Origin of the sequence: Aequorivita aurantiaca (assembly GCF_030410135.1) — a bacterium.
GTDB lineage: Bacteria > Bacteroidota > Bacteroidia > Flavobacteriales > Flavobacteriaceae > Aequorivita > Aequorivita aurantiaca.
Genome location: NZ_JAUGQQ010000003.1, coordinates 173,015 through 287,990 on the forward strand (window position 1 = coordinate 173,015; position 114,976 = coordinate 287,990).

At 38.4% G+C, this 114,976-nt stretch carries 121 protein-coding genes and 1 tRNA gene (1 of these 122 only partly in view); 65 read left to right on the top strand and 57 right to left on the bottom strand.

Annotation, left to right across the window (positions count from 1 at the left end):
* Window positions 1–3 precede the first annotated feature (3 nt).
* Together QRD02_RS06535 and QRD02_RS06540 are read right to left on the bottom strand one after the other, a co-directional pair.
* Window positions 4–558, bottom strand: a complete 555-nt coding sequence (locus QRD02_RS06535; RefSeq protein WP_290254127.1) for a hypothetical protein — start codon at window positions 556–558, stop codon at window positions 4–6.
* A gap of 45 nt (window positions 559–603) precedes the next feature.
* A complete protein-coding gene (locus QRD02_RS06540; protein WP_290254128.1) occupies window positions 604–1,101 on the bottom strand; it encodes an outer membrane protein in 498 nt (165 codons plus the stop codon).
* 156 nt (window positions 1,102–1,257) lie between these two features.
* On the opposite strand from QRD02_RS06540, the gene QRD02_RS06545 reads away from it, so the two are divergent.
* Window positions 1,258–1,803 carry an RNA polymerase sigma factor gene (locus QRD02_RS06545; protein ID WP_290254129.1) on the top strand — a complete coding sequence of 182 codons (546 nt, stop codon included), beginning with the start codon at window positions 1,258–1,260 and terminating at the stop codon, window positions 1,801–1,803.
* Window positions 1,796–2,494, top strand: a complete 699-nt coding sequence (locus tag QRD02_RS06550) for a tetratricopeptide repeat protein (protein WP_290254130.1) — start codon at window positions 1,796–1,798, stop codon at window positions 2,492–2,494. Before QRD02_RS06545 ends, QRD02_RS06550 begins: the two co-directional genes overlap by 8 nt.
* Here QRD02_RS06550 and QRD02_RS06555 read toward each other — a convergent pair.
* The 3 genes from QRD02_RS06555 to QRD02_RS06565 form a co-directional block, all read right to left on the bottom strand.
* Entirely contained in the window at window positions 2,455–5,586 is a 3,132-nt protein-coding gene (locus QRD02_RS06555) for a CHAT domain-containing protein (protein ID WP_290254131.1), read from the bottom strand. The genes QRD02_RS06550 and QRD02_RS06555 overlap by 40 nt on opposite strands.
* Before the next feature lie 87 nt (window positions 5,587–5,673).
* A complete protein-coding gene (locus QRD02_RS06560; RefSeq protein WP_290254132.1) occupies window positions 5,674–6,546 on the bottom strand; it encodes a class I SAM-dependent methyltransferase in 873 nt (290 codons plus the stop codon).
* Between the two features lie 67 nt (window positions 6,547–6,613).
* Window positions 6,614–7,453, bottom strand: a complete 840-nt coding sequence (locus tag QRD02_RS06565; protein ID WP_290254133.1) for a 1,4-dihydroxy-2-naphthoyl-CoA synthase — start codon at window positions 7,451–7,453, stop codon at window positions 6,614–6,616.
* 129 nt (window positions 7,454–7,582) lie between these two features.
* Here QRD02_RS06565 and QRD02_RS06570 point away from each other — a divergent pair, with 129 nt between their 5' ends.
* Window positions 7,583–8,701, top strand: a complete 1,119-nt coding sequence (locus QRD02_RS06570; protein ID WP_290254134.1) for a C1 family peptidase — start codon at window positions 7,583–7,585, stop codon at window positions 8,699–8,701.
* Between the two features lie 75 nt (window positions 8,702–8,776).
* Entirely contained in the window at window positions 8,777–9,229 is a 453-nt protein-coding gene (locus QRD02_RS06575; protein WP_290254135.1) for a hypothetical protein, read from the top strand.
* 24 nt (window positions 9,230–9,253) lie between these two features.
* On the opposite strand, the gene QRD02_RS06580 is transcribed toward QRD02_RS06575, so the two are convergent.
* Window positions 9,254–10,084, bottom strand: coding sequence for a CvfB family protein (locus QRD02_RS06580; RefSeq protein WP_290254136.1), 831 nt, complete (start codon window positions 10,082–10,084; stop codon window positions 9,254–9,256).
* Between the two features lie 85 nt (window positions 10,085–10,169).
* Between QRD02_RS06580 and QRD02_RS06585 the strand changes: the two genes are divergently transcribed.
* Entirely contained in the window at window positions 10,170–10,580 is a 411-nt protein-coding gene (locus QRD02_RS06585; protein ID WP_290254137.1) for a hypothetical protein, read from the top strand.
* Here QRD02_RS06585 and menD read toward each other — a convergent pair.
* The 3 genes from menD to QRD02_RS06600 are packed head-to-tail and all read right to left on the bottom strand — an operon-like array spanning window position 10,570 to window position 13,758.
* Entirely contained in the window at window positions 10,570–12,234 is a 1,665-nt protein-coding gene (gene menD / locus QRD02_RS06590) for a 2-succinyl-5-enolpyruvyl-6-hydroxy-3-cyclohexene-1-carboxylic-acid synthase (RefSeq protein ID WP_290254138.1), read from the bottom strand. The genes QRD02_RS06585 and menD overlap by 11 nt on opposite strands.
* A 31-nt stretch (window positions 12,235–12,265) precedes the next feature.
* Window positions 12,266–13,333 (bottom strand): isochorismate synthase, encoded by a 1,068-nt coding sequence (locus QRD02_RS06595; protein WP_290254139.1) that lies wholly within the window; start codon window positions 13,331–13,333, stop codon window positions 12,266–12,268.
* Window positions 13,333–13,758, bottom strand: a complete 426-nt coding sequence (locus QRD02_RS06600; RefSeq protein ID WP_290254140.1) for a PaaI family thioesterase — start codon at window positions 13,756–13,758, stop codon at window positions 13,333–13,335. The genes QRD02_RS06595 and QRD02_RS06600 overlap by 1 nt, the downstream gene beginning before the upstream one ends.
* A gap of 45 nt (window positions 13,759–13,803) precedes the next feature.
* Here QRD02_RS06600 and QRD02_RS06605 point away from each other — a divergent pair, with 45 nt between their 5' ends.
* From QRD02_RS06605 to QRD02_RS06615, 3 genes are all read left to right on the top strand, one after another.
* Window positions 13,804–14,448, top strand: coding sequence for an alpha/beta hydrolase (locus QRD02_RS06605; protein WP_290254141.1), 645 nt, complete (start codon window positions 13,804–13,806; stop codon window positions 14,446–14,448).
* A gap of 93 nt (window positions 14,449–14,541) precedes the next feature.
* Window positions 14,542–15,237 (top strand): leucine-rich repeat domain-containing protein, encoded by a 696-nt coding sequence (locus QRD02_RS06610; RefSeq protein WP_290254142.1) that lies wholly within the window; start codon window positions 14,542–14,544, stop codon window positions 15,235–15,237.
* A 288-nt stretch (window positions 15,238–15,525) separates the two neighbouring features.
* Complete coding sequence (locus QRD02_RS06615; protein WP_290254143.1) at window positions 15,526–16,527, top strand: alpha/beta fold hydrolase; 1,002 nt, start codon at window positions 15,526–15,528, stop codon at window positions 16,525–16,527.
* Here QRD02_RS06615 and QRD02_RS06620 read toward each other — a convergent pair.
* Window positions 16,516–17,379, bottom strand: a complete 864-nt coding sequence (locus QRD02_RS06620) for a bile acid:sodium symporter family protein (RefSeq protein ID WP_290254144.1) — start codon at window positions 17,377–17,379, stop codon at window positions 16,516–16,518. The two genes, QRD02_RS06615 and QRD02_RS06620, sit on opposite strands and share 12 nt — an antisense overlap.
* Before the next feature lie 336 nt (window positions 17,380–17,715).
* Entirely contained in the window at window positions 17,716–19,626 is a 1,911-nt protein-coding gene (gene dnaK / locus QRD02_RS06625) for a molecular chaperone DnaK (RefSeq protein ID WP_290254145.1), read from the bottom strand.
* A 244-nt stretch (window positions 19,627–19,870) separates the two neighbouring features.
* Between dnaK and QRD02_RS06630 the strand changes: the two genes are divergently transcribed.
* The 3 genes from QRD02_RS06630 (at window position 19,871) to QRD02_RS06640 (ending at window position 25,756) form a co-directional block, all read left to right on the top strand.
* Window positions 19,871–22,915 (top strand): DNA polymerase III subunit alpha, encoded by a 3,045-nt coding sequence (locus tag QRD02_RS06630; RefSeq protein WP_290254146.1) that lies wholly within the window; start codon window positions 19,871–19,873, stop codon window positions 22,913–22,915.
* A 106-nt stretch (window positions 22,916–23,021) separates the two neighbouring features.
* On the top strand, window positions 23,022–24,239 hold the full coding sequence (gene dinB / locus QRD02_RS06635) for a DNA polymerase IV (protein ID WP_290254147.1): 1,218 nt from the start codon (window positions 23,022–23,024) through the stop codon (window positions 24,237–24,239).
* Between the two features lie 92 nt (window positions 24,240–24,331).
* A complete protein-coding gene (locus QRD02_RS06640; protein WP_290254148.1) occupies window positions 24,332–25,756 on the top strand; it encodes an L-serine ammonia-lyase in 1,425 nt (474 codons plus the stop codon).
* Here QRD02_RS06640 and QRD02_RS06645 read toward each other — a convergent pair whose 3' ends face one another.
* The gene (locus QRD02_RS06645) at window positions 25,757–26,221 is read right to left on the bottom strand and encodes a nuclear transport factor 2 family protein (protein WP_290254149.1); all 465 of its coding nucleotides are present in this window, start codon (window positions 26,219–26,221) and stop codon (window positions 25,757–25,759) included.
* A 70-nt stretch (window positions 26,222–26,291) separates the two neighbouring features.
* On the opposite strand from QRD02_RS06645, the gene panB reads away from it, so the two are divergent.
* Both panB and QRD02_RS06655 read left to right on the top strand, forming a co-directional pair.
* A complete protein-coding gene (gene panB / locus QRD02_RS06650; protein ID WP_290254150.1) occupies window positions 26,292–27,110 on the top strand; it encodes a 3-methyl-2-oxobutanoate hydroxymethyltransferase in 819 nt (272 codons plus the stop codon).
* A 130-nt stretch (window positions 27,111–27,240) separates the two neighbouring features.
* Window positions 27,241–27,873: an RluA family pseudouridine synthase gene (locus QRD02_RS06655; RefSeq protein WP_290254151.1), complete on the top strand. Its 633-nt coding sequence runs from the start codon at window positions 27,241–27,243 to the stop codon at window positions 27,871–27,873.
* On the opposite strand, the gene QRD02_RS06660 is transcribed toward QRD02_RS06655, so the two are convergent.
* The 15 genes from QRD02_RS06660 to QRD02_RS06730 form a co-directional block, all read right to left on the bottom strand.
* Window positions 27,870–28,523, bottom strand: coding sequence for a response regulator transcription factor (locus QRD02_RS06660; RefSeq protein ID WP_290254152.1), 654 nt, complete (start codon window positions 28,521–28,523; stop codon window positions 27,870–27,872). The genes QRD02_RS06655 and QRD02_RS06660 overlap by 4 nt on opposite strands.
* Window positions 28,523–29,302 (bottom strand): sensor histidine kinase, encoded by a 780-nt coding sequence (locus QRD02_RS06665; protein WP_290254153.1) that lies wholly within the window; start codon window positions 29,300–29,302, stop codon window positions 28,523–28,525. The genes QRD02_RS06660 and QRD02_RS06665 overlap by 1 nt, the downstream gene beginning before the upstream one ends.
* Window positions 29,272–29,997: a hypothetical protein gene (locus tag QRD02_RS06670; RefSeq protein WP_290254154.1), complete on the bottom strand. Its 726-nt coding sequence runs from the start codon at window positions 29,995–29,997 to the stop codon at window positions 29,272–29,274. The genes QRD02_RS06665 and QRD02_RS06670 overlap by 31 nt, the downstream gene beginning before the upstream one ends.
* A gap of 3 nt (window positions 29,998–30,000) precedes the next feature.
* Window positions 30,001–30,351: a hypothetical protein gene (locus QRD02_RS06675; protein ID WP_290254155.1), complete on the bottom strand. Its 351-nt coding sequence runs from the start codon at window positions 30,349–30,351 to the stop codon at window positions 30,001–30,003.
* Between the two features lie 474 nt (window positions 30,352–30,825).
* Entirely contained in the window at window positions 30,826–32,367 is a 1,542-nt protein-coding gene (locus tag QRD02_RS06680) for a YifB family Mg chelatase-like AAA ATPase (RefSeq protein WP_290254156.1), read from the bottom strand.
* Between the two features lie 78 nt (window positions 32,368–32,445).
* Window positions 32,446–34,020: a glucose-6-phosphate isomerase gene (pgi, locus tag QRD02_RS06685; protein WP_290254157.1), complete on the bottom strand. Its 1,575-nt coding sequence runs from the start codon at window positions 34,018–34,020 to the stop codon at window positions 32,446–32,448.
* A gap of 86 nt (window positions 34,021–34,106) precedes the next feature.
* Entirely contained in the window at window positions 34,107–34,982 is an 876-nt protein-coding gene (locus tag QRD02_RS06690) for a BadF/BadG/BcrA/BcrD ATPase family protein (RefSeq protein ID WP_290254158.1), read from the bottom strand.
* Window positions 34,983–34,985: 3 nt separating this feature from the next.
* Window positions 34,986–35,984 (bottom strand): type I glyceraldehyde-3-phosphate dehydrogenase, encoded by a 999-nt coding sequence (gene gap, locus QRD02_RS06695; protein ID WP_290254159.1) that lies wholly within the window; start codon window positions 35,982–35,984, stop codon window positions 34,986–34,988.
* Between the two features lie 23 nt (window positions 35,985–36,007).
* The gene (gene pfkA, locus QRD02_RS06700) at window positions 36,008–36,991 is read right to left on the bottom strand and encodes a 6-phosphofructokinase (protein ID WP_290254160.1); all 984 of its coding nucleotides are present in this window, start codon (window positions 36,989–36,991) and stop codon (window positions 36,008–36,010) included.
* Window positions 36,992–37,224: 233 nt separating this feature from the next.
* Window positions 37,225–38,538 carry a tRNA lysidine(34) synthetase TilS gene (gene tilS / locus QRD02_RS06705; RefSeq protein WP_290254161.1) on the bottom strand — a complete coding sequence of 438 codons (1,314 nt, stop codon included), beginning with the start codon at window positions 38,536–38,538 and terminating at the stop codon, window positions 37,225–37,227.
* A gap of 12 nt (window positions 38,539–38,550) precedes the next feature.
* Window positions 38,551–39,255 carry a DUF3307 domain-containing protein gene (locus tag QRD02_RS06710; protein WP_290254162.1) on the bottom strand — a complete coding sequence of 235 codons (705 nt, stop codon included), beginning with the start codon at window positions 39,253–39,255 and terminating at the stop codon, window positions 38,551–38,553.
* Entirely contained in the window at window positions 39,255–39,947 is a 693-nt protein-coding gene (locus tag QRD02_RS06715) for a fumarate hydratase (protein ID WP_290254163.1), read from the bottom strand. Before QRD02_RS06715 ends, QRD02_RS06710 begins: the two co-directional genes overlap by 1 nt.
* A 102-nt stretch (window positions 39,948–40,049) precedes the next feature.
* The gene (locus QRD02_RS06720) at window positions 40,050–41,351 is read right to left on the bottom strand and encodes an anthranilate synthase component I family protein (RefSeq protein WP_290254164.1); all 1,302 of its coding nucleotides are present in this window, start codon (window positions 41,349–41,351) and stop codon (window positions 40,050–40,052) included.
* Window positions 41,351–41,893, bottom strand: coding sequence for an NADPH-dependent FMN reductase (locus tag QRD02_RS06725; RefSeq protein ID WP_290254165.1), 543 nt, complete (start codon window positions 41,891–41,893; stop codon window positions 41,351–41,353). The genes QRD02_RS06720 and QRD02_RS06725 overlap by 1 nt, the downstream gene beginning before the upstream one ends.
* An 85-nt stretch (window positions 41,894–41,978) precedes the next feature.
* Entirely contained in the window at window positions 41,979–45,428 is a 3,450-nt protein-coding gene (locus QRD02_RS06730; RefSeq protein ID WP_290254166.1) for a M36 family metallopeptidase, read from the bottom strand.
* A gap of 207 nt (window positions 45,429–45,635) precedes the next feature.
* On the opposite strand from QRD02_RS06730, the gene QRD02_RS06735 reads away from it, so the two are divergent.
* Entirely contained in the window at window positions 45,636–46,169 is a 534-nt protein-coding gene (locus QRD02_RS06735; RefSeq protein WP_290254167.1) for an RNA polymerase sigma factor, read from the top strand.
* Window positions 46,170–46,175: 6 nt separating this feature from the next.
* On the top strand, window positions 46,176–46,970 hold the full coding sequence (locus QRD02_RS06740; RefSeq protein ID WP_290254168.1) for an anti-sigma factor: 795 nt from the start codon (window positions 46,176–46,178) through the stop codon (window positions 46,968–46,970).
* Window positions 46,971–47,201: 231 nt separating this feature from the next.
* Here QRD02_RS06740 and QRD02_RS06745 read toward each other — a convergent pair whose 3' ends face one another.
* The 3 genes from QRD02_RS06745 to QRD02_RS06755 form a co-directional block, all read right to left on the bottom strand.
* Complete coding sequence (locus QRD02_RS06745) at window positions 47,202–48,479, bottom strand: tetratricopeptide repeat protein (RefSeq protein ID WP_290254169.1); 1,278 nt, start codon at window positions 48,477–48,479, stop codon at window positions 47,202–47,204.
* 99 nt (window positions 48,480–48,578) lie between these two features.
* On the bottom strand, window positions 48,579–49,205 hold the full coding sequence (locus tag QRD02_RS06750; RefSeq protein WP_290254170.1) for a DUF4331 family protein: 627 nt from the start codon (window positions 49,203–49,205) through the stop codon (window positions 48,579–48,581).
* Between the two features lie 26 nt (window positions 49,206–49,231).
* Entirely contained in the window at window positions 49,232–49,927 is a 696-nt protein-coding gene (locus QRD02_RS06755) for a DUF4331 family protein (protein WP_290254171.1), read from the bottom strand.
* 144 nt (window positions 49,928–50,071) lie between these two features.
* On the opposite strand from QRD02_RS06755, the gene QRD02_RS06760 reads away from it, so the two are divergent.
* Window positions 50,072–51,295 carry an LETM1-related biofilm-associated protein gene (locus QRD02_RS06760; protein WP_290254172.1) on the top strand — a complete coding sequence of 408 codons (1,224 nt, stop codon included), beginning with the start codon at window positions 50,072–50,074 and terminating at the stop codon, window positions 51,293–51,295.
* A gap of 2 nt (window positions 51,296–51,297) precedes the next feature.
* On the opposite strand, the gene QRD02_RS06765 is transcribed toward QRD02_RS06760, so the two are convergent.
* The 7 genes from QRD02_RS06765 to QRD02_RS06795 form a co-directional block, all read right to left on the bottom strand.
* On the bottom strand, window positions 51,298–52,053 hold the full coding sequence (locus QRD02_RS06765; RefSeq protein ID WP_290254173.1) for a LytR/AlgR family response regulator transcription factor: 756 nt from the start codon (window positions 52,051–52,053) through the stop codon (window positions 51,298–51,300).
* Window positions 52,054–52,122: 69 nt separating this feature from the next.
* Complete coding sequence (locus QRD02_RS06770) at window positions 52,123–52,428, bottom strand: 2TM domain-containing protein (protein ID WP_290254174.1); 306 nt, start codon at window positions 52,426–52,428, stop codon at window positions 52,123–52,125.
* A 15-nt stretch (window positions 52,429–52,443) separates the two neighbouring features.
* The gene (locus QRD02_RS06775; protein WP_290254175.1) at window positions 52,444–52,761 is read right to left on the bottom strand and encodes a 2TM domain-containing protein; all 318 of its coding nucleotides are present in this window, start codon (window positions 52,759–52,761) and stop codon (window positions 52,444–52,446) included.
* 1 nt (window position 52,762) lies between these two features.
* On the bottom strand, window positions 52,763–53,071 hold the full coding sequence (locus tag QRD02_RS06780) for a 2TM domain-containing protein (RefSeq protein WP_290254176.1): 309 nt from the start codon (window positions 53,069–53,071) through the stop codon (window positions 52,763–52,765).
* Between the two features lie 98 nt (window positions 53,072–53,169).
* Window positions 53,170–54,498, bottom strand: coding sequence for a 2TM domain-containing protein (locus QRD02_RS06785; RefSeq protein WP_290254177.1), 1,329 nt, complete (start codon window positions 54,496–54,498; stop codon window positions 53,170–53,172).
* Between the two features lie 63 nt (window positions 54,499–54,561).
* Window positions 54,562–55,221: a tetratricopeptide repeat protein gene (locus QRD02_RS06790; RefSeq protein ID WP_290254178.1), complete on the bottom strand. Its 660-nt coding sequence runs from the start codon at window positions 55,219–55,221 to the stop codon at window positions 54,562–54,564.
* 155 nt (window positions 55,222–55,376) lie between these two features.
* Window positions 55,377–57,560, bottom strand: coding sequence for a TonB-dependent receptor (locus QRD02_RS06795; protein ID WP_290254179.1), 2,184 nt, complete (start codon window positions 57,558–57,560; stop codon window positions 55,377–55,379).
* Window positions 57,561–58,063: 503 nt separating this feature from the next.
* Here QRD02_RS06795 and QRD02_RS06800 point away from each other — a divergent pair.
* Complete coding sequence (locus QRD02_RS06800) at window positions 58,064–58,393, top strand: hypothetical protein (protein ID WP_290254180.1); 330 nt, start codon at window positions 58,064–58,066, stop codon at window positions 58,391–58,393.
* Window positions 58,394–58,459: 66 nt separating this feature from the next.
* On the opposite strand, the gene QRD02_RS06805 is transcribed toward QRD02_RS06800, so the two are convergent.
* On the bottom strand, window positions 58,460–59,734 hold the full coding sequence (locus QRD02_RS06805; RefSeq protein WP_290254181.1) for an NAD(P)/FAD-dependent oxidoreductase: 1,275 nt from the start codon (window positions 59,732–59,734) through the stop codon (window positions 58,460–58,462).
* A gap of 113 nt (window positions 59,735–59,847) precedes the next feature.
* Here QRD02_RS06805 and QRD02_RS06810 point away from each other — a divergent pair, with 113 nt between their 5' ends.
* Window positions 59,848–60,342, top strand: a complete 495-nt coding sequence (locus tag QRD02_RS06810; RefSeq protein WP_290254182.1) for an RNA polymerase sigma factor — start codon at window positions 59,848–59,850, stop codon at window positions 60,340–60,342.
* A gap of 6 nt (window positions 60,343–60,348) precedes the next feature.
* Entirely contained in the window at window positions 60,349–60,993 is a 645-nt protein-coding gene (locus QRD02_RS06815) for a DUF8845 family protein (protein WP_290254183.1), read from the top strand.
* 47 nt (window positions 60,994–61,040) lie between these two features.
* Here the strand turns inward: QRD02_RS06815 and QRD02_RS06820 are convergent, their stop codons facing one another.
* Together QRD02_RS06820 and QRD02_RS06825 are read right to left on the bottom strand one after the other, a co-directional pair.
* Window positions 61,041–61,844, bottom strand: a complete 804-nt coding sequence (locus QRD02_RS06820) for a lysophospholipid acyltransferase family protein (RefSeq protein ID WP_290254184.1) — start codon at window positions 61,842–61,844, stop codon at window positions 61,041–61,043.
* A 140-nt stretch (window positions 61,845–61,984) separates the two neighbouring features.
* Window positions 61,985–62,626: an NUDIX hydrolase gene (locus QRD02_RS06825; protein ID WP_290254185.1), complete on the bottom strand. Its 642-nt coding sequence runs from the start codon at window positions 62,624–62,626 to the stop codon at window positions 61,985–61,987.
* Between the two features lie 2 nt (window positions 62,627–62,628).
* Between QRD02_RS06825 and QRD02_RS06830 the strand changes: the two genes are divergently transcribed.
* Window positions 62,629–63,336 (top strand): peptidylprolyl isomerase, encoded by a 708-nt coding sequence (locus tag QRD02_RS06830; protein ID WP_290254186.1) that lies wholly within the window; start codon window positions 62,629–62,631, stop codon window positions 63,334–63,336.
* Window positions 63,337–63,406: 70 nt separating this feature from the next.
* Here the strand turns inward: QRD02_RS06830 and QRD02_RS06835 are convergent, their stop codons facing one another.
* Window positions 63,407–64,030: a trimeric intracellular cation channel family protein gene (locus QRD02_RS06835; RefSeq protein WP_290254187.1), complete on the bottom strand. Its 624-nt coding sequence runs from the start codon at window positions 64,028–64,030 to the stop codon at window positions 63,407–63,409.
* The gene (locus QRD02_RS06840; protein WP_290254188.1) at window positions 64,027–64,752 is read right to left on the bottom strand and encodes an RDD family protein; all 726 of its coding nucleotides are present in this window, start codon (window positions 64,750–64,752) and stop codon (window positions 64,027–64,029) included. The genes QRD02_RS06835 and QRD02_RS06840 overlap by 4 nt, the downstream gene beginning before the upstream one ends.
* Window positions 64,753–64,791: 39 nt before the next feature.
* On the opposite strand from QRD02_RS06840, the gene QRD02_RS06845 reads away from it, so the two are divergent.
* The 7 genes from QRD02_RS06845 to QRD02_RS06875 all read left to right on the top strand — a co-directional run bounded on the left by QRD02_RS06845 (window position 64,792) and on the right by QRD02_RS06875 (window position 72,002).
* Window positions 64,792–65,766: a stage II sporulation protein M gene (locus tag QRD02_RS06845; RefSeq protein ID WP_290254189.1), complete on the top strand. Its 975-nt coding sequence runs from the start codon at window positions 64,792–64,794 to the stop codon at window positions 65,764–65,766.
* Window positions 65,741–66,667 carry a hypothetical protein gene (locus QRD02_RS06850; RefSeq protein ID WP_290254190.1) on the top strand — a complete coding sequence of 309 codons (927 nt, stop codon included), beginning with the start codon at window positions 65,741–65,743 and terminating at the stop codon, window positions 66,665–66,667. The genes QRD02_RS06845 and QRD02_RS06850 overlap by 26 nt, the downstream gene beginning before the upstream one ends.
* Before the next feature lie 25 nt (window positions 66,668–66,692).
* Window positions 66,693–67,382, top strand: coding sequence for a hypothetical protein (locus QRD02_RS06855; RefSeq protein ID WP_290254191.1), 690 nt, complete (start codon window positions 66,693–66,695; stop codon window positions 67,380–67,382).
* A complete protein-coding gene (locus tag QRD02_RS06860) occupies window positions 67,372–68,565 on the top strand; it encodes a DUF4350 domain-containing protein (protein ID WP_290254192.1) in 1,194 nt (397 codons plus the stop codon). Before QRD02_RS06855 ends, QRD02_RS06860 begins: the two co-directional genes overlap by 11 nt.
* Window positions 68,566–68,570: 5 nt before the next feature.
* A complete protein-coding gene (locus QRD02_RS06865) occupies window positions 68,571–69,563 on the top strand; it encodes an AAA family ATPase (protein WP_290254193.1) in 993 nt (330 codons plus the stop codon).
* A 71-nt stretch (window positions 69,564–69,634) separates the two neighbouring features.
* Complete coding sequence (locus QRD02_RS06870; protein ID WP_290254194.1) at window positions 69,635–70,969, top strand: DUF58 domain-containing protein; 1,335 nt, start codon at window positions 69,635–69,637, stop codon at window positions 70,967–70,969.
* Window positions 70,970–71,063: 94 nt separating this feature from the next.
* Window positions 71,064–72,002 (top strand): hydrogen peroxide-inducible genes activator, encoded by a 939-nt coding sequence (locus QRD02_RS06875; RefSeq protein ID WP_290254195.1) that lies wholly within the window; start codon window positions 71,064–71,066, stop codon window positions 72,000–72,002.
* A 76-nt stretch (window positions 72,003–72,078) separates the two neighbouring features.
* On the opposite strand, the gene QRD02_RS06880 is transcribed toward QRD02_RS06875, so the two are convergent.
* On the bottom strand, window positions 72,079–72,276 hold the full coding sequence (locus QRD02_RS06880; protein ID WP_290254335.1) for a hypothetical protein: 198 nt from the start codon (window positions 72,274–72,276) through the stop codon (window positions 72,079–72,081).
* Window positions 72,277–72,438: 162 nt separating this feature from the next.
* Window positions 72,439–72,918: a DUF4442 domain-containing protein gene (locus QRD02_RS06885; RefSeq protein WP_290254196.1), complete on the bottom strand. Its 480-nt coding sequence runs from the start codon at window positions 72,916–72,918 to the stop codon at window positions 72,439–72,441.
* A gap of 134 nt (window positions 72,919–73,052) precedes the next feature.
* Here QRD02_RS06885 and QRD02_RS06890 point away from each other — a divergent pair, with 134 nt between their 5' ends.
* The 5 genes from QRD02_RS06890 to QRD02_RS06910 all read left to right on the top strand — a co-directional run bounded on the left by QRD02_RS06890 (window position 73,053) and on the right by QRD02_RS06910 (window position 77,134).
* Window positions 73,053–73,550, top strand: a complete 498-nt coding sequence (locus QRD02_RS06890; protein WP_290254197.1) for a DUF4870 domain-containing protein — start codon at window positions 73,053–73,055, stop codon at window positions 73,548–73,550.
* 167 nt (window positions 73,551–73,717) lie between these two features.
* Complete coding sequence (locus QRD02_RS06895) at window positions 73,718–74,056, top strand: PadR family transcriptional regulator (protein WP_290254198.1); 339 nt, start codon at window positions 73,718–73,720, stop codon at window positions 74,054–74,056.
* Window positions 74,053–75,813, top strand: a complete 1,761-nt coding sequence (locus tag QRD02_RS06900) for a PspC domain-containing protein (RefSeq protein ID WP_290254199.1) — start codon at window positions 74,053–74,055, stop codon at window positions 75,811–75,813. The genes QRD02_RS06895 and QRD02_RS06900 overlap by 4 nt, the downstream gene beginning before the upstream one ends.
* A 19-nt stretch (window positions 75,814–75,832) precedes the next feature.
* The gene (locus QRD02_RS06905; protein WP_290254200.1) at window positions 75,833–76,552 is read left to right on the top strand and encodes a head GIN domain-containing protein; all 720 of its coding nucleotides are present in this window, start codon (window positions 75,833–75,835) and stop codon (window positions 76,550–76,552) included.
* Between the two features lie 150 nt (window positions 76,553–76,702).
* Entirely contained in the window at window positions 76,703–77,134 is a 432-nt protein-coding gene (locus QRD02_RS06910; RefSeq protein ID WP_290254201.1) for a hypothetical protein, read from the top strand.
* A 61-nt stretch (window positions 77,135–77,195) separates the two neighbouring features.
* Here the strand turns inward: QRD02_RS06910 and trxB are convergent, their stop codons facing one another.
* Window positions 77,196–78,158, bottom strand: a complete 963-nt coding sequence (gene trxB, locus QRD02_RS06915) for a thioredoxin-disulfide reductase (protein WP_290254202.1) — start codon at window positions 78,156–78,158, stop codon at window positions 77,196–77,198.
* A 285-nt stretch (window positions 78,159–78,443) separates the two neighbouring features.
* On the opposite strand from trxB, the gene QRD02_RS06920 reads away from it, so the two are divergent.
* The 21 genes from QRD02_RS06920 (at window position 78,444) to QRD02_RS07020 (ending at window position 95,079) form a co-directional block, all read left to right on the top strand.
* Window positions 78,444–78,517: transfer RNA gene (locus QRD02_RS06920), tRNA-Pro, on the top strand.
* 461 nt (window positions 78,518–78,978) lie between these two features.
* Window positions 78,979–80,493, top strand: a complete 1,515-nt coding sequence (locus tag QRD02_RS06925; RefSeq protein ID WP_290254203.1) for a catalase — start codon at window positions 78,979–78,981, stop codon at window positions 80,491–80,493.
* Between the two features lie 142 nt (window positions 80,494–80,635).
* On the top strand, window positions 80,636–81,094 hold the full coding sequence (locus QRD02_RS06930; protein WP_290254204.1) for an NADPH-dependent FMN reductase: 459 nt from the start codon (window positions 80,636–80,638) through the stop codon (window positions 81,092–81,094).
* A gap of 35 nt (window positions 81,095–81,129) precedes the next feature.
* Window positions 81,130–81,705, top strand: a complete 576-nt coding sequence (locus QRD02_RS06935) for a YceI family protein (protein ID WP_290254205.1) — start codon at window positions 81,130–81,132, stop codon at window positions 81,703–81,705.
* A gap of 10 nt (window positions 81,706–81,715) precedes the next feature.
* On the top strand, window positions 81,716–82,096 hold the full coding sequence (locus QRD02_RS06940; RefSeq protein ID WP_290254206.1) for a nuclear transport factor 2 family protein: 381 nt from the start codon (window positions 81,716–81,718) through the stop codon (window positions 82,094–82,096).
* A 68-nt stretch (window positions 82,097–82,164) separates the two neighbouring features.
* The gene (locus QRD02_RS06945) at window positions 82,165–83,085 is read left to right on the top strand and encodes a ClpXP adapter SpxH family protein (RefSeq protein ID WP_290254207.1); all 921 of its coding nucleotides are present in this window, start codon (window positions 82,165–82,167) and stop codon (window positions 83,083–83,085) included.
* Between the two features lie 21 nt (window positions 83,086–83,106).
* Window positions 83,107–83,232 carry a (4Fe-4S)-binding protein gene (locus QRD02_RS06950; protein WP_353959569.1) on the top strand — a complete coding sequence of 42 codons (126 nt, stop codon included), beginning with the start codon at window positions 83,107–83,109 and terminating at the stop codon, window positions 83,230–83,232.
* An 83-nt stretch (window positions 83,233–83,315) separates the two neighbouring features.
* Complete coding sequence (locus tag QRD02_RS06955; protein ID WP_290254208.1) at window positions 83,316–84,224, top strand: DUF5996 family protein; 909 nt, start codon at window positions 83,316–83,318, stop codon at window positions 84,222–84,224.
* 195 nt (window positions 84,225–84,419) lie between these two features.
* Complete coding sequence (locus QRD02_RS06960; protein ID WP_290254209.1) at window positions 84,420–84,662, top strand: hypothetical protein; 243 nt, start codon at window positions 84,420–84,422, stop codon at window positions 84,660–84,662.
* Window positions 84,663–84,687: 25 nt separating this feature from the next.
* The gene (locus QRD02_RS06965; RefSeq protein ID WP_290254210.1) at window positions 84,688–85,623 is read left to right on the top strand and encodes a ring-cleaving dioxygenase; all 936 of its coding nucleotides are present in this window, start codon (window positions 84,688–84,690) and stop codon (window positions 85,621–85,623) included.
* A gap of 8 nt (window positions 85,624–85,631) precedes the next feature.
* Window positions 85,632–86,249 (top strand): alpha/beta hydrolase, encoded by a 618-nt coding sequence (locus tag QRD02_RS06970; RefSeq protein ID WP_290254211.1) that lies wholly within the window; start codon window positions 85,632–85,634, stop codon window positions 86,247–86,249.
* Between the two features lie 493 nt (window positions 86,250–86,742).
* Window positions 86,743–87,609: an AraC family transcriptional regulator gene (locus tag QRD02_RS06975; RefSeq protein WP_290254212.1), complete on the top strand. Its 867-nt coding sequence runs from the start codon at window positions 86,743–86,745 to the stop codon at window positions 87,607–87,609.
* Window positions 87,610–87,895: 286 nt separating this feature from the next.
* Window positions 87,896–88,714: a hypothetical protein gene (locus tag QRD02_RS06980; protein ID WP_290254213.1), complete on the top strand. Its 819-nt coding sequence runs from the start codon at window positions 87,896–87,898 to the stop codon at window positions 88,712–88,714.
* Window position 88,715: 1 nt separating this feature from the next.
* Window positions 88,716–89,732, top strand: a complete 1,017-nt coding sequence (locus QRD02_RS06985) for a S41 family peptidase (RefSeq protein ID WP_290254214.1) — start codon at window positions 88,716–88,718, stop codon at window positions 89,730–89,732.
* A 33-nt stretch (window positions 89,733–89,765) separates the two neighbouring features.
* Entirely contained in the window at window positions 89,766–90,359 is a 594-nt protein-coding gene (locus tag QRD02_RS06990; protein WP_290254215.1) for a Crp/Fnr family transcriptional regulator, read from the top strand.
* A 75-nt stretch (window positions 90,360–90,434) separates the two neighbouring features.
* A complete protein-coding gene (locus QRD02_RS06995; protein ID WP_290254216.1) occupies window positions 90,435–91,280 on the top strand; it encodes a hypothetical protein in 846 nt (281 codons plus the stop codon).
* A gap of 316 nt (window positions 91,281–91,596) precedes the next feature.
* Window positions 91,597–92,622, top strand: a complete 1,026-nt coding sequence (locus QRD02_RS07000) for a T9SS type A sorting domain-containing protein (protein ID WP_290254217.1) — start codon at window positions 91,597–91,599, stop codon at window positions 92,620–92,622.
* Window positions 92,623–93,002: 380 nt separating this feature from the next.
* Entirely contained in the window at window positions 93,003–93,539 is a 537-nt protein-coding gene (locus QRD02_RS07005) for an HD domain-containing protein (protein WP_290254218.1), read from the top strand.
* 200 nt (window positions 93,540–93,739) lie between these two features.
* The gene (locus QRD02_RS07010) at window positions 93,740–94,222 is read left to right on the top strand and encodes a YciE/YciF ferroxidase family protein (protein WP_290254219.1); all 483 of its coding nucleotides are present in this window, start codon (window positions 93,740–93,742) and stop codon (window positions 94,220–94,222) included.
* 60 nt (window positions 94,223–94,282) lie between these two features.
* Entirely contained in the window at window positions 94,283–94,804 is a 522-nt protein-coding gene (locus tag QRD02_RS07015) for a DUF421 domain-containing protein (RefSeq protein ID WP_290254220.1), read from the top strand.
* Complete coding sequence (locus tag QRD02_RS07020) at window positions 94,804–95,079, top strand: SemiSWEET transporter (protein ID WP_290254221.1); 276 nt, start codon at window positions 94,804–94,806, stop codon at window positions 95,077–95,079. Before QRD02_RS07015 ends, QRD02_RS07020 begins: the two co-directional genes overlap by 1 nt.
* Before the next feature lie 32 nt (window positions 95,080–95,111).
* On the opposite strand, the gene QRD02_RS07025 is transcribed toward QRD02_RS07020, so the two are convergent.
* Window positions 95,112–95,549: a hypothetical protein gene (locus QRD02_RS07025; protein ID WP_290254222.1), complete on the bottom strand. Its 438-nt coding sequence runs from the start codon at window positions 95,547–95,549 to the stop codon at window positions 95,112–95,114.
* Window positions 95,550–95,749: 200 nt separating this feature from the next.
* On the opposite strand from QRD02_RS07025, the gene QRD02_RS07030 reads away from it, so the two are divergent.
* From QRD02_RS07030 to QRD02_RS07050, 5 genes are all read left to right on the top strand, one after another.
* Window positions 95,750–96,226, top strand: coding sequence for a DUF305 domain-containing protein (locus tag QRD02_RS07030; RefSeq protein ID WP_290254223.1), 477 nt, complete (start codon window positions 95,750–95,752; stop codon window positions 96,224–96,226).
* Between the two features lie 124 nt (window positions 96,227–96,350).
* Window positions 96,351–96,479: a hypothetical protein gene (locus tag QRD02_RS07035; protein ID WP_290254224.1), complete on the top strand. Its 129-nt coding sequence runs from the start codon at window positions 96,351–96,353 to the stop codon at window positions 96,477–96,479.
* A gap of 131 nt (window positions 96,480–96,610) precedes the next feature.
* On the top strand, window positions 96,611–97,399 hold the full coding sequence (ligD, locus tag QRD02_RS07040) for a non-homologous end-joining DNA ligase (protein ID WP_290254225.1): 789 nt from the start codon (window positions 96,611–96,613) through the stop codon (window positions 97,397–97,399).
* Between the two features lie 270 nt (window positions 97,400–97,669).
* On the top strand, window positions 97,670–97,918 hold the full coding sequence (locus QRD02_RS07045) for a hypothetical protein (protein WP_290254226.1): 249 nt from the start codon (window positions 97,670–97,672) through the stop codon (window positions 97,916–97,918).
* An 88-nt stretch (window positions 97,919–98,006) separates the two neighbouring features.
* The gene (locus tag QRD02_RS07050; protein WP_290254227.1) at window positions 98,007–98,489 is read left to right on the top strand and encodes an MgtC/SapB family protein; all 483 of its coding nucleotides are present in this window, start codon (window positions 98,007–98,009) and stop codon (window positions 98,487–98,489) included.
* 31 nt (window positions 98,490–98,520) lie between these two features.
* Here QRD02_RS07050 and QRD02_RS07055 read toward each other — a convergent pair whose 3' ends face one another.
* The 3 genes from QRD02_RS07055 to QRD02_RS07065 all read right to left on the bottom strand — a co-directional run bounded on the left by QRD02_RS07055 (window position 98,521) and on the right by QRD02_RS07065 (window position 101,474).
* Window positions 98,521–99,468, bottom strand: a complete 948-nt coding sequence (locus QRD02_RS07055) for a cation diffusion facilitator family transporter (RefSeq protein ID WP_290254228.1) — start codon at window positions 99,466–99,468, stop codon at window positions 98,521–98,523.
* Window positions 99,465–99,881: a transporter substrate-binding domain-containing protein gene (locus tag QRD02_RS07060; protein ID WP_290254229.1), complete on the bottom strand. Its 417-nt coding sequence runs from the start codon at window positions 99,879–99,881 to the stop codon at window positions 99,465–99,467. Before QRD02_RS07060 ends, QRD02_RS07055 begins: the two co-directional genes overlap by 4 nt.
* A 96-nt stretch (window positions 99,882–99,977) precedes the next feature.
* Window positions 99,978–101,474 (bottom strand): FAD-dependent oxidoreductase, encoded by a 1,497-nt coding sequence (locus QRD02_RS07065; protein ID WP_290254230.1) that lies wholly within the window; start codon window positions 101,472–101,474, stop codon window positions 99,978–99,980.
* Window positions 101,475–101,767: 293 nt separating this feature from the next.
* Here QRD02_RS07065 and QRD02_RS07070 point away from each other — a divergent pair, with 293 nt between their 5' ends.
* The 3 genes from QRD02_RS07070 to QRD02_RS07080 are packed head-to-tail and all read left to right on the top strand — an operon-like array spanning window position 101,768 to window position 105,205.
* The gene (locus QRD02_RS07070) at window positions 101,768–102,916 is read left to right on the top strand and encodes a glycosyltransferase (protein ID WP_290254231.1); all 1,149 of its coding nucleotides are present in this window, start codon (window positions 101,768–101,770) and stop codon (window positions 102,914–102,916) included.
* Window positions 102,913–104,064: a UDP-galactopyranose mutase gene (gene glf / locus QRD02_RS07075; RefSeq protein WP_290254232.1), complete on the top strand. Its 1,152-nt coding sequence runs from the start codon at window positions 102,913–102,915 to the stop codon at window positions 104,062–104,064. Before QRD02_RS07070 ends, glf begins: the two co-directional genes overlap by 4 nt.
* A complete protein-coding gene (locus QRD02_RS07080) occupies window positions 104,033–105,205 on the top strand; it encodes a glycoside hydrolase family 1 protein (protein WP_290254233.1) in 1,173 nt (390 codons plus the stop codon). The genes glf and QRD02_RS07080 overlap by 32 nt, the downstream gene beginning before the upstream one ends.
* Here the strand turns inward: QRD02_RS07080 and QRD02_RS07085 are convergent.
* Both QRD02_RS07085 and QRD02_RS07090 read right to left on the bottom strand, forming a co-directional pair.
* Window positions 105,202–106,266: an AI-2E family transporter gene (locus tag QRD02_RS07085; protein ID WP_290254234.1), complete on the bottom strand. Its 1,065-nt coding sequence runs from the start codon at window positions 106,264–106,266 to the stop codon at window positions 105,202–105,204. The genes QRD02_RS07080 and QRD02_RS07085 overlap by 4 nt on opposite strands.
* A 50-nt stretch (window positions 106,267–106,316) precedes the next feature.
* The gene (locus QRD02_RS07090; protein WP_290254235.1) at window positions 106,317–107,996 is read right to left on the bottom strand and encodes a hypothetical protein; all 1,680 of its coding nucleotides are present in this window, start codon (window positions 107,994–107,996) and stop codon (window positions 106,317–106,319) included.
* A gap of 465 nt (window positions 107,997–108,461) precedes the next feature.
* Between QRD02_RS07090 and QRD02_RS07095 the strand changes: the two genes are divergently transcribed.
* Complete coding sequence (locus QRD02_RS07095; RefSeq protein WP_290254236.1) at window positions 108,462–108,923, top strand: hypothetical protein; 462 nt, start codon at window positions 108,462–108,464, stop codon at window positions 108,921–108,923.
* Window positions 108,924–109,073: 150 nt separating this feature from the next.
* Complete coding sequence (locus tag QRD02_RS07100; protein WP_290254237.1) at window positions 109,074–109,343, top strand: ferritin family protein; 270 nt, start codon at window positions 109,074–109,076, stop codon at window positions 109,341–109,343.
* Window positions 109,344–109,613: 270 nt separating this feature from the next.
* Here QRD02_RS07100 and QRD02_RS07105 read toward each other — a convergent pair whose 3' ends face one another.
* Window positions 109,614–109,850: a hypothetical protein gene (locus QRD02_RS07105; RefSeq protein ID WP_290254238.1), complete on the bottom strand. Its 237-nt coding sequence runs from the start codon at window positions 109,848–109,850 to the stop codon at window positions 109,614–109,616.
* Between the two features lie 190 nt (window positions 109,851–110,040).
* Between QRD02_RS07105 and QRD02_RS07110 the strand changes: the two genes are divergently transcribed.
* Entirely contained in the window at window positions 110,041–110,724 is a 684-nt protein-coding gene (locus QRD02_RS07110) for an SOS response-associated peptidase family protein (protein WP_290254239.1), read from the top strand.
* A gap of 4 nt (window positions 110,725–110,728) precedes the next feature.
* Here QRD02_RS07110 and QRD02_RS07115 read toward each other — a convergent pair whose 3' ends face one another.
* Window positions 110,729–111,739, bottom strand: coding sequence for a helix-turn-helix domain-containing protein (locus QRD02_RS07115; protein WP_290254240.1), 1,011 nt, complete (start codon window positions 111,737–111,739; stop codon window positions 110,729–110,731).
* Between the two features lie 260 nt (window positions 111,740–111,999).
* Between QRD02_RS07115 and QRD02_RS07120 the strand changes: the two genes are divergently transcribed.
* Window positions 112,000–113,025, top strand: coding sequence for a helix-turn-helix domain-containing protein (locus tag QRD02_RS07120; RefSeq protein ID WP_290254241.1), 1,026 nt, complete (start codon window positions 112,000–112,002; stop codon window positions 113,023–113,025).
* A gap of 52 nt (window positions 113,026–113,077) precedes the next feature.
* On the opposite strand, the gene QRD02_RS07125 is transcribed toward QRD02_RS07120, so the two are convergent.
* The 4 genes from QRD02_RS07125 to QRD02_RS07140 form a co-directional block, all read right to left on the bottom strand.
* Entirely contained in the window at window positions 113,078–114,049 is a 972-nt protein-coding gene (locus QRD02_RS07125; protein WP_290254242.1) for a helix-turn-helix domain-containing protein, read from the bottom strand.
* 8 nt (window positions 114,050–114,057) lie between these two features.
* The gene (locus QRD02_RS07130; RefSeq protein ID WP_290254243.1) at window positions 114,058–114,270 is read right to left on the bottom strand and encodes a hypothetical protein; all 213 of its coding nucleotides are present in this window, start codon (window positions 114,268–114,270) and stop codon (window positions 114,058–114,060) included.
* Between the two features lie 126 nt (window positions 114,271–114,396).
* Window positions 114,397–114,843 (bottom strand): hypothetical protein, encoded by a 447-nt coding sequence (locus QRD02_RS07135; RefSeq protein ID WP_290254244.1) that lies wholly within the window; start codon window positions 114,841–114,843, stop codon window positions 114,397–114,399.
* 5 nt (window positions 114,844–114,848) lie between these two features.
* Window positions 114,849–114,976 carry the 3' portion of a helix-turn-helix domain-containing protein gene (locus tag QRD02_RS07140; protein ID WP_290254245.1) on the bottom strand. The gene runs 439 nt beyond the window's last position, so only the last 128 of its 567 coding nucleotides appear in the window; the start codon falls outside the window, past its right edge; the stop codon is at window positions 114,849–114,851.

Sequence of the window (114,976 nt, forward strand, 5' to 3'; positions counted from 1 at the left end):
AACTTAATCGTTAATAAATTTAAAATCTACTTCCCCTTCCACTTGATACTCAACCATATCGTTGGTGCCAACGGGTCCCCCGATAAATACTCCAGAAAAAGAAACTTTAATGGATGCATAGGCACCACCGGAGCCTATTTCAAATCTTTCGGAAACACAGGTGCCAGAAAGGCTTTCAAGGCTATATAACTGACCCTGGTTTTTTAAGATAATTTGAAGGTGTGAATTTTCTGGTTCGCTTCCGATATTTTCTCCTAAAGGCAATAATGTATTATTCTGCCTTAAAAAGTAACCGGAAAGAGTTTCGTCACCTTCTGAAATGGTAAAAAAAGCAGCAGCATATGGCGTGTTCGGAATAAGTGTATACGAACAGAAAGTTTCAGCGTTCGGCACTACAGCATTGTAGGTTATGCCATTAATATCTGGGCCCGAAACTGTAAATGTAAAGGTATGGTCGCCCTGTTGCTCAGTTTCTTCATTGGAGGAATCGTCATCCTTAGAACAGCCCGTAAGGATTAAGGCGAAAAGGCAAAAGCTGAATATAATAAGTTTTTTCATAATAGTCTGTTTATAAAGGTTTTCAATTTTTATGGGTTTAAAATTTTATATATTGAACTTAATTCCTGCATTTATTACCAACTGATCAAAATCGCTTATTACATATTTTAATTCAGCAAATGGGACCCAATTTTTTCCAAAGTTGAAAGTGGCTCCCCCGCCAATGTTAGCTCCAATTTTGCCATCGCTTTCGGAATAATCTCCCAATCCAAAACCATCTGCCTTTACCTTTACGTTTGTATAGTTGATGCCTCCCAAACCATAGAAGGCAAAGGATTCCAATTCCATGAAATAATAGTTCACATTGCCATTAATTTCAAAAATGCTGGTTTTCACAAATACATGGTCGCGCGGAAAAAAATAAACAAAACTGGGTGCAATTGTAAAACTTTCGAACAGCGGAATTTCACCCACTACACCAATACCAACAGATTCAATTTCAGAACCGTAGCCCAACATAGCCCCAATACGCATATCGGTTTGTGCAGTGGTGCAGAGACTACTTAAAAGAATAAAGCTGATTCCACAAATAATTTTTTTCATAATTTGATTTAGTTTTTATTAAAAATTTGTTTGAATTTTGTCGTGCTTTTGTAAACACTTTCCTTTTAGTGTAGTGCTTTTAAAAAAGTAAACACTTATATTACATTTTTAATTATTTTATTTAAAGTGCTTACCTACTGACACTAACCAACACTAATGAATAAAGAAACCCAAATCATTATTGGCCTCAAAAATGGTGATGAACGTACCATTCATTCCCTCTACAAGGCATATAAACCGGAATTTCTAGCCTTCGCATCAAAATATAATCTTACGGCCGATGATTTGTTGGATGTTTATCAGGATGCAATGGTAGCGCTGTGTGAGAATGCGAAAAAAGGAAATTTGGAAAATCTGAACAGCACCGTGAAAACCTATTTTTTTAGTATCGGGAAGTATATGATTTTTGCAAGATTAAAGAAGAAAAAGCAGCTTTTCGCTATGGAGGATTTGGAAACGTTTCCTTTTGAATGGGAAGATGAATATGAAGAAATGGACGAGGAGATTGTCATTCTTAAGAATCTTTTTAAAAATCTGGGCGAGCAGTGTCAACAGATATTGAGGCTCTTTTATTACGAAGAAAAGAATCTTGATGAAATAACAGTTTTAATGAATTATGAAAATAAAAATGTCGCCAAAACCCAAAAATACAGATGTATAAAATATTTAAAGCAACTTTTTAAAGATCGCAATAATGGATAAAAATGAGCTAATACAGAAGTATTTTGAAAAGTCGCTTTCCCCCGAGGAAGCAGCTATGTTTGAAAATCTTCTTGCCGATAAAGAATTTGCTGACGAAGTTGCTTTTCAAAAAAAGATAAAAAAGGTAATAACCCATGAGGAAAGAGCGACCCTAAAAGATAAACTCCGAACGTTTGAGAACCAGAAAACTTCCACCGATAAATGGTGGTATGCAGCGGCCAGTGTATTTGTACTCTTGGGAACCGCGATATGGTTTATGGGTCAGAAACCTGATTATGATACTTTATACGCTTCATATTACGAAACTTATCCAAACGTAATAGCACCAGTGGTAAGAAATAATAATGATACAATTACCGATACGGAAAAAGCTTTTGCATATTATGAAAAACAAGATTATAACAAAGCGTTGGAAATATTTCAAACAATAATCCGCACCAGCCCCCAAGAGGAATATGCGCAGTTTTACAGTGCTATTAGTTATATGGAATTGGCTAAATTTTCCGAGGCCTCTAAAATATTATCTGGAACAAATTGGTCAAAAAAATATGCCGATGATGCCATATGGTATCTGGCGCTTCTCGAATTAAAAACCGATAATCCAGACGCTAGTAGGAAGTTCTTGCTAGAAGCATCAAAAACAAGCAGATATCAAAAAGAATCATTGGAACTTTTGAAAAAATTGGATTGATTTTTTCTTATAAAAAGGATGAAAATTACAATTAAAATTATCCCTGCCAAAAGCACGTACCACCACCATGAAAAACCGTACTTTATTGGTGAAATATCGCCACTAACCACAAATCCCGCCCAATAATATGGATGCTTTAGCTCTGGCTGCTTTACATTTTCTAAATAATGTAATTTGGCATTGGCAAGAGCTTCATTCTTATTTTGGCCCTTTTCCAGATTTTTATAAAAATTGATCATAATGATGGAGGTTTGCGCATCGGGGACCTTCCACAAACTCATAACCGTACTCGGAACCCCCGCATAAGCAAAGGCTCGGGACATACTCATAATCCCATCATTTTCATAATTGCCGCCTCCAGTTTCGCAAGAGCTAAGTACCGCCAAATCTGATTGTAACTTCAAACCATATATTTCTGATGCGGTCAATTCAAAAGGGTCTTTTCCATTATCGTAGAAAATCATTTTGTTCAACATTGGGTTTGCTTTGTCCAGCGAAGTATGCGTTGCAAGGTGCAAAATGGAAGCTTGGGAACCCAAATCCAAAAAATTCTGCTTGGTTGCCTCTGGCCCAAGCGAATATTTTCCTTCCATTAAATTTCCTATCATTTGCACTTCTTCCTTGTTTGCCGATAAAAAATTATCTTTATAGTCAGGCGCAAATCCCAACCAGTCTACATTAATTCTTTCCCGTCTATGAATTTCAACCTGTTCTTGATATAATTGAAGGGAACCAGCATAACTAATGTGATAGTTTTGAAGCAAATATGTATTGTTATAATCCAAAATCTCAAAAGGCAATTGGCTTAGACTTCCATCCACAATGAATATAATTTCCTCAATGGAATCAGCAAATATTGGCAACAAAGAGGTTCCTATTATATTTCGTAAGTCATCTATTTGCTCTCTTTGCAGCAGATTAACCATTAGGTTTTCTACCTGTGCAATTATATTTTTTGAATTTGGAATTTCTTTAAAATTGATTTCATTTTTGGAAATTACCAATCGATAAAGTCTTTCATCACTTAAATAATATTCTACGATACATTGATTTTTCCTTAAAATATTCGTTTGATAAAAATCCAGGGATTTGGCTTCAGATAGGTTTCTGGAATTATAATAATCAGGAAATTCATTTTCTAAATGCTTTTCAATACTGTCAATCCTATTATTGAGCGCTAATTGCTTATCATATAGCGCACTTAACTTTCGTGAATTAATAGCAGTATCGGTTTTTATTTTATCAATAGTTTCGTTGACGGCCAATAGATTCTTTTTTGTTTTTGCCTCATCTTCCATCACGGTTTCGGGAATGCCTTTTTGTGTTTTTAATTTAAAATCTGTAATACCGTCCAGAAGTATGGAGGATTTGTTGATTTCCATTAATTTAAAAATTGTATTCAAAACTTCCGGATTTTTATCCTTTCCATATTTTATATGGCATATTTCCAATGATTTATCGATGTATGGAACAATACTTTTACTATAAAATATTTTAGACTCTTGATAATTGTAATTCCTTTTTCCCGCAATTAATTGTTTAATCAGTTTATTAATGTTGCCGTAGGCTTTTTCTAAATCAGATTGTGATCCATTTTGTTTGTAGTTTTCTAATAAAACTGCATTTTCCAAAGCTAATAATTGAATTTTTAAGCCACTTACGTTTTCGTATAAAGGCAAATTTTTTGCAACTTCTTCTAAAATTACCCGTGCGCTATCTAATTGTTTAAGACCTAAATAGGCCTCAGCAATATATAAGTCAGTTATAATTTTTACTTTGTAATCATTTTCCAAATGTTGCTGCATTAAATTCTTTGACATTTTGGAATACTTTAGTGCCTTTTCAAACTCTTTATTCTGCAGGTACAGTTCATATAAATAAGCATAAGAAGCGTGACGGGAATACACTCTATCTATCGCTTCCGAAACCTTTGCTGATTGCAACAGATAAGGTTCTGCATCCTTATAATTTTTAGCGCCAATTTCAATCATTGCCCTATCAATATACGCTTGCGAGGTAAACTTGTCCTGCTCGCCGAAAAAGGCAATGCTTTCTTCCAAAACTGTATCCATTAATTTCCTTGCCTCATTAAATTGTTTCTTGGAAGTATATACTTTTGAAAGTGACATGGCAGCCAAGGAACGTAGATAAACACTTTCGGTTTTTATTATTTCGGTTGCAAGAAAGTATGCCTTATTTGCATAAAATTCTGCCTGTTCAATATCTTTAAGGAAGTAAAAATTGTCTGCAAGTAAGGAATAATAGGTAATCAATATAGGGCTTTCTTCCCCATGTGCCAGTATTTCAAATGAAATGGCTTCCTTTAAAAAATCTTCCGCTTCAATATATTCACCTGTTTTTCCTTGATTTATGATGCCAATATTAAAGGCCAATTCTCCCAATCTCTTGTAATTCTTCGATCTTGTTTTTTTAATTTCCCTATAAGCTTTCTTCATATAAAATAAAGAGCTATCAATTTTATCAACATTATAATAAGCAGCCCCAGTTGATTGTAAGGCGTTTATGTAAAGTTGATTTGTGTTGGGATAGTTAAAATAAGGGATGGATTTTTTGAAAAACTCAACGCTCGGTCCAAAGTCTTTTTTCCGATAATAATCATTTCCCAATAAATCATACGCCCAACTAACGATAAACTTATCTGGATTTTTGGATTTCAACTGTTCATCAATAATCCTTAAAACAGCATCTTCGGCATCGGGTTTATTCAATTTGAACCTTGCCCTTTCCTTAAAAAATAGCAATTTCTCAAAAAGTTCTGGGTAATTATTTTTTTTGGAAGAAAACTTAACGATAAGATTATTAAGAACCTTCAAGTCCTTCTCAGGATCTTTTGCTGAATTGATCTTTATAATGTATAAATGTGAAAGGATTTCCTGTTCATCAGATGCAAATTTATTTTTAAGAACCATCGAATGGAATATGGAATCTGCCCGTTTCCAGCCCGAATAATCTCCATTTTTATATGCATTCTTTAAAAGTATTTCTGCCTGGGAAAATTCGTCCATTTGGACTTGCGGGTAGAATGGAAGAAATGTGAATAAAATAAATACAACTATCAGGTTGTTCCTCATACAATTTTTTAATTGAATATAATATATTTTTCCTTTACCGAAAGAAATCTACTCAAATGGGAAGCAATATTTCCGGGTATCAAAAACTTATGAACTAGAATTTGTCTTGCGGAAAATAACCATATCCTGATATTCTGTTTTGGCGATATCACGCACTTCATCTTTCCAAAACCCCTCAATGATTTTCACTTCCTCAAAATGTGCCTCACAAAGCATCCGGAAAAGATTGTTTTTATGAATGGCAATGTTACCCGATTTTACGCTATCGTTCATCAATCTATAATTCTCCTTCTTCATGGGAAAACTAAAACTTTTATTCCCAGAAATGAGTTCCTCAGAAGTATCGTCGTATAGAAAAAAAGTGGAAAGACAAACTCCACCTGGCTTTAATATCCGATGAATTTGATTAAAATAATGTTGGATTTCCTCAATCTGCATATGCGTAAAAACTGAAAAGGAAAACGCAACGTCAATTGAATTGTCGGCATAGGGAAAAATGAATTCCGTTGCCTTTAGTTTAGCAGTGTTGTAGAGATCATTGAAAAGCGGCACATACTGAAAATTAAAGTTTGGATATTCCTTATGAATTCGAGAATTGCACCACTGCACTCCTCTTTCAACCACATCAAAACCTTCGTAGCTTCCACTTTCGTTTATATAATCGGTAAGTGCAATTGCCGTTCTTCCGATGCCGCTGCCGATGTCCAAAATGGCGTGGCCAGGCTGGAGCTTGGCGTATTCCTTAAGCATATTTACCTGATGCTGTCCCTGCTTCAAATAATCCTCAGCACTAGCCGGGGAGCCAGTATAGATATAACCACGCGGGGGAACATATTTGTGGCGTTTCCCCGTAAGGGTATCCATAGTATCTTTGGGCAAATAGTAAACTCTTCTGATAAAAAACCGCTGGTTAGAGGAAAGCGAATACCATATATTGCGCAGTTTGGATGATTTTTTCATTATTGTTGGCAAATAATTGAAAGATTATTGAATAATATTCACTGATTACTGAACACCGATTACTGCGTTAAGGCAACCATTTCTTCTGAAAATTAGGTTTACGCTTCTCAAGAAATGCATCACGACCTTCTTTCGCTTCGTCCGTCATGTAAGCTAAGCGCGTTGCTTCTCCAGCAAAAACCTGTTGGCCCACCATTCCGTCATCGGTAAGGTTCATTGCGAATTTCAGCATTTTAATGGAAGTTGGGCTTTTCGCCAGAATTTCCTGCGCCCATTCATACGCTGTGGCTTCCAATTCGTTGTGGGGGATTACAGCGTTCACCATTCCCATTTCAAAAGCCTCATGCGCACTATAATTTCTTCCGAGGAAAAAGATTTCCCGTGCGCGCTTCTGCCCTACCATTTTCGCTAAATACGCACTTCCGTAGCCACCATCAAAACTTGTGACGTCCGCATCTGTCTGCTTAAAGATGGCGTGCTCCTTGCTCGCCAAGGTGAGATCGCAAACTACGTGCAAACTGTGACCACCCCCAACTGCCCAACCCGGAACCACACAGATAACAGCTTTTGGCATAAAACGAATCAATCGTTGTACGTCCAAAATATTCAATCTGTGATAGCCGTCATCACCAACATAGCCTTGGTGCCCGCGGGCTTTTTGGTCGCCGCCGCTGCAAAAACTGTAAATGCCATCTTTGCTGGAAGGTCCTTCGGCAGAAAGTAGCACCACGCCAATGGACGTATCTTCCTGCGCATCGTGAAAGGCATCCAACAATTCGGCAGTGGTTTTTGGGCGAAAAGCATTGCGCACCTCGGGACGATTGAAAGCAATCCGTGCCACGCCGTTTGATTTTTTATAGGTGATATCGGTATATTCTTTGGCTGTTTTCCAATTGGGTGAAGACATAATTGTTATTTTAGCGTAAATATATGAAATCCCAACTTTACAAAACGGATGTCTTCTCGAGCGCAGTTGAGAGATTATTCTAACTTAAAAATTGAAAAGGTCTCATCTGCGCTGGACCTGGCATAAATTATGAAATATTTTCTTTTATTCTTCGGAATGCTATTCTCATTAATCCTTTCCGCCCAAGAAGCCTACAAATTCAAAACCGTCACCGATCTCGAAACCACGCCGGTTATTAGTCAAGGCGTAACTGGAACTTGTTGGAGTTTTAGCAGTATTTCTTTTCTGGAGAGTGAGATTATTCGTCTTACGGGAAAGAAAATTGATTTAAGCGAAATGTATCAAGTGCGCAATACATATCCTTTAAAAGCTGAAAATTATATAATGCGGCAGGGCAAGGCGCAGTTTAGCGAAGGTGGATTGGCGCACGATGTGATGAATTCCGTGGCAAAAAATGGTTTGGTGCCGAAGGAAGCTTTCAGCGGACTTTCCGAAGGTCAGGAAAACCACAACCACGCTGAAATGGTGGCCGTTTTAGAGGCTATGTTAAAAACTTATATTGACAATCCTGGCAGAAGGCTGAGTAAAAATTGGCGTGCTGCTGTTGAGGGCGTTTTAGATGTTTACATTGGTAAAAATATACAAACTTTCAATTTTGAAGGGAAACAATATACACCACAATCATTTTTGGTGATGACCAAAATAAAGCCGGAAGATTATGTGAATTTAACCAGTTTTACCCAAGCACCGTTCTATTCGCAATTTATTTTGAACATTCCGGACAATTGGAGCAATGGCAGTTTTTACAACGTACCTCTAGACGAAATGATGGCAACCATTGACAATGCTTTGGAAAAAGGCTTCACCGTTGAATTGGATTGCGATGTGAGTGAAAAAACATTTTCTTCAAAAGATGGCGTTGCCGTTATTCCCGAGAATGCCGAGAACAATATAAAGGCTTTGCAAGGTATTTATCCAGAAAAGAAAATTACACAGCAATATCGACAAGATGAATTTGAAAACTATGCCACAACGGACGACCATTTAATGCACATCACTGGAATGTTGCGTGACCAAAATGGGACAAAATATTACAAAGTAAAAAACAGTTGGGGCACGGATGAAACCAAAACCGCAAAGGGTGGCTTTGTTTATTTTAGTGAGGCCTATATGCGGTTGAAGGCAATAAGTGTTATGGTTCACAAAGATGCGCTTATGGAGAAAACATCTAAAAAATTGAACTTATAAAAACCAATATTCGACCTTCAACTATCAACCATCCACCAAATAAAAATTGGCGTAAATTTTGATACCTTTGCAATAATGAAAAAATTGCTGTTTCTTCTTTTGTTTTTCCCAATCATGGCTTCGGCGCAGCTTGATTTCGAATCCAATAAATTCAAATTGGACTTTGTCAAACTTCCTGAAGTTGAGAGTTTAATGAGCACTACCCTACCTTCCAACACTGATTTTTCGAAAAAAATTTCATCTAAACTACCATCATTTAAGTTGGATAAAAACAATTACCGCCAACCGGTAAGCATGTATGATGCGATGGCGGCAAATGAAAATTATGTGCAATCCAAAATCCAGATTTCCTTGGATCCAAAAGAATATGGTGTTTATGGCGGCAACAGCAGCTACACGCCCGATGGTTCCACAAAAGTGAAAAACATAGCGTATAAAGATGCCAGCAGAGGTTTTTTGATTGCGGATTCATGTCCGCCCTATGGCGTTTGCCCGCGTTGTGCGCCCTATAGAATCAATGGATATTGATGATTTGAAAAGGGAATAAAGTTTTTAGACCAATTCTATTCCATCTTCCTTTATCACAATCTGCTTATCCTTGTAAAGCGTTCCAATTGCTTTTTTGAAACTTTTCTTGCTCATTCCCAATAGGTTTTTTATCGAGTCGGGATCTGATTTGTCGTGAAGTGGCAAAAACCCACCGGCGGCTTCCAATTCCTTGCGAATAAAATTAGCGTTGGGCTCAATACTTTTATAGCCGGGAGTTTGAAGCACGAGGTCAATTTTATTGTCGGGGCGAATTTTCTTTACATAAGCTTTCATTTTATCACCCGTGCGAATGTCTTCAAAAATATCCTCAATATAAATCAGACCTTTATGTAGCCCGTTCACAATTGCGTTTGCGCCTTTTTCCGTAATATGCGTCACTAAAATATCCACTTCCTGAAAAGGTTCAACGGTCAAATTTTCATTTTGCAGAAAATTGTTGGTTTTGCTGGAGCCGACCAATCGGTTTGTTTTCTCGTCAATATATAAATAAACGATGTACCAATTCCCGTTTTTCATAGGGCGTGCTTGCTCCTTAAATGGAACGAACAATTGCTTCTCCAAGCCCCAATCCATAAACGCGCCATATTCGGTAACCGCACTGCAATGCAGATAGCCGAAAGAATTTAATTGCAGGAAAGGATCCAAAGTGGTTGCAATGGGGCGCTCTTCATTATCAAGATATATAAAAACGGAAATTTTATCGCCTATTTCATATTCCTCCGGTTTGTATTTGTGTGGCAGTAGTACCACATTTTCCTCATCATCGCCCAAATATAGCCCCGGATCGGTTTCCCGCAGGATTTCCAAAGTATTGTATTCGCCAAGTTTTATCATAGTTGCAAAGTTACTGTATTCTAGTTATAAAAAAATGTGAAACACGTAGATGGAATTGAAACTTAAAAATTAAATTCACAATTAAATGGAACTAATTTCACCACATAATCTCCCATCCGATTTTCAGCTTGATAAAGTTTGGGAAACACAGATTGGTTTGGTTTATTTTTTCAATGATCTTGTGGTGTTTGAAGCCCATGAGGGTGTTATTGTTTCTTATAAAACAGCATTTTCTGTTCTGGAGGAAGGAATAAACTATCTCGGCGAAAAAAATTGGTCTTTCGTTTCAAACCGTGTTAATTCCTATTCCATAAAGCCTATGGATTATAAATACCTTCACAATATTTCTAGTTTAAAATCGGTTGCAGTGGTTTACTATAACGAAATTGCCAAATCCAATGCCATTATGGAATCCAAGTTTTGCAAAAAACCGTTTAAGGTATTTGACAATTTATTGGAAGCTGCAGTTTGGGGAAAAGGTTTTCTTATTGTATAAATTCGAAATAATCCAAAAGCACTTTATCGTTTAAAGTCGATGGCGTGAAAATTTCCAATAAGGCGGGCCCTTCATTTTTATAGAAGAAATTTCGAATTCCTTCCTTTAATTTTTCCGAAGTGCCAATTGCAGCATATTCAAAACCATACATTTTCGAAAGTTGTTTTGCACTTAGATTGTGTTTCGTCTCAAAATAAGTGTCGAAAAGCTGCGAATCCTTTTCGCCGGGAAGAATTCGGAAAATGCCGCCACCCCCATTATTTACTACAATTATTTTGAAATTTTTCGGTATGTAATTATTCCAAAGTGCATTGCTGTCATAGAAATAACTTAGGTCACCGGTAATGAAAATAGTTGGTAATTTTGAGGCGTAAGCCGCGCCAATAGCGGTACTCGTGCTTCCGTCAATACCACTTGTGCCCCGGTTGCAGAATACTTCGGCAGAAGGCGGTAATTGAAAAAGTTGTGCATAACGAATGGTGGCACTGTTGCTCAATTGCAATTGCACATTTTGGGGAAGGCTGTGGAATATTTCACAAAAAACCATGAAATCTGAAAATGGCATTTCCTTTTCGAAGATTTCATGCCGCTGTATCCTATAATCCCTTATTGAAAGCCAATACGGTTGATAATCGCTCTCACCGAAAATCGTTTGCGGCAGAAATTCTGCCAAAAAATTATTGATGGAAGTTTTGAAATGCATTTTCAAATTAAAAAAAGTGTCATATGCCTTCTTCGAATCCACATGCCAATGTTCCAAGGGTGGATGATTTCTTAAAAACGCCTTTACTTTTTTTGAAACCACCATTCCACCGAAAGTGAGCAAAAGATCGGGCTTCAGTTTTGCAAAACCTTCATCGGTTAAGGGTGCGATAAGCTGATCTATAGCTGATATGAAATTTACATGGTGCAAATTTGATGTGGTCTCGGTCAAAACCAGAACACTTTTGTCCTTTGCCAATTGTTCAATAAAATGCCGTTCCACACTATTGGGCGCCAATACTCCCACGATGATCATTTTTTTTCTGCTCGAATTCCATTTTTTTGCGAAATTGGAAATATCCTCATCAAAATACTCAGCTTCCGCACGAGGTATTACATTTTGGGGCCAAATTAATTGGTTTTCAACAGTACGATATAATGGTTCTGAAAAAGGAATATTTATATGAACGGGGCCCTTCAATTCGATTGCCGTATTAAGGGCAATATTTATTTCGGTTTCATTTTTAATCTGGAATTCCTCCCCTTCCACGCAATTTGCACTGTAGAGAATATGCTTGTCAAAAACCTTTTCTTGCCGGATGGTTTGCCCATCGCCAATGTCAATAAATTCCGACGGCCTATCTGCAGAGATAATTATCAGAGGGATATCACTGTAAAATGCCTCGGCCACAGCGGGATAATAGTTGAGCAAGGCTGAACCAGATGTACAAACCACCGCCACAGGTTTTTGGAGCTGTTGCGCAATTCCCAATGCGAAAAATGCCGCGCAGCGCTCATCAACAATGCTGAAACATTTATAATCTGAATGTTCAACGAAACCTATTGTAAGGGGCGCGTTTCGCGAGCCGGGAGAAATGACTATATGGTCAATTGCTTTGTTCAAACAGAGTTGAACGAGCGTCTGGGAAAGAATTTTATCGGAGAATTTCATGCCCTGCAAAGGTACGAAGACATATAAAATTTTACAGCATTGGCTGCAATACTTGTAGCATGGTTTGCATTTTGTTTTGGGTCTCGACCCATTCGTCGGCTGCTTTTGAGTCTGCCGTAATGCCCCCACCCACAAAAATAGAAGCGCAGTTGTTTTCAATTTTCATGCACCGAAGGTTTACCATTAATGAAGCGGTGTTTCCACCCTCCGTTACGTGGCCCAGAAATCCGGTATAATAACTGCGGTCATACCCTTCATTTTCAAGGATATAATTTTTTGCGATTTTCTTTGGGGTACCGCAAACCGCGGGCGTCGGGTGTAGCGCCGAGGCAATGGTAGTCAATGTGGCCTTGCCATTTTTTAGCGCTCCGGAAATGTCCGTTCGCAAATGCAATAATGACCCCGCTTGATGAGTAAAAGGTTTGGAAATTTTTAGAACTGAGGTTACTTTTTGCAAATTATCCAATATGGCATCCGTTACCATTTGTTGCTCATCCAATTCCTTTGGGCCCCAAAGTACAGGTTGCCGATCCGAAAGGGGTTGAGTTCCCGCCAATGCCATTGTTTTGAAGGAATGGTTATTAATTTCAACCAACGTTTCCGGCGTTGCACCGCACCAGAACCCAGTGTGCGGATGGTACCACAAATAGCGAAAGGCGGTAGGATAAATTGAAAATAGCTGTTCGACAAGCGTTTTAATAGAAAATTTTTGCAACTTAAAATCCTTCTTTCGGGAGATTACAATTTTGATTGCATTACCTCTTTTAATGGTATCAACAGTTTTTGAAATTAATTTCATATACTGGCTTTGTACCCCTATTTCCTCGGAAAGCTCTCCAGGATTTATGGTTAAAGATTTCGTGATGAGTTCACATTGCAAAATTTCAGATTCCTTTTCGGGAATAAATATGGAACTTTCCCGAGAATCGAATGGAGCGAAAATAAAGCCGTTGCTATTGAAATTATCTATTGTATGGACCGCAGTGTTTTTTTGAAGTAGCGCTGAAACCTCATTATTGTTCGGCAATGAAAAAATCACAAAAGGCAACCCATCTTCATATTGTTGCGCAATTTTTTCGATCAAAAATTTATAATCCATTAATTCTTTTTAGGTAAAGTGAGGGTTGTTAGTTTCACAAGAGAAACCAGCGCGCCATCCTCATTTGTGATTTTTATTTGCCAAAGTTGCGTGGTCATTCCTTTGTGAATGATACTTGCACGGGCATACACAAAACCATCTCGAACACTTTTAATGTGGTTGGCAGCAATCTCAATTCCGCGCACCACTACTTCGGTGGAATTTAAAAAAACAAAAGCGCCTGCACTGCCAACACTTTCGGCCAAAGCAACAGATGCTCCGCCATGCAATACCCCATCCGGCTGATGCACCCTAGGTGTTACCGGCATTCGTGCCACTATGTAATTTGCGCCCACATCGGTAAATTCAATGCCCAAGGTTTCCATTAAGGTATTTTGACACATTTTGTTGCAGACGGCCAATATTTGTTCGTTGGTGTACTTCATTGTATTGGTTTACATTTGTAAAAATACAAAATTGAATTTAACAAAATGGCCCAAGAAAAGGAAGCTCTTTACACTGCAACCAATACCTATTCCACACTCAATACATTAACTGAAAAAACCAAAAACATTTGGATCGTTTTTCACGGAATGGGTTATTTGAGCAAATATTTCATTAAGTATTTTCGGGACCTGAATGCGGATGAAAATTTTGTGGTTGCCCCACAAGCCCCATCTAAATATTATCAGGGAAACAATTTTAAACATGTGGGCGCCTCTTGGCTGACTCGTGAAAATACTTTATTGGACACCAAAAACATTTTGAATTACGTAGATGCGGTTTTTGAAAAGGAAATTACAAACGTTAAGCCCAATTTAATTGTTTTGGGGTATTCGCAGGGAGTTTCCATTGCAAGCCGTTGGGTGGTTTCCCGAAAAATTCAATGCGAAAAATTAATCTTGCATTCGGGAGGAATTCCCAATGAGCTTCAGCCAAACGATTTTCAATTTTTGAATCCCACCACTGAAGTAATCTACATTTATGGGAACAAAGACCAATATATTACCGAAGCAATTGAAACCGAAGAGAAAATAAAGGGTGAAAAACTATTTCAAGATAGATTGAGAATTGAAGTTTTTGAAGGCATTCACGAGATGAACCGAGATTTCTTACTCGATATTTCAAAACAATAATATTTTTTAGAATGTATTTCATCGAATAGTTTTGGGATTTAAATTCTTTTAGATTTCATTTACTGCGCATTAACAACCAAATAGCCCCAAACTATGAAAAATGCTGTACTAACCTGCATAGGTCTTTTTTTTGCGTCCGCAGCTTTGGCGCAAGTGAGCAGTCAAGAAAAAGAGATTCTTCTGGATTTCTATTCGGCGACCAATGGAAATAACTGGACCAAAACATGGAATTTGCAAGAGCCAGTAACCCAATGGCACGGAATTACTGTTGAAAACAATACCGTAACGGGAATAAACATGTTGTTCAACAATTTAACCGGAACCCTACCAGGCTCCTTGGGCCAACTAAAAAATTTAAAGAAACTTGAACTCTCCTTTAACCAGCTGTCCGGCAGCATTCCCCCCGCTTTGGGAAATTTGGAAAATCTTGAGATTTTAGCCTTAAACGCCACCGACATCCAAGGCATCATACCTGCTGAGTTAGGAAAACTTTCCAATTTGAAACAGTTACATTTAAGCAGCAACAAATTATATGGCAGCGTTCCCGAAAGTTTAGGAAATCTTAAAAAAATTGAGGTTTTCAATGTTTTTGATAACAATTTATCTGGCGAATTGCCAACACACCTGGCGAAGTGTCCAAACTTAAAGGAACTGATGGTTGCTGAAAATAACTTTATTAATCCCAATGATTTTTCCTTGGTGCTTTTGGCAAATTCAGGAGCTAAGATGGATTTAGGTTCCGGAAACCCACACATTATTGCAATAGAAAGAGACGAAAGCGATGATTAATATTCACGCTTTGGAACAAGTTTTATGTTTAAATCTTGACTGTCCAATTACGTTGAAAATCATTTTTTATCGTTAAAGTGGCTTGATAAATTAGAAATAATTAGTAGATTGCCCCCAGGTCTTTGCACAAAGTGGCCCCCACCCACTAACAAGGACCTTAAAGCTTAATATTTGGTTAAAAAACAAGCTTTTAAATGGAGCGGCTCTTTAGAGTCGCTCTTTTTTATTAAAACCTTAATATTCATTGCCACTTGTTAGGATTACTTTTATAGGCAATTAAACAAGTAAATGATTTTGAAAAAAATTGTCTCCATAATTATATTCCTCTTTACAAATGTTCTTTTTTCTCAAAATGAAAATGTTAGAGAACTTGCTATAAATCTTGAAAACTATACCTATCCTTTCAAGGTGGAATTTTTAAAAGTTGAAAATCAGCAACAGCAACTTCAAATGGCATATATGGATGTGATGCCAGAAAATTACAATGGAAAGAATGTACTGCTCCTTCACGGAAAAAACTTCAACGGAGCCTATTGGCAAACTACCATTAATCAACTTACCAAAGGAGGTTTCCGGGTGATTGTACCGGACCAAATCGGTTTTGGAAAATCGAGTAAACCCGAACATTTTCAGTACACTTTTCAACAATTGGCAGAAAATACCAGAACACTTTTGGATAGTTTAGGAATTAAAAAAATAGCGGTGCTCGGCCACTCTATGGGCGGAATGCTCGCCACAAGATTTGCATTAATGTATCCGCAAACAACGGAAAAATTAATTCTCGAAAACCCTATTGGACTAGAGGATTGGAAATTGAAAGTTCCGTACCAAAGCGTGGAAGATTGGTATAAGGGCGAATTGAAAAAAAATTACGTAAAGCTGAAAGCATATCAGAAAGAAAATTATTACGACGGCAAATGGAAATCCGAATATGAGCCTTGGGTTCAATTGCTTGCCGGGTGGACAATTAATAAGGAATATCCCCTAATTGCGTGGAATGCGGCGTTAACTTATGATATGATTTTCACACAACCCGTGGTTTATGAGTTTGAAAACATTACCGCTCCCACCCTACTTATTATCGGTACTCGGGACCGCACAGCTCTGGGAAAACAATATGTTTCCAAAGACGTCCAAAAAACGATGGGACGTTATGATATCTTGGGAAAAGAGACCAAAGCTAAAATTCCAAATTCACAATTAGTGGAAATTCCTGACGTCGGGCATTTACCGCATATTGAATCGTTTCAGGCGTTTATTAGTCCATTAGTGCAATTCTTAAAAGAGTAAATTAATTTTTCTATTTACCCAATAAATCAGAATGCCGCCTGTTACAAACATTAACAAACTATATACTGCCGGCACAATTGCAAAGGATGCGTTTTGAAGCAACACTACCGCAATGGTAATTGCCAAGGTGCCATTTTGTATCCCCGATTCGATAGCTATGGAGCGGGCTGCCTTTATTCCCAATCCGAAAAGTTTTGCTGAAAAATATCCTAAAAACATAGTTACAATATTCAACTGCAATGCAGCCATTCCTGCCTGCTCAAAATAGGAAAAAAAATTTGCTCGCTCTTTAATGATTAAGCCCACAATAATTAATGCCAGCACCGCACCGGAAGCAATACGCACAGGTTTTTCCATCCTATCCGCAAAATTTGGGCAATACTTTCTTATTAATATCCCAATAATTATTGGTATAACCACTATCACAAAAATTTGTACTATTGTTGAAAGTATATCGAGTTCCACCATTTGCCCCACCCCCAAAAAATATTCCAAGGCAAAATTCACAATAAATGGAATCGTCAAAATGGTTATTAAGCTGCTAAAGGCCGTAAGCGTTACCGAAAGGGCCAAATCTGCTTTTGCCAGATGCGAAATTAAATTTGAAGTGGGTCCACCTGGGCAAGCGGCCAAAATCATAACTCCTATTGCTATTTCGGGTTGCATTGGGAAGAGTAATGTAATGCAAAAACCAATTAGCGGCAACAGCAGTAATTGATTTACCAACCCAATAAAAATAGCTTTTGGATAGCGGAATATTCTTTTAAAATCTGCTGCCTGTAGGGTTAGCCCCATCCCTAACATAATAATGATAAGCGACCCAGCGAGAATGATGGTAGAGATAGAATCCATTAAATATTATTTTAAGGGAAGATAATCAAATTGTTTTTAGGGTTGCCATTTGAATAGTAACCATAAAACTTCCTCCTCATTCCGATTTCTTGAAGGTTTTCCGTAAAAATATGGGTCGACTCATATAAATTATTTACAGTTCTATAAATAGATTTCGTTGGCTTATTATATTTAGTAAATTACATAATTCCAACATTGAGAATATTAATTCCATTTTTTATAACTCTCATAGCAATTAAAACTCTAAAGTTGAAATAAAAAAAACCGCGACCCTCCCAGGTTGCGGTTTTACAATTTTAAGCATTTCCCAATTTTCCCTTCGGGGATTAGGGACTTTTATTTCACTTCTTCAAAATCTACATCTTCAACGTCGCTGTTTTCAGCGCCACCTCCGGTGTTTCCCTGCTCTGCTCCTGCATCACCGGTTGGGGCGCCTTGCTGGTCTGCCTGGGCTTTGTACATTTCTTCGGAAGCAGTTTTCCAAGCTTCGTTTATTTTATCCAAAGCAGGCTGAATGTTGCTTACCTCTTTGGTTTCGTACGCTTTTTTCAATTCTTCCAAAGCATCTTCAATTGGCTTCTTTTTATCATCAGATAATTTGTCGCCAAACTCTTTCAGTTGCTTTTCAGTTTGGAAAATCATTGCATCAGCCTCGTTCAATTTGTCCACTTTTTCTTTTGCGGCTTTGTCGCTTTCAGCATTCGTTTCCGCATCTGCTTTCATCTTTTTGATTTCCTCTTCTGTAAGTCCGGAAGAAGCCTCAATACGGATGTCCTGCGTTTTGTTGGTAGCCTTATCGGTAGCGCTAACTTTAATGATACCGTTGGCATCAATATCAAACGTTACTTCAATTTGTGGCGTTCCTCGCTGCGCTGGTGGAATTCCATCTAAGTGGAAACGACCAATTGTTTTATTGTCGTTCGCCATTGGCCGCTCCCCTTGCAATACGTGGATTTCCACACTCGGCTGATTATCGGCAGCCGTAGAGAAAACCTGGCTTTTCTTGGTTGGGATGGTAGTATTGGCCTCAATCAATTTAGTCATTACACCGCCCATTGTTTCAATACCAAGGGAAAGTGGAGTTACATCCAAAAGAAGTACGTCTTTTACATCACCCGTCAAAACACCACCTTGGATTGCGGCACCCACGGCAACTACTTCATCTGGGTTTACACCTTTGTGTGGTTTTTTTCCGAAGAATTTTTCCACCGCTTCCTGAACTGCCGGAATACGGGTAGAACCACCTACAAGAATTACTTCATCAATATCGCTTTTGCTCAAACCAGCAGCTTTCATCGCGGTTTCGCAAGGTTTCATTGTTCTTTTTACCAAGTCGTCAATCAATTGCTCAAACTTCGCACGCGTCAAGGTTTTTACCAAGTGTTTTGGTCCGCTTGCAGTTGCAGTAATATAAGGTAAATTGATTTCGGTTTGGGCTGCAGAGGAAAGCTCAATTTTAGCTTTTTCAGCGGCTTCCTTTAAACGCTGCAATGCCATTGGATCTTTACGAAGATCAAAATCTTCTTCGGCCTTAAAGTCATCTGCCAACCAATTGATTATTTTTTGGTCCACATCATCACCCCCTAAGTGAGTATCTCCATCGGTTGCAAGTACTTCAAAAACGCCATCACCCAATTCAAGGATACTAACATCGTGCGTACCGCCACCAAAGTCAAAAACCACAACTTTTTGGTCGGTTCCTTTTTTGTCAAGACCGTATGCAAGTGCCGCAGCAGTTGGCTCGTTGATAATTCTTTCAACTTTAAGTCCAGCAATTTCTCCCGCTTCCTTGGTTGCGTGACGTTGGCTATCGTTAAAATATGCAGGAACGGTAATTACCGCTCGGGTAACGTCCTGGCCCAAATAATCTTCAGCGGTTTTCTTCATTTTCTGAAGAATCATCGCGCTCAGTTCCTGTGGGGTATAAAGACGGCCGTCAATATCCACACGGGCGGTGTCGTTGTCACCTTTTACTACTTTGTAAGCTGCGTGTTCCGCTTCGTTTTTAGATTCTGAATATTTGTTCCCCATAAATCTTTTTATGGAGCTAATGGTTTTTGTAGGGTTTGTAACTGCCTGACGTTTTGCAGGGTCACCTACTTTAATTTCGCCACCTTCCACAAATGCAATTACGGAAGGAGTTGTTCTTTTTCCTTCGGCGTTAGGAATAACTACCGGCTCGCTACCTTCCATTACGGCAACGCAGGAGTTGGTTGTACCTAAGTCGATTCCAATTATTTTACTCATAATTATATTATTTGTTGTTTATAGTTTATTGTTGTGCAATCTTTTTACGGGGTGTTTAAGTCAATGATTGTGCCAGCGGAAAACTACTGCCATGATGTCAGAATTTTAATTAAAGTTTTGGTGGTCATAGGCTAAGATCACCTCCAAATTCCAAAAATAAATATTTGGAATTTGGGATTTATTTTTTTGGAATTTCTTTTTTGATTTTGGAATATTTCCATAATTTTGGAATAAATCCAACACCATGTTTTTGAATTGCCATACTTATTATAGCCTCCGCTACGGAACTCTAAAAATCAGCGATTTGCTTGAACTTGGGCAACAAAAGGGTGCGATTGCTATGGCACTTACGGATGTAAATTCCACCTCCGCCTCTTTGGAATTTGTGCGTCTTTCTTCCGAATATAATGTGAAACCAATCTTGGGCGTGGATTTCAGAATTGGGGCAAAACAGCAATTTGTAATGCTGGCAGAAAACAATGAAGGTTTTAAAAATATAAATGAATATTTGTCCAAATTTCTGCACGACCGCGAAGGTTCGGAAAACCTTAAAATTCCTTCCAAAGCAAAGCAGCTTCCTCACACTTTCGTTATTTATCCCTTTGCTTTCTTTGAAGGCGAAACGCTTTCGGAAAACGAATTTATCGGTGTAAAATTGGAGGATATAAATCGTTTGAAATTCTCGCCGTGGAAAAATAGACCGGAGAAATTGGTGGTATTGCATACGGTTACCTTTCAGAATAAAAAAGGCTTCAACACCCATCGATTGCTCCGCGCGATTGACAACAATACGCTGCTCAGCAAATTGCCAATTTCGGAACAGGCGAGTGAAAATGACATTTTTATTTCCGAAGAAAAACTGAAAAAATCTTTTGAGGAATTTCCGCAACTCATTGAGAATACTGAAAATCTTTTGAAGCGATGCAACATTCAGTTCGATTTTTCAAAAGAGAAAACCTGCAACCAAAAATCGTACACCGCAAATGAAGAATTGGATTTTCGTCTGCTGAAAAAATTGGCGTATGCGGGAATTCCCTATCGCTACAAACGTCCCGGCGCACGGGTAATGGCGCGCATTGAAAAGGAATTGGGCATCATTCGCGAAAAAGGGTTTGTGTCCTATTTTCTAATCAATTGGAAAATATTGAAATACGCCCGTAGCAAAGGCTATTTCTACGTGGGCCGCGGCAGTGGTGCAAACAGTATTGTTGCGTATTTGCTTCGGATTACCGATGTTGACCCCGTGGAACTCGATCTTTATTTTGAACGGTTTATAAATCTATACCGAAAAAATCCGCCCGATTTCGATATTGATTTTTCGTGGCAGGATCGAGACGATATTACGGATTTTATTTTCGAAAAATTCAAAAACACTGCGCTGATTGCCGTTTATAACACCTTCAAATTTAGGGCATCCGTTCGGGAATTGGGAAAGGTTTTTGGTTTGCCAAAAGAGGAAATTGACAAACTTTCCAGCCAAGATTGCGATTTCAAAAAACTGGACAAACTTTCGCAATTGGTAATTGTTTACAGTAAGTATATTCAAGGTTTCCCGAATTATTTGGGCATTCATGCCGGCGGGATTTTAATTTCCGAAAAACCAATCCATTATTATGTTTCCACTTTTATACCGCCCAAAGGGTACGCCACCACACAGTTTGATATGGTAATCGCAGAGGATATCGGTCTTTATAAATTCGATATTTTAAGTCAGCGTGGGCTTGGCAAAATAAAGGATGCGGTGGAAATTGTGAAATACAACCACCCCGAAAAAAAACCGTTGGACATTCACGACATCAAACGCTTTAAAAAAGACGAAAAAATAAAAACCCTTTTGCGCAGTGCCCAGGCAATCGGTTGTTTTTACGTTGAATCGCCCGCCATGCGGATGCTGATGAAAAAATTGCATGTGGACGATTATCTCGGTTTGGTGGCGGCAAGTTCGGTAATCCGGCCCGGCGTTGCCAAAAGCGGAATGATGCGCGAGTATGTTATGCGCCACCGTTTTCCCGAAAAAAGAAAGGAAGCACACCCCGTTTTGCTGGATATTATGCCCGAAACCTATGGCGTGATGGTGTATCAGGAAGATGTGATAAAAGTGGCGCACCATTTTGGCGGATTGGATTTAAGTGAAGCCGATATGCTGCGGCGGGGCATGAGCGGGAAATTCCGCTCGCGGGAAGAATTCCAAAAAGTAAAGGACCGGTTTTTCAACAATTGTAAAACTTCCGGCAAAAACGAAGCCTTTACGGCAGATGTTTGGCGACAGATAGAGAGCTTTGCCGGCTACGCTTTTGCGAAGGGACACTCTGCTTCCTATGCGGTGGAAAGTTACCAAAGTCTTTTTTTGAAAGCCTATTTTCCGTTGGAATATATGGTGGCCACGCTCAACAATGGCGGCGGTTTTTACAGTGTAGAACTCTACGTGCACGAGGCGCGGATGCACGGCGGAAACATTTTGCAGCCCTGCATAAACCGCAGTTTTGGCGAAACGGTTATTTATGGGAAGGATATTTACATTGGCTTCGGATTTTTGCAATCATTCGAAACAAAAATTACTGAGAAAATAATTTCCGAACGCACTAAAAACGGAGTCTTTGAAAGTTTGGACGATTTTTTGGAACGCGTTTCCATCGGGATGGAACAGGTAACAATTCTCATAAAAATAAATGCGTTCCGGTTTACGGGAAGAAACAAGCGCGAACTGCTTTGGGAAGCCTATATGAAAATAAACAAGGTGAGTTTTGAGGAAAATGTGTACACGCTTTTCAAGCCAAAAAAAATTGATTACAAAACCCCTTCCCTACCGCACACCGCGCTGGAAGACGCTTTTGATGAAATGGAACTGTTGGGTTTCCCGTTGTGCAGCCCTTTTGAATTGCTTGCAAATGCTTCCGAAAATAAATTGCGGGCAACCCAACTTCCGCAGTTTACGGGAAAAACGGTCACTATTGAAGCCTATTTGGTAACCACCAAACAAACCCGAACCTCAAGAGGCGAGTATATGTACTTCGGAAATTTTGTGGACCGCGAAGGTTATTTTGTGGATACGGTCCATTTTCCGCCGGTCGCCAATCAATATCGCTTTCGCGGAAAAGGAATTTACAGCATCATCGGCAAAGTAATCGATGAATTTGACTGCATAACCATTGAAGTTATAAAAATGGAACGGCTTGCGATAATTCAGGATCCCCGGTACAGTCCAGCCCCCCTGCCCCCCGAAGGGGGAACCGTTACGGATAATAGGCGCACTACTTTAGAGAATAGACGTAAGTCGGCTGCGCTATAAGACTTAAGACTAAAAGGTTAGTTATGAGTTATGAGTTATGAGTTATGAAAAATAAATTTATTAGTCTTACGTGTTATGTTCCATCGTCTTATTTCAATTTAAAAAAATGAACGACAAAAGAAACATAGTACACATGGATTTGGACACATTTTTCGTGTCCTGCGAAAGGTTGCTCGACAGTAAGTTGATTGGGAAACCTGTGCTTATTGGCGGCACGAGCGACCGTGGCGTGGTGGCTTCGTGCAGTTATGAGGCGCGTTCGTTTGGCATCCATTCCGCAATGCCCATGAAGCTTGCGCGGCAACTGTGCCCCGAAGCGATTGTAGTTCGTGGCGACGCCGGAACTTACAGCAAATTTTCAGATACCGTTACCGATGTTATAAAGGAAAGTGTACCGCTCTACGAAAAATCTTCCGTAGATGAATTTTATATCGATTTAACGGGAATGGATAAATTTTTCGGTTGCGAAAAACTGGCTTCCGAATTGCGGCAGCGCATCATAAAGGAAACCGGATTGCCCATTTCCTTTGGACTTTCCATAAACAAAACCGTTTCGAAAATAGCAACCGGCGAAGCAAAACCCAACAATCAAATCCATATTTTAAAGGGAACCGAAAAACCGTTTCTTTCGCCTTTACCCGTAAATAAAATCCCGATGGTGGGCGAAGTAACCTACCGCGCTTTCTGCGATCTGGGAATAAAAAAAATAAAAACCATACAAGAAATGCCGGTGGAAATGATGGCAAAAGTTTTTGGAAAAAACGGGCAGACCATTTGGCAAAAGGCCAACGGCATAGACAATACGCCGGTGGAGCAATATACCGAACGAAAGTCCATTTCTACCGAGCGCAGTTTTGACCGCGATACTACCGATGTAAAAAAACTGGAGGGAATAATCGTTGCGATGGCTGAAAATCTGGTTTTCCAATTGCGGCGCGGCAACAAACTCACGGGTTGCGTAACCTTCAAGATTCGATATTCCGATTTTCAGACCTATACGGTGCAGCAAAAAATTCCGTACAGTTCCGCAGACCATAAAATTATTCCGGTGGTGATAGAACTTTTCCGGAAACTGTACCAACGCAGGCTTTTAGTGCGTATGGTGGGCGTTCGGTTCAGCCATTTGGTGGAGGGCGGTTTTCAGATAGACCTTTTTGACGACAATGAAAAAATAATAAATCTATACCACGCCATGGATAAAATGCGGGATCGTTTTGGCGACCGAGCCGTAATGCGCGCCGCAGGAATGGAGGCGACAAGCATTGGTCGTTGGAATCCGTTTACCGGTGCGCCGCCGCCGCTGTTGCCCAATAGACGGAGGTGAATCAAGGTTCAATGTTCAATAATAATTCATAATTCTGAATTCCTCATTCATGATTAAATAAGATGCTATCTTTGTTTTCAAAATAAATTTAAATGGAAAGTATCAGCGTTTTTGATATGCTATCAATCGGTGTGGGGCCTTCGAGTTCCCATACCTTAGGACCCTGGCGCGCCGCCTTGCGCTGGATCGCCGAACTGAAGGAAAAAAATCAGTTTCACGATGTAGTTGCCATTAACATAGATTTGTACGGTTCGCTCTCTCTTACCGGCAGAGGCCATGCCACAGATGTTGCGGTAATGTTGGGACTCACAGGGTTCGATCCCGTAACGTTTCCCATAGAAGATATCCAAAAGGAAATTGATTTTATAACTTCTCAAAACAAACTGAAACTAAACAATGAGCTCGATGTGCCTTTTGTGCCAAAGGAAAATATAATTTTCAATCGAAAGTTTCTGGAATTCCATCCCAACGGAATGACCTTCACGGCAACATTCACAAATGGTTCCAAAAAATCATCCTCGTTTTATTCCATTGGCGGCGGTTTTACGGTAAAGGAAGAGCGCACTAGAAAAAAAATCAAATTGGAAAAATTCGCCCAATTTCCATTTCCCATAGAAAAGGGAACCGAACTCTTGGCATATTGCAAGGCTGAAGGAAAAAGTATTTCAGAAATTGTTCTCGAAAACGAAAAATCACTAAGAACCGAAGCGGAAATAAACGAGGGCCTAAAGAAAATTTGGGATGTAATGCTAGATTCCATGTATGTGGGCGCACATACCGAGGGAATATTGCCCGGCGGCCTCAATGTAACCCGTCGCGCGTTCGATATGAATAAGAATTTAATAGGAAACGAGAAATACGCAGATGCTGAAGGATGGATTGCCGCCATCAGAAATACGGAGGTAAAGTTTCGGCAGATTTTGAAATGGGTTTCATGTTTTGCCCTTGCCGTGAATGAAGTAAATGCATCTTTGGGAAGAGTTGTAACTGCTCCCACCAATGGCAGTGCCGGAGTAATTCCAGCAGTTATGATGTATTATATGGTCATTGAAAATCACGATGCGAACTTTGACGACGTTCGTAAATTTTTGCTCACCTCGGGCGAGATTGGAAGTATTTTCAAAAAAGGGGCAACCATTTCCGCTGCCATGGGCGGTTGTCAGGCCGAGATTGGCGTATCATCATCCATGGCCGCGGGAGCTTTGTGCGAGTTGATGGGCGGAACTCCCGAACAATGCCTGATGGCCAGCGAAATTGCAATGGAACACCATTTGGGAATGACTTGCGACCCGATTGCCGGTTTGGTTCAAATACCTTGTATTGAAAGAAATGCAATGGGTGCAATAAAAGCTATTAACGCCTGCGAAATGGCTTTGGACAGCGACCCCAGCAAAGCAAAGGTTCCACTCGATAAAGTGATTGCTACCATGTGGGAAACTGCGAAGGATATGACTTCAAAATATAAAGAAACCAGCGAGGGCGGCTTGGCGGTACAGGTTAATATAAGTGATTGTTAATTATTCCTTGATACAACTGCCAATACGGCGAGAATCTATAATATTGAAAATTTTCCAACTGTCATCCGTATAGACTAATGTAATGGAATTCGCCCCACAATGGCTAAATTTTCCCTCCATATAAAATTCATACGGCGTCCAAACATGTGCAATGTTGCCATCACTTTGCACCACATAATCCTTTAATCGTTCCTCCCATTTCTGGGCTTTGGCCGTAGTGGCCGCATACTTCAATAAATCCGATGGACGTACATTTCGTAATATATTTTGTTGTTCCGTATTTAAATAAGCAGTCTGCATAGTCATATACGGATGCATCACCGATTTCATTTTAACCGTATCTCCCACTTGATATGCATCCATGAAAATATCGACAATTATTTTCCCGTTTTCCTTTGTAAGCGATTCCTGCGAAAAACAAAGAGAAGATAGAGCGAATGTAAATATTAATAACAATGATTTCATATTCGAAAATTTATTGGTTCCTTATCAAAAGTAGTATTTTTACAGATTATTATATTTAATTTTCAAAAATATGTCAACGGCCAAAAAAGAATATAAGCGTATCACTACCAAAACATTAGTTGATATGAAAAAGAGAGGGGAAAAAATATCTATGCTTACTGCATATGATTTCACAATGGCCAAAATCGTAGATAGCGCGGGAATAGATGTGATCTTAGTAGGCGATTCTGCATCCAACGTTATGGCTGGACATGAAACTACCCTTCCCATTACTTTAGACCAAATGATTTATCATGCTGCCTCGGTAGTTCGCGCAATTGAACGAAGCTTGGTGGTTGTGGATTTGCCATTCGGAAGCTATCAAAGTGACCCAAAGGAAGCTTTACGTTCGTCTATTCGAATTATGAAAGAAAGCGGTGGACACGCGGTAAAACTGGAAGGCGGAAAGGAAATTAAGGAATCCATAAAGCGAATTTTAAATGCAGGAATTCCGGTTATGGGCCATTTAGGTTTAACTCCGCAATCCATTTATAAATTTGGAACATACACCGTTCGCGCCAAAGAAGAAGAGGAAGCTGAAAAATTAATTCAAGATGCAATTATGCTTGAAAAAACAGGATGTTTTGCCGTAGTTTTGGAAAAAGTGCCCGCGAAACTTGCTAAGGATGTTGCCGAAAGAATCAGTATTCCCGTAATCGGAATCGGTGCGGGTAACGGTGTTGACGGGCAGGTTTTGGTAACGCACGATATGATCGGGATGACCCACGAATTCAATCCACGTTTTCTTCGTCGTTACTTAGATCTTTACTCGGAAATGAAAAACGCCTTCAGTAAATATAGCAATGATGTGAAAAGTGGTGATTTTCCTAATGACAATGAACAATATTAAATCTGATTTTTAGATTATTGAATTAGACATATCCGATAATCGAATAATCAAACAATCCAATATCCAACAATCCCATAAACATACTACAAAGGAGAATCTTCAAATTTTATTTGAGGACAATCATCTAATTGTGGTAAACAAACGCTCGGGTGATATTGTGCAAGGTGACAAAACCGGCGATGCTCCGCTTTCTGAAATAGTGAAGGAATATATTGCAGAAAAATACAACAAGCCTGGCGCTGTTTTTTTAGGAGTAGTCCATCGGTTGGACCGCCCTACAAGTGGGCTTGTGGTTTTCGCCAAAACTTCCAAAGCGTTGGCACGTTTGAACAAAATGTTCGCGGAAAGGGAAACGGAAAAAATATATTGGGCAATCGTTAAAAACCCACCCCCAAAACCCGAAGATACGGTTGTCCATTTTCTGAAAAGAAATCCGAAACAGAACAAAAGTTACGCCCACAACAAGGAAGTGCCTGAAAGCAAAAAAGCCATTCTTCATTATAAACTTCTTAAAAAATTAGAGCATTATTACTTAATGGAAATTTCATTGGAAACTGGGAGGCACCATCAAATAAGGGCACAACTTTCAGCCCTGGGCTGCCCAATAAAAGGTGACTTAAAATATGGTTTTGACAGAAGTAATGCAGATGGCAGTATCCATCTTCACGCCACACGGCTGACGCTGGTCCATCCCGTTAAAAAAGAAGAAATTACAATTGTGGCACCACCCCCCCACGAAACTATTTGGAACGCTTGCAACTAAAGCTTTATCAAATTTTTCTTTAATGCAAATATTACCAATCCGACCCTGTTTTTGATTTTTAATCGTGAAAAAAGATCGTGTCTGTAACCATCAATGGTTTTTGGACTTAATCCCATAATATCGGCGATTTCTTTATAAGTCATTTCAGAGCAAGCCAGCTGAATAAAAGTGAGTTCGTTTTCCCGTAAATCAATCAACGCCATTTCTTCGTCCGGTGTTACGCTGTGCAATAGTGTGTCTGAAACTTTTTCGGAATGATAAAATCCTTTTTCCATCAATTCTTCCAAGGCGTGATTGAGAATTTCCGGGTGAATGTCTTTCAGCAAATATCCTTTTGCGCCTTTGCGCAACATTTTCAGGATTTTCTGTTCGTCATCTTCCATTGTAAGGGCCAAGGTCTTGATTTTTGGGTGGTTCACCATTAACCATTCCGCGGTTTCAAAACCATCCATTACCGGCATGTTGATATCGAGCAAAACGACATCCGGTAAAATGGTTTCCCTTTTAAATCGCTCCTGCAATTCCAAACCATTTTTTGCGTGAAAAAGAACCTGAAAATTTGCGAATGAGTTGATCAGCTTCTCCAACGAACCGGCAAAAAGGGAATGATCATCAACAATGGCGATGGTATGTTTTGGTTCCTCAAACATTAATGATTTTTATAAGGATATTTTATATGCAGTTTCGTGCCGCTTCCTTTTTCTGAAGATAATGAAAATTCGGCATTCAGCAGTTCGGCCCTGCTTTTCATGGTCTCCATTCCTGAACTGTCGGTCTGCTGCGAGGTGTCAAAACCAACCCCATCATCGGTGGCAGTTATTTCAAGAAAATTTTCTTTATAATCTAAATGTACCAATAATGTAGAGGCCTTGGCATGTTTAATGACATTTGAGAGAAATTCCTGAAGAATCCTAAATACAATTATTTCATTGGCATTGTTGAGGGGCACGATATCTCCGGTAATTTCACAGGAAGCTTTTAGATAATCCAGGCGGTTGAAGCGATCCAACTCCACTTGTATGGATTTTAGAAGGCCGTTCTTTAAAACCACATCATTATTGAGCACTTTGGAAAGCGAGCGAATTTCCTGTACGGTTTCCTGAACCACACCTTTAGTTTCCTTTATTTGTCCGTGGTAAATTTCCGGAGTCGCATTCATCAAAACATTTAGCTGTATGTTGGCCACGGAAAGCAGCTGGCCCACGTTGTCATGTAGTTCCCAGGCTATGTTTTTTAAGGTTTGTTCCTGAATTTCTATCTGTGAATCGGCCAATTCTCTTTGATAGCGCCTTTCGGCTTCGTAGCGTTCATTTAGAAATTTGTTCTTTCTTCTTTGGAAGGCAATAAAAAAAATAACAACAAATAAAACCAGAAGAAATATGATAGTTATAAAATAAACTAATAAGAGGATTTCTTCTTTTTTGAGCATACTAAAAAACCAAGAGTATAAATGGAATACATAAAAATGTTTCCGTACAACAATACATTTGACCGCAAAGTAACAAATAATTCATTTCCCTCCTTTAGATTATAGTATTGAATAAATAATTCCACCGGGGTTAAACATAAATTGAACATTAACACGCCCACGGAGATATAAAAGGGAAGGGACCATTTTAGCGCCAGTATCAAATCACTTCGCAACAGTTCAAAATAAAACAGAACGATACTAAAAAAGAGCAATATTGTACCCGCAATGCTCACATAGGGCGAATAGCCCTTGAAAAAGATATCGGTAAAGATGAAGATTAGAGTGGAGGAAAGTAAAAATATACCCACCGCAACTCCGAAAATTGTTTTCCAATAATCCTTCCTTACGAAGGAAATGAAATAAAAAATATAGAAGGTATAACTAACCAGTATATAAATATTATACCACCAGTAATTTTCCGCAAAGGGAGTGTCCTTTACAAAAGAAAAAAGTTCATAATTTGAAAAATATGCACCCGGGGAATAGAGGCCCACAGTTTCCACAAAGACCGTTAGCCATAAAAATTGAACTAAATATTTAGTATTCTTAAAGGGTGATGAAGTTTTTTTTAAGTAGTATGTGCCCGCTAAAGCAGCTAAAACCTCCAATATATAAATAGGAAGTATGTAAAGCAAAAAATCATTGAATCCCAAAATTTAATAATTTTTCGGCGGAAATCCGCTAACGCCTTGGTTTAATGGCTCTAAATTATAATTGTTTGGTGAACCCGGAGTAACTCCCAAAGTAGGCGCCAAAAATACAGTTGCCTTGTCATTCGTGGCACTGTCATAGGCCGCGAAATATATGCGAACGCCGGGCTGTGGCCCCAAGCCGGTTCCTGCCTTTATATAATCCAAAAATTGCTGAAGTTCAGCCACGCTGAATAAAAACTCACGAGTATCCACCGAGCCCATGGCGCGTTCAATATCCACGGCGCGTGTCGCTACCCAATTATCCTGCAGTTGTCTAGCTTCGGTAACAGTAATACAATTTGATGGTTTTGACATAATTGAAAAGGTTTAGTTGATTATTTTCGGAAACGAAAGTAGCGAAAACAATTAAATAAGAACTTTTTAGTAACCATAAACAGGGAAAATCCTATTATAAAAAAGGGTTTTTCCTGTATAACTGTAAGATTTTTTTCTTACAACAGTTGTAATTTTACAATATTGATATTTAATATTTGAATTGTGGGTCCACCAAAATTGCACAATTTGACAATGCCTAATTAAAAAAAGGAATGCAATTGCGCATTCCTTCTATTCCTCATTATTTACCGGAAGATCGTATCCATTGATTTCCTGCAACATTCCGAGGAGAGAATCCTGCGTTTAAACCTAAGGGCGTTTGATTATATAATTGCATTTTTGGTAAATTCAAGGTCTTCGGGAGAAATGCGTTCTTTGTATTTGAAATTCATCCTTAAAAATCTGAGCAGTATCTTTTTTGATAAATTTTAATAATACAATTTTTTTGCACTATCACCCGAACCACCCATCCCTATCCAAGCTTCTGTATTGAATGGCTTCGGAAATGTGATTGCCGGTTATGCTTTCGGAAGCTTCCAAATCGGCAATCGTGCGCGATACCTTTAAAATTCTATCGTAGGCGCGGGCAGAAAGATTCAACCGTTCCATTGCGGTTTTTAAAAGTTGTAGCGAGGCTTCGTCCAATTTACAGAATTCCCGAATTTGCTTCACACCCATTTGAGCGTTATAGTGAATATTTTCAAAAGCCAAAAACCGTTCACTCTGTATTTTTCGGGCGTTTGTAACGCGTTCTCGAATAATGATGCTGGCTTCGCCACGTCGCTCTTCACTCAACTTTTCAAAAGGAACGGGTGTTACTTCAATATGAATATCAATTCGGTCCAAAAGTGGGCCTGAAATTTTGCTCAAATAGCGTTGCATTTCAGCAGGCGAAGACATCACTGGGGCATCGGGATCGTTGAAATACCCTCCCGGACTTGGGTTCATACTTGCAACGAGCATAAAACTAGAAGGGTAGGTAACGGTAAATTTTGCGCGGGAAATTGTCACATCCCGATCTTCGAGCGGTTGTCGCATTACTTCCAAAACGCCGCGTTTAAATTCAGGCAATTCATCCAAAAAAAGTACGCCGTTGTGCGCCAAACTTATTTCGCCGGGCTGTGGATATTGCCCGCCGCCAACCAAAGCAACGTCGCTTATAGTGTGATGGGGGCTTCGGAAAGGCCGCGAAGTCATAATTCCGCCTTTTTCCATCGTGCGCCCGGCGACACTGTGGATTTTTGTGGTTTCCAAACTTTCCTGCAAAGTCATCGGCGGTAATATGCTCGGGAGTCTTTTGGCGAGCATCGTTTTTCCCGACCCAGGCGGGCCTATCAAAATTATGTTGTGGCCGCCAGCAGCCGCAATTTCCATACATCTTTTTATTGATTCCTGTCCTTTCACATCGGCAAAATCGAATTCGGGATGCTCCAAATGCTCATAAAATTCAGCATTCATGTCCACCTCGGTTTTTTCCAAGGGAATATTTTCGTTGAAAAAATCGATTACTTCTTTTATATTCTCAATTCCAAAAACATCAATTCCCTCAACAATGGCAGCCTCTTTAGCGTTTTGTTTTGGAAGAATAAACCCTTTAAAGCCTTCTTCCTTGGCTTTTATGGAAATAGGCAACGCGCCGCGAATGGGCTGCAGATTTCCATCCAATGAAAGTTCACCCATAATAATATATTCCGACAGGGGATTTTGCTCTTCAATCTGTTCTGTGGCGACGAGAATTCCCATCGCCAATGTAAGATCATACGCAGAGCCCTCCTTCCGCAGATCGGCGGGCGACATATTCAAAATCAATTTTTTTCCGGGAATTTTGTAACCGTTGTTTTGAAGTGCGGCAGCAATGCGGTAATTGCTCTCGCGGATGGCATTATCCGGAAGACCCACCAAGTGATATCCAATTCCGGAATCAACATTTACTTCCACCGTAATTGTAGTAGCTTCCACCCCAAAAACAGCACTTCCATAGACTTTTGTAAGCATAAAATGATTGTTATAAACGGGGAGTTTACAAGGGAAAGATATGAAAAAGTTATAAGTTGCGCGTTGTAAGCCTGAAGATTATGTTCTATTTTTTAAAAACTTGGCAATTAACTTTTGGGTTGAATTATTTTTAATTTCTGAAGTATCGCCATTCTCAATTGCTGACAGCGTTTCTTTTGCAACATTTTTTCCGAGCTCCACACCCCATTGGTCATAACTGAAAATATTCCAAATGATGCCTTGCACAAAGAGTTTGTGCTCATACAATGCCACAAGACTCCCTAAGTTTTCCGGAGTCAATTCTTCAATTAAAATGGTGTTTGACGGTTTGTTTCCTTCAAATGATTTAAAGGAGTTATCAACTTTTTTATTGTGGGTTCCTCCCCATAATGCCTCCGTTTGCGCAAAAAAATTAGCCATCAAAATAAAATGGTTCTTGTTGTTGCCATGGAGAGATTTTGAAAAACCAATAAAGTCCGTCGGAATCAATTTTGTGCCTTGGTGCAAAAGTTGGAAATAGGCGTGCTGGGAATTGCTGCCCACATTTCCCCAAACAATATTTCCGGTTTGATATTCAATTTTATTACCATTTCGGTCTACACTTTTTCCGTTGCTCTCCATAAATGCTTGCTGCAAATAAGGAACAAGTTTGTGCAAATATTGAGAATATGCCACGACGGCTTCACTTTCAGCTTTAAAAAAATTGTTGTACCAAACTGAAAGAAGGCCGAAAATTACGGGAATGTTTTTGTTAAATTCCTCATTTCTGAAATGCTTATCCATTTCAAAAGCACCTTTTAAAAGTGCCTCAAAATTTTTATACCCTAAAGCGCAGCAAATTGATAATCCAACTGAGCTCCACAGTGAAAATCGACCTCCGACCCAATCGTCCATTGGAAAAATGTTATTTTGGGAGATACCAAATTCCCTCGCACCTTTTTCATTTGTCGAGACAGCAACGAAATGTTTTTGCAGATCACTTTCATTCCCCTGTTGAAGAAACCAAGTTTTTACCACATTCGCATTTGCGATGGTTTCCTGTGTTGAAAAGCTTTTGGATACGATAATGAAAATAGTTGTTTCCGGATTGAGGGTTTTGAGTTTCTCCACAACATCATCGCCATCAATATTGGCAATGAAATGGGTTTTGAGATGGTTTCTATAGAAATGAAGCGCTTCCGAAATCATTTCTGGACCCAAATGACTGCCGCCAATTCCTACGTTAACAATGTCGGTTATTTTTTTTCCCGTGAAACCAGCGTGATTGCCATTGATAATCGCTTCGGAAAAAGACTTCATTTTGTTGAGGGTTTCCTTTACCTCCGGTTTCATATTATCGAAATCCCGCAAGGCCGTGTGCAAAACGGCACGATTTTCAGTTTGATTTATTTTCTCTCCAAAAAATTGTTGGTTTATGGCATCTTTCAATTTTACCTCATTGGCAAGCGCGAGCAACAAGGATATAGTTTTCTCATTAATTCGATTTTTTGAATAATCAACATAAAAATTATTCCATTCAATACTAAAACGATCTGCGCGAAGAAAATCCTCTGAAAAAATTTCCTGCATTTCTTGCGTTTGGATTTCCTGAAAATGCATTTCAAGTGCTTTCCAAGCTTCAGTTTTCGTAGGATTTATTGCGGGTAAGGACATTTTTAATTTTTGATAGATTTTTTGAATGTAATGATATTTCCGTTTTTGGTCGAATTTCGATTTTCAAAAACTTAATTTTTTTAATTTCATTGAATTTCCTTTGGAATTTTCAGTCGATAATAATCAATTAAGCCATCAATAGGCCTTTGCACAATATTGCCGAGCGTAAGATTCTTCTCTGAAAAACATTCCTGAATTATTTCCTTTGAAAAATGGGCGATGGAACCTATAAAATGTATCGGGACGTGATGCGCCTGTTCATAACAGACAATTCTATTTTCGATAAAAATCGAGATACCTTCTTTTATGAGCTTATAAAAATAGGAGTTCATTGTCTTGACACGGGAATTATTATTAAAAATGAACTGCGCAAAAGATGCCAAATATGCATTGGGATTTGCTTTTTTGTAAAGATTCATTTTTATATCGTCCGCTTCAAGATTGTAAATTTTCTCAAATTCCAAAGCTAGTCCTGACGGCATTTTACGATAATAATAATCACGAATTAATCTTTTTCCGAAATAATTTCCGCTGGCCTCATCCATTAAAATAAACCCCAATGAGGCTATTGGGGTATGTATATTTTTTCCGTCAAAATAGCAACTGTTGCTTCCGGTGCCCAAAATACAGACAATTCCAGGCTTGGTGGTTGTGGCGTAAACGGCGGCAGTCATATCTTCGTAGACGCTAATTTTGGCATTCAAGAAAATTTCTTCCAAAACTACCTTCAAAATATTTCGTGGGGTCGGAGTACCACAGCCGGCGCCATAGAAATCGAGAACTTCCACAGTGTCAAAAACATTTTTCAAAGTTATGTTTTCAGAAATACGTTGCTGCATTTCCTCCTTTGGAATGACGGTTGGATTCAAGCCTAAAGTGGCTGTTTTAAAGATAATTTTACTAGAATTATCCAACAGAACCCAATCACATTTTGTAGAGCCACCATCGATTATTAAGGTCATTAGCTATAGAGTTGCAACGTGAGCGGCCAGATCTACAAGTTTTGCGGAATAGCCATATTCATTATCATACCAGGCAACTAACTTAAAGAAATTTTCGTTTAGCGCTATGCCGGCATTAGCGTCAAAAGTACAAATATGTGGATCGGTCACAAAATCTTGTGAAACTACAGGATCCTCAGTATAGTTTACGATTCCGTGATATTCATTTTCAGAAGCATTTTTGAAGAGCGCTTTAATATCAGCATATGTGGCGGATTTTTTGGTTCGGACGGTTAAATCAACTACAGAAACATCAGCAGTTGGTACGCGAAAAGCCATTCCGGTCAATTTTCCCTTCAATTCGGGAATAACCTTAGTTACTGCAACCGCGGCGCCAGTAGTTGTGGGAATGATATTATTTATGGCAGCACGACCCATTCTATAGTTCTTTTTGGAGGGTTGATCCACTGTTGATTGGGAAGCTGTTACGGAATGAACGGTGGTCATAAGCGCTTCAACAATTTCATATTCATCATGGATAATTTTTGCCATTGGCGCGAGGCAATTTGTGGTGCAGGAAGCGTTCGAAATTATTGTATCGTTTGGCTTCACTTCGTTATGATTAACACCCATAACGAACATAGGAGCAGTTTTGGAGGGAGCGGAAATTATAACTTTTTCCGCGCCCGCTTTCAAATGTGCCGAAGCGGTATCCATTTCCTTAAAAATTCCGGTGCAATCAATAATTATCTTTGCGTTCGCTTCTTTCCATTTAAGGTTTTCCGGATTTTTCTCGGAAGTCACTCTTATTTTTTTACCATCTACAATCAAGTTTCCTTCCTCCGTTTTGATTGTACCGGGATACTTTCCGTGTACGGAATCATATTTTAATAGATATGCGAGGTGCTCAACATCCAATAAATCGTTTACGGCTACAATTTCAATATCCTCTCTTTGTGCGGCAATGCGAAAGGCAATCCGTCCTATTCGGCCGAAGCCATTAATTCCTATTTTTGTTTTCATTTATATGTTTTTATTTTAAGTAATTATATTGAAATGATATCTGCCACGCGAATTAGCTCCTTGTCCATTTCAACATTACCAGTAATCGTTTCTGAAAAAGGAACAGAAACTACTTTATTGTGAACTATTCCTATCATTACATTTGTTTCCCCCCTCAAAATTGCATCAATTGCGCCCACTCCCAAACGGCTTGCTAGCACCCGATCATAACAACTGGGCGAACCCCCGCGCTGAATGTGACCAAGAACCGTAACCCTAACTTCATATTCGGTCAGATTTTCTTCAATATATTGGGCCAATTCAAAAATGTTTTTTCCGCTTTTATCGCCTTCTGAAATGACAACGATACTGGAAGTTTTTCCGGATTTTTTGCTTCGGCTTAAGGATTCAAGCAAGCGTTCACGACCCATGTTCTGTTCTGGGATAAGAATTTCTTCCGCACCGGCTCCAATTCCAGCGTTTAGCGCAATATCACCCGCATCGCGCCCCATAACTTCCACCAAAAATAGACGATTGTGTGAATTTGCAGTGTCACGTATTTTATCAATGGCTTCAACAACCGTGTTTAAGGCTGTGTCATAACCTATTGTATAATCCGTGCCGTGAATGTCGTTGTCAATGGTGCCGGGTATGCCTACAATGGGAAAGTTAAATTCCTCAGCGAAGCGAGATGCCCCTGCAAACGTTCCGTCGCCACCGATAACGACCAAGGCATCAATATTTTCGCTTTGAAGATTATTAAAGGCTTTTTTTCTACCGGCCGCTGTTCTAAATTCTTTTGAGCGGGCGGATTTAAGAAAAGTTCCGCCACGATTGATAATGTTTTTTACCGAACGGGCATCCAATTCCTTGAAATCACCTTCAATCAACCCTTGAAGTCCTCGATAAACTCCCACACAATCTACCTTGTGATAGGCGCACGATCTGACCACGGCACGTATAGCTGCATTCATTCCGGGCGCATCGCCACCACTTGTTAATACTCCTATTTTTTTAAGTATTTTCATAGATTTGAAAGTTACTATTATTGTTTATTCTTCAAAAAGATTTTTTTCAGAAAAAATACGTGTAAGTACGTATTGTGGAAATTTAAGAACTGATATATATTTGAATCATAGAATTAGTGGATAAATGCACAAAGCAATATTTTTTGTGGGGATAGAAAATATTATTAGTGCACATTAAAGTTTACTAAGTTAGGTTTGTTAAAGAATTCCGGCCAATGGCCGGGATTCTTTTTTTATACCCTCTCATTTGTGAAGGTAATCTTTAATATTTGGTTTGTTTTATCGGTTACTTTAAAGCTCTCATCCATTCGGTAGCCTACTACCCAAACAATTTTTTGCTCGCTAATGAGCAACCAGATTTTTTCCTTTTCATTCAATGATAGCCTTTCGTCCTTAAAAAATTTACTCAATTTCTTCCTGCCAGTCATCCCAAAAGGAATAAAGCTATCGCCTTTTCTCCACTTTCTGAGAATTAAAGGAAACTTTAATTTTTCTGAGGCAACGTAAATTATGTGTTTTCCTATTTCACTTATATCTTTAGTTGGTTTTATTTCTAATTTTATGGGGGTTTCACTCCCCAGTTCGGTAATTAAAAATTCTTCGGAGGTCTTTTCGTTCGCGATTTTGGTGAGCAATAAAGTATTCCGATTTTTTAGAAGTTGATGTGTCGTTGACAATAGTTTTTTACCCGTTTGGGCGTACAATAAATTTGAAACATCATCCCATTCCGTAAATCCGAACCCGTGCAATAGTTCATAAAGCAGAGCCTCCGTATGTGGCAATTGCTTGATTTTTTCGACATCAATTTTATACGATTCTTCCACCTGCGTAACCGTTAAATTAAAGACTATAAGCATATAATCTTCAATTAAATTTTGTGAAGCCAGCAAGTTGCGTTGCGTTTTCTGAAAATTTTTTAAAAGCGCCTCATTGGTTTCCTTTAATTGTGGCACAACCTGTAATCGTAGCTTATTTCGAAGATAATCCGTCTTTTTATTGCTGCTGTCCTCACGCCATTCATAATTGCGATCAACCGCGAATTGCAAAATTTCTTCGCGAGAAAAATTTAAAAGAGGCCTAATTATTTTATTGTGGACAATGGGAATTCCGGTCAATCCGGATAATCCTGTGCCTCGTCCAAAGTTGATGAGAAAGGTTTCCAAATTGTCGTCCAAATGATGGGCTGTCAGCAGATAATCATATTCATATTCAGAAATTAATTCGTCAAACCAGTTGTATCGAAGTTCACGGGCGGCCATTTGGGTTGAAATTTTGTGTTCTGCCGCAAATTTTATTGTGTCAAAAGTTTCTGTGAAAACGGGAATTGAAAGATTGTTTGCCAAACCCACTACAAACTTTTCATCGTCATCACTTTCCGCATCGCGTAATGAAAAATTACAATGCACCAATGCAATTTGAGGATTTAAGTTTTTCATCAAATGTGTCAAAACAACACTGTCAAGCCCTCCACTGCAGGCAATGAGCAGTTTTTTCCCCAATAAAAATGAAAAATTTTGTTTTATTTGGTTATTAAATTTCGCTTGCAAACGTTGTTCTTTTTAAAATAAGTTAATCAAGATTCCAGCAATTACTGCTATCCCGAAGCTCAGCATTGTGCCTATAAGCACGTATTCTGTTTTCAATGTTTCATTGTTTCCGTAACGAAGAATGGATTTAGCGGCAATCAAAAACCCAACGGCAGAATACTGTGAAACGATGATAAGGGTGAGCGTTAAAAGCCGCTCCAACACACCTATTACTTTACCGGCATTTGGCATTTCATTATCGCTGGTAACTTGAATTTCCGTAGCTAGGAATACTTCCTTTATAAAAATATTGGCTGGTTTTAGACAAATTAAATAGGCAGTCATAATCAGCAAATACTTGAAGTTTATTTGAATATTGAAATTTGGATCAATCCCATACCATTTATTGAAGAGAATCACAACAACTAGTATGACTAGTAAATGAACGGCTTGATCTATAAAAAATGCGTACCGACCAAGGGTTTTGTTATTGATCAAAAATCTTTTAAAACCGTCAATCAAAAAATGGGTTGATGCTATAATTGTGGCAGCCAGGACGAAATTAAGCTGAAGGGAAAACAGCCAAGATAGCGCAAAGCACACAAGGGCATGCCAATACAAAAAAGGACTTTTAAAACCTGCCGAATTTTTTTGTTTTGCCAATTTTCCGGTCTGAAAAAAGTAGTCTAGGCACAAATGCGCAATAAATTGTAGAAGTAATAATTCTTTTAAACCCATTATGCTTCTTTTGAAATTATGAATTTATAATAATTAACGGCCTCTTCAATTGCATTCCACCCTACACTGGTGGAATGTTGATTGACGGCAGATTGTCCAATGCCTAGGCGTTGGGCTATTTCGTCCTCTTGGTTGTTCATCAGTTTTAGGAACAAAACCTCGCACTGCCGTGATGTTGCCTTGCTTATCAATACATCCAAAAGTGCCAACAATGGTTGAAAATTTCTGTTCAATTTTTCATCTTCCGAAGCGAAAAACAGAGTATTCTTTATTACTATTCTTTCTTTGTTATAGGTTTTTTCGCCACTAATTTCGCGACCTGAAAGATAAATTGCCACCCCATCGATTATGCCTTCTTCCGGTTTATATCGGCTTAATTCGCCATAGCCTATTGCCAACCTTATTCCGTGGGTTTTGAATTGTTTTATCCGATTATCATTACTCTTATTAGCCGCTGTTTTAATGGGAATCGCCTTTACAAAACTTTTTATAGCCAACGCCACCTGTAATCCCTGCGAAGCATCCGGAACAACACATTCAATGTAATCTCCTTTTATTATTCGACCGTAAACGTTGAATTCCTCCTTTAAATTTTGGAGTAAATCATTTAATTTTTCTTCTACAAAGGTTCTGTCCTGAGTAGGCAGACCTGTTGAAGAAACAATATCTCCGGAGATGACAGAATATTTCAATGCTTTAAATTTTTTTCAAATATACGATTTTATTAGCTTTTTGACTAATAAAAGAACTTTATTAGCTTAAACACTAATAAATAAGATTTATAAGTATTAACCCTAATAAAAACCTTTTAATACTTGACGCATAGCTTGGGCTTTCAATAAACATTCTTCATATTCCTTTTCGGGTGTTGAATTTATAGTAATAGCGCTACCAACGGAGAAGCTTATATATTGATTATCGGAATTATAAAGAATACTTCTGATAACCACATTAAAATCGAAATCGGATGCGGGTGAAAAATAACCAATTGATCCACTATAAATTCCTCTTTTGGCATCCTCCGTTTCTTCAATAATTTGCATGGCCGCAATTTTTGGAGCGCCCGTCATGCTACCCATAGGAAAAGTTTGTTTTAATATTTCCACGCTGGGTGTGTTCTCGGAAACGCTGCAGTGAACAGTGGAAATCAATTGATGAACTTGTTCAAAAGTATAGAGACTGCAAAGTTCCAGCACGGAAACACTGCCCTTTTCGGCAATTCGGGAAAGATCGTTGCGAACAAGATCTGTGATCATTATATTTTCGCTTCGTTCTTTGGGGTCGCCGGCCAAGGCCTGAGCCAATTTTAAATCGTCCGTAATAACTTTTGAACGTTTTGCGGTCCCTTTTATAGGCTGCGAAATGACCGAATGACCTAATTTTTTTATATAGCGCTCAGGCGAAGCGCAAAGAACATAAAGATGGTCAAACTGAAGAAAAGTTGAAAAAGGAGGTTTTGATATTCTGTTGAGCTCAATAAAAGTTTCCAAGGGATTGATGTGGACCTCCTCGCAAAAAAATTCCTGACATATGTTCACCTCATAAATATTCCCCCGTCTTATATGTTCCAGCACATTTTCCACCTTTTGAATATAGCTTTCCCGCGATGTTCGGCTTTGTATATTCAAAGGTTTTAAAGGTTCTGATTTTTCGGCTTGTATGCTTGGTTCAGTGATAAGTTTTAAATCAGCATCCATTTCATCGCTCACCATATTCAGATAATGTACTTCAACGCAATCATCATAAAAAAGAAAAAGCTTCTTGGGTTGAAAAAAATAAAGGTCTGGAAAATTGAGACCATCAAAGTTATTGGAATGAAGATTTTCCACATCATTTTTCAGATCATAGGATACATATCCAAAAATCCAATCTGCGGTCATGGATTGATATTCGTGAAGTTGCTGAAAAGCATTGTGGCTATCAGTTTTCAATGCGGTAAAGGCATCAACAGCAAGAACAGCCTGAAAGGTACAGTGCTTAGTTGAGTAGTTGTTGCCATCCAGCCACACAACTTCGGAAAATTGCCGAGACCATTGGAGAATAGCATTTTTTGATTTATCGGTTAAAGGGAAGGAAAATACCTTTACGGTTCGCATTATTTTTCAATTTGATGTACAAAGTTTTGGATAACGTCCGTAAATCCCAAAGACAGGATCTCATTTGAAATGGATTGGGTTTCCTTTGAAAAATTATGTGAGAAAGCGGGAAAACTGAAACTTTCCGTTACGATGCCTCCAAATTTGGGAAGCAAACGGCTGGTATATTCCAATGCAGAAGCAGCCCCTCTTTTTCCATTGGAAGTGCTCATTAATAGTAGTTTTTTTCCAGAAAGAAAACTAATATCCAGCCTTGAAAGCCAATCGAGAATGTTTTTGAAGAATGCGGAAATCATTCCGTTATGTTCATTTACTGAAATAATAAGCGCATCGGCATCTCTAATTTTACTGTGCAGCAGCCTTAAAGCGGGACTATAGCCCGTTTCCCGTTCTATATCTTCACTGAAAACTGGAAGTTCAAAATCCTTTAGCCTAATAATTTCAATTTTGTGAGTTGCTATTTGGCTAGCGGCAAAGTTGATTAATGTTTGGTTAATTGATTGACTGCTATTACTGCCTGCAAAACACACTATTTTTTTCATCTGTCAAAGTTATTGAAACAGCTTGATTAAAAAAACCCACGCCAAAATTATTGACGTGGGTCTTAAGCTTTAAAAAATGAATAAATTATAGTTTCACGATTCGTTTAACTACACTTGTATTTTCGGCATTTATTTTCACAAAATACATTCCAGTGGCAAGATTATCCATTGAAAAATTGGTTTCTATGCCAGCTTGTGAAAGGTCAATTTTTTTAATTATTCTACCTTTTACATCTGTAATGATCATATTGCTCAATTGCGCAGAGGTGTTATTTTTCAGTGTAATTTCACCACTCGTTGGATTTGGGAATAACAATAGGTTGTTTGCAAATTCATTTTCCCCAATACCAATTAGTTCCTCAACAGTAACAGTAAAGTTACATGTGTCCTCATTGCCGGCAGCATCTGTTGCTGTCATCGTCATGGTTGTCACGCCAGGACCTACCAGAGTTCCAGCGGCCGGTGACTGCGTTATAACTGGTGATGGATTACAGTTGTCCGTGGCAGATGCATCGCCTGTATAATCTGGCAAGGCAAATTGTTGACCCGTTGGTACTGTAACAATAACGTTTGCGGGGCAGGTGATAACTGGATTCTCGGTTTCAGCTATTACCTCAGTAAGTGTGCGTTCGCCCGGACAACCCGAGGAACCCAAATTAATGTCACTGTTAGGTGTTCCAAAATCGGAGGTTTCACAAATGCCAGACCAGTCGGCAGCGGAATCAGCATCACCAACTCTTCTAAATGAATTGGAGCCACAGTCAGTAACAAATGAAGCACCTATTCCACTCCAATCAAGATCGGCAGCAGTAATATTAAATCCTGAAACTGTAACATTAAATCCGGAAATTTCTGCAGCGCTGAAATTCCAGAAAACGGAATCAACAACATTTCCACTTGGGTCAATAATCAAAATCCATCCGGTTCCGGAACTATCCCAGAACAAGTTATTACCCCAATATCCAGCACCTCCATCATCATTCCAATCAACTACCGAGTTGGCAGTCATGTTTCCGAGGGTTTTCACAATCGGGTTTACCGTATTGATATTTGAATAGGGTGTATCACTAACTGCAACCTTGTATCCGGTATAGTCTGTAGCCACACCAACATTCTGAATTTCAAATCTATCGGGTGTTTGCAATCCAATTTCTGAAATTACAAGCTGCGATAAAGGTCCAGGAGCACTTTCTTGAGCGTACACATCTATTGTTCCGGTTGGAGTGAAGGTATAGGATGTTCCTTCAAAAAGGAAATTTCCACCGGTTGGTGCATCGAACCATCTTATAACATTATTTGGATCATTTAAAGTGGCCGTTACGGTCACAGGATCACCTACACAGAAATCTGTTGCCCCAGTGGTTGTTGGCCCAGGTGGAACTGCTAATACCTCAATTGTATCTGTAGCAGATGACGCTACAGAACATGGCCCTGCCTGCACGTCATAGGTAATTGTATGTACACCTACTCCAGCTGCGGCAGGATCAAAGGTAAAGGTAGAACCGTTCCCGTCATCAGTAACACCAGGACCGCTGTATGTTCCTCCATTTGGAGTTCCTCCGGATAATCCAGTCTGTACTCCCGCGGTTGCACATACCTCATCCAAGATGGAAAGAGCCGCGGATTGAGATGGTGTATCAAAAGCTTGTGTTCCGTCACTTCTGCTGCTTGACGAACCTTGGCTTGCGCTAAAGCCCAATCCTCTTTTTGCAAAGGCATCCCAAAGCAAACATTCGTTAGCACCTCCGTAAAGTGCTTGGTCCGCAGCAAAAATCGCATCACGACCATCAACAAAACCGGGGCTACAAGGTTGCAGTTTCATACCTTCGGTAACTAAAGCCAAAGCTTGTATGTTTCCAGCATCTTGATTTACATCGCCCGTGAAGGTGTAGAAATCTGGATTAAATCCATGCTCATCAATCAATGCCCAGGTTACTTCCCACAGGATTTCGGCCCAAACAGAACCTACTCCGTGAGGTACGGCGGCCGTTTTTATAAAATCATAAGTTTGAGGATTCACGCCCATATCTGTACTATACGGATAATCACGAATACCACCTCCTCCTTGGCCTTGACCAAAAAGATATGTTCCCACAGCGCGCGCATCTGTACCAGTATCCCCAGTTTGAATTGTAAGTATTACTCCGAAAAAGTCGCTCCAACCTTCACCCATTTGTTCTTGGTTTTGCAAACAACTTGATGCTGCGGGACCGCCGGTTAATCTATTTGAAATTCCGTGACCATATTCGTGCATAATTACCAAATTATCAAAATCACCATCTTTATCATTGCAAATATACATTTGCATTGTCGGGTTGCTACCATCGGGTGGGGTTCCGAAGTTGGCGTTACAAGTACCGGAACCGTCCTGTGCTTCCGCATTTACAGAATCACTTCCAGCGCCTCCGTTTCCATAGTTATTCTCTTGAAAGTTCCCGCTTATTTCATCAAAACCATACTGATACATAATGTCATGGAAAACATTGTTCATATAAAATAGGTTGGTTATTGCGGCATCCTCATATTGATTTGCATTGGTATATACCTGACTAAATGGATAGCCCGTAAATTCAAGATTTGGACCGGCATTAGGTTGGTAACCTGGATTGTTTCCATCCTCATAAGCGTTCACGTTGTTGCCTCGTGTTGTGGTATATTCAGCACCGGCAGCGCCATTCGTATCATGCCATCCAAAAGGGGAGGCAGTTGGGTCTGCAGGCTGTACCTCAATTGTGCGAGCACCGTAGTATGGACTTTCCAAAGGCAATGCAATAACTTCATAACATTCAGTGCATGCTGCTGGTTTGTTCTCAAGTGTTTCTTTATAATTTGGAATATCAAAAAGATTGGCATTAAAATCCAACGCGTGCACATCATTGCTGTGATCGTGATGAACTGCACAACTAACCATCCAGTTTGCCTTATTGATAATTTCACCTGTGGTTGCATTAACCCTCACACTCCACCAATCCTGCTGGCTTTTTTCCTGAATGGAAATATCCCAGCATAATACCAATTGGTTATTTTCGGTTAGGGCATACATCAGTTTTGCAGGAATGGGGCTCAAAGATATTCCGCCATCGTTTAGCAAGGTTTCCTTTGCTAATCCCTTTGGACCATTTATGACTGATAAAGAACCATTAATGGAATAGCCAAGCTGCATAGCCGCCGCCTGAACCGCTTGAGCAGCAGACAGCCCTGGTTGGTTAGAGCCAAACATTTTTTGAGCTGTGCTTTTTATAAATTTGTTGTCTTCGGAAATTACCTCTCCGGTAGCTAATGTATGAATGCCGGATTCGGTGCCATAAATTTCAATTCCATTCAACAGCTGTCTGAAATAAATGTGCTGAATGTTACTAGCTTTACTAACCGTTTGGCTAGTGATTTGCCAACTCACATCTTGTGGCAATAATTCATTTTGTTCCAGATAGTGACTCAACTCTTTGTTGACGACTCCTGAAAAGTTTTGCGCAATCATAGTGCCCGAAAACACTAAAATGATTGCCAGGAAAAAACTCCGGGTAACTTTTTTCATTTTTGGATTTTTTTGGATTAATATTAGTTTTAAGCAGATTAAGTTTCTGTAAAGCTATTAAAAAATAGTTTTTTCACAACTTTTTCTTAAAACACCTAAGGAAATTTAACATATACATAGAATTACTCAATAATCCATCAAGCCGAATAAAAACACTTCAATAATGTTAGAAAATAATTTCATTACATTTACTAACAAAAAAGTTCTATGGAACAACCCAACAATTTAATTATTGCAATGCAAAACGGTGATGAGAAAGCCTTTTCCAATTTGTATACCATGTACAGTGAAGCGGTTTATGGAATTATTTACAGTATTGTGTTGGATGAAAACACTGCCGAGGAACTATTGCAGGATGTTTTCGTGAAAGTCTGGAATAATGCCACTTCTTATTCCGTTAAGAAGGGGAGGTTTTTCACCTGGCTTTTGAATATTGCACGCAATGCCGCCATAGATGAAACCCGCTCAAAGGCTTTTAAGAATAGACGAAAAAACCTTAACATTACCAATTTCGTAGATATACTTACATCCTCAGACAGTCTAAACAGAGCAACGAATGCAATAGGGTTAAAAAAGTTTGTGGAAGCACTAAAACCGGCGTGTATCAAAATTATTGATCTTTTATATTTCAAAGGTTTTACTCAAGCCGAGGCATCCAAAACGTTGGATTTGCCCATAGGAACCATAAAAACAAGAAACAGGACCTGCATAAACGAACTGCGGGAAATGGTTTTAGGATAAAAAAATATGACTCCAGAAGAAATCATAGCATCAGGAAATTTGGAACTTTACGTTTGTGGCGCATTGTCGCCAGAGGAAGCGACTGAGGTGGAACAAGCGATTGCTGCACATCCAGAAGTTAAGCGTGAAGTAGAACTAATTGAAGAATCGCTCATCCTTTTAGCTGAAACCGTAGCACCACCCGTGTCCGCAATGGTTTGGACCTATATTTTAGATTCTATACGAAATGTGCGCGACGATGGCAATGGTAAGGTTAGAAAACTCAATTGGCCAGCTATTACGGGATGGGCCGCAGCCATTCTATTTTTGGGTGGAATTATGTGGATGTTAAAGCAGACAAATGATTTAAATGATGCACTTCAAGTAACAACAACCCAAAATACAATATTAAAGGAAGAAAAATCCACAGTAGAAAGTAAGCTTGCGGAAAACGATAAAACTCTGGAAATTTTAAGGTCAAGAGATTATCGAACTTATACACTGCCGGGAAATCAAGCGGTGGCTCCCGAAGCTTTCGCGAAAGTTTATCTTCATAATAAAGAAAATGTAGCATATATTGATGTTAGTGGCTTACCCACACCCCCACGTGGAAAAGTATATCAAGTATGGTCCCTAAAAATGGAACCGCTCACCCCCACTAGTGTTGGACTGATTGACCCCGTAAATAAAACAGCGGAAAATCTTTATAGATTTGTGGATTTCCCAATGCCGGAGGCAATTGGCATAACGTTGGAACCTGAGGGCGGTAGCGATACGCCCACGTTATCCCAACTATACACTTTAGGAATGATAACTCTTTAGAAGGAAATAATCGATTTTTTCCATACCCGGACCAAAGCGGACGGGTTTTTTTGGTTCCATTCGGTTATAAAAACACAAAAAGCGTCCGACACAATGTGACGGACGCTTCAACTAACAAAAAAACTCTGAAAAGCCGATATTTAATCGGCTTTGTAAAATCTATCAATTACTTGATAGATAACCAACCTCAAATTTATTTACGTAAATATGATTGATTTGGTTTTCAAAAATTTATAATTTTTCGATTTCCTTTGAAGTAAGGGGGCCTAATTCATAAGTAGCGTCGCGTAATTCTTCTTTTAAAGTTGCCACCCTATCGTCCATTTCATTTTCTTTATAAATGAGAGCGGCGTGAAAAAGTGCCGTGGGCTCAACAGTTTTACCCATTACGTGCTTTTCTATTGTTTGAAGTGCAGCCTTTTTGTTGCCTGTCTTTAACTGCGCATAAGCCAATAATTGGTATGTTTCAGGGGTTGCTCGGTTTGCAACTTCCATATGTGCCAGCTCCAGAGCTTTTTTGGGCTGCCGATCTGCGTAATATTCTATAAGATAGGTGTTGAACATCCCTCCATATTGGGGATTTTCCGCCGCATCTAAAAACTTTTCATATTCTGAATTTGCCTCGGAAAGGCTGCCATTAAATTCAGCCATCTCTCCTTTTAAAAGAAAAAATTCGGGCGCTTTGTAATTTATCATTATGGAATCCAATATTCTATTTGCCTCTTCGGTGTTTTTTTTTGAAGAATATAGCATCCACGCTAGTTGCTTCTTTACATAATGATTGTCCGGCTCAATGGACAACGTTTTTATATAATTGTTATAAGAATCCTGAAGCCTTCCGGCATGACCGTAATAATCGCCAATATTGCTATAAACCCAAACTTTTAGTTTTTTATTGTTTCTTTTTTCGGCAATATGCATGGCCTGCTCCATATATTTAATTGCTGCTTCAAGATTGTTATTATGATCGCTCCATTTCGCCAATCTTATTAAATAATTAAAATCATTTGTGTCCTTTATTTTTCCTAATAGGGTATCTGCCTTTTTATACTCGCCCAATTCCATCGCTACATCAAAAAGCATCATTTCTGTTTCCCGATGATTGTCTGGATAGGTGTAGGCAGTTTCCAATAATGTCTGTGCTTCCATAAAACGATGTTGTGAAATATAGTTATGCGCCAATTCTCTTAAATATACATCGTGGTTTCGCCCGGCAATATTGCAACACTTTTTAAGGAGCTTTTCCGAGGACATTAAATGGGAAGTTTCTCCTGTAATTCCAAAAAGTGCTGCGCGCAGATTGGATAGTTTATGCATTTGCAATAGCTTGGTTGAATCATTATTGAATTTTTTCTGCCAAAAACCAAGCTCCTCCAAAAGCGCATCTTTTGTGGGTGTATGGGTTGTAAGCAGATATTGATTATAGTCCTTGGGATCTGTAATATTTTTAGGCGTGTTTTGACAACTATAGAGAACTGCAACAAAAGCCAGCGTGATTAAATTTTTCATATTTAAAATTAGAGTTTGCATTTAGCTTTCCATTTTTAAAAAGCTTCAAAAACAAAAAAGAGAACAAAATGTTCTCTTTTTCATAGTAGAATCTGCATTTTAAAAAGGATCAGCAAGATAGGGAAAGGTTGTTGCGAATGTTGCATCGTTGGCGGGCACTCCATCACTGGTTAAGCCAGGATTTTCAGATCCATCTGGGCCACCAAAGATCAATAATAACGAAACGTCAATAACATCGTCACTCAAAGCTCTTCCCGTTAATATTTCTGTTCCGTTAAGATAGGTTGTTACGCCACTTTGCGCCAACCACAGTACATCGTTTGATAGAACTGTGGTAAAATCTTCAGCATTTAAGCCCAGCGCATTGGTGGTGTAAGCGGGGTTCAAGGTTAGTAGGTTTGTTTGAAATTTGTTTTGGAATGCAGCCTGCATTTCTGAAGGAACGGTTACATTGAAGGCATCCTTAAAACCGGTAGTTCCGAAAATGGTATTTATTCCTGGACGGCCCATTTGGTCCTCTTGAATGTAAGTTCCGCTGAAATCCAGAACTTCCCCGCAGGGTGTGCAGGCTGATCCGCCACAGTCAATGCCGGTTTCCTCGCCATTCAATATTCCATCTGTACAAGTAGCATTTATAATTACATTATCGTCTTCATCCTTACATTGCACAAATAAAAGTGATGTGGCAAGAGTGGCGCAAAGGGTTATATATTTAAATGATTTCATCTGTAAAATTTTTTGGTTAGCAATCTCTATTGTTTTCTTTTGGTTTCAACCCACACATTGTAAATGGGAGTTGCGGGTGCATATGGATTCACGCCGGTTGTGCCATTGGGAAGCATGGATTTCGGAAATTCAATAACCACGCTCAACACATTGGAGCCCGCAAAAGTATCCTCCCCCGGGTTATCAAAACCTGAAGCCGTTCCTGCAAGAACTTCATTATATTGATTAAAGTCAAAAAAGAAAGGATCTTCGCGAGGGCCTGCGAAAAACTTCATTCCGTTATTTTCAGATATCTGAACGTTATCAACGGTAGAAATCATTACTCTATTTGGCGTGGAGGTGGCTATAGTGCTTTTTGTACCTTCAGTGCCGCTAAAAGCTGGGGCGGAAGGACCAAAGAAATACATGGAATCGCCACGTTTTATGGCTTGTATTACTAAATCTTCCTTTAAGTCATTATTATGATCAATATTAAATTCAATCAAAATTGTTTCATCAAAGGTTGCCTGTTCAGTTGGCGTGCCCGGTGCCAAAAGGCCTTGAACGTTGGCCGCGAAAACAAAATTACTGCTGTTGGCCCCTTGAAAGGCATAAAAGTCGGTAATGTCCGCTGTAGTTCCCGTGACGGCAGGAGCGTCCATATGGTCTGCAGATATTAAAAAAATCGAAAGGCAGGCAATTCCCAAGCTTCCGATTATTGTAAAAAGTTTTGATTTTTTCATCTTTTATGTTGATTTATATTAATTAATTTTACTCGCTCGCTCAACTTATGTTTAAATGTAAGTAGATGGTTCCCAACTCAGCGTTAATCTTTTGTTAACGAACGGAGGTTAAAATTGCCCGATATTCTTTTTAATTTACACCCGATGAACCCTTCTGCCCCCGATTGGATTTTAAAATTTCTGAATCTTTTTCCGAAAGAGGAACTGATTGGCACTTTCAAAAATGAGCATGAATTCTACGAAGCATTAAAAAAAACTGGATTTATTTATGGCATTTCTGTTTCCGCCCTGCCTCAAAAAACTTTGGGCAACCTAAAGCTTACAAAAGAAGAATTCACAAAAATAAACCTGTTCCACGGGTTACTCTTTCAATTTTTTCAATCCAATGAAAATGGGTCTTACTCGGATGCAATCAACAATATATTGCTGTTCTATAAGCAACTAGAAAAAGGAAAAACCGGCTTCTTTCATAAACTTACTATTGCGCAAAGCCCATCCAATACCATAGAGCATATTTTGTCCGCCCGATTGCAGACCGCCAATTCCCTCTTCAAAAAAAACACAATTTCGCTCCTTACCTATGCCCTGCTCTATTTGGATGTTTTATCTTTTAAGCAATGGCAAAAAAATGCCGACAACGTAAAAAATTTTTATAGGCAACAAGAAACCATAATCCTCACGGCCTGTTTTTATACTTTAAAATCAAAGCTGAAAAAATCCAAATACGATAAATTATTGATTGAATTTTTTGAATCATCCTCGGAATATATAATTGATGGCAGCGAAGGTGGGCCGGCCACTTTTTTGGAAAGCCTAAATTATTTGGATATGGATACAAATTCAACGCAAAGAAAATACTTGTTGGATTTGTGCTACCTCACGGTGTGGGAAGATTTGAAGCTTGACGACTCCGAACAGCAATTTTTGCAGCAATTGATTGTAACTTTAAATCTGCCGGAATCGGAACTGCAGAAAAACTTAAGTGATCTGTCAACTTTTTCAAAAAAATATACCGACAAAATCCTGCTTTTCGAATATTCCAATCCTGTTAAAAAGTTTTACAAACATTCCGCTGCCACGGTGAAACTTTTGATAATTCGAAATAAAGATCGATTGGCGCGCGAATTGGAAGAAAGTGGCGAGTTGATGGTGCTTTTGGGACATTCCACCCTTCGCGAATTGTCTGCTGCGGAAAAGGCAAAAGTGAAGGAACAGCTGTTGGATATTTGCAAAACCATTCCTTCGCTCACCATATTTTTGTTGCCGGGAGGAACGGTCCTTTTGCCCCTTTTGGTGAAATTCATTCCAAAACTTCTGCCATCGTCCTTTCAGGAGAACAGAATTGAAATTGACACCAAGAAAAAATAAGGCTATTCCAACCAAAGTTTGAAGTCCTTCACCCGTTCTCGGGCAACTATTACTTCCTGCTCCCGATAACTGTTCAGTTTTATTTGCAAACGGGAGTTGGTGTAGGATATGATATCCTTTATGGAATTGATATTGATATAAAATTTTCTGCTTATCCTAAAAAATGTTTCTGGTGACAATTCATCCTCCAATTGTTCCAAAGTGGTTTCCAACAGATAGTCGCGACCCTCCGCAGTGTGGGCATATGTACCTTTATTTTCTGAATAAAAACACTCAATCTCATCCACGGAAATCATTTTTATATGTTGGCCAATTTTTGTGGTAAAGCGTTTTTTATATTCTCGTTCCATTGGGTTGACCAGCAATTTTTTGATGTCCTCAAAATTAAATTGAACATTCTTTACGGCAGGTTTCAGGGTATTGTATTTTTTAACCGCGGCCTGCAATTCCTCTTCATCTATGGGCTTTAGCAAATAATCTATACTATTCAACTTAAAGGCCTGCAGCGCGTATTCGTCAAATGCCGTGGTGAAAATGATGGCGCTGTTCACCTCAACCGTGTCAAAAATTTCAAATGACAAACCATCGCTAAGTTGTATGTCCAAAAAAATTAGGTCCGGATGTGGATTGTTTTGAAACCATTCAATCGCTTCGCCCACACTGTGTAGCATTTGGCTTACGTTAACCTGCTGTTTTTCGAGCATCCGCTGAAGGTAACGGGCAGAAGGTTTTTCGTCTTCAATAATTAACACATTCATTGGTTTGGTTTCAGGTTTAAATTATTTAGGTTACAGTTGCAGGTTTTATTTTAAATTTGTTATAGATATTTAAAGATCTTCCTCTAAAAATTGTTTGATTTTTCTCTCTTCCCATTGCTTTAGAAAATTATTCCGCACCTTCACCACAAAAAATACATAAAGACCGTGGGAGATCAAACCGAAGCCCCAAAAGAAAGGGGTTACATAGTTGCTCCAATCTGCAAAATCAACTTCTCCACTGTCGAAAACGTTGGCGGAAATGAGTATGATTGTGGTATTGACAATTATATAAACTGCCAGGTGGCTGTAAAATCCCTTAAGGGCTTCCACTTTTTTCTTTGCTCTTAAATAATTTAGGCTTTTCTTGGTTTCCATGTTGCTGCTATTCATTTAATCTTCATTCATATATTTATTCAATTGCCGCTCTTCCCAGTTTTTTAGGAAAGGAAATTTGAATTGATAAACCTTGGCTGCGTGAAACAACAATCCAATTCCCCAAAATAGAGGAACAAACAGTATGTTCCAGTCTACCCATTCCATAAAATTTTTAGTTGGCGAATCATTTTGAATGAATTCCAAAACGCGGCTGCGAACGATAAAAATTAGAACGTTCACGAGTATAAAAATCAGTAAATGCTGATAAAAACCCTTTAACGCTTCAACCCTTTTTCGGGCTTTTCTGAGTTTTCGATTTTCTGATTGTTCCATCTCAATTCCAATTTTTATTGTTGTTTTTTTCCTCTTCTTCCATAAACTGTTTTAGTTTTCTGTCCTCCCAATTTTTACCGATAAAGGGAGTCCACCGAAATGTTTTGAGCGCCTGAAAAAAGATACCGATTCCCCAACCGAAGGCGGCCCACAGGAACCAAGGATATCGCAATTCATTGGTGTAATAATTTATTCCGGCCAGCATGGCAATGAAAATGACATAAAACATCAAACTGCTGTAGAATTTCTTGATCTCGGCAACTCGACGCTTTGCCTTAAAATATTTGTTATCCCGGTTTTCTGTTTCCATAATGTTTGCTTTTAATATTCGGTATAAAAATAATTGAACAGTATGCTTTATAAAAATAGAAACTACCCAACAGTAATTTTCAACGGATGAATTGTAAATTATTCATCCTTATCCATTATTTCCCTAATTTTTCGCTCCTCCCAATCCTTTCCGAAAAATGGATTGTAATTAAAAGTTTCCGAAGCATGGCTCGTAACGCCAATCCCCCAGCCCACAATTGGAAAAAGCGCCCAAGGAAATCCTGCCCGCGAAATATAATTTAAATAGATAAAAACTGGCACCATCAATAGATAAATGGTGAAATGGATGTAAAATCCCTTTAGATTTTCCACCCTTTTTTTGGCCAATTTGTATTTTTTCTCTGAAATAAAAGTATCCTGTGTGTTCATGAATTTAATTTTTTCATTTAAAATAGGAATTGCTACGCGAAACTCCTTTCGGTTCTCTTGTATGGTTATGGGTCGTTCGGTTAACAGGGCATATCTTTCACGAATGTTGCGCAACCCAACGCCCGTGCTTTCCTTTAAAACCTGTTTTGGCTGAACGTTGTTTGTAATCACCAAAGTTCCATTTTCCTCAACAATATTGATGCGAAGTACTTTTGAAGGCATAACCTGATTGTGTTTCACCGCATTTTCCAATAAAAGTTGAAGCGACAGCGGCACTACCTTCGCCTGCGGATTCTGCAATTTATCTGGTTTTGTAAAAAGAATGCTGTTTTCAAACCGGACTGCCAAAAGAGACATATATAGCTCCGCAAATTTCAATTCTTCCTCCAGCGTAACCAGCTCCTTGTTTTTTTGTTCCAAAACATAACGATACACTTTTGAAAGGGATGTAGTAAAGCGCGTGGCTGCTTCAGGATTTTCCTCGATCAGACTTGTAAGAACGTTCAAACTGTTGAATAGAAAATGCGGATCAAGTTGATTTTTAAGAGCGTCAAATTTTGCGGAGGCGGTCCCCGCAATTATTTTTTGCTCGGTTACCCGCTTCTCCTGTTTGTTTCGATAATAATATATCGCATAAAAAATGGCGGTAACTACCACCGAAATTATAAAGGAAGTATAGTAATACTGAATCTGTTCCGTTTCAATAAATTCAGAAACGGTTTTATCGCCCAGAATCGTTTCACTGAAAATGCGAATTAAGAATAAACTGGCAACCGTAATTAAAATTCCACCAAAAGCTCCCTTCAACAGATTTTTCGGCCTGAATGCCTGGTTGGGAAACCACTTAAGTAAAAAACCGAAATACCATGCATTCACCATATAAAGCACTACGGAATACAGTTGGTTGTACAGAAAGGCTATCAATATTTCCGTTCCGCTCTCAAATTTGTATCCGTTGGCATATTGGATAAGTACTAAAATTATGAATACGAGCGTACCGACAAAAAATGCTTTTCCGAAATCCTTTAAAATTCGCATATGTTATATTTTATGAACCGAAAACGCTTACAAATTAAATGTTTTGAGCTTCGACAAAAATGGTTAATTACAGTTTTCTGCCTGTATCTGTTTGGCACGCTCCTCACCATATCGCGGATAAAATTCCCCTTCCGGTTTAAAGGTAGCGAAAAGTTCAATGGCCCGTTGAAGGTCCTTGCAATATGGCTCGACACTCTGGCCGAAATATTTCGCCCCGCCCATATCCCATTCAGCTTTTGCCAAAATCATCCGCGGATTGTTAGGAGCCAGCGCCAAAGCTTTATTATAAAGTTCTGATGCCTTTGCGGAATAGGTCATACCATATTGTTGCCCGTCAAAAACAATCCAAACCGTATACAATTGGGCCTGCAAAACCAGCAAATCTGGATTATCTTTTGAAATGGCCGTGGCATAATTTATAAAATTTTGCGCTTTGTCCAATTGAGCCTTTAACTTTGCGCCATCTTTTTCCGAAAAGCCGTTAATAATATTAATTTGAGCGGCGTAGTAAGGCGGTAACCAATTGTCAGTTTCAGCTGTGGCTATTCGTTCAAAAACATTTGCGGCCTCCCAGGATTTATCTTCCTGCCAAAGCTGAAAAGCCTTCTGCATTCCCTGTTGATATTTTGTTGGTGCTGCAGTGCTACTCACTGCTGCGTCGGTTTGCGCCTGCATAATAACGGCGGTAAAAAAAATTGTGAGATAAGTAAATACGTTTTGCATGTTTTTGGTGTTTTCAAGTTAGTAATAAATTATTCTTCAAAATTCAAATAAAAACCTCGAGTCTGAAAAATTGAAATACCGAACTGTCGATTTTCAAAGTTGAATTGTATATCAATCTGCGGCAGTTTCCAATCCTTTTCACGTTCCCAGGAATTCTATAGATTGTCAAGTTGGTTATCTTTTCCATCGGCGCTGATGGTCCAAAAGAAGCCTACAAAAAAGAATTGATCCGCGGCGGGCAGCAGTTCCCTTCGTGCAAAGTTTCCGCTTGCATCCGGAGTATTGGCATATTGATAGCCATTCACATTTTTAAAGGCGAAAGCATTGTTTATTGAAAAATATAGAATCTTTTGTTGGGATAGTAAATAGGCCCAATTCAAGCTTACATTGTTATAAGTTCCGGTTTTTTCTTGCAGAAAACCTGGCCGGTTCAGATCGGTATAAAACCTTCCACTTCCAAATTGATAGCTGAAACCAATTTGACTTTTCCAATCATTGATCCAATATTTTCCCACCACCGAAAGATTGTGCGTGTTAGCAAAACCGGGCATTGCCGCAATGGGATAATTTTTGTATTTGCGCTCGGTGTCCAAAAAGGAATAACTTACCCAATAATCCACGTTTTTTATGCTTTCATTGTCACGCCAAAAAACATCCAAACCTTGGGCATACCCATCACCGCCATTGGTGAAAACGCTATTGACGCTAGGTGTTTCCTCGGTAAAGGTTACCAAGTTGCTATATGATTTCCTATAGATTTCCGCACGAAAAATCCGGTTGTTTGCGGCGTATTGATAATTCATTATATAGTGCTGCGAACGCTCCGCGACCAAATTATTAGTGAATTTTAGAACGCCATTTTCCGGTTGTTGGAAGAAATCGCCATATGCCAAGGACACTTGGCTGCTTTTGCCAGTTTTATATGCAAATGAAATTCGCGGCGAAACTGTAACCTCATCAAACAGCTGACTATATTCCGCGCGAAGACCTAATTTTAGGGCGACTTTGCGCGTAAAAATAATATCTCCTTCAGAAAATAATGCCGAAATATTATTATTGAAACCAATTTTTGCGGTAAAATTTTGTTCATCATAAAATTCATTAAAGTCAGTTATAAATTGTTCGGCACCAAAATCCAGTTTAAAACGATTGCTGAAACGCTTTTTTAGCTTCAGTTTTAAATGAGCCGACTTTTCCAAATCCTTAATATTCGCTTCCGCTATTCCAACTTTCGTATTTCCGTAGGTATAACTTCCACCTCCGAAAATGGACCATCCGTGGTTTAATTTTTGACTGTAACTTGCATTCGTATAAAAATTTTGGTTGTTCAATTTAAGCGCAACCCCTTCCGGAACATTAATATCTTCCTGCGTTAGCGCAAAGTTGGTTGAATCAAAGGCACCATAAATTTTAAGAAGGCCATCCCCAATTTTCTGACGGAAAACCGCTTCCCCGGAAGCAATTTCAAAAGGTCTTTTCCAATTATTTCTATCGGGAAGTATGGCTATGTATGGCGCCAAATTTATATATGAAACATTTAAACTTAAAGAACTCCCCTTATTCCACGCGGCTTTTGGCTCGCTTGGACTCCATTTTTGGGTATGGCCGAGGCCCACACCAACGCTCATTATTGAAACATCGGTTTTTTGCTGATCGGGTTCATCAATGGTATTCAAAAGCAATACAGAGGAAAGGGCCTGCCCATATTCGGCTGAATATCCACCAGTGGAAAAGGTAATCCCGTCAAAAAGAAAGGGACTATACCTTCCGCGAGTCGGAATATTTTCGGTGGTGGGGCTATAAGGCGTAAAAACACGAATGCCATCAATAAAAATTTGGGTTTCATTGGCATCACCTCCGCGCACGAACAGGCGTCCATCCTCGGCCACTGTGGTAGTGCCGGGAAGGGTTTGGAGTGCCCCCACAAAATCGCCCAAGGCATTTGCGGTGGTTACGATATCCAAAGGTTTTAAAACCGAAATCTTACTATTGTCTCCCGCCGAGAAGGAACCGGCAGCAATGGTTACAGTTTCCAGTGAATTAACATCTTCCCGCAGGGTAATTTGTAAATTTTTCATTTCGGAAACAGAGGTCGTTATTTTATAAGCCTCAAAAGAAACATAGGAAACAGTGAGGGTTTGAGTGCCCGTTTCATTGGTTTCAAAGGAAAACATGCCACTTTCGGTTGTTGAGGATCCGTCGTAAGACCCTTCAATATAAGCATTTGCACCGGGAATTGGAACGTTTCTTTCATCGGTCACTGTTCCCGAAATAATGGTTTGTGCAAAAAACAAATGGGGCAAGAAAATGAATAAAAATAAAATGATTGAATTTTTCATGATTTGGTTGGTATTAATTTTACGTCAAAGATGAAATGTTGCCGTACCAATTCGGAAAAAAACAAACCCAACTGTAAAAACGGGTTCCCCAAATGTAATTTTTCGAGAATCTTGGGGAGTCGGTCAAATGATTTCTGAAAAAAGGAAAAATTGTATCTTCGAAGAGAAACAAGTGGAATGACGGCTTCTGAAAAAATTGCTCGTTCAATAGCAGAACAAAACAAGTGAAAGGAAAAAATGCAGCAGCTGCGCGCCATTTTTCGAAAAACAAAATTGAAGGCAGAGCTGATATTGGGAAAACCTACTTACAATTTCATATCAGATCTTAGAAACCATATGGCGCTAGGATGAATATGTCGAATATATTGCCGAATCAAAACGGGAAGCTACCAAAAAAACCGATTGCTAAAATGCAGTGAGTTGACACAAAACGGCAAAGTTTTATATGATAAATACAAAAACATTTAAAGAAAAGAATAGTTGAACATCAAAAATTACAAATTATGAAGACCGACACTTACACAAAAACAATCCTTACTATTATCGCAATATGTTTAACGATAAATTTGATAAAGGGTTTTGATATATTTCCCTCCGCATATGCTTCGAACAAAACCGAAATAAAGCCAATGGCTGAAGTTATTGACGTGCGTTTGGTGGATATAAATACGTATGACGAACTGAACGTAAATCTGAAAAGCGTGGACACCTATGACGAAGTGAAAGTAAATTTAAAAAGAATTGAAACCACAGACGAACTGGATGTGAATTTGGATGAAATAGGTGGTGGCTGGGTTTCCAACGGCGGCCCGATTCCTGTGAAGGTTCAATGATTGAAGGTTAAAAGTTTCCAACTGTAGGCAATATAATTTTATAAATAACCTAATAGCCAATAACCCTTAACCTCTTTTAAACGGTCGAATTATCAAACGAGCGGCCCGATCATAATTGATGTAACTATACGTCCAGTTAAAAAAGGTAATAACCCTGTTACGGAAACCCACTAAAAACCAGAGGTGCACAAACATCCATAAAAACCACGCGATGGCTCCGCCAAAGTGTAATTTGCCAATATCTACCACGGCTTTATTTCTACCCACAGTGGCCATGGTGCCCTTATCAAAATAGTTAAATGGCTTCATTTTTTCACCTTTGAAGATTCTCTTAAAATTTTCACCTAAATGTTTTCCCTGTTGAATTGCGGGTTGGGCCACCTGTGGATGCCCTTTTGGGTACTCTTCTGAAGTCATCAAGGCAATATCTCCCAATGCAAAAATATTCGAGAATCCATTAATTTGGTTAAATGCATCAACTTTATAACGGTTTGCTCGTTCAACCAAAGCTTCACCGTCTATTCCATTAATTAAAGCTCCCGTAACCCCCGCAGCCCAAATAAAGGTAGCAGTTTCAAACCTTTTGCCATCCTTTGTGGTAACCGTTTTTCCATCATAACCGCTAATGAATGTTTCCAAATGGATTTTCACCCCAAGTTTTTCTAGAAATTCCTGTGCTTTTTTCGAGGCTTGTTTGCTCATTGGGGGCAATACCCGGTCCAATCCTTCAATTAAGTGTACGTTCATTTCATCTTCATCCAATTCGGGATAGTCGTTCTCCAAAATTCCCTTTCGGAATTCCGCAAGTGCTCCGGCAAGCTCCACCCCAGTAGGACCTGCGCCCGCTACCACGAAATTTAGGAGTTGCTTTCGTTCAATGGCGTTGGTTGTGATGTCCGCCTTTTCGATATTTTGCAACATCAAACTTCTTATATCTAATGCTTGTGGCACCGTTTTCATTGGCATACTGTTTTCTGCTATACTTTCATTTCCGAAGAAATTGGTACGGGTGCCCGTCGCAATTACTAAATAATCATACCGAAGCGTGCCTATTGCGGTGAAAATGGTATTACTTTCGGTATCTATTTTTAAAACCTCAGCCATTCTAAAATGGAAATCGTGGTTTTTTCTGAAAATCTTCCGAAGCGGATATGCTATGGAATCCGGTTCAAGTCCTGCGGTGGAAACTTGATACAGCAGGGGTTGAAAAGTATGATAGTTGTGCCTATCAAAAAGCACGATCTGCACTTTTGCCTTTTCAAGTTTTTTTATGAAAGAAATGCCAGCAAAGCCGCCGCCTATCACCACAATACGGGGGAACTTGGTTTCGGGAATATTCATCGTTTTATTTATTGCTTAAAATTAAACAATGTTAAAGTAGTTCACTTAATTTTTAGGACTTTTGTAACAAAGCAAAACGGCGATATACTAATCCAAAAGCCAACAAACTACCATTGAACAAAGAACTTGAACATAGTTTTGTAACCCAACTGGAGGAAAACCAAAACATTGTACATAAAATCTGTAGGTTATATACCAACGACAGTGACGCGCATAACGATCTGTTTCAGGAAATAACCATTCAACTGTGGCGGGCGTTTCCGAAATTTAGAGGCGAGGCAAAATTTAGCACTTGGATGTATCGAGTAGCGCTGAATACGGCCATAACGCTTTATAGAAAATCCAAACGCAGTATACAAACGCAGGATTTTGAAGCAATCAGTTTTAAGATTTCCGCTGATCCTTATGATGATACCACGGAACAGCAATTAAAACTAATGTACAGTGCCGTTAAAAATCTAAACGATATTGACAAAGCCTTGGTTTTTCTTTATTTAGAGGACAAAAATTATAAGGAAATTTCGGAAACCCTCGGTATAACCGAAGTAAACGCAAGAGTGAAAATGAACCGGATAAAGGAAAAATTACGAACCATTTTAAATCCGTAACCCACTATGGATGAATTAGAAATATTAAAAAAACAATGGCAAAACCAAGAACAGGTGCTTCCGCATTTGTCCTATAACGATATATATAAAATGTTGTTGAAAAAATCCTCCTCCATAGTGAAGTGGATTTTCTTCATCAGTATTGCAGAACTACTTTTCTGGACCTTGCTTTCATTTTTCGTTCCGGAATCGAGCACTAAATTTAGTGATGACATTGGGCTACACAACATTCTTGTGGCCGTAAACATATTGAACTACGTGGTTTTTGGATGCTTTATTTTTCTTTTTTATAGAAATTATCGAAAAATTTCCATCACCGATTCCATAAAACATTTAATGCAAAACATTTTAAGCACCCGCAAAACGGTGAAATATTTTGTTATCTATAATGTTACAATGTCTGCACTTTTAATAATTGGCATTAATATATATTATTACCTAAATCAAGACATTGTGTTTCATTTTATGACGGAGGATTACGGCATCACCCACATTACGCAGGAGCGGTTTATGAAAATGTTTTTTGCCATCCAAATTCTTTTTGGAATAGTAATGCTAGGTTTTGTCCTGCTTTTCTATAGAATTGTTTACGGAATACTACTTAGAAGGTTGCATAAAAATTACAAAGAGTTGAAAAAAATTGAAATTTAGACGCAAGAGCCTGCACTAAAAAAAAAAGTAATTACTTAGATCCTTTTTTAGTACCGCCATTCCCGCTCTTTGTTCAATTCCTCCTCACTCTGTATTTCTGAGGATGGAATAACTTTTAGGAAAGATGGATGCTGTTCTATGGCATATTCCAACTTTTCGACTATTTGGTCCATAGTTTCATTTTCATAGTCGATCTCCAAAGGCTGTTTAATTTCCATGGACTGGAGGATGCCACGCTTTTTAATTCGGATTCCTTTTTTATCGAAGGACCTTCGGAATCCGTCAATCACTATGGGAACTACCACGGGTTTATTCTTTTTAATGATGTGCGCCGTTCCGCGTCTAATTGGCTTCCAAGGTTTGGTTGTACCTTGCGGAAAGGTTATTACCCACCCATCATCAAGTGCTTTGGTTATATTGCTGACATCGCTCATTTTCACTTGTTTGTTCACCTCTTTTCCTTTTTCGCGCCAGGTTCGCTCTATACTAATGGAACCGGCATAGGCAAGAATTTTGGGCAATAATCCAGCTTTCATTGTTTCCTTTGCCGCAACAAAATAAATGTTCAGTTTTGGTCTCCACAAATATCCTACGTTTTTTATACTGTCATCCCGCCCACTCAAACTGGCGTTGAATACATGTAGCATTGCCGCAACATCAGCAAAATATGTTTGGTGATTGCTCACGAAAAGCACGTTCCTTTCCGGAAGATTCTTCAACACCTCGCTTCCATGGATTTTTAGATCGTTGAAACCCTTGAAACGTCTGTGAGTCATAAGTCCCGCAATCCGTATTAACCAGAGTTTTAAGAAAAGTATATGCCCGAAAGGGTTTTTTTTGAACAGACTCATTTTTACATAATCACTATGCAGTGGGCAGGAAGCGGCCTCAATTCCAATTTCAAAAGATGGTGGTTTTATTCCATCACCGGTGCACTCCTATAACTTTCCCACTGGTTATTTCAACCCAACAAATATAATAAATTAAGCTATTACAGCGCCATTTTCAATAATTCTCGCACCTCGTTGAGCATCATAGCTGTAGCGCCCCAAACGATATGACCGTTAAGTTTAAAAGCTGGCACTTCAATAGCCGTAGCGTATGTTGTGGAAAGGGTTTGGCTAACAATGTTCGCATCGTTCATAAAATCCTCCAAGCTCACCTCTATCAACGCTTCCACCTCTTCTTCCTGAGGAACAAACTTTGGCAGCTCTGAAGTTATTCCCAAAAAAGGTTGAACAAAAAAATTGCTCGGCGGAATGTATATTTCAGTCAGCTTCTTTAATACCGAAATAGCCTCGCGCGAAATCCCTACTTCTTCCTCAGTTTCCCGAAGCGCAGCATCTTGAATATTCTTATCCTGTGCTTCAAGTTTGCCCCCGGGAAATCCAACCTGCGCAGAATGCACTCCTTTATAAGTTTTCCTAAGAATAAGAATTAGCCGAGTTTCGTGCCTTTCCGAAGGATAGAAGAGTGACATCACGCCCGCACGCTTTGCAGTGTTCATTTCGCGCGCCTTTCTTTTTAGTTCCGCCAATCGTTCCACCGGCGCCATTTTAAATTGGACGGCCTCTCCCGGAAGTTCCATTTTTGTTACTTTTACAATCCGTTTTTCAAAATCGCGAAAATCCATTAATGATGAAATTGTTTGTTTATTTTATAGGAACGGTCCTATTTTTCGGAAGCTGTGAAGATAAGAAAAAGCCCGCCGAAGTTGAAAATGAAACCGTAATCGAAACCGAAATTGAGACAATTTCTGAAGTAGAGAAAAATGCTGAAACTGAATACCCCGAAATAACCAATGAAAACGTTGTTTCCTTTTTAACCGAATATGGAAAAAATAACACAGAAACATTAATTGTGATTGCTACCCCTTTAGGCGAAATTGAAATTGAACTTTATACAGACACACCGCTGCACCGCGCCAATATGATTTATTTGGTGAAACAAAAGTACTTTGATGATACCTTCATTCATCGTGTAGTGCCCAATTTTATAATTCAGGCCGGCAATAGCGATATTGTTTCAACCCCTAGAAAACGGAATGTTTTAGGCAATAATTATTTACTACCCGCGGAAATAATTCCAGGGCGAATTCACCAGTACGGAACGGTTTCCGGCGCAAAGGAATATCGCGAAAACCCAGATAATAGTTCGGCGCCGTATGAATTTTTCATTTTTCTGGGCCCAAGATCATCAACCTCACATCTGAACGGAAAATATACAATCTTCGGAAAAGTTACCAAGGGCATGGACGTGGTGGAAGAAATTTCAAAAGTGAAAACGGATGATGGCGACTGGCCGTTACAGAATATTTATATTACCGCGAAGGTGATTGAATGAGAAAAATCCTCTTAAAAACTCCAAACTGTTTCATATTTGTTTAAGAATTCAATGAAAAATATTCACCAACTCATAAATTTTCCAATTCATCCTTCCTATAAATACTCGGCAACGAAAGGTTAAAATAAACTGCCAAAAGCCTTACAATAATTACGATTGTGCCAGAAATAACAACTATAAAATCTTCAGTAATTGGTGAGAATTGTAGCAGAAAATATGCCGAAGCACCCAAAATACACGCGGTTGCGTAAATTTCTTTTCTGAAAATAATTGGAATTTCATTACACAGAATATCTCGAAGGACGCCCCCAAAACATGCCGTCATCGTGCCCAGGGCAATACAAATTATTGGATGAAATCCTGCGGCGATGCCTTTCTCCACCCCCACGATTGTGTAGAGCGCAATACCAATAGTATCAAACAAAAATAGCGAGCGACGAATATAACCCAGCCGTTTCCTAAAAGTTACCGCAAAAATAGTAGAACCGAAAATAACATAAACATATGTCAGGTTTCGCATCCAAGCCACATCGGCCCCAATAAGAATGTCTCGCAATGTTCCGCCGCCCACGGCAGCAACAAAGGCAATGATCAAAATGCCGAAGGGGTCCAGCCTTTTATTGAGCGCAGTAAGCACACCAGAAATAGCGAACGCAACGGTTCCGAGAATATCTATTATTAGAATTAGCTTCACATGTGCTGTGTAAAATGGTTATAATCGCGCAATACAGTGTCAATATATTGTTTGTCATATAAATCTGAAGAAGTTTCCAAAACGCTTTCTACTTTCTTCCGAAGTGCATGCAAGGTTTTAAAATCGTTCGATTTTACTGCAATAAGATACGTTTCTTTAATGAGTCGCGCATCCTTGTCTGTCAGTTTGGTTACGTTTAAAAACTTTGGTTGGTAATCATCTGCAATTTCTTCCAAGACAGTATGGCTTATTGTTACTTTACTTTTAGTGCTGATTACTACAGTACCTGCGGCATGGTCTCCCACGCGCTGTCTTTTATCCGAAAAAATAATGGAGAGCAACCCAATTGAACCCAGGAATATCCAAATATCCACCAACCGAAGCATCCATAAAACCAGATAATCACTCCAGCGCGCGGGGCTTCCGTCTATCTTAACCACGCGGGTTTTCATTGCCATTTTGCCAACCGTCCGTCCATTGAAAAGTATGTGCATGTACAGTGAATAAAACATTACTGGCACAAGCAGCAATTGTTGAATTCCAAAAACGGTCCAATGGTCGCTGAAAGCCATGTTCATAGCCTCCGTGGCCAATTCAACAAGATAGAAATAAACGAAAAAGAGGAATACATCAATCAGAAAAGCTAAAATGCGCTCGCCCACACTCACTATTTTATAGTCCAGATTTACGTTTTGTGTGGTGGTGATTTCTAAGTTTGCCATGTAAAAGCAAGTGGTTATATTTATCGAAAATTTTAAAAGATGCGCGAAGCGGCATTCGTCAAGCAAAATAAGGAAAAATGGATTGCATTTGAAAAGGCAATTTCAATTAATTCAAAAATTAGTCCGGACCTGCTCGCCGACCATTACATTCAACTTACGAATGATCTTGCCTATGCCCAAACCTATTATCCCGAAAGCAAAACACTTTTATATTTAAATTCCCTGGCTTCACAGGCGCATCAAAAAATATATAAGAATAAAAAGGAAACCAAAAACAGGATCGTAAGTTTTTGGAAGTATGAATTTCCTTTGTTTTTCGTTCAGCATCAGCGATTACTTTTTTTTTCGTTTTTAATTTTTGCAGTTGCCACCGCCATAGGGGCAATTTCTGCGGTTCATGATGACTCTTTCGTTCGATTAATACTTGGGGATAGATACGTAAATGAAACCTTGAACAATATCGAAAAAGGCGATCCGACCGCCATTTACAAAAGCGGAAGTGAAATAGGAACCTTTTTGGGAATTACAATTAACAACATTCGCGTGGCGTTCTTGGCATATGCTTTTGGTGTGATCACTTCCGTGGGCACGGGTTATATACTGTTCAGCAATGGCGTTATGCTTGGCGCTTTCTTCACCTTTTTTTACAACCGCGATCTTCTTTTTGAAGCCTCAAAAAGTGTGTGGCTTCATGGAACGATTGAAATTTCCGTAATAGTTGTGGCAGGTTGCGCAGGCCTGGTAATGGGAAACAGTCTTCTTTTTCCGAAAACATTTTCACGGAAGGTTTCCTTTTTAAAGGGCGCGAAGGATGGACTTAAAATTGTGGTCAGCACCATTCCATTTTTCATTATTGCCGGATTTATTGAAGGGTTTATTACTCGATATAGCAATATGCCCGTTTGGTTGGCCATGACCATAATTTTTAGTTCCTTGGCGCTTATTATTTTTTACTACGTTATTTATCCAAACATTCTCAATAAAACGCATGCAAAACAAATATATACAACTTAAACAACAACGCGATGTAGGTGAAATGATTACTGCCTATTTCGAGTTTTTGAAACAGAATTTCAAATCATTTTTCAATATTTTTGTCAGTTATAACGGCCTTTTCATTCTTGGATTTTTAGGTGTTAGTTATCTCTTGGTCACCGGTTTTGTAGGAGCATTATCGGCGCCAACGGGGTTTGGCCTTGATAATGATCCTTCCGCATATATTTCATTTTTAATTGCAGGTTCCATAGGATTTATTCTACTTTTTCTAATAACCGCCATTCTCAATTATAGTTTGGCCGCCGTTTACATGATGAAATATGTAGAAAATAAAGGTGAAACTGTTGACAAACGAAAAGTGTGGGAAACGGTAAAACAAAACTTCGGAAATATTGCTCTTTTCATTGTGTTAATGATGGTTTGCTACATTGCGCTGATGGTTGTCGGCTTGGTTTTAGCCTTCATTCCCATTATTGGAACCTTTGCCTATTATTTGCTAATATTGGCCTATACCAGTTGGATGGGCCTATCATTTATGGCAATGATAAATGAAAAAAAAGAAGTAACCGATGCGTTTGGCGAAGGTTTTAAACTGCTAAAAAAATACTTTTGGAAGAGCGTGCTTTCAAACTTGGTTATCGGCCTTTTGTTGGGCATTTTGATGATGGTTGTTTTAATGATTCCGGGAATTTTAATTGCTGTTTATGCCTTCCATTCCTTAGACACGGGGGTGGATTTAGCAAATTCGACAATTTCAAACGTGGTTTGGACACTTGCCCTTGCCCTGGTTTTGATACTTTACACCCTAAACCAATCCATGGCACAATTTGTAAATGGGGTGCTGTACTATTCCCTTCACGAAGAAACCTACAATGAGGCAACCCGTGAACGCATAGATAATATAGGCGCGGGTGAATAGATTTTTTTTCATAATAATTTTTCTTTTGAAAATTTCCGTCGCCGCCTCGCAACCCGATAGCCTGACAGTGAGGGTGGATACCGCCGCGGTTTCACAAAAACATTTTGACGAAAATTTATCCGAAAAATATTCAGGAGGTGATTTTGAATACGACAGGTTGGACGGTGAGGCAGAAAATTTTCTGGGAAAAGCTATTCAATGGTTCTTTAATAAACTGGGCGGAATTTTCGGAATAGAAATTTCCCCTGAAATGTATTACGTTCTAAAAATCCTTGTTTACATTCTATTAATAATTTTCGCAATATATATACTCGTGAAATTATTGGTGGGTGACAGCGCCACATCATTTTTTGGAAAACAGAGCAAATTGGTGGCCCCACTAAATATTAAAGAAGAACATATTGAAAATGTTGACTTAGACGGAGTTATAAAAAACGCCATTAACGAAGAAAATTATCGCTTGGCAATTAGATATATGTATCTTCAATCGCTCAAAATGCTTTCGCTGCACAACATTATCAACTGGCATTTCGAAAAAACCAATAGCGATTATTACCGCGAAATTGAAAGTGACATTCTAAAAAACAACTTCAAAAAAGCATCCTATCTGTATGACAACATTTGGTACGGCGAGTTTGCGCTGGACAAAGCGGGTTTCGAAAACGCAAAACTGGATTTTGAACGTTTAAACCAAAACATAGAAAATGCTGGATAAACGATCAAAAAGAGTGCTATGGATTTTCGGTATTGCGCTGCTGGGGATTGTAATTACTGAATTGGTGCGGCCAAAACCTATTGATTGGAGCGCCAGTTATGTTGCAGCTGATAAAATTCCGTTCGGCACTTTTGTTCTTTTTGAGGAGGCGGCCAACTTATTTAAAAATTCTGAAATCAAAAAAGTTGAAAAGGATCCATATGTATTTTTAACTGATGGCAACTACGCCGAAAATTCTGCCTATATTTTTGTGAACGACGACGTTTATTTTGATGAAAGGCAGACAGATGAAATCCTAAATTATGTGGAAAATGGCAACATCGTCTTCATTTCCTCCAGAACCATTAGCCATATTTTTCGGGATTCGCTGCATATAGATACATCCATAAATTATAATATCCTCGAGGAAGAATTGCAACCAAAATTTTTCTCGCCTTCATTAAAAGAGGATGTTCCCCATTCATTCAAAAAAGAAGTGAATAAAGCCTATTTTGTCGAAATTGACACCTTGAAAACTACAGCTCTAGGCTATTACGAAACTGATAGTGCCGAGAGTGAATTTGACCATTTAAACTTTGTAAAAGTAAATTTTGGAAAGGGTCAGTTTTTGTTTCACACCCTGCCCGAGGCATTTTCAAATTATTATTTATTAAAGGGCAATGCACAATATGCCGCCAATGTGCTTTCATACATTGCGGCGGACAAAATTTATTGGGACGAACACATAAAATCCGGGCGTAAGGTAGTCACTTCGCCCATGCGGTTTGTTTTGGATCAAACTCCCTTAACTTGGGCATACTATATGTTGGTTGCGGGATTGCTGATTTTCGTACTTTTTAAGGCGAAAAGAGAACAACGTATTATTGAGGTAATTGAACCGCTGGAAAATACTTCAGTGGAATTTACGAAAACCATTGGCGATCTTTATTTTCAGCATAAAGATTACAGTAATATTATTGCAAAGAAAATAACCTATTTTTTTGAATCCCTTCGCACGAAATATTATTTGAATACCAATGAAATAACCGAAGATTTCATCCAAAAGGTTGCCCTAAAAAGTGGCAACAGTTTGGAAGACACCAAAAAGCTGATATACTTAATAAATCATTTAAAAGAAAAATCAGTGCACAGCGAAGCCGATTTGCTGCAACTGAACAAGCAAATAGAAGCATTTAGACTATAAAAATTATGGAAGAAACACAGGAAAATCCGTTGGAATTCAATTCGCGAATTGATTTAAAAAATCTGCAGCAAGCGGTTGAAAGCATAAAAACTGAACTCGGAAAAGTGATCGTTGGCCAACACGATATGCTGGAAATGCTAATCGTTTCAATATTGACCGACGGCCATTCACTCATTGAGGGCGTTCCCGGTGTGGCGAAAACATTAACTGCAAAACTATTGGCAAAAACTTTGGCGGTCGATTTCAGCCGAATTCAATTTACTCCAGATTTGATGCCCAGCGACATTTTGGGTACATCAATTTTCAATGTGAAAACAAGCGAATTTGAATTTAAAAAAGGACCCGTTTTTTCAAACATTATTTTGATTGACGAAATAAACCGGGCGCCAGCAAAAACGCAAGCCGCCCTATTTGAAATTATGGAGGAACGCCAAGTGACCATGGATGGAACCGAGTACAGAATGCAGCCGCCTTTTTTGGTTTTTGCTACCCAAAACCCAGTGGAACAGGAAGGAACCTATGCCCTGCCGGAAGCGCAATTGGACCGTTTCCTTTTTAAAATAAATGTGCCATATCCAAGTTTGGAAGAGGAAATCCATATTTTGGAAAACGAGCACAACCGAAAGGATGCCTTCGTTTTGGACAATGTTTCACAAGTTTTAAATGCAGAACAAATTGCCGAATACCAACACACCATAAAACAAATTATCGTTGAAGGCAATCTTTTGAAATATATTGCAGCAATCGTGGACAATACGCGAACAAATGCGAACTTATTTTTGGGTGCCTCTCCGCGTGCCTCTCTGGCAATAATGAATGCATCCAAAGCGTTGGCTGCAATGAACGGTCGCGATTTTGTAACGCCGGACGATATTAAAAAAATTGTGCCATCGGTCTTAAGGCATCGAATTATCTTAACACCCGAACGGGAAATGGAAGGAATAACGGCTGATAAGGTTGTGCAGCAAATTCTGGAAACCATTGAAATTCCGCGTTAGGGTTTCAGGAATTGTTGATTCGGGATTACTTCAATCTTGAATTATAAACATTGAATATTGATCTATAAAAAGTGAAAAAATTCCTTAAAAGCTTATACCTTAAAAAACGATTTTTCAGCGTCCTGTTTTCGCTTGCGTTATTATTTGTGGTTTCATACTTCTTTCAGGAATTGTTTGGTGTGGTTCGGCTTTTGTTTTATTTGCTGTTGGCGCTTCTACTTTTTGACGTTTTGTTGTTATTTCGAAATAGAACAGGAATTAAGGCTGAACGAATTTTGCCCGAAAAATTATCCAATGGCGATGAGAATTACATCGAAATCAAGATTATAAATAGATTTCAATTCAAAGTTTTCTTAAAAATTATTGACGAATTGCCCTTGCAGTGGCAAATTAGGAATTTTAAGATTGAAGCCAATTTGAACGCTTCCGAAGAAAAGAAATTTACATATCAAGTGCGGCCAACGGAGCGCGGAGAATTCCATTTCGGAAATTTGAATGTTTTTTCTTCTTCCGTTTTAGGCCTCGTTGCTCGCAGACAACAGTTTTCCGCGGAAGCAATGGTGCCAAACTATCCTTCATTTCTTCAGCTTAAAAAATACGATTTTATTGCTTTTAGCAACCGATTGAAGCTTTTCGGAATGAAGAAAATCCGAAGGATCGGCCATACAATGGAATTCGAGCAAATTAAAAACTACACTACCGGCGACGATATCCGGAACATAAACTGGAAAGCCACGGCAAAGCAGAGTAACTTGATGGTGAACCAATTTCAGGATGAAAAATCACAACCGGTATATTCGGTAATTGACAAGGGCCGCGTGATGAAAATGCCGTTTAGCCGGCTGAGTTTATTGGATTATGCCATAAATGCTACACTTGTAATTTCAAATATTGTACTGAAAAAAAATGATAAAGCTGGAATGTTCACTTTTTCGCGTAAAATCAACGATCGCGTGATGGCACAACGGCGCAACGGACAAATGCATCTTATATTGGAAACGCTTTGCAATGTGGAAACAGATTTTTCGGAAAGCGATTATTCGCGTTTATACGTGGACATAAAAAGAAATATAAAGCAACGAAGCCTTTTACTTTTATACACCAATTTTGAAACATTGGACGCGCTGCACCGCCAATTGCCGTATTTACAGGCAATTAATAATACGCATCTTTTGGTAGTAATATTTTTTGAAAATACCGAACTGAAAATGTTCATGTCGCAAAAAGCTACCACTACCCATCAGATTTTTGAGAAAACGATTGCTGAAAAATTTATTTATGAGAAAAAACTGATTGTAGGCGAACTTCATAAATATGGCATTCAATCCATACTGACCGCACCGGAAAACCTCACGGTAAATACCATAAATAAATATCTGGAAATTAAGGCTCGCGGACTGCTTTAAGTATCTAAAGCGTCAATAAATGTTTTTCTGCAATCAGCGAATACCAATCAATTATTTCGATAGAAAGTATATATTTGAATAAAATATATTTACCATGACAATCACACAGTTAAAATATGTTTTGGCAGTTGCCGAACAACAGAATTTCACAAAAGCCGCTGAAAAAACATTTGTTACGCAACCCACACTTAGCATGCAAATTCAAAAACTGGAAGAAGAACTTGAAATCCAAATTTTTGACCGCACAAAAAAGCCAATAGAACTTACAAATGTTGGTAAAAAAATTGTGGAGCAAGCCCGAAATATAGTCAATGAATCCGAGCGAATGCAAGATGTTGTGGACCAAGAAAAAGGATTTATTGGCGGAAATTTCAAATTGGGAATTATCCCAACGGTCATGCCAACTTTACTGCCAATGTTCCTAAAAACCTTTTCAAACCGATACCCAAAGGTTCAATTGAAAATTGAAGAATTAAATACGGATGAAATCATAACAAAAATCCACGATGGCTATCTGGATGCTGCAATTGCCGCTACTCCCCTTGGGCAGGAAAAAATAAAGGAACGCCCTTTATATTACGAACCTTTTGTAGGTTATATTCCGGAAAACCACCGATTGGTTATAAAAGAAAAGTTGGAAACCAGTGATCTGGACATTGAGGATATATTATTGTTGGAAGACGGCCATTGCTTTCGCGACGGTATAATAAATCTTTGTAAAGCTTCTAAAAAAAACACTCAGGATAAGTTTCAATTGGAAAGTGGAAGCTTTGAAACCTTAATAAAACTATCGGACGAGGGAATGGGAATGACGCTTCTACCCTACTTGCACACATTGGACATATTGCCTAAACAATCCGTGAACTTAAAACACTTTAAAGATCCCGCCCCCGCTCGCGAAATTAGTTTGATTTACAGTAAATCTGAATTAAAGATGCAGATCATCAATGCTTTGTATGATGTTATAGCTGGTGTTATTCGCGGTGCCATTGCCTTTCATGACGTAAAGATTATCAGTCCTATTAAAAAATAATTATATATTCTTCGGTAAATTTTTACGGCTCGTGAACCGAAAACAAAAATCCCTCTAATTTCTCAGAGGGATTTTTTTATGGGTTTAAATAGATTAGACATTGATTTAATTGGGGGTTCTGCTTGATAAGCGAATCAATCCAGACTTTTAATTCTTCTACTTCATAGGGTAGCAATCTGGTTAATGCTTTTTTCAATTCCTTACAAAACAAATTGACGTCAAAACTTACTTTTGCAAGTACGGCTTTGGTGTAATCAAACATTGCTCTTGCCATAGCTAATTGAGATTTAGTTAAAAATTTAAGTAGGTAGATTTTTACAATAGGCGAAGAATTTTTCATATTTCGTTTTAAATATAACCATTAATTTTGAAATAAATTCTGTTTGAATTATAATTTCCGATGTTAAAAAAAGCTTCGATAACTTAATTTGCGCCTTCAGAGCCAAAATGGTTTATTCGAAGTTTGTTTTAACTTCAGAGTCCATTCAAATTCAAATATAGAAACCACATCACCCGCTGCATCTTTTCCTTCGGATTTTACCCAAATAGTTTGACCCTCATTGGTGGCGATCGATCTTTCAATTGCCTTTTTTATTGCATACCCGTCCTGGCAGGTGAATCGAATTTTTCCTTTGGCCTTTTTTGTAAAAGTAGCTTTGTTGCCTGCCACAAGCATGGAAATGTTTTTATTGCTTTCTCTTATCGCGACCATAACCAAAACTCCGGTACTTAATTCCGCAGCCATACCTTGTACTGCCCAAAACATGGAATTGAAAGGATTTTGATTGATCCAAGAGTGGCGAACGGTAGTTACACAAATATTTTCGGAAATAGTTTTAACCCGCACCCCCATCAAGGATGCTGAAGGCAATTTGAAAAATAAAAGAAAATTGATTTTGCGCGGGCTGGGCTTCATTTAAAAAGAAAATTTTCACGAAGGTATTCAATAATAAAGGGAATTCCAATTTGTTAAAAATTTGTTAATTATAGTACTATGCGTTACACACTACTGTTTTTTAAATATATATTTGCATAAGAAAATAACAAGCAATGGAAACTACAATGTCAGAAAACCAAAAAAATGTCAGTGCTTTTATACACTTGTCAACCTTCTTAAAATACTTTTTCCCGTTTGCGAATTTCATAGCTCCGCTTTTGATTTGGACATTTCACAAGAACAAACCCTTTGTGGACGACCATGGAAAACAGGCAATTAACTTTCAGCTAAGTGTTTTAATTTATACATTACTGATCGGACTCATCTGCTTGCCATTCTTAATTGTTTTCGCAACGGATTTTATCACATTGATTGAAACTATTGATCGAAACGCCGGCGAATTTTCTATCAATAATATTCAAAATCTATCGGGCTATATTCTTCTCTTCGGAATGGCTATAATACTATTACTCGGACTGTTCGTTTTTGAACTTTACGCGGTGATCAATGCCTCCATCCATGCTTCGCGCGGACAAGTTTATCAATATCCATTAAGCATTCCATTTATAAAAACTAATCTAAAATCCATAAAAAATGAGCACATTAGTTAGTTACTTACTTGCAGCAATTCTACAGTTCATTGGCGTAAGCATGCCGGCGGAATTGAAAACAGTTAGCGCAGTGACTCATCAACACTGTGAAGTATCTACCGGTGTGCTACCTTATACATTCATTATCAATAACGAACAGGAGTCACACAACATTAATTAAAAAAAAAATGAAAATCGAAAACACAAAAGCGCAAATGCGGAAAGGAGTTTTGGAGTTCTGCATTCTTTCGGTTCTAAAGGACGGCGAGGCATACACTTCAGACATTCTGGAAACTCTCAAAGAAGCGAAAATGCTTGTAGTGGAAGGCACCATTTACCCCCTACTCACAAGATTGAAAAATGCAGGATTGCTCTCTTACCGGTGGGAAGAATCTACAGGCGGTCCGCCACGGAAATATTATGAACTAACCCAAAAAGGGAAACTATTTTTAACCGAATTAAACGATACCTGGGCAGAACTGCAACAGGCCGTGAACAAAGTAACCAGCGAAAAAAACACAAGATGAACAAGACAGTAAATATTAATTTGGCAGGCACATCCTTTCATATAGACGAAGATGCTTTTGGGAAACTTTCGCGCTATTTGGATGCAATTCGCAAATCGTTAAAAAGTGCCGACGGTAGTGATGAAATAATGCAGGACATTGAAGCCCGGATCGGTGAACTTTTTGCCGAAAAAATTGAAGTCCCATCACAGGTAGTCACCCTGAAAATGTTGGATGAAGTTATTGCCGTAATGGGGCAGCCCGAAGATTATGAAGTGGACGATGAAATTTTTGAGGATGTTCCGCCTTCATACAAATCCCAGTCAAAATCGCGTACATCCGGCACCCACAAACAACTTTTTAGAGATATTGACGACAAGTATATTTCTGGAGTGTCATCCGGAATTGGCCATTACCTTGGTATTGACGCAATATGGATAAGACTTCTGTGGATACTTTTGGTTGTGGCCGGAATGGGCTCCCCAATTGTGGTTTACATCCTGCTTTGGATCTTAGTACCGCCCGCAATAACTACATCTGAAAAGTTGAAAATGACGGGCGAGCCCGTCAACATTTCCAATATTGAACGAAAATTCAAAGAAGGATTTGACAACGTTGCCGACCGCGTAAAAAACGTTGATTATGACAAATACGGTAACCGCGTAAAAAGCAGTGCTACCACTTTTTTCGATAGTCTGGGAAACGTCATTATGGCCCTTTTTAAAATATTCGTAAAATTTATTGGAGTGCTGATTATCATAGTAGCTCTTTCAACTATAATAGGGCTAGTCATTGGTTTTTTCACTTTCGGATCCCTGGACTTTTGGGGAAATTCTGAAATGACGGAATATATTGCACTGGTAGACACTACTAATGTACCCTTATGGCTAATTGCTCTATTAATGCTTTTCGCAATTGGAATTCCATTTTTTGTATTGTTCATTTTAGGTTTGAAACTCTTAATAAGCAATTTGAAATCGATGGGTTCCACCGTTAAAATTTTGCTGATTGTGGTCTGGGCGCTTTCAATAATCGGTTTGGCAGTTCTGGGAATAAAACAAGCTACAGAGCAAGCCTATGACGGTAATTTTATTGAAGAACGTGCGCTTGCTATCAATACTGGTGATACTTTGCGAATTGCGATGCGTGCCGACAAACAATTCAGTTATGAAGTGAACCGCGAAAGTGGGCTGGAAATAAAATACACCGAAGATGATAAAAGAGTTATCTATTCCAATGATATTTTGGTAACAGTCAAACCTTCCAAAGATTCTGTGGGCAAAGTAATAATTGAAAAATCGGCGGAAGGCAACAACCATCTTGATGCAAAAAAACGAGCCGAGGCAATTGAGTACACATTTTCCCACGAAAATAACACCCTACTATTGGACGGATTTTTTATAACCGATACAAAAAATAAATACCGCGATCAACAAGTTGAGATCACAGTTTTGCTCCCGGTCGGAACAGTGGTATATTCTGAGGAAAATACGGCGTCATTCTATAGTTTCAATTCAGATTTTGCCGAGTTGAGCAACTGGGACTATCGGGAGCATTATTTCAGAATTTTAAAGAATGGAGCGGAATGTTTGGATTGTTATGAAAAGGAACAGCAAATTAGAGAGAACGATTCCATCCAAATTATTTCCGAGGAACCCCGTGACACGTTGAATCGCACCAAAAATTCCAACTGGGAAAATGATGTAAAAAATGGTTTCCGAAGAAATAACGACGCTACCAACAATAGCAGTGAAACCATAACGATAACAATTGATTAATCACCATAAAACCAACAGTATGAAAACAAAAATCTATTTATTGGCAGCAAGCGCCGCAATTGTTTTGAGTGCTTGCCATTTAAACATTAAGACAGGAGAAAAAGGCAACGGAAAAGTTGTTACCCAAGAGCGTGAAGTAACCGCAGATTTTAATGAAGTGCGTGGCAGTGCGGGCTTAGACGTTTATCTCACCCAAGGAAATGAAAATAAAATTGTTGTAGAAGCCGATGAAAACCTACTACAATTTATTGAAACCGATATCGAAAACGGAAAACTTCATGTTACCACATCAGAAAACATTGGCAAATCCAAGTCGAAAAAAGTATATGTAACTTTTAAGGAATTGGAAGCCGTGGAGGCCAGCAGCGGTGCAGATGTAACCGGCAATTCAGTTATAAAAAGTCAAAAACTAATGCTAAAGAGTAGCAGTGGTGGAGAACTGGAAGTTGAAATTTTTGCTCAGGAAGTTAGTGCCAGAACCAGTAGCGGCGCCGAACTACAGGTTTCTGGTAAGGCAACCTCCTTACACGCTGATGCCTCCAGCGGCAGCGAACTTGATGCAAAGGAACTTTTGGTATTAAACTGCAACGCCGAAGCGTCCAGCGGGGCCCAAGTTACCGTAAATGTGCAGGAAAAACTTGAAACCAACGCAAGCAGCGGTGGCGAAATAAACTATTATGGAAATCCAATTTCCGTAAATTCCAACAAAAGTCATTCGGGAAGCGTCAAGAAAATGTAGAGCTATCGACGCAAATTTTATGAATTAATAAACCAAATTGCCAAAAAAGGCTTAACAGTACGCTAAAACTCTGTTAGGCCTTTTAGGATTTATAATATTTTTAAGAGGATTTTCTTTCAAAAATTACAATTTTGAAGAAAACAAAAAATTATGAAAAAGATATTAATTTTACTAGCAATCGTTACGTTTGTTTCATGCAGTTCTGATGATGACTCTGGCAATGTAAACACAAACGAATTTGAACAAATTAAAACAACCCTGCCGCAAGGTGAGTGGAAAGTGAGCAAATTAATTGACGGAAATTCAGATCATACTGTCGATTTTGAAAGTTTTGTTTTCACATTTAATGAAGATGGAACCGTTCGCGCCCAAAATGATTTATTTACGGAAAATGGAATTTGGGCCTATGATAATTCATCGAGCAACAGAGAAGAATTGGTATTGCAATTCAGTGAACAAACACCCTTCGATGAAATAAATGACGATTATGATATTGTGTCCGTAAGCAATTCAACAATAGAACTTTCCGATGAAAGTGGAGATAACGGTGAAATTGAACTATTAACCTTCACCAAACTCTAAATATCAATTTATAAAAAAAGCCGCTTCACAGCGGCTTTTTCTTTTGTAAAAATTATTTCGATTAAGCAGTTACTTCTGTTTCAATTGTAGCCAAGTATCGCTCGGCGTCCAGTGCCGCCATACATCCAGTCCCTGCGGCGGTAACAGCTTGACGGTATTCCTTGTCCTGCACGTCTCCACTGGCAAAAACTCCAGGTTTGTTTGTTTTCGTGCTTTTACTGTGGGTAATTAAATAACCCGTATCGTCCATTTCCAGCTGACCTTTAAAAATTTCAGTATTCGGTTTATGGCCAATGGCTATAAAAAGTCCAGTAATAGGAATTTCCTTTTTTTCACCAGTAAGATTGTTTACCATTCTAAGACCCTCTACTACTTGTTCGCCCAAAACCTCATCAACCTCTGTGTTATACAGCACTTCTAAATTTTTTGTGTTGTTCACCCGGTGTTGCATGGCTTTTGAAGCGCGCATATAATCCTTCCGCACCAGCATGGTCACTTTTTTGCAAATGTTCGCCAAATAAGTTGCTTCTTCGGCTGCGGTGTCGCCCGCGCCCACAATGGCAACATCTTGTCCTTTATAAAAAAAGCCGTCGCAAACTGCACAGGCCGAAACGCCGCCTCCGCGCAATTTTTGTTCGCTGGGAATACCTAAATATTTTGCCGTTGCTCCGGTTGAGATTATAACGGTTTCTGCTTCCAGTTTTGTTGTATTGTCCACTGTAATTTTATGAATTCCGCCCACTTGGTCGCTGAACTCCACCTCGGTCACCATTCCTATTCTCACCTCCGTGCCAAATCTTTCCGCCTGCTGCTGTAATTGCACCATCATTGTTGGGCCGTCAATTCCATCGGGATAACCGGGAAAATTATCCACTTCAGTAGTTGTGGTCAATTGGCCGCCTGGTTCCATTCCTGTGTACATAACGGGTTTTAAATCGGCCCGCGCCGCATAAATAGCAGCCGTATATCCGGCTGGCCCGGAACCAATTATAAGGCATTTTACTCTTTCAATAGATTCATTCATAATTTATTGCTTCAATATTTTTTTACGATGGTAAAAATAACAACTTTAGAAGGAAAGTGGGACTAAAAGTTATGAAGAATTGTTATTGCCGCATTGTTAGTTTTAATGAACGTTGTCTCACCCCGTTTGTTTAAAATACTTTGTTGGAGATTTTTGGTAAAAAAATATATTTCAATAACTATTTAAGGCCTTTCAAAAATTGAAATCTTCCTTAAAAACTATTTATTAGAAAAGCTGTTTGCCAAAGTCTTTAATTTGATTATTTTTGCCATTCAAAATTAAATTCGGGATGTAGCGCAGCCTGGTAGCGTACACGTCTGGGGGGCGTGGGGTCGCAAGTTCAAATCTTGTCATCCCGACAAAATTTAAAATTTTGACTTCTAACCCTGTAAATCGATCGATTTGCAGGGTTTTTTATTTTCTGAACCACATAAACGGCTACTATAAAAAATTTAATCTAAAGAATTGTGTGATTACACGACGCTGAAATCCTGCAGAATCCGGACTCAAAAATATCTACCGTTGAAGCTAGTCAATTCGACACTTATAAAGAGCAACGGTTTTCACTGTCACCGTTAGATTATTGAACTAATTATATTCTTCCCTTGTTATCAGAATTCCGTAAACAGCTTGTGATATGACCTCGGTCATTTCACACCTAATTTAAAATACAAAAATTTAGGTTTTTAATATCCATGGGTGGTATTACCAAAATAGAATTTAGCAATTCTCATTTTCCATAAAATCAAACCCTTAAGACTTTAAATTTTCGTAAATTCATTTTTTTAAAACAACCAAAATAACTCAAAATCCGAACGGCATGGAAGAAAATAAATCAAATCTTACAAGACAAACTGGGGCACCAGTTGGAGACAATCAAAATGTCCAAACCGCAGGACCACGTGGTCCGATGTTAATGCAGGATGCCTGGTTTCTTGAAAAAATGGCAAATTTCGATAGGGAGGTCATTCCTGAAAGAAGAATGCACGCCAAAGGATCGGGCGCTTTTGGCACCTTCACGGTAACCCACGATATAACCCAATACACTAAAGCCAAAATTTTCAGCGAAGTTAGCAAAAAAACAGAAATGTTCAGCCGATTTTCCACCGTTGCCGGAGAGCGTGGCGCTGCCGATGCCGAAAGGGATATCCGAGGTTTTGCATTAAAATTTTATACCGAGGAAGGAATCTGGGACATGGTAGGCAATAATACACCTGTATTTTTCTTCCGCGACCCTATGAAATTTCCCGACTTGAACCACGCCGTGAAGCGCGATCCAAAAACAAATCTTCGGAACGCCAATAATAATTGGGACTTTTGGACCCTACTCCCCGAAGCCCTGCACCAGGTTACCATTGTTATGAGCGACCGTGGTATTCCTAAAGGGTATAGACATATGCACGGTTTCGGTAGTCATACCTATAGTTTTATTAATAGTGAAAATAAAAGACATTGGGTAAAGTTCCATTTCGTTACTCAGCAAGGCATAGAAAATTTTACCGACAGGGAAGCCGTAGAATTGGTAGGCATAGATCGGGAATCCTCCCAAAGAGATCTCTTTGAAGCCATTGAAAAAAAGGATTTTCCAAAATGGAAGATGTTCATTCAGGTGATGACCGAGGAAGAAGCAAAAACATACCGTTTCCATCCTTTCGATTTAACCAAGGTATGGTCAAAAAAGGATTTCCCTTTAATACCCGTGGGTGAATTTGAATTAAACAGAAATCCCGAAAATTATTTTCAGGATGTAGAACAGGCCGCATTTAACCCCACCAATATTGTTCCCGGAATTGGGTTCTCTCCAGACAAAATGCTTCAGGGAAGGTTATTTTCCTATGGAGATGCGCAACGGTATAGACTTGGGGTAAACCATTATCAAATTCCCGTAAATAAACCAACCTGTCCCTATCACGCCTTTCATCGCGATGGAGCCATGCGTGTAGACGGGAATTATGGCGGCACCAAACATTATGAGCCAAACAGTTTCGGTGAATGGCAGGAACAACCAAATGCCAAGGAACCCCCTTTAGAGCTTAGTGGCGATGCATATGCCCATAATTTTAGGGATGACGATGAGGATTATTTCACCCAGCCGGGCAATCTGTTCCGCATAATCAAAGCAGATGGTAAGGAGCAGCTATTGTTTGAAAATACTGCAGCCCAAATAGGCGGAGCAGAAAAATTTATTCAAGTGCGCCATATCCGAAACTGTTATAAGGCCGACCCTGAATATGGTGAAGGTGTAGCAAAAGCACTGAGTTTATCGATGGATGAGGTGAACAGCTTTGATATGGCTCCTTATGATAGATATGCCCCGAGACCCAGCCATCGTTGATTTTTATAAAATAATAAACCAAACAAAAATCGAATGAATGAAAAAATATAATATCGCAGTTGTTGTAGGAAGCCTTCGTAAAGAATCTTTTAATCTTAAAACAGCCAAAGTGATGATGGCAATGGCTCCAGATTGATTATCCATGGAATTGTTGGACATATCGGAACTCCCAATGTTCAATGAGGATCTAGAAGCAAATCCTCCCGAAGAATGGGTTGCGCTTCGCAAAAAAATTAGAGCTGTAGATGGTCTTCTCTTCTTTACTCCGGAATATAATCGCTCAGTGCCTGGAGTTTTAAAAAATGCAATTGACGTCGGTTCTCGCCCATATGGAGAAAATTCGTGGAATGGAAAGCCTGGTGGCATTGTGAGTGTTTCTACAGGCGCCATAAGCGGCTTTGGAGCGAACCATCATTTAAGGCAATCTTTAACTTTCGTAAATGTTCATGCAATGGCACAACCTGAAGCGTATCTTGGAGGCGCTGCAGAACTTTTTGACGATAACGGAAAACTGACCAACAGCGCTACCGAAAAATTCTTAAAGAGCTTTTTGCAAGCCTTTGAAATTTGGGTGCATACAAATGCAAAAAAACCTCAGTAATCGAAAGTAGTATTAACTTTTAAAAAGTAAATTCCATGAAAAATATAATAATATTAGTTGTAGCGATATTCCTGTCTCTCGGGTCATTTGCACAGGCACAATGGACGGTAGACCCTTACCACTCCTCATTAAATTTCAATATCTCCCATTCCGGAATTAGTATCGTAAACGGAAAATTCCTGGACTACTCCGGCACGTTGACCACAAAGGGAGAAGCATTAACCGATGCCAATTTCAATTTTATCGTACAGGTGCAAAGTATAAACACAAATGTGAATGACAGGGACAACCACCTGAGAAGCTCAGACTTTTTTGACGCGGAAAAATATCCAAATATGACCTTTAAGAGTACTAAAATCTTGGCTACAGGAAAACCGAACGAATATCTACTTTACGGAAAGCTCACAATTAAGGATGTGACTAAAGATGTAATTTTTGATGTGCATTATGGAGGAATCGCCAAGAGCGATCAGGGTGAGAAATTGGGAATGAAAGCTACCACCACCATCAATAGGTTTGATTATAACATCAATTTCGATCCCACCGGCAGCGCTGTTGGCAAAGATGTAAACATTGTGGCTCATTTACAATTCGCAAAACAAAAACCTTAAAAAAAGCATTATGGAAAATCCAGCCAAAACAGTAGTTAATAAAATGTTCGAAGCCTTTAGCGCGGGAGATGTTGACAAATTTGTGGCAACAGTTTCAGATGATACACTTTGGATTTATCATGGTACCCAAATTATTCCCGCCGGCACTTTTGGAAAAAAGGAAGGAGTACGTACATTTTTTACCAATATTATGGAACGTACTGAAATCATCAATTTTGAACCCACACAATATATTGTGGAAGGTAATATGGTGGTAGTACTCGGCCAGGAACACCAAAGGGTAAAACGGTCCGGGCGCGAACTAAAACAAAAATGGGTCCAGATATATACAGTAGAAAATGGTTTGATTACCAGAATGGAAGAATTTGCGACTTCGGAAGAAGTAAATTAGTGGATTGACATAAAACTATAGGACTTAAAACGAAAACATTAGTCTAAACATAATTAAAATGAAAGAATATGAAGAACGAGACTTTAAAAAACAATCCGCTTTTGTGCGATATAGAAACCGGGATGTGTGAAACAACAGACGGAAATACTGCAACTTCCTCTAACAGTGTGCAATCTGGAAAAAAATCCATCAAGCTAATCTATTATACAGACCCCATTTGTTCCTCCTGCTGGGGAATAGAGCCACAATTGCGCAAACTAAAATTGGAATATGGCAATACTATTGAAATAGATTACAGAATGGGCGGGCTTTTGCCAGATTGGAGTTATAACAGCGGAGGTATTGGCGAACCTTCGGATGTAGCCTCACATTGGGACGAGGTGAGCGCCCATTACGATATGCCCATTGACGGAGATGTTTGGCTGGAAGATCCGTTGGATTCGTCCTATCCGCCATCCATTGCCTTTAAGGCTGCCCAAATACAGGGCCAGGATAAAGCGATTTTGTTTCTTAGGAAAATCCGGGAAATGGTTTTTCTGCAAAAGAAAAATATTGCCAAATGGGAACATTTAGCAGCGGCGGCCAAAACTGTTGGACTCGATGTGGAGCAATTGAAAAGTGATTTTGATGGGAAGGCAAAAACAATGTTTGAGGAAGATTTGAAGTTGGGGAAAGAACTCGGCGTAAGAGGATTTCCTACCATATTTTTTGTTGATAATTCTGGCAAACAGGAAATCGTTTACGGCTCACGGCCCTACCCTTTTTACGAAATGGCCATTCTGAAATTGAATCCCAATGCCACAAAAAGTGAATACCGCAAAGATTGGGAAACCCTTTTCTCTAAATATCATTCGCTTACGGCAAAAGAGTATTCCGAACTTTCTGGAACACCACGATCCGAAAGTGAGGCGGTCTTAAACGAACTTTCTAATACAGGTCATCTGAAGAAATTTTCAACTAAAAATGGCTCCATTTGGAACCTTCTTTAATAAAATGAAAATTAGTAAATTATGACATCAAACGAATTTTCAAACGGAGAGATAACCATTTTATGGAAAATTGAAAGATGTATACCTGCGGGTATATGTGTAAAAACATTGCCACAAGTTTACAATTCTAAAAAAAACCTTGGATAAAACCCAACAATGCAACTTATGATGCACTTTAAACTTATCGCATTAATTAATGGTATAAGACTAAAATATTAATATTAAAAGCCATGAGTAATCAAACTATATTTCCAGCATTTCCATTATCTGAATGGTTGGACACCAAGGAAACATTACATCGTTATTTTCAAATTGTCGGTAAATTGCGACTCTCATTGAATCCGAAAAAGAACCATTGGTGGCATATAACATTTTACGCAACAACACGAGGTGTTACCACGCGCGGCATTCCTTTTAATGATATTTCATTTGAAATCTACTTTGATTTTATCAGCCATACTTTGAATGTTTGGACAAGCAATGGAGAGCAACGTTTCTTTGAATTGATGGATGGACTTTCAGTAGCTGAATTTTATAAAAAATTGGAAGCTATCCTGAAGGAACTCAATATCACATTTGATATATTGGAAATACCATTTGACCTCTCCGATAAAATCCCTTTTAATAAATGCATAGAGCATCATAGCTATGATAAAGAGGCAGTGCATAAAGCTTGGAAAATTTTACTACGAATTGATATGATTTTTCAGGAATTTAGCGGAAGATCTTACAGCAAAACCTGTCCAGTTCATATTTATTGGCATCACTTTGATTTGGTAGTTACACGATTTTCAGGCAAAAAAGGTCCAAAGATGAACACTAATTCTCAAGTGGAATTAGAGGCTTATTCTCATGAAATGATAAGTTTTGGATTCTGGTTTGGAGATGACAACATTAAAGAACCTGCATTTTATTCTTATACATATCCGTCCCCGAAAGGAATAGATAAAGAACCGTTGAAACCTAATACTGCTAAATGGCAAGACTCCAATGGCAGTCCTCTGGCTTTATTACTTTACAGCGACTTAATAAAAAGTGATAATCCTGAAGAGCAAATTTTAGACTTCTTACAAAGTAGTTATCAAGCTGGGGCAAAATTGGCTGGTTGGAACATTGAAGAATTGAAAGTTCCGAGCTAAGGTGCGCTATTTGTCAATAATTCAAAATATAATTTTGTGGAATTTTCGGAATATATTTAGAACGCTAAATGTTTCAATTGATTGAAAATAAGAATTATGAAGATAATGAAAGCAACTCGCGGGCATGCAGCGAAAGACATTAGAGTGGAAGAAACGTCAATTGCAACCTCAAAAGATAGTTAAGTAAATTTCGCAGTGAAATTCATAAGAATCTGTAGATTGGTTTTGCAAGAATATTTAAATGACCTACAGATAATTCCTCTAGATGAACCCTATGCATTTAACGGTCATCAAGGAACTACAATTGGCAGCCATAAAGCGGATTTTTCTATAGTAGGAAAAATAAATTGGAAAGAATTTGGCCTCCCTTGGAATGCTGCATTGAAAGCCGGCAGAGTAGTAATGGCCAATGAAGTTAGCATCAATGCAGAAGTTTAATTTAAAAAGGAAAATCGATTAGAATATGAAAAAGATAAAAGGCATACATCACATTACTGCTATTGCAGGCGATGCACAGCGCAATTATGATTTTTATACCAAAACACTCGGACTGCGTCTTGTGAAAAGGACTGTAAACTTTGACGACCCTCAGACCTATCACTTCTACTTTGGGGATGAAGTTGGCAACCCTGGAACCATTCTTACCTTCTTTCCTTGGAAGAATGTAAGGCAGGGAAAAAACGGGGCTGGAATGGCCACAGATATTGGTTATTCGGTACCTATAGGAAGTTTGAATTTTTGGAGATCGCATTTTGATAAACTTCGTATTTCCTACGATCTGGGGGAGCGATTTGAGGAAAAATCACTAAGCTTTCAGGATCCAGATGGCTTACATCTCACTTTAATTGAGTCCAGGGAAAACGATAGCCGCGAAGGTCATAAAACCGATGAAATAAACCTGGATGTTGCCCTGAAAGGTTTTCATTCGGTTACGTTAACCTTAAATGATATAAAACCTACAGCGGCAATCCTCACCGAAATATTCGGTTATAAACAGATCGCCCAGAAAGAAAACTTATATCGATATAAAACCGACGCTGTCGAAAATGCTGCTATTGTAGATCTATTGGAAATGCCCAAAGAACAAAGAGGCTTAAATGCAGGAGGCACAAATCACCACGTCGCATTTCGCGTAAAAGATGAAGAGGACTTGATGGCAATGAGAGAAAAAATTGTAGCCAGGGGTCTTCACATCACTGAGAAAATAAACCGTGACTATTTTTTTTCACTTTACTTCCGTGAGCCTGGAGGCGTTCTTTTTGAAATTGCCACCGACAATCCGGGATTTGCTACGGATGAAACCGTAGAAAACCTAGGAAGTTCGTTGCAATTACCCGATCGATATAAAGCGATGCGAAACCAGATTGAAAAAGCACTCCCGGATCTTCAAACCAATTGATAAATGTTATGCATAGAAAGAATATCATAAGGGCAGGTAAATCTTTACAAGATGCGGAAAAAGCTTTGATTATGGTTCATGGCCGGGGAGCCGACCCCCATGACATCATCCGTGTTGCTTCCCACTTAAATGTTTCGGAATATGCCTTGCTCGCTCCCGCGGCAACAAACAACACCTGGTATCCGTACTCGTTTATGGCACCACCTGCGCAAAATGAGCCTTGGCTTTTCTCGGCTCTTGATTTGTTAGAAGAAGTTGTGGCTGAAATAACAGAACAGGGAATTACTCCTAATAGCATTTTCTTTATGGGTTTCTCACAAGGTGCGTGTCTTACGCTGGAGTTTGTTGCCCGCCATGCCCAAAAATATGGTGGTGTTGCCGCATTTACCGGAGGCATGATAGGTGACACATTATCTCCCGAAAATTATTCCGGCGATTTTGAAGGGACATCCATCTTTATCAGCACTGGAGACCCCGATCCACACGTTCCGCTTGAACGTGTAAAGGAAAGTGTTGCCCTGCTGCAAATAATGAATGCCTCAGTGCATATAGAAGTTTATAAAGGAAGGCCACATACCATTTCCCAAGATGAGATTGATAAGGCGAATAAAATGATCTTTGGATGATTGTGGGGTTAGATATGAGACGTAAAATTATCGTATCGTTTTTTAGATTTAATCAATACATCTTGCACAGGGATTTCAATATTTTAAATCGGATTTATTAACATAAAACAATTCTGTGGTCTACTTATCCATTATGATTGCTTCAACATCACGATTATTATTGGCAATTTATTCACCGATGAGTTTAATTTATCTCGCCATTGCCCTGTACATACCCGGTATTATCACTGCATTCTTTTCAAGCAATTCACTCGGTTGAACAGATGGAGCAGTGATAAAATGTCAATGGAAATTTGTTGTTTGGGCCAATTGCATCGTTTTCTTGCTTATGGCATTTACAATAAGAGCTGCTAGTGAAACAAACAGAGTTCCCACGCCAACTTTGAAAAAACGTAGTGTAACTTAAAGAAATTTATGGCGTCTACTTACAACACCATACTATTAGCAAAAAATAGATTTTAGTAATTCTCAATCGGTTCCTTTGGTGATTCTTATGAAAACTAAACTTTTCAAACCCAGTTCTCCTTTAAGCAATTATATAGACAACTATATGCTTGTGGATATTGATTGGAGTAAAACAACGGAGCTGGCTAATGTTTGGAGACTTATTCCTTATGGAAAGGTGGCCATGTTTTTTCTATATGGTGATACTTGGGAATATAACTTTCAAGGAGCAAATGCACCCATGCAACGCGAGAGGCGGGCTTTTTTGGTGGGTCCACTTGTTCAGCCTATATGGCTAAGATTTACCGGTCGCTCCCGCCTCATTAAAATACAGTTTAGATCTTCCGGGGCCCAACGGTTTCTTCCCGTTAATATGGAAGAATTTCGAAACATGCCCAGTCTGGATCTGGAAGCGGTTTGGGGCAACGCCACCCATGAACTTTTGGAACAATTGGAAGCATCTCCCTCAGATTCTGAAAGCATAGAAAAATTAAACAGTTTTTTGGAAAAGCGCCTTTTGCCACGGCAAGAGCATATTGATTATGTGGACTATACCATTGAACAAATGAAAGCCAACAACGGGAACATTTCCATAAAAGGCCTAGAGCAGAAATTAGGAATCTGTACTAGGCAACTACAAAGACACTTTCTTTCGAAAATTGGGATATCGCCCAAGGAAATGTCTAAACTCATTCGGCTTAACAGTGCTTTTTGTTCATTGGAAACAGATCCGAGCATTTCTCTTACTAACCTATCCTATGAAGCTGGGTATTATGACCAATCCCACTTCTATAGGGATTTTAAAAGTCTGTCTGGTGAAAGCCCTAAAAACTTTTTCTCTAATAATTCCGATGAGTTGTTTGTAACTCACGGCGCTAATTTTGTTGAGCAAAGAATACAAATTACCAGCTCATAATTCCTTCAGTTATTAAATCTTTTTTCTGAACGTTCCGTAAGGGGGGTTAATTCCTTCTTATTAAATAAGAAAGGCAGGTCGCTTTTGTACAAGTTTAATTTCCAGACGCTTTTGATATTTGTTCCCTAATTCCTAATAATCCGTAAATCAGAAATTAACTGTATTGCGTATCATCGAAAACGTAAATCCCTCAATTTCTAATTTACATCCTTAAGTAAAGATTTGTGATCGTCCCACTCATCGATACATATTTGTGAAGGATTATTACTGAAACAAAAATTATCAAATGAAAAATATTATACACGTAGTATTTCTGTTTTTAATCGTTAGCATTTATGCACAGGAAAGCGAAGTAAAAAACACGTTTTCGCTCCATTGGGGAACAAGCTATCTTGCAAGACAGGATTTAATTTTTTCACCACTATACCATACAGATTTTACGTTGTTGAATGTGGGAATTGAATATACCCGAAACGCAAAGATGTTTCAAAAAATTAGCTTCCGTTATGGAAATTTCGATCCAATTGTATCATCACCATATGATTATACCGAAGCCGGTGAAACCGAAACTACTACTCCACATAGCTTCATTTTTATTGATGTGGATTATCAATTGGGAAAAAATATAAAGGAATCTTCCAAAAATTCATTAACCATCGGTGGTCTTTTTGCGATAGATGTGCAATCCTTAAATTACGAATATGGTAGAACCAGCAGTTTTGGATACTATTCCACACTTAATTTAGGCGTATTTGGGAAGTATAAATACACAATCAATTCAAAAAGTAATTTAAGCACAACGCTTCAACTTCCACTTATTGCTTGGCTAGCTCGTTCGCCTTATTTGGTAAATGATGATGAATTCATAGAAAATACAAGTTCCCACTCCGGAATTAAAACATTTTTTTCCTTTATAGGCGATGGTGAATTTGCAACTTGGAATAAGTTGCAAACTTTCAATTTTGATTTAAAATATACCTATAGCCTCAATGAAAAATGGAGCATTGGCGCTGCGTATTTATTTGAATTTCTTCATTCCAGCGAGCCCAGAAATCTGCTGTCCTATCGCCAAACATTAAATATTGGTACAAACTTCAACTTCTAATATGAACACAACAAAAAAAATTATAGCAATAGTATTCCTATATCTCGCCACGGTGGGATGCGAAAAAATGTTTATTGAAGAGCCTTCCAACAATCCGGAAGCAATTTTTGAAAATCTGTGGAATACCTTTAATGAAGAATATGCTGTTTTCGAAGAAAGAAATATCGATTGGCAGGCTGAATATAATATCTATCGTCCCATGGTAAACACTAACACTACCGATGATGAACTTTTTAATATTTTATCACAAATGTTGGCCAAACTAGATGATGGGCACGTAAATCTTACTGCTCCCAACAGAGAGATTTTTTATTCAAATAAAATTAAAAATGAACGTATTGATGATAACTTATTCAGCATTCCAATAACAAAAACATACCTTGAATTTGGTTATAAAGAAGGTGATGAAAACAGTTATCTGTACGGTAAAATTAAGAATGAAAATGTAGCATATATCTATTTTGATTATGTGGGCGAAAATTTTTTCAAATTAGAAGATTTTCTGAATCAATACCATAATGTTAACGGTTACATCATTGATCTGCGCCACAATCAAGGCGGTGATTTCACCTATTGCTTTTCGGAAATGGGCCGATTAACAGACCAACCCCATTATGTGTTCCGCAGCAAAACCAAAAATGGAAAGGGACCGGATGATTTTACGCAATGGCACCATTGGACCATAAACCCCGCTGGTGCCTATATTGACAAACCTATTATAGTCCTAATTGACCGCTATACTATTAGTGCTGGTGAACGCGCAGTTATGGCATTCAAAACCCTTCCCAATGTGAGGCTAATGGGAGAAATCACCAATGGTGCTCACGGCACAATGATAGGAAGGGAATTGGCCAATGGCTGGTTCTATTCGCTTGTCACTCAAAAAACGGAAATGTTTGATGGAAATTCATACGAAGGTATTGGCTTAGAGCCTGATATTTACAGTAAAAACATACTCTCCGATGTTACTGCGGGAATAGACAAAACACTTCAAACGGCCATTGATAGTTTAAAATAATTTTATTCGACGTTAAAAAATAGGAAGAAGGTTATGAAAGCCAAGGAAGATTTATATGTATCCTTAATCAATACCATCAAAAATACAGTTCCCATCTCAGATAGTGACCTGAACTTGGTCATTGAATTATTTGAACCCAAACAATTAAACAAAAAGGAATTTCTGCTATTTAAAGGTGATGTCTCCCATCATATGCGATTTGTCTGCGACGGTTGCTTGAGGGTTTATTCCAATAATGAAAAGGGTGAAGAATTTATAGTTCAATTCGGCATAAAAAATTGGTGGGTAAATGATTTGCATAGTTATTTATCAAATGCGCCCGCACAATATACTATTCAAGCCATAAGGGCATCTACAGTTTTACAGATCCATAGAGATAAATTGGAAACGCTTTTTAATAAGGTTCCAATAATGGAACGTTTTTTTAGAATTAAAATACAGAGTGCATACGTAGCTACTCAAGTTCACACGTTAAAAGCTATAAGTGAGACTTCGGAATCTCGTTACTTAAATTTTTTATCAAAGTATAGGGATATTGAGCAGGCAGTACCACAATATATGGTTGCTTCATATTTGGGCATTTCACCGGAACATTTAAGCACCATACGAAAAAAACTTCATCAATAACGGTTCTTAAGATTTCTTAATTTTTTTTATCCCAATAAGCTAAACCTTTGTCCAGTAATTTAAAAAAGAACACAAATGGAAATTTCAATTAAGAATTCAGTAAAAGAACAATTAGGCATCCTAAAAAAAATCAAGGTATTTCAACTCTTTTTTGCTTTTGTATCAATGGCATCGACCTCTTGGTCTCAAAATCAAAATCTTCAGAATATTACACTATCCTTTAGCGATGGCAGTGCAGATATTGTAGGGGTGGAAAAAATTAATTCAATTTTGAAAACGATAGGCGTGCACGTTAGTACAGTCACTATACCTGACGAAGCGAAACCATTAATTAAAAATTCAAGAAAAAGAGCTTTAACGAATGCCGAAGCGGAGTCGCTAATCTCCCTTTTTTATCTGGACAGAAATGAATTATTGGAGCAAATAGAAAAAGCCGGAAGGAAACCGGAAGCCATTGGGGGCGGGTTTTTATCTACAAAAGAGGAAGCTATGTCTCCATATCCCAAAGTTTATGATATGAAATCATTGTCACCCGAAGTAATTTTTTTTCTGCAGAATAAGTTTGGAAAACTACACGTAAATATTTCAGACAACGGAATGGGAATTGACGAAGTGATGACAATAGTATCGGGCGGCCCGTGGACCTGGTTTTTTGTATTACCCAATAATAATGTTGCGAAATTAACATTGGAAAATGTAGCTGTCCATAACATTGGATGGCGCATCAGCTATCCCGGTTTAATTCCTCATGGCGGATTTTTTGATGCTGACTATGGTTTGGTTGTAGCCTTTGCCCACGGTCCGGAAAAATTCGAAATGAAATATGAGGAGCCTTCCGTTGAATCATATAAATGGATGGGGAAAAATCCGTGGATAGATTTTTCAGGAAAAAACCCAAAGTTGTTAGACAGGATTAACTAGTATTTATAGTACGCCTTTCAGTGATTTAGAAACCGAAGTTGAAAACACTCGATTTCAGCATAATCGCTAGCCCTTAGTATCTACTTATACACATAAAGAAAACTCAGATCACATATTTCACATTTTTTACCCACTCCCTTAGTGAGTATGAAATTCTATGTATCAATTTTTGGATAATATAAAGTGGAACATTAAACCACGTCGTTTTTGTACAAGCGTATTAAGCCATTGGTTGTGACCTTTGTACCCTACATAAAATCATTCGGAAAAGTTGAAATACTTTTCAAAAAATCAACACACAAACAAAAAGAAAATTATGAAAACAAAACAGCTATTATTTTTCTCTGCCGTATTTCCGACATTTGCCGCACTATCACAGCCAATAATTAATTTAAGTGATTTAACACCTTCCGTTGGCGACTCATTTACCCTAACTACTGCCGCTTTTATTGAGCCCGGCCAAGGAGGGGCAAATCAAGTTTGGGATTATTCCGAGTTAGAGGATTTTGATTCCAATAGCATGACATTTCAATCGCCCGAAAATAAACCGGGCAGTGATTTATTTCCTAATGCCACCCACCTTTCCGTGAGTGATGATGGTACTATTTTTAAATATAGCTACTACGGAGAATCCCGTTTAGACAGATTGGGAATAGTAATGCCATCAGATGACTTACAGGCAGTGTATGTAAACCCTTTTCTGGAACTACAATTTCCATTTACAATGAATGACAGCTTTGTGGATGACTGGATATTTGAAACGAAAATTGGGAGTAATAATGTTACGCAACAGACGGGCACATCAACAATCACAGTGGACGGTTACGGAACGCTTTTACTTCCCACCGGAAACTATGCAGATGTATTGCGAGTAAAAAATGCAATCGAATCAGAAATAGTAATAACTTTAGATGGTATCGAGATTTTCAGAGGTCCCTGGATCGAAAACTCATATACCTTTTTCAAAGCTGGCATACCAAATCCTTTGCTTTCAATGCGTACTACCATCTTCAATGGACAAACAATTCGCACAGGCGACTATCTTTCCAATTTGGTATTGGCAATTTCTGATGTTAATTCTGAATCTGCCAAAATGAATATTTTTCCCAATCCTGCGAACGATTTTGTAGAAATTGCCTTTCAAACAGATCAATATTCACAGGTAGCCGCAACGCTATTTTCAATGGACGGGCAGCCCGTTCACTATTGGGGTGTGCAGAATATTACGTCAGGAAAGAACAAACTACATTTTGATCTTCCAAATGTTTCGGAAGGAATATATCTTCTTAAGTTAAACACTGCAACCGAAACACTTACAGAAAAAATTGTTATACACCATTAAAGTTTGGTTGCCATTTATGGAAGTGTATGCATCCAGTATGGATACAGTATGGATACAGTATGGATACAGTATGATTAGTACATTAAAAATACATTAGAAAGTCAAATGAAAATATGCATAATCCCAAAGGATGTTTAATGCATTTGAAAAAGAAATATGCGCTTCGGAAAACTCCACTTTAGGCAAATTCAAAAATATTTTAATTTTCCCTGTGAATTAAGCGATTTACAGGGATTTTTTTTTGAATCCTTTCAATTTGAAAGCATCAATTTTATAAGCTATACCGATAAGCCTTTTGCGCTCCGTTAAACAAATTTTAAATTGCCTTTCCCTCGCCATAAAATTCTGTAGTTTTAGAAAGAATATGGAAAATGAATAGTATGGAAATTGAAGAAAAAGCCTTGTTTTTTGCCACCGAAGCACACGGCACACAACGGCGCAAATACAAAAATGAGCCATATATTGAACATCCCAAACGTGTGGTTGAAATTCTTAAAACTGTACCTCACAATTCCGCGATGGTCTGTGCTGCCTATTTGCACGACGTTGTAGAGGATACACCCATAACCCTCGCTGAAATAGAAGATAATTTTGGCCCGGATGTTGCCAAACTTGTTGACGAACTCACTGACGAATATATCAAGGAAAGTTATCCATCGCTCAATCGAAAAAAGCGTAAACAAAAAGAGGTTGAGCGACAAAAATTAATAAGCAATACCGCCAAGACCATTAAATTGGCCGATATTATTGATAACACTCCGGACATTTCCAAAAACGACCCACAGTTCGCACAAAGATATATTCCTGAAATGGCTTCACTATTGCAGGCCCTTAAAGGCGGCGATCCAAACCTTTGGGAAAGGGCTAAATATGAAATAGATCTCGCCAAAAAAAGATTGGGAAACAGCAAGAAATAATTGTAGATCCTACATTTTCCCAGATAATTTATTAGCGCTTTGAAATATAAAAATGCCTTATGAAACCTTCACGCTTCTTTTGCTCAAAACGAATTTTTTTAATCCATTTGGTTATTAACTGTTAAATCATTTTAAAAGCCATGGAATGGTTCGTTCATCATCTTTAAATTTATAGTTGAATTAAAAAAAACTCTATAACGATGAAAAATTTAGAAGAACTTTTTGAACATCAATTAAAGGATCTTTACAGCGCTGAGGATCAACTTACTAAAGCCTTGCCCAAAATGGCCAAAAAGGCTAAGGACGCAAAATTAAAAAAGGCGATTGAAGACCACTTGGAAGAAACCGAAGAACAGAAAAAACGTTTGGAGGAAATTTGTGACGAACTTGACATAGATCCAAAAGGCGAAACGTGCAAGGCCATGAAAGGGCTTATAAAAGAAGCGGAGGATTTTATGGATGAAGTTGATGACGATGATGTTCTAAATGCAGGCATGATTGCCGAAGCACAGCGAGTGGAACATTATGAAATTTCCGGCTACGGCACGGCGGTACGTTACGCAAAGGAGTTGGGGCACGATGCCATTGCTAAAAAACTCCAAAAAACGTTGGATGAAGAATACAACGCTGACAAAAAACTTAACGATTTAGCCGAAAAAAGGTTGAATGCCAAAGCTAAATAATAGGATTTACAATAGGAAAAAGCCCGTTTAAACGGGCTTTTTTTATAAAAAAAATACAGAATGGAAAATTCATTACAAGAAATTCTTATGAATTCATTGCATATATTCCTTAGTTGCCTGGGAATTTATATTGCTGTCATTTTATTCACCAGATTTTTTGGCAAACGCAGTTTCAGTAAAATGTCCAGTTTTGACTTTGCAATGACGCTCGCCATTGGGTCTATTATTGCCTCTACAACCCTTCCACAGAAAGTTACTTTGTACGAAGGTATTATTGGTTTATTTTCTGTTTATCTGCTTCAATCAACCGCTGCATACTTTCGACGCTTCAGAAAATTTCAAAAAGTGATTGATAACGAACCTATATTATTAATGGACAGAACTGAAATATTACATGAAAATTTAAAAAAAGTCCAAGTTACTGAGGGTGATTTACGTGCCAAATTAAGGGAAGCAAACGTGATTGCCCTATCACAGGTCCGCGCGGTTATTTTTGAAACCACGGGTGATATGGTGGTACTTCGAAGCAACGATGAACAGGAACTTGAACAATGGATAATGAAAGACGTAAAACTAAAATAATGGAAATTGAAGAAATATTAGGATTCGTGGCAGGGGCGTGCACCACCGTGGCGGTTATTCCACAAATCATAAAATCATGGCGCACCAAAAAAGTAATGGACGTATCGCCCATTATGTTTTCAATATTAATTCTGGGTGTTGGCCTATGGGTTGTTTATGGAATTATTAAAAACGATTTGCCCATTATTATTACCAACGGTGTTTCATTTCTATTAAATCTTTCAATGTTGGTGCTAATGTTTTTCTTTAAATCCAAAGAAAAAGAGAATGATTAAATCCCTCCCACTGTTGCCAAAGAGTAAAATGGTCATTTAAAAAACCAATAAATTAAAAAAGCAGTTACGCTAAATATTATATGTGCGAAAAATAACTGGATATAAAACGTTTTAAAATGAAGTTCCGGCGGTTTGGGATGTATTTTGAACATCACCTTCCATCCCATAATCCCCACCAGACCAATGAGCATTCCAAAAATAATACTCCACCACAAAGATCTTATTACATCTGTAAGCATCCATAAAAGTTCGTAACAAGCCATAAAAAAAAGTCCGAAAGCAAAATGCACAATCCACCCAATGAGCACACTTGGTTTTCCCGAACTGTGTCCTTTATATGTATGTAGCAATTGTGCCAGCAACAAGTGTTCACGCAGTTCCCGTTTCAAAAGTTGGGTAATTAAAGCACTAAATCCTGTCATAGTCAGGATAGCCGCAATCCACGCAATAATAAAAATGTGAAACCCCATTTATGTACCTTTTTAAATTGTTAAAAAATGCACCTTCCCTCCAGTGCTCAATATTTAAAATTACTGCATTCTATTTTCCATTTTAACTGAATCGGAAAATAAATTAACTCAATGAAAATCGAGATTAGGCGTCCTCCAATTTTTTCATTATTTTCTCTGAAACTATATATTTTTAAACAAAACTTTCAAATTTAGTTATAATGAAAAAATCACATGATACCTCAAAAGCTTATTCAAGATTTGCACTAATGTTGGCCTGTTCCTTTATTGCAATGTACATTACAATGTATTTGAACACTTACGCTTGGGACCATATATATTTTAGTCTCACCCGTTTTTATATGGTTTGTCTGGGCATTTCCGCAATGGCGATTATCATGTGGGGTTTTATGCGGCCCATGTATAAAAACAAAATGAAAAATAGAATTATTATTTGGGGCAGCATTGGCCTTTTCTTAGTGGCTTTAATTTTGGTGCGCAGCCAAATTCCAGTAGGCGAAGTAGCTTATATGAAGGCCATGATCCCGCATCATTCCATTGCAGTACTCACCAGTAAAAGAGCAAAAATCAAAGATCCCGAAGTGCAACAATTGGCGAAAGAAATTATTGAAGCTCAGGAAGAAGAGATTGCTGAAATGAAACGTTATATCAAAAGAATAGAAAATAAGGAGCACTGAAAGGAAAACTATAATTATGAAAAATTAACTGCTCTGTATTTATAGGATTAAACTCCTTCGCGTTATGACGCATCCAATTTTCAAATGTCTTTTAATTTTAATATTAATTTTAAAATATATTTCCATGGGCACACAAAAGGAAAAAAACAGAGACACCAATCAGAAAAATTCCGGAACCCAGCCGGCGGCGAAAAAGTCGGATAATAATAAGAACACCGCAACCGAAAAAAAAGAAAATTCCAGACGTAAATAGGTCTTTTGTTTTATGAAAAAGCCTTTCCTTTCTTCGGAATGGAAAGGCTTTTATTATTTCACTAAAAATGTTTTAATTTTAAGAAGCAAAGAAAATCTAATTGCATTGCATAATGCGAAAGACTCCCTAATATGAAGTTAGCAGGAACCGAAATTACAAATCCGGAAAAAATTCTCTTCCCACAAAAACAAATCACCAAATTACAATTGGTGGAATATTATCATAAAGTGGCCGAAAAAATGCTGCCTTATTTGAAAAACAGACCACTTACCCTACATCGTTTTCCGAATGGAATTGACGCCGATGGCTTCTATCAAAAAAATGCTTCGGACTATTTTCCCGATTTTATAAAAACGGTACAAGTTAAAACTGAAGATGGCACCAATACCCAAATAATCTGCAATGACAAAAAAACTCTTGTGTATTTGGCCAACCAAGGAACGATCGCTTTTCATATTTGGTTATCACAAAAAGATATGCTTAATAAACCAAACAAAATAGTTTTTGATTTGGATCCATCGGAAAATTCATTTGAGGACATAAAAAAAGCAGCTAAAATTGTGGGGGATTATATGCGAAATCAAGGTCAGGAACCGAAAATAATGACCACTGGCCAGCACGGACTTCATGTGTGGGCGTCCATCAGAAGAACAAAGAACTTTGATGAAATAAAGGAAATTGCAAAAAACCACGCTCAAAACCTAGAAAACGAGCATCCCGAACTTTTTACCACCTCCATTAGAAAGAATAAACGAAATGGAAAAATATTTCTGGACTATTTGCGAAATGCCTATGCACAAACTTCCGTCTGCCCCTACTCCGTAAGGGCCAACGACACTGCTTCAGTCGCGATGCCGATTGATTGGAAAAGTTTGGATGATCTGAAAAGCGCCGATGCCTTTACAATAATCAATATTTGATTTTCTAACTCTTCTTGGCTGAAACCGGTTCCAACGATTCACATTGTGTGGTTTGGTTTTCTGATATTAGTTTTTCTAAAAAATTCTTGGCCTTTTGATAAGAATCTAATTTATAATTAGCACAGGTTGTCGCATTACCTAAAAAACATCTACGGTAGATTCATCAATAGGATTTGGATTAATTTTTTATTTTTTTCAGCACGGGGTAGTTATCAATTGGAAGTATTTTTATATTCTTAAAATAATCCAACTAAATAAATTTTAATTAAAATGGGTAATTCTGACAAAAATCCGAATAGAAATAAACCACTTGAGGTGCCAAAGATTCCTCCGCCGCAAAAAGATCCTATCACAAAATCTCCGGCGGAGGTTCCGCAAGTACCGGAGCCAAAACAAACACCGCCCGTTAATCCAAATGAAGTTCCGGTTCCAAAACCGAAGGAACAACCGGAAATAAATGAGCCGGAAATAGCACCTGATTCCCCTCAAGATTTACCGGAAGCTGATCGCCCAATATAAAAAGATAACAGTGGAGCAAATTGCTTCATCAAAAAATCCTTCCTTCTTGGTCGCTCTCGGAAGGATTTTTTATTTAAATAATTTATAAATGCTACAGAATATGACAGAATTGGATAATACCGATTTCATAATAAACATAGTAATAGCTATGGCTGCCGGGGTTTGCATAGGCATTGAAAGGCAAATAAAGGATAAAAATGCAGGTATAAAAACAAATGCACTTGTTGCTGTAGGAGCTGCCATTTATGTAAATATATCTTATCAATTTCTCAATTTACCCGACGTAGATATTAGCAGAATAATTAGTCAAGTGATTGTGGGAGTGGGTTTTTTGGGCGCGGGGGTAATCGTTCAAGGAAAAAGAAATATCAAAGGCTTGGCAACTGCCGCTGCAATCTGGTGCAGTGCGGGATTGGGTTGTTTGGCAGCTCTTAAAATGTATGTTCCGCTAGTGGCCAGTACGGTGTTGATAATTTTGATAAACATGTTTTTTGGTTATTGTTCCCGACTCATTCAAAGAAAAAACAAAAGAGAATCCTCCAAAAAGCAGGAAACGGAAGAGCGCCTTTAATTGCAGAAACGGAATATTTGAAAAATTTTGACTATCCTTCCCATTCGGTGCCGACCGTGAGGGTAACTTCATGAATTTTCCAATGATAGGCAAGGATTTCTTCCCTCCCTTTTACTAAATTCTTTATGATATCGGTTTGCTCCCTTGGCCTTATTTGTACCTCCCCGATGAAAACCTGCCCCTCTTCCCGAAACTTGGCGTGTGAATCTATAACCCAGTCCCAGCCATTTACCATTTCTTCGATATGCTTAACTATGGGGTGTGGTTTTTCTTTTTCTATATCCACCGGATATCTATCCATTAAATCACAAATTGCATTTCTTAAATTTTTATAACCGTCCTTCATCACCGAAAATGAAATGAAAAGTGCCGCAAGTGCATCAGCCCACCAAAGTCCAAAACCTATTCCGACAATTCCTATTATTGCGGCTAAAGCAGTCATATAATCGGCTTTTTGAGTGTCAGCATCCGTATATAAAATTTTATTGTGAAGCTTTTTTGCTAGTGGCAATTTTTTATAACCCAACCATACCGCCGGCGCGCCACTGTAAATAAGGGCCGCAATCATAATCCATCCCATCCAAATTTGATGTCCGAAAATAAAGGTACTGCCTATGGTGGGGTGCTCCATTTTTATCAAATTGATCAAGGAATCCACCGCCAAATAAAGCCCCATGCCGAACAGTGCCACAGAGCCCGTCAAAAATGCGATACTAAAAACGCGGTGGTACCCATATGGAAAAGTTGCATTCGCCGGGCGATCATAAATTCGGGAAGCTATTAAAAATGAAATTGCCGGAAGCATACTCAACACATCTTCTAACCAAGCGGTTTTCATTGCCTGCGAAGTTCCCATTACCAGGTACATTAGAACGGTTACGGAAATTAAATAAGCGATTGTAATGTATTCGAGTTTGCGCACTTTTTTCATTACCGGTTGAAGATCGGGCGGTAACTCGAAATCTTTGAATTGTTTCATTGCATTTGATTATAAAAAAATTTTTCAATTTCGAAAACAAGTCTGTTTTCTCCCTTTTTCACTAACCAAACATGTTCTTTATCATAGGGCGCGGTTAGGGCGGCTTTATCTTTCCATAAAGTTTTTTCTGTAAATCCGCCGATAATAATATCAATTTTATCTTTTTCCAACTGTTTCACAAGCTGGGTTTCTGTACTGTGGTTATAGGATACTTTTAGGTTATTTGCCGCAACAAATTGATCCATCAAATTTTTCTCAAATACACTGATCGAAGAAAGCGAATCGGTACGAACCACAACTCCTACGTGTAGAGATTCCTTTTTTGCTTTTTCAAAAGTGTCTTTGGTATCACGCGGTAAATCGCATCCCCACCAAAAAAAGAGGACACAGAAAATTATAATAAACTTTTGCATAGAGTTTAAACCAATATTATCAATTTATTTCTCTTAGAAATATTTATAAAAAAGTTTTCGGTTATTCGACAAATTCTAAGTCATTTCGTCCAAAAATTATTTAATCTTGGCCAAGCCGTGGAACGCGGGTCCTTCAATAACACAGCCCGCAGCATCAAAACGGCTACCGTGGCAGGGGCAGTCCCAACTTTTTTCGGCGTTGTTCCAATGTACGGTACAGCCCATGTGTGGGCAAATGGCGGAAAGTTTGGTTATGCTTCCTATTTCATCTTTGTGTATTGCCATTTTTTTACCGTCTACCTGCACTATTTTTCCCTCTCCTAATTCCAAATCAACATCTTTCGAATCAAATCCGGGCATTGAAAAATCCTTTATAAGTTGTGCGGCAACGTTTAAATTTTCCTTCGCAAATTTGGATGCAGCTTTAAGGGGTTGATGGCGGGAAGCTTTATATAGTTCAGCAAATGGGTTTTTCTTTTCGTTAATTTCATCAGCCAAAAGCATTCCGGCCAAGGCCCCATAAATCAATCCATCCGTTGAAAATCCTGTGGCAATATATTGTTTTGAGCCCGCAGATTTCTGCCCGATATACGGCAGCAAATCGGCCGATTTATAATTCTGCCCACCCCAGCGATGCGTGATTCGTTCCACTTCAAAATGATGCTTCACAAATGTTTCGAGTTCGCGTATATGCTCTTTATTATCCTTCGCCTGCCCTACTTTGTGCATACTTCCAATGCACAATAAATATGGTTCGTCATTTAATATATAAGATCGTACGGAATATTTTTTATTCTCAAAATGGCCCCAAAAAATACCTTCGGGATATTGATTGTTTCTTAGCTTCACCCCAATTCCATACTCGCGATACGGGCCCAAAGTTGTGTGGTATTGAATATGCAAACCCATAGGCGTGTGTGTGGCATGGATCACATAATTTGCCGTAACAGTTGCCGTCTCAGTTTTAAGGATTATATGTTCATCCTTCTCATCAATTTCTAAAACGCGTGTGTTTTCATAAATACTACATTTTTCGTCGTGAAGATGCTTCGCCATGTGCTGTATGTAAAGCAACGGATTGAATTGTGCTTGGTTGGGATATTCAATTCCCTCATTGAAATTAAAAGGAATTCGCCCATTTTTTAATGCTGTAAACGGAAGACCTATTTTTTGAGCGACGCTTTTTTCCTTATCGAAATCGATATCGCCGTCGTTCTCAAAAATAAACATGGAACGCTCCTGAAAATCACAGTCAATATTGAATTGGCTAATATTATTGGTTATATAATCTAGTGCTGCCTTGCGAGATTGCACTACTTTATTTACGGTTTCGAGATCATATTTTTCCTCAATTTCATAATTGGGATATTCGGTAACGGCGTACAAATTTCCGGTACTTTGGCCCGAAGTTCCCTTTCCCACGGCTCTCGATTCCAAAACCGCAATTTTGTGGCCGTGTTTTTTTAATTGTTCGGCTGTGGTGATGCCGGTAATTCCAGCACCAATTATTGCCACATCAACTCTAATGTTTTTGTTTAGCTGAGGAAAATTGGTTTTTATTGACTTTTCGCTCCATATTGGTTTTGTTTCCATACCTAAAATTTTAATTTACCTAAACTACCTTTTTCCACTAAAGTTAAATAAGAAAGAAATGGGCCGCAACTTGGTCTTCCATTTTTAACAAGCATTTAAATATTGGGTTAAAAAAAATGGACCTGTTCGAGGCCATAAAATAGAACCATTCACAGTGTTTTAACGCTCTTATGGCATATGGGTTATTTGAATTTTAAATGAGCAATCAATAAAATTTTTTGGACACAAATAAATTTTTTTAGGATGCCTCAACTGCTTTTGTCGAATGTAATTTCGTTAAAAAAAAAGCTATTATGACTAAGATAAAGACAAAAAAGACGGGATCCCTGCATAACGATGTCCTGGCAAAAAATAAAACCCAAAGACGGCAGGATAATACAAATTATGACATGGTGGTATTCTGCCACCTTCGATGGAAGTTCGTTTACCAAAGGCCCCAACATATTATTAGCCGACTGTCAGCTACCCAAAAAATTCTTTTTATTGAAGAGCCTATACCTTTCTCCTCTTCGGAAGAATTTGAATACAATCTCGAAACAGTGACGGCAAATTTAACCGTAATGCAGCCAAAAGTTTCAACGTTGGCTGACATCGGAAAAATTCTGAAAAAATTAAACCTACAGACATTTGAATACGCGTGGTTTTATTCCCCCGCTTTTGCTGAGCTGCTACCGGATTTAAAAGTGAACACCATAATTTACGATTGTATGGATGAACTTTCCCTGTTTAAAGGCGCTTCGGAATCATTGCAGAAAAAGGAACAATATCTAATTAAGGAAGCGGATATCATATTCACCGGAGGTAAATCTTTATATGAGTCAAAATCGAAACTCTCCCAAAACGTGCATTGCTTCCCGAGTTCGGTGGACTTGCCGCATTTCAAAAAAGTGGAGCGTCAGTTGCCCTGTCCGGAAGATCTTGTAAATATTCAGCATCCCGTTGTGGGCTATATTGGCGTAATTGATGAGCGCATTGACCTGCCGTTGGTTGCCGCCACTGCGGAAAAGCTGCCACACTTTCAATTTGTAATGATTGGACCTTTGGCAAAAATTGATGAAAATGACCTTCCGCGACGGGAGAACATCCATTATCTCGGGATGAAAGAATATAAAGAACTACCGAATTATCTCAAAGCAATTGATATTGCGATGATGCCCTTCGCCTTAAATGATGCAACAAAATACATTAGCCCAACGAAAACCTTGGAATATATGGCTGCCGGAAAACCTATTATTTCAACGCCTGTAAAAGATGTGGTTCGCGATTATCAAGAACACGTACATATTGTGGAAACTGAGAGTGAGTTTTGCACCGCGCTCGAATCCATCGTGAAATTGGATAAAGTAGACTATTCCGCCCGCTATTGTGAAATATTGCACAAAACATCGTGGGACAATACGGTTTCACAAATGTTTACTCTTATTAAAAAAGTTGCACAATGATGGCTGATATATTGATAATTGGCGCTGGAATATCAGGATCAGTGTTGGCCGAACGTTATGCAAATTCGGGAAAAAAAGTTTTAATTCTCGAAAAACGCGACCATATAGCCGGCAATTGCTACGATTATATTGACGACAATGGAATTTTGGTGTCAAAATATGGAGCACATCTTTTTCACACAAATTTTGAGGACGTTTGGGAATACGTGAATCGATTCTCAAATTGGTATCCGTGGGAACATAAAGTGCTGGCGAAAGTTGATGGGCAATTGGTAAATATTCCTATTAATATCAATACGGTTAATTCCATTTTCAACCTCAATATCCAAAATGAGGAAGAAATGAAACAGTGGCTCGAAGAAAACCGTGTGGAAATTGACAATCCCTCGAATGGAGAGGAAGCCGTAATCAGCAAAGTGGGCACGGTTTTATACGAAAAAATGTTTCGCCATTACACTAAAAAGCAATGGGACAAATATCCCGAGGAATTGGATGCCTCCGTTTTGAACCGCATTCCGGTCCGCACCAATACGGACGACCGTTATTTTTCGGATAAATATCAAGCCCTTCCCTTAGGCGGTTATACCCAATTGTTCGAAAATCTATTGAACCATCCCAATATTGAAGTCCGTTTGAACACCGATTATTTCGATGTAAAGGAAACTATTGGAGGGTTTGAACAAATATTTTATACTGGCCCAATTGACAGATTTTTTTCCTTCAAGCACAGTGTGGAGCATCAGTTGGAATATCGCTCCATTAATTTTGTTTCGGAAACGGTAGATAAAGAATTTTTTCAGGAGAATTCTGTGGTGAACTATCCCGGAATGGAAGTGAATTTTACCCGTATCGTGGAATACAAACACTTCGGTAACCAAAAATCGGACAAAACCACGATTGTAAAAGAATATACCACCGATGAAGGGGAGCCTTACTATCCAGTTTTGAACGATAAAAACCGGGCGATTTACCAGAAATATAAATTGGAAGCTGAAAAGCACCCGCAGATACATTTTGTGGGAAGGCTCGCAAATTATAAATACTTCAATATGGACGAAGCCTTTAAAAACGCTTTGGACCTATTTGATACCTTGGAAAATAAAATCCAAACAAGGCATGAACTTGAAAAATCCTCTTCCGCCACTTAACAGTTTTTTTATGGGCGGTTTTGAATGTGCCGACCATATAAACCGATCCGGTGAGCGCATCAATCTGCAACGCGAAACCCACCATCACATTCGCGTTGCGGATGATTATGAAGCCTTGAAAAGATTGGGTATTTCCGTAGTTCGGGAAGGAGTTTGCTGGAGCGCCGTTGAAGTGAAACCATATATTTTTGATTTCTCTGCATTGTTGCCTTTTTTTAAGGCGGCACGAAAATATAAGATTCAAATTATTTGGGATTTGTGCCATTTTGGATATCCGGAAGATCTGGTTCCCACCCACCCCCTGTTCGTATCGCGCTTTGTTTCCTTTTGCGAACAGTTTCTTCAATTTCATTTGCGGCATAGCAACCAGCGCCCCTGGCTGATACCCATAAATGAAATAAGTTTTCTATCATGGCATTCCGGCGATATGCGCGGTACGGTACCCTTTGCTGTCAACTCCGGATGGGATATAAAATATCATTTGTGCAAAGCGAAAATTGAAGCCATAAAAGCCATAAAAACTATTGAACCCTGCGCGGTAATTATGGCCGTGGAGCCACTTGTGAAAATTCACGCTGCCGATGACACGATCGACTCCCAAAAATTGGAAGAGCTAAATTCCCTTCAATTTCAGGCGATGGATATTATTTTGGGAAGGAAATGTCCTGAATTGGGAGGTGATGAAAATTTGGTGGATGCATTGGGTTTCAATTATTATTATAACAATCAATGGAACCATCTAAATGTTACGCTGCCCTGGCCGGATGTTGAAAAAAAACATACCCCATTATCCCACTTGCTCTTTGAAGCTTATTTCAAATATAACAAACCAATAATTTTAACTGAAACTGGACACTTCGGAAAGGATCGGGATTTATGGTTGGAAGAAATTTCCGCGGAATGTAAAAAAGCATTGGAAATGGAAATTGACCTTCGCGGAATATGTATTTATCCCGTTATCGACCGGCCCGATTGGGATAACCTTAATTCATACTCCAACTGTGGCATTTGGGATTTGGATGTACATAAAAATAGAATTCCCTTTTTGCCCTATTTAAAATCATTACAGAATTGCACTCCCCTATTTACGAATAATGATAAAAAACTTAAAAGCAAAGAAATATCAGCCATAGACGCCTAGCTCTTTTTTCCGTCAATTTTTCCCGCCAATAGCTCTCCTAAAGGTTTTAAAGTGGGAATATGCAATATTATAACAACCAAAATTGCAAGAATAGGGATACACAAAATCATACCGATAACGCCCCACATTAAATTGCCGATTATTACCACCAGAATTACAAAAAACGGATGCAGGTCCACTTTGTCGCCCACCACGTAAGGTTCCAAAATATAACTTTCCACAAATTGTGCAACCCCAAAGGTTAGCGCAATGCCTATGAGAACGCTGGTGTCTCCCGTTGCGGCAAAACCTAAAGCCACGGCAAGTGCAAAACCTATAATATTACCAATGTATGGAATGAGGGAGAAAAGAGCCGCCAAAATACTGATCAAAATAAAATTATCAATGCCTGAAATCCCTAAGCCTATGGCATACAACCCGGCGAGAATGGCAATCATGGTAGCTTTTCCGGCCAAGTAGCGGGGGGCAATGCGAGCGCATTCATTTATAATGCGTTTAACTTCATTTCTTTTTTCCTCAGGAAATATTTTCAGCAGAAAAAGTTTGAAATGGTTTCTGTAATTCAACAAAAAGAAAACGTAAATAAACGTAAGTAGATAATTGCCGAGAAATGAAAATGCCTTTCCCAACATTCCGGCCAAAGTGCTTCCGCCGCTACCATCACCCACTGATTCCAACTGTTTGCCGCTTTCTATTCCGCTTAAATCCGATTCTTTTATAGGTGTATTTTGAGTTATAAAAGATTTCAATTCCTGCCATTTCGGAGCCAAAGTCTCCTTCAATTTTGGCCAATCCTCGATAAAAATTTGTGCCTGATACAAAATCAGTCCAATAAAACATAGGCTTATAAGAAAGAGTAAAAACGTACACAATATTGAAACCCAATTTCTGCTTTTTATAAATCTTTCCAGCTTATTGGCTATAGGCAGCATCATCAAACTGAGAATGACGGCGGTGGCAAAAGGGGCGAAAAAAACTTGCGCCTTAATAAGTCCCAATATCAAAAAGTAGGCACCCACTATCAATATAAATGAGTGCCGAAACCAATTTTTTATCTCCATTAGCGAAAGATACTATAAAATTATAATCTGTACTACCTGGATATTATTTTTCAAAAACTATAGACGCCAAGCACACTGGTCGCGCCCGCAACGAGTATGGTAATTAGCAACCACCACGCCGCTATGGCCGCAGTTTTTCGAGCATGTTCCGCTTGGATTACGGCTTTACGTTTAGTCATTTCATATGCTTGTCTTGCTTTGATTTCAATTTCCTCAACCTGCGATTTTACTTCCGCCACAGCAGCTTCATATTGGTCGGAAACCTTATTTATATTTTCTTGGCTCACCAGATTATTTCGAACTAAATATGTCTCAAAATCATTTCGGTTAAAATTAGCGATTGCATACTTAATATTCTCAAACGCCTCCGATGGATTGTTTATTAAGTGAACAAATTCATTCTTAAGAGCAGTGGCATCAAAGTTCTGCGTTGCATCCATATTTAGGAAACCTTTTATGCGCTCCTCCAATTTTTGGGTGAAATCCTCTAAATTCTTTTTGCTGAAGGTTTCCCGAAAATCAGTAATGGATTTTTCCACAGTATCGGCATATTCTTCAAGTTTGGCTTCCGGAATGTTCGTGTTTCTCTTCAAAACATTTAATAAATCTTCCCGCGAGACGGAAAAATTATTTACAAACGCCTCGGTTACCGTTTCTTCTCCCTTAAATATTTTATTGAGTTCGGATTGAATATTTTCAATATTTAAGTTTGAGGGAGTGGCTTGACCCACAAAATTTTTAAACCCTTCCAAAACCTTATCCAAATCCTCTTTTGAATAATTAGTATGTTCCGAAATGATGGTAGTTGCGCCGTCCTTGACGGAATTCTCCTGTTTCGCCTGCTCCTTAATTTCCTTGCCCAATTGAGCGAGGGCGGTCCAATTGTCATTTTTTTTATCGCTGTTTTCTTCAATCAATCGGGTGAGCACTTGCTGCACGGCCATCCATTTTGCCGAACTGTTCTGCGGCTTGTTGGCTTTTGCAATTTCTTTGATATCATTTTTAAGCGAATCATAATCGGGCATTTTTTTATCTACTTTATTAAGAAATTTTTCCAAAACATTGGAAATTTTTTCAGAATTGAAATTCGGCACCAATTCCTTTCTGAATTTCTCAATGGTATGGTCAATAGTTTCTTCAATTTTATCATTGGGGGATTTTGAAAATAGCTGTTGAATTGAGCTCGATGTATTTTTCAAGGCTCCCACTACTGTGGAAAATAATCCGCCAATAATGGTTTGTGCAAACTTTATTTCCAAATAAAATAGAATGAGGAAAAAGATAGCCCAAATAACCAAAGCTAGGGTTACATTGATTCCAAAAGTAGAAACAGTTGCTAAGTTCAAGGCCAACATTGTTCCGAACAATAGCGCCAAACTGGTGGTAATCATGGACCACACGCCAAAAGCGGTGGATATATTCTCTCCCATTCCCGGCCCATGATTGTTGTAATCTTGCGAGAATTCATATTCCTTTCTGAGCTTCTCACCAACATTATCTCCAGTATGGTTTGAAGCTTTTACAAATTTCTTCCGAAAATCGCCTATTGCGGAAATGCCCAAAGAAACGGAAAGGACCACGAAAATTATTTGAAAAATGAGCGCCAAGATCACGCCGGCAATTATTATCATGGCATAACGTGGGAAAATGAATAACCCATCACCATACTCCGACGGTTGTAAAAGGGTTGAAAATGCAAAGTTTTTTAGAAAAAATGTAGTCGTCTCCATAGTTTTTTATTTGAAAAATAGCTAGAAAGATTCGCCATTCTTAACTCAATAAAAATCATTTATACAGCAAAAAATAATTTTTTGCATAGGTTCATTTTTAGTGTAAGTCCATTTTATTCAGTCAATCATTTAATTGATTGCACTACTTACCGACACAATAGGTTTTTATTTTTGGATACCCCCGCCCCTAATCATAATTCATCTTACATACTAAATTATGGCTGCGCGATTTTATAAAATTCAAACTAACAATTCCTCTATTAATCCGAACACAATTTTAATTTTATATATGATAGTGGCAGTTATGGCGACACTTTTAACCACTGCTTCGGTTTATTTCTTTTCCTTTTATTAAGATATTATTGGGTTTTAATTGAGGCAAAACAATCATTTTCCGCGCACACTTTCGTAAATGAATTCGATTAAATTAGTAATAAAAAATTCTAATTTTTAAAAATGTAAACTATGAGAAAGTTAACTTCACTTTTAATGATTGCCTTTTTGGCAATCCTAACCTCTTGTGGCAGCGGAAGTACTGCTCCCGCTGCCACAACCAACAATACAGATGGAAGGGATGATACTACAGGAACTATTTATAATGCGAACGTGAACACAAATCGTGATTCGCGCACACCTGAAATAGACGAACCCTCAACCACTACGGTAAATAGAAATATCAATACCGTGCGGCAGCAGCAAATGCGCGAGATGTATTCGAATTTGAATATGACTGACGAGCAAATAAGGCGCTATGAAGATGCTTCAAATACTGCTAATGAAACTTGGATGAGAAACAATCCCGGAAATACGATGAACAATGATGATATGAGGATGCAGCGGGACCAAACTTTGAGACCGATATTAAATGACACGCAGTATAATCAATATCAACAGTGGTCCAAAGACAATCCAGACATACGGTTTTAATTATTTTAAGGTTAAACGATTAATTGCAAACACAGATTATCTTAATTTTTTTAATGGGTATTATTTTAATTAGCCAGATAGTTGTCTAAGAAGTAACATAATTTTTAAAGCAGGCGTCCAGAAGTTTTAGATATGAATATTTTCAACTTTATGGGAAAAGACTTTGAAAGTTACTTTTTGGACAACTTCTTTATAATAACTTTTGAGGAAATGCCAAATGAGAATTCAAATTTTATGAATCAGCCTCCTGAGAAAAGCATGTATCGATTATTGCTGGCAGTAGTGAAAATGGCGGAAAAAGCCGGAAATAAGAAAATAAAAACATTTGTCGAAAATCATTTAAAAGAAACCCGACATCACCAAAATATTCTTCATAAAATTTTGGAACCCAGGCAAATTTATCCCTTTAAAAAAAATTAGAAAGAGACTAAGTTTAACTCAACAATTTGGACATTAAATTATAATCAAATTTTAAAAACAAATTTCTACTTCAGAAAACATCTTAAATCTTCAATAATGGATAATGAATAATACCGATCATTGATAATTTAATTTCTGCTCCTTCTTGTGTTATAATCCATTAAGCACTGCTACTTCCTCTGGTAACTTCCGATAAAATAGTCAAAAAACATAAAAAGACCGTTCAAAAATATGAACGGTCCATAATAAGAAATCGGCTCTGGCTACTCCTCAATAGTTGCTGCCCATTTCCCAGTCTCTTATCTCGCTTAATACGTCTTCACGTCTTCGGTTGGTTCTCTTTGCAATACGATCTGTCATGGAGTCAAATTCTCCTTCGCGATAATCCACATCCTGTTCTGTTATAGATGGATACATTTTTCTGTAGGATGGAGCAATATCATTCCATTTGGTTTCCAAATCATTTTCAGCGTTTCTGTTTAGGTTCTGTAAATTATCGTTTTCCATATCCGTTATTTTATCGATTAAAGATGGCAGATAATTTCTGCCTGTATTTATGCAATAAATAAAAATATGTGCCTTATTGGATTTACAGCAAATTAATATAGTATAAGATTTGTATTTTTTGAATTAATAAGTTGAATTTTTCAGTTTTATATTGCATTCATTTAATATTAAAAAATCAGACTTTCGTCCGGTGATCACGCATCTATCAAATACCGCTACTCAATCAGAAATAGAAACTTATTTAGGTATTCCATTTTTATTTCAAAATATTTATAAGCCGCAAATAATAATTAATGGCCGTGAGGAAACCTCTGCCATTTTAGTTACTTCCGGTTTTCCTGATGCCGTTCAATTCGGAATTTGGGGTATTTTACCAAAAAATTATTCCCAAGCCTGGCAGCATTTTCAAAATTATGAAATTTCACTCTCCACGGACCTTGAAACTATACAGCCTGAACATTGGCTCTACGGAGCTCTAAAAGAACGGCGATGCTATATTATAGTTACTGGTTATTTCAATTATTTTTTAAAAAACAAAAATTTGCAACCCTGGTTTTCTTCTAAGGATTCGCAAAAGGCATTTTGTTTGGCAGGAGTTTATAATAAAACGGATGACGGTTTCATTACGTTTACCCTTCTTACCAAAAAATCAACCCATTTTCAAATTAAAACTAGTTTTACTCCCATCCTACCGATAATTCTTGCTAAAAAGGAGCGAGAATTATGGATTGGAAATCACATAGAACCAGATGCCCTTAGTATTTTTCTCGAAAATATCTCATCCCCAAATTTAAAACAGCATGCTGTAAATCCAGCCATAATGGGCAAAGGGAAAAAAACTTTGCAAATGCTGGAACCGTATACAAAGAAATAGCGTGCTACTTTAAATTTTTACGGTATTCTGTAGGCAATATCCCATAGCGTTCCGAAAAAATTCTGGAGAAATAGCTCCTGTTTTTATATCCTATACTATAAACCACTTCTGAAACTGAAAGCTCTGTGTTTTTCAACAGATCCCGGGCTTTGAGCAGCTTTAATTCTTTAATATATTCACTTACGCTTTGGGAAAAAAGCAATTTAAACCCCAATTGAAGTTTTGAGGGCACAAGGTCAACTTTTCTGGCAATCGCGTTAACTGATATACTTTCGCTTAAAGTAGCTTGAATAAAGTTTGTGGCATCGTGGATTTTCTCAATATCCTTTTGCGATATTGATTCGGGCAGCCAGATATTATTTATGAAATTCTCGTGCTCCAACAATTGTAGGCCCAAAATAATGTTCATATGGCCCTCAATTATTAAGCTTCTAACAATGCCGTCATGCGGTATGGCCTCCAATTGTTGGATTTGATCTGCTATTTTTAAATTGAAGTTGCCGAAATGGCTATAAATGGAAACGGGCTTTTTAGAGTTAAAGATGTCCTGCAAATCTGCCTGTAAATATTCAATATTATTGTTCTTTTTCTTGATATATTCTTCTGGATCAATACGTATTATATTGAGATGAACACTTTCCTTCGCAGGAAAAATAAAATCATTGTTAGAATTTTTGTGGTAATTGACAATTACGTTCTGATAGCTTTTAAGAGTATGAACTGTTTCTGAAGGCATAATGAAATCGACAGTTCCGCGGGTGAGGAAAATGAAATCTAGGGGCACTACATCTTCAAATGCAAAAGTTAATTTCAGATCTTCACGAAACGTCAGGTGAAAACGCATTAAATTCACGCCATAAGTAAATACCATATTACGTACTGTACCTGTTCCAAAACGGTTATTTATGGCAATGGATGTTTCTCCGTATTCATTTTGAACATCTACATCGAAAAATTCGGCTAGATGGTCAATCAACTCTTTACCGATCCCGTCCTCATAAACGATATTCGTCATTGGTGTTTCTTTCTTTAGATTACAAAGAAATTGGAATATTAACAATTGATTTAACGTTATTGAACTTTAGATTAACGAAAATTTGGAACAACCTTCACCGAGTGCTAAAGCCTTTATTTTGTTAAGATTAGAGTTACTTTTTTCCTAAAGAATTTCACTAAAAAAGGGCTTTGGACTAATTTAAATTACCAACATTGAAAGAAAAAAAAAACTTCCATCATAATGGAATAATATATTGTATCTTTTCGAAAATATTATTCGTGAAAAGTTTTGCCATAAATTCACTGCCGTTGAATGAGGTGCTTCATGATTTAAGTGAATGTCTTGGCACGAAGTGTATTAAAAATTGTAACGAATATTCAATTAAAATCCCCGCCGACTGGGGAAGTGGTTATATTCGAGGAACTATATTTAATGGAGGTATTGGACTTATTCAATATCAATGCAAATTTAAAAAAGAGCTTGAAATCCGTTTTGTAGTTAATAAAATACATCCCGTAAAATTCTTATACTGTCTGCGCGGAAAACTGGAACACCGCTTTGAAAATAGCCGGACCGTCAATTCCCTAACAAAATACCAGAATGCCATTGTGGCCAGCAAAGGAAAAAATGGGCATGTCTTGCGTTTTGCTGCAAATATTACCACAGATCTTTCCAGCCTTGAGATTACTCGGAAAGAATTTAAGCGGGAAATGTTCTGCTATTTACATAAATCGAGTGAATCCATAAAACATTTATTCAAGGACGAAACGGCAAAAAACTCCTTTTATTACGAGGGTTTGTATTCACTTCAAGTTTCCAATTATTTTGAGGAAATGAGTGCTTTTGGCCATAAAAATTTAATAAAACATTTGTTTATGCAAGCTAAGGCGCTTCAAATTCTTATTGGGCAACTAATTCAATATGAAGATGATCTTGCCGAAAAGGATGAAAGAAGGATCTTGCGAAATTCCGAGGTACGCTCCATTGATGAAGCGGTCAAAATTATAGAACTTGAATTGGAAAATCTCGAACCGGTACTTTCCCTGGCACATCGGGTTGGACTTAACCAAAACAAATTGCAGGACGGATTCCATATTCTATATTCGCTTTCGGTGAATGCCTACATCCAAAAAGAACGCCTGAAATTGGCCGTCTCTTTACTAAAAAACACGAATATAACTATGGTTGAAATAATGGAGCGTTTGGGGCTGAGCAGCCAAAGCTATTTTTCCAAAATTTTCCGAGATCGTTATGACATTACTCCCTCCCACTATAGGAAATTACACCGGGCAAAACCTGCCTAAATAAAAAGCCTCTTCTAAAGGGAAAAGGCTCTTCTGTCTCTCAAAAAATATATTAAGCTGTAACAGCTAACGAAATTTGTTGACGTTGATAATCCGTAGGGGTGCATTTATATTTTTTCTTAAAAATGCGCGAAAAATAGCTTCGGCTGCACAAACCCACTGTATAGACTATTTCAGAAATGTTTAGGTCTGAATTAACCAACAGTTCTTCTGCTTTCAGCAACCGCACCTCACGGATAAAGTTAGCAATGGTATGGCCGTGCATTTCCTTAAAACCTTCCTGCAATTTTGGGATACTAACGCCGCTTTTCCTTGAAAGCGACTTAATGGAATAATTCTGTTCAGGATGCAACCTTATTTCTTCGGTAATTCTTTGAAGTTCCACAATCTCCCATTCACGCAGGCACGAGCGGAATTTTTCCCTTCCACTTTTTGCTTCAATATATTGGTTCAGCAACATCCCAATAATTATATTAACGTAACCTAAGGAGATAAGATTTTCAGGAAAGGTTTTTTTGCATTCTAAAAGTTTATGCAAATAATCTGAGATTTTCAAATTCGGAAGACCTTTATACATAATATCCTTCTCAAAATAGATCTTACTATTTTCACCAACAAAACCTTTTACGTGACTTTCAAAATTTGAGGTGTCCATTATAAAGCAGCAAAATTTATAATTCCCATTTTTTTGTAAAATAATTTCCAGTGAAGCTTTCTTTTTGAAATATAAAAAGTTATGTAGCTCTCCCAGCGGGAACCTCTCGGTTTCGCTTTCGCTGAATTGCAATTTATCATTAAGGTTAAATATGAATAGGTATTTATTCGAAATTTCCACCGGAAAACGAAAGTTGCGGGATGCTGTCTGTTTAAATTCACATTGCAGAAATTTTATACCCTTCCCGAGGGTGAATAATTTATAAGAGTGTTCGTTCAATTTTTTTTCCGCACGTGTGGCGGATAATAAAAAATTGGGGGAGGCGAAGGCCTGCCGCGCCGAGGCGGAAAAAAGTTCATTCGTTTTCATAGGTCATTTTATCCACTTTTTGTAAGCTCCTCCTGCATTAGTTTTAGCACATATATTATGGCTGCCAACAATACTAATAGATGAACTGTAATTCCATGCTCAAAAAGCGTAAGAATCACAATCCATCCACCAATTATGGTAATCCATAGAATATTTAGAAACAGGGTGAGCATAAGTTCCAAAGTGATAGTTTTTTTGTTTGAAGTAAATTTAAACATCACTTGTAAGAGAACATTTACATATATGTCAATTTTCCTTATATAATTCGGAGATTATGCAATTTTTAATGTTAAAATATTTAAACGATAAAAAAAGAATCGAATTTTTATTACAAAAAAATATTTTCACTACATCCGAAGCACGAAATGTTGACGATCGGAGCCGGTAGAATAAACTCTCCAATTGATTACAATTAATTGTCTTAGCATGCTATCAAATTCCGATGCGGTTTTGGGGTATTTAAAAAAGATATTCGCCCCCTCAATGAAAATTTTCTTTATCACTTCTTCATCCTCAACACGACTGTAGGCAATGAGAATTAAATTGTTGTATGCTGTTTTGGCTCGAACTGCTTTCAGACACTCCATGCCCACGTTTACGGGATCGTCCATATCCAACATTACAATATGGTATTCTGAGGAATAGTTAATGGATAGATAATCCATTAGCTTCTCACAATCCTGAAGTCGGTGAAATTTAGTTTTTATGGGAATTCCGGACAAACCTTTTGCTATGGCCAAATGATGTTTTTGGTCCCCCGTTACCAACGTAAAATGTAATCCTGTTCGTTCCATTCATTCTAACCCATGATTTCCACTTCAACAATTTTTCTTTGGAAGCGTGCGGAAATTATTTTTTGAAATTCTTGAAAGGTAAGTCCTGTGGTTTGCTTAAACTGTCGTGACAAATGGGCAACACTGCAATAAT

Excerpts from the sequence above, each read along its gene's own strand:
- QRD02_RS07115 (WP_290254240.1), bottom strand. The coding sequence starts at position 111,739 with ATGACGAATATCGTTTATGAGGACGGGATCGGTAAAGAGTTGATTGAC.
- QRD02_RS06780 (WP_290254176.1), bottom strand. The coding sequence starts at position 53,071 with ATGGAAACAGAAAACCGGGATAACAAATATTTTAAGGCAAAGCGTCGA.
- QRD02_RS06615 (WP_290254143.1), top strand. The coding sequence starts at position 15,526 with ATGATTTTGAAAAAAATTGTCTCCATAATTATATTCCTCTTTACAAAT.
- pfkA (WP_290254160.1), bottom strand. The coding sequence starts at position 36,991 with ATGAAAATACTTAAAAAAATAGGAGTATTAACAAGTGGTGGCGATGCG.
- QRD02_RS06860 (WP_290254192.1), top strand. The coding sequence starts at position 67,372 with ATGCTGGATAAACGATCAAAAAGAGTGCTATGGATTTTCGGTATTGCG.
- QRD02_RS06640 (WP_290254148.1), top strand. The coding sequence starts at position 24,332 with ATGGAAAGTATCAGCGTTTTTGATATGCTATCAATCGGTGTGGGGCCT.
- QRD02_RS06900 (WP_290254199.1), top strand. The coding sequence starts at position 74,053 with ATGAACAAGACAGTAAATATTAATTTGGCAGGCACATCCTTTCATATA.
- QRD02_RS06580 (WP_290254136.1), bottom strand. The coding sequence starts at position 10,084 with ATGATAAAACTTGGCGAATACAATACTTTGGAAATCCTGCGGGAAACC.
- dinB (WP_290254147.1), top strand. The coding sequence starts at position 23,022 with ATGAACGACAAAAGAAACATAGTACACATGGATTTGGACACATTTTTC.
- QRD02_RS06720 (WP_290254164.1), bottom strand. The coding sequence starts at position 41,351 with ATGCGAACCGTAAAGGTATTTTCCTTCCCTTTAACCGATAAATCAAAA.
- panB (WP_290254150.1), top strand. The coding sequence starts at position 26,292 with ATGTCAACGGCCAAAAAAGAATATAAGCGTATCACTACCAAAACATTA.
- QRD02_RS06875 (WP_290254195.1), top strand. The coding sequence starts at position 71,064 with ATGACAATCACACAGTTAAAATATGTTTTGGCAGTTGCCGAACAACAG.
- QRD02_RS06725 (WP_290254165.1), bottom strand. The coding sequence starts at position 41,893 with ATGAAAAAAATAGTGTGTTTTGCAGGCAGTAATAGCAGTCAATCAATT.
- QRD02_RS06945 (WP_290254207.1), top strand. The coding sequence starts at position 82,165 with ATGAAGAACGAGACTTTAAAAAACAATCCGCTTTTGTGCGATATAGAA.
- QRD02_RS06940 (WP_290254206.1), top strand. The coding sequence starts at position 81,716 with ATGGAAAATCCAGCCAAAACAGTAGTTAATAAAATGTTCGAAGCCTTT.
- QRD02_RS06620 (WP_290254144.1), bottom strand. The coding sequence starts at position 17,379 with ATGGATTCTATCTCTACCATCATTCTCGCTGGGTCGCTTATCATTATT.
- QRD02_RS07080 (WP_290254233.1), top strand. The coding sequence starts at position 104,033 with ATGAACTTGAAAAATCCTCTTCCGCCACTTAACAGTTTTTTTATGGGC.
- QRD02_RS07005 (WP_290254218.1), top strand. The coding sequence starts at position 93,003 with ATGGAAATTGAAGAAAAAGCCTTGTTTTTTGCCACCGAAGCACACGGC.
- QRD02_RS06645 (WP_290254149.1), bottom strand. The coding sequence starts at position 26,221 with ATGAAATCATTGTTATTAATATTTACATTCGCTCTATCTTCTCTTTGT.
- QRD02_RS07030 (WP_290254223.1), top strand. The coding sequence starts at position 95,750 with ATGAAAAAATCACATGATACCTCAAAAGCTTATTCAAGATTTGCACTA.
- QRD02_RS06890 (WP_290254197.1), top strand. The coding sequence starts at position 73,053 with ATGGAAACTACAATGTCAGAAAACCAAAAAAATGTCAGTGCTTTTATA.
- QRD02_RS06740 (WP_290254168.1), top strand. The coding sequence starts at position 46,176 with ATGACTCCAGAAGAAATCATAGCATCAGGAAATTTGGAACTTTACGTT.
- QRD02_RS06830 (WP_290254186.1), top strand. The coding sequence starts at position 62,629 with ATGATGAAATTGTTTGTTTATTTTATAGGAACGGTCCTATTTTTCGGA.
- QRD02_RS06965 (WP_290254210.1), top strand. The coding sequence starts at position 84,688 with ATGAAAAAGATAAAAGGCATACATCACATTACTGCTATTGCAGGCGAT.
- QRD02_RS06905 (WP_290254200.1), top strand. The coding sequence starts at position 75,833 with ATGAAAACAAAAATCTATTTATTGGCAGCAAGCGCCGCAATTGTTTTG.
- QRD02_RS06575 (WP_290254135.1), top strand. The coding sequence starts at position 8,777 with ATGAAAAAATTGCTGTTTCTTCTTTTGTTTTTCCCAATCATGGCTTCG.
- QRD02_RS06820 (WP_290254184.1), bottom strand. The coding sequence starts at position 61,844 with ATGAGTCTGTTCAAAAAAAACCCTTTCGGGCATATACTTTTCTTAAAA.
- QRD02_RS07065 (WP_290254230.1), bottom strand. The coding sequence starts at position 101,474 with ATGGAAACAAAACCAATATGGAGCGAAAAGTCAATAAAAACCAATTTT.
- QRD02_RS06585 (WP_290254137.1), top strand. The coding sequence starts at position 10,170 with ATGGAACTAATTTCACCACATAATCTCCCATCCGATTTTCAGCTTGAT.
- QRD02_RS06990 (WP_290254215.1), top strand. The coding sequence starts at position 89,766 with ATGAAAGCCAAGGAAGATTTATATGTATCCTTAATCAATACCATCAAA.
- QRD02_RS07070 (WP_290254231.1), top strand. The coding sequence starts at position 101,768 with ATGACTAAGATAAAGACAAAAAAGACGGGATCCCTGCATAACGATGTC.
- QRD02_RS07095 (WP_290254236.1), top strand. The coding sequence starts at position 108,462 with ATGAGAAAGTTAACTTCACTTTTAATGATTGCCTTTTTGGCAATCCTA.
- QRD02_RS06710 (WP_290254162.1), bottom strand. The coding sequence starts at position 39,255 with ATGGGTTTAAAAGAATTATTACTTCTACAATTTATTGCGCATTTGTGC.
- dnaK (WP_290254145.1), bottom strand. The coding sequence starts at position 19,626 with ATGAGTAAAATAATTGGAATCGACTTAGGTACAACCAACTCCTGCGTT.
- QRD02_RS06770 (WP_290254174.1), bottom strand. The coding sequence starts at position 52,428 with ATGGAAACCAAGAAAAGCCTAAATTATTTAAGAGCAAAGAAAAAAGTG.
- QRD02_RS06970 (WP_290254211.1), top strand. The coding sequence starts at position 85,632 with ATGCATAGAAAGAATATCATAAGGGCAGGTAAATCTTTACAAGATGCG.
- QRD02_RS07060 (WP_290254229.1), bottom strand. The coding sequence starts at position 99,881 with ATGCAAAAGTTTATTATAATTTTCTGTGTCCTCTTTTTTTGGTGGGGA.
- QRD02_RS06560 (WP_290254132.1), bottom strand. The coding sequence starts at position 6,546 with ATGAAAAAATCATCCAAACTGCGCAATATATGGTATTCGCTTTCCTCT.
- QRD02_RS06790 (WP_290254178.1), bottom strand. The coding sequence starts at position 55,221 with ATGCAAAACGTATTTACTTATCTCACAATTTTTTTTACCGCCGTTATT.
- QRD02_RS07025 (WP_290254222.1), bottom strand. The coding sequence starts at position 95,549 with ATGGGGTTTCACATTTTTATTATTGCGTGGATTGCGGCTATCCTGACT.
- menD (WP_290254138.1), bottom strand. The coding sequence starts at position 12,234 with ATGAAATTCTCCGATAAAATTCTTTCCCAGACGCTCGTTCAACTCTGT.
- QRD02_RS07085 (WP_290254234.1), bottom strand. The coding sequence starts at position 106,266 with ATGGAGATAAAAAATTGGTTTCGGCACTCATTTATATTGATAGTGGGT.
- QRD02_RS06750 (WP_290254170.1), bottom strand. The coding sequence starts at position 49,205 with ATGAAATCATTTAAATATATAACCCTTTGCGCCACTCTTGCCACATCA.
- QRD02_RS06540 (WP_290254128.1), bottom strand. The coding sequence starts at position 1,101 with ATGAAAAAAATTATTTGTGGAATCAGCTTTATTCTTTTAAGTAGTCTC.
- QRD02_RS06775 (WP_290254175.1), bottom strand. The coding sequence starts at position 52,761 with ATGGAACAATCAGAAAATCGAAAACTCAGAAAAGCCCGAAAAAGGGTT.
- QRD02_RS06555 (WP_290254131.1), bottom strand. The coding sequence starts at position 5,586 with ATGAGGAACAACCTGATAGTTGTATTTATTTTATTCACATTTCTTCCA.
- QRD02_RS07135 (WP_290254244.1), bottom strand. The coding sequence starts at position 114,843 with ATGGAACGAACAGGATTACATTTTACGTTGGTAACGGGGGACCAAAAA.
- glf (WP_290254232.1), top strand. The coding sequence starts at position 102,913 with ATGATGGCTGATATATTGATAATTGGCGCTGGAATATCAGGATCAGTG.
- QRD02_RS06665 (WP_290254153.1), bottom strand. The coding sequence starts at position 29,302 with ATGCTCAAAAAAGAAGAAATCCTCTTATTAGTTTATTTTATAACTATC.
- QRD02_RS06910 (WP_290254201.1), top strand. The coding sequence starts at position 76,703 with ATGAAAAAGATATTAATTTTACTAGCAATCGTTACGTTTGTTTCATGC.
- QRD02_RS06975 (WP_290254212.1), top strand. The coding sequence starts at position 86,743 with ATGAAAACTAAACTTTTCAAACCCAGTTCTCCTTTAAGCAATTATATA.
- QRD02_RS07125 (WP_290254242.1), bottom strand. The coding sequence starts at position 114,049 with ATGAAAACGAATGAACTTTTTTCCGCCTCGGCGCGGCAGGCCTTCGCC.
- QRD02_RS07050 (WP_290254227.1), top strand. The coding sequence starts at position 98,007 with ATGCTACAGAATATGACAGAATTGGATAATACCGATTTCATAATAAAC.
- QRD02_RS06955 (WP_290254208.1), top strand. The coding sequence starts at position 83,316 with ATGAGTAATCAAACTATATTTCCAGCATTTCCATTATCTGAATGGTTG.
- ligD (WP_290254225.1), top strand. The coding sequence starts at position 96,611 with ATGAAGTTAGCAGGAACCGAAATTACAAATCCGGAAAAAATTCTCTTC.
- QRD02_RS06935 (WP_290254205.1), top strand. The coding sequence starts at position 81,130 with ATGAAAAATATAATAATATTAGTTGTAGCGATATTCCTGTCTCTCGGG.
- QRD02_RS06630 (WP_290254146.1), top strand. The coding sequence starts at position 19,871 with ATGTTTTTGAATTGCCATACTTATTATAGCCTCCGCTACGGAACTCTA.
- QRD02_RS06760 (WP_290254172.1), top strand. The coding sequence starts at position 50,072 with ATGAACCCTTCTGCCCCCGATTGGATTTTAAAATTTCTGAATCTTTTT.
- QRD02_RS06995 (WP_290254216.1), top strand. The coding sequence starts at position 90,435 with ATGGAAATTTCAATTAAGAATTCAGTAAAAGAACAATTAGGCATCCTA.
- QRD02_RS07100 (WP_290254237.1), top strand. The coding sequence starts at position 109,074 with ATGGGAAAAGACTTTGAAAGTTACTTTTTGGACAACTTCTTTATAATA.
- QRD02_RS06550 (WP_290254130.1), top strand. The coding sequence starts at position 1,796 with ATGGATAAAAATGAGCTAATACAGAAGTATTTTGAAAAGTCGCTTTCC.
- QRD02_RS06885 (WP_290254196.1), bottom strand. The coding sequence starts at position 72,918 with ATGAAGCCCAGCCCGCGCAAAATCAATTTTCTTTTATTTTTCAAATTG.
- QRD02_RS06765 (WP_290254173.1), bottom strand. The coding sequence starts at position 52,053 with ATGAATGTGTTAATTATTGAAGACGAAAAACCTTCTGCCCGTTACCTT.
- QRD02_RS06850 (WP_290254190.1), top strand. The coding sequence starts at position 65,741 with ATGCAAAACAAATATATACAACTTAAACAACAACGCGATGTAGGTGAA.
- QRD02_RS06930 (WP_290254204.1), top strand. The coding sequence starts at position 80,636 with ATGGAATTGTTGGACATATCGGAACTCCCAATGTTCAATGAGGATCTA.
- QRD02_RS06840 (WP_290254188.1), bottom strand. The coding sequence starts at position 64,752 with ATGGCAAACTTAGAAATCACCACCACACAAAACGTAAATCTGGACTAT.
- QRD02_RS06675 (WP_290254155.1), bottom strand. The coding sequence starts at position 30,351 with ATGTCAAAACCATCAAATTGTATTACTGTTACCGAAGCTAGACAACTG.
- QRD02_RS07090 (WP_290254235.1), bottom strand. The coding sequence starts at position 107,996 with ATGGAGACGACTACATTTTTTCTAAAAAACTTTGCATTTTCAACCCTT.
- QRD02_RS06815 (WP_290254183.1), top strand. The coding sequence starts at position 60,349 with ATGGATGAATTAGAAATATTAAAAAAACAATGGCAAAACCAAGAACAG.
- QRD02_RS06735 (WP_290254167.1), top strand. The coding sequence starts at position 45,636 with ATGGAACAACCCAACAATTTAATTATTGCAATGCAAAACGGTGATGAG.
- QRD02_RS07045 (WP_290254226.1), top strand. The coding sequence starts at position 97,670 with ATGGGTAATTCTGACAAAAATCCGAATAGAAATAAACCACTTGAGGTG.
- QRD02_RS06895 (WP_290254198.1), top strand. The coding sequence starts at position 73,718 with ATGAAAATCGAAAACACAAAAGCGCAAATGCGGAAAGGAGTTTTGGAG.
- QRD02_RS06545 (WP_290254129.1), top strand. The coding sequence starts at position 1,258 with ATGAATAAAGAAACCCAAATCATTATTGGCCTCAAAAATGGTGATGAA.
- QRD02_RS06800 (WP_290254180.1), top strand. The coding sequence starts at position 58,064 with ATGAAGACCGACACTTACACAAAAACAATCCTTACTATTATCGCAATA.
- QRD02_RS07035 (WP_290254224.1), top strand. The coding sequence starts at position 96,351 with ATGGGCACACAAAAGGAAAAAAACAGAGACACCAATCAGAAAAATTCC.
- QRD02_RS07055 (WP_290254228.1), bottom strand. The coding sequence starts at position 99,468 with ATGAAACAATTCAAAGATTTCGAGTTACCGCCCGATCTTCAACCGGTA.
- QRD02_RS06825 (WP_290254185.1), bottom strand. The coding sequence starts at position 62,626 with ATGGATTTTCGCGATTTTGAAAAACGGATTGTAAAAGTAACAAAAATG.
- QRD02_RS06605 (WP_290254141.1), top strand. The coding sequence starts at position 13,804 with ATGGCCCAAGAAAAGGAAGCTCTTTACACTGCAACCAATACCTATTCC.
- QRD02_RS06805 (WP_290254181.1), bottom strand. The coding sequence starts at position 59,734 with ATGAATATTCCCGAAACCAAGTTCCCCCGTATTGTGGTGATAGGCGGC.
- QRD02_RS06950 (WP_353959569.1), top strand. The coding sequence starts at position 83,107 with ATGACATCAAACGAATTTTCAAACGGAGAGATAACCATTTTATGGAAA.
- QRD02_RS07015 (WP_290254220.1), top strand. The coding sequence starts at position 94,283 with ATGGAAAATTCATTACAAGAAATTCTTATGAATTCATTGCATATATTC.
- QRD02_RS06755 (WP_290254171.1), bottom strand. The coding sequence starts at position 49,927 with ATGAAAAAATCAAAACTTTTTACAATAATCGGAAGCTTGGGAATTGCC.
- QRD02_RS06570 (WP_290254134.1), top strand. The coding sequence starts at position 7,583 with ATGAAATATTTTCTTTTATTCTTCGGAATGCTATTCTCATTAATCCTT.
- QRD02_RS06680 (WP_290254156.1), bottom strand. The coding sequence starts at position 32,367 with ATGCTTACAAAAGTCTATGGAAGTGCTGTTTTTGGGGTGGAAGCTACT.
- QRD02_RS06565 (WP_290254133.1), bottom strand. The coding sequence starts at position 7,453 with ATGTCTTCACCCAATTGGAAAACAGCCAAAGAATATACCGATATCACC.
- trxB (WP_290254202.1), bottom strand. The coding sequence starts at position 78,158 with ATGAATGAATCTATTGAAAGAGTAAAATGCCTTATAATTGGTTCCGGG.
- QRD02_RS07010 (WP_290254219.1), top strand. The coding sequence starts at position 93,740 with ATGAAAAATTTAGAAGAACTTTTTGAACATCAATTAAAGGATCTTTAC.
- QRD02_RS06985 (WP_290254214.1), top strand. The coding sequence starts at position 88,716 with ATGAACACAACAAAAAAAATTATAGCAATAGTATTCCTATATCTCGCC.
- QRD02_RS06535 (WP_290254127.1), bottom strand. The coding sequence starts at position 558 with ATGAAAAAACTTATTATATTCAGCTTTTGCCTTTTCGCCTTAATCCTT.
- QRD02_RS06610 (WP_290254142.1), top strand. The coding sequence starts at position 14,542 with ATGAAAAATGCTGTACTAACCTGCATAGGTCTTTTTTTTGCGTCCGCA.
- QRD02_RS07000 (WP_290254217.1), top strand. The coding sequence starts at position 91,597 with ATGAAAACAAAACAGCTATTATTTTTCTCTGCCGTATTTCCGACATTT.
- QRD02_RS07105 (WP_290254238.1), bottom strand. The coding sequence starts at position 109,850 with ATGGAAAACGATAATTTACAGAACCTAAACAGAAACGCTGAAAATGAT.
- QRD02_RS06795 (WP_290254179.1), bottom strand. The coding sequence starts at position 57,560 with ATGAAAAATTCAATCATTTTATTTTTATTCATTTTCTTGCCCCATTTG.
- QRD02_RS06690 (WP_290254158.1), bottom strand. The coding sequence starts at position 34,982 with ATGACCTTAATAATCGATGGTGGCTCTACAAAATGTGATTGGGTTCTG.
- QRD02_RS06865 (WP_290254193.1), top strand. The coding sequence starts at position 68,571 with ATGGAAGAAACACAGGAAAATCCGTTGGAATTCAATTCGCGAATTGAT.
- gap (WP_290254159.1), bottom strand. The coding sequence starts at position 35,984 with ATGAAAACAAAAATAGGAATTAATGGCTTCGGCCGAATAGGACGGATT.
- QRD02_RS06980 (WP_290254213.1), top strand. The coding sequence starts at position 87,896 with ATGAAAAATATTATACACGTAGTATTTCTGTTTTTAATCGTTAGCATT.
- QRD02_RS06595 (WP_290254139.1), bottom strand. The coding sequence starts at position 13,333 with ATGGATTATAAATTTTTGATCGAAAAAATTGCGCAACAATATGAAGAT.
- QRD02_RS06880 (WP_290254335.1), bottom strand. The coding sequence starts at position 72,276 with ATGGCAAGAGCAATGTTTGATTACACCAAAGCCGTACTTGCAAAAGTA.
- pgi (WP_290254157.1), bottom strand. The coding sequence starts at position 34,020 with ATGTCCTTACCCGCAATAAATCCTACGAAAACTGAAGCTTGGAAAGCA.
- QRD02_RS06660 (WP_290254152.1), bottom strand. The coding sequence starts at position 28,523 with ATGTTTGAGGAACCAAAACATACCATCGCCATTGTTGATGATCATTCC.
- QRD02_RS06730 (WP_290254166.1), bottom strand. The coding sequence starts at position 45,428 with ATGAAAAAAGTTACCCGGAGTTTTTTCCTGGCAATCATTTTAGTGTTT.
- QRD02_RS06785 (WP_290254177.1), bottom strand. The coding sequence starts at position 54,498 with ATGCGAATTTTAAAGGATTTCGGAAAAGCATTTTTTGTCGGTACGCTC.
- QRD02_RS07020 (WP_290254221.1), top strand. The coding sequence starts at position 94,804 with ATGGAAATTGAAGAAATATTAGGATTCGTGGCAGGGGCGTGCACCACC.
- QRD02_RS06925 (WP_290254203.1), top strand. The coding sequence starts at position 78,979 with ATGGAAGAAAATAAATCAAATCTTACAAGACAAACTGGGGCACCAGTT.
- QRD02_RS06845 (WP_290254189.1), top strand. The coding sequence starts at position 64,792 with ATGCGCGAAGCGGCATTCGTCAAGCAAAATAAGGAAAAATGGATTGCA.
- QRD02_RS06600 (WP_290254140.1), bottom strand. The coding sequence starts at position 13,758 with ATGAAGTACACCAACGAACAAATATTGGCCGTCTGCAACAAAATGTGT.
- QRD02_RS06745 (WP_290254169.1), bottom strand. The coding sequence starts at position 48,479 with ATGAAAAATTTAATCACGCTGGCTTTTGTTGCAGTTCTCTATAGTTGT.